This window comes from Candidatus Thiodiazotropha endoloripes, from assembly GCF_001708965.1.
GTDB lineage: Bacteria > Pseudomonadota > Gammaproteobacteria > Chromatiales > Chromatiaceae > Thiodiazotropha > Thiodiazotropha endoloripes.
In genome coordinates this window covers 748,589-863,931 of sequence record NZ_LVJW01000003.1, presented here as the reverse complement: position 1 = coordinate 863,931, position 115,343 = coordinate 748,589, and the positions used below count along the sequence as shown (strand labels likewise).

The window sequence follows — 115,343 nt, the reverse complement described above, 5'->3', positions numbered from 1 at the left end:
TATCGGTGTCCCTCCATCACTTGATGAGGTGACACTCTCCATCGATTACAGCCTCAACCTGCAGAGTAATTTCAATGGTTTACTGGATGGCGGCATGAGTTTCACCTGGCCTTACTATTGTGGCAATCTGTTCCCATGCAAATCCGAACCGGCAGAGGGGAGCGGCTATGAGCTGCAGATCAATGGCGCGCCAACGGATTCTGAAGTGATCTACCCGGCATCGGTCATCAGCGATGCACCCGCGTATATGTTGGCCTGGGTGGTCGGCGATTACCTGTTCAGCAATCTGGGAACGACGGCAGCCGGTACTGAGGTAGGCATCTACTATCCAGCGGATCTGCAACAGCAGGCGCTCGACGGCAGTCGTTATCTGCGTGATGTGTTTGATTGGTATGAACAGACCTATGGTCCTTACCCGTTCGGTCAGGCTGTTGCCAGTGTCTCGGTCGATTGGGGTCCAGGCCAGTTCGGCGGCATGGAGCACCACCCCTTCTGGCATATCGCCTCAAGCTCGATATCCGATCCATGGGTGCATGTTCACGAAGCCGCGCATGGCTGGTTTGGCAACGGTGTACGCATCGCCTGCTGGGAGGATTTCGTGCTCTCTGAAGGCCTCGCCTCATATCTTACAGCGCGAGCTGTCAGCGCAATTGCCGGTGAGGCATCGGGTGATCAGGTCTGGGCATCTTATGCAGCAAGACTGGCCCAACTGCAACAGAGCAGTGGCAACAAAATCGCCTGGCCGGCCGGATGCCAGCAGATCGATATTCTGCAGGATGGGCTGTTCGGCACCGCGCCCTATATGAAGGGGGCTTTCTTTTTCAAACACCTGGAGTTTTCACTGGGTGTGGATCTGCTCGACCGGATCCTCAGAGAATTCTTCCTAGCCAATGTCGGCAGTGCGGCATCGATGGATGAGTTGCTGCAGCTGGTCGAACAAAGCAGCGATTATGCTCCTGAAGCTTGCGCCATGGCCTGGCTCAGATCGGAAACAGTACCCATTGACGCCAATTGTGCTTACCAATAGCGCCACACTGCCAGAGACTGTTGAGACAAATTCATTGCACAGATTCACTTCGAGCTATATTTAAATTATCAGGATTGCACGTTTTGGATAGAACGGAATTCATCTGCAGGATTTCCTGGATCCCGGCGTACACCGGGATGACGAAAAAATGAAATGACCAGAGGCTTTCTCAATCTATTTCAATCCGTCGGAATCTGACAATTTCTAGGTCTATCAGGCTCATTTCAAGCTTCGCAGATTGACAAACCACGGCCTGTAGGAGCTGCACCATGTTGACGACTCGACAACGATTCACGGCACTGCTGTTAAGTCTGGTGTTCACAGGCTTAACTGCCCAACAATCGGATCAGGGTTACACCGAAGCCAGGCAGAGAATGGTGCAAACCATTCAGCGGGAGGTAGATCAAACCAGTGACTACCTGGAGAAGAAACAGCTTGATGAACGGGTCATCGAAGCCTTGAAAACAGTTCCCCGGCATCTGTTCGTACCAGAATCACAACGGGATTCTGCCTATCAAAACAGACCCTTGCCGATCGGCTACGGGCAGACCATTTCCCAACCCTACATCGTTGCCATCATGACCGATCTGATCGCGCCGCAAGCGCAACACAAGGCGTTGGAAATCGGTACCGGCTCCGGCTATCAGGCTGCGGTGATGTCGCGTCTTGTAGAGCAGGTGTTCTCCATGGAGATCGTCGAGCCATTGGGCAAGCTTGCCAGGGAACGCCTGCAGAAGCTTGACTACCGTAATATCGAGGTGGCCATCGAGGATGGCTATCACGGATGGGCATCAGAGGCGCCTTTCGACATCATCATCGTTACCGCAGCAGCCAGTCACATTCCACCTCCACTGATCGAACAACTGAAACCCGGTGGCAAAATGATCATACCTGTGGGCAGCCGCTTCATGACCCAACAGCTGCTGCTGGTGAACAAGGACCGGCAGAATGAAGTGACGGTACGGCAGGTTCTGCCGGTTCGCTTCGTACCGCTGATCAACAAGTCCGAGTTGTGACCGACAACAGCTCGCCACCCTATCTCTCGCTGATGCTGCTCTCTGCATCGGCACTGGGATATGAACTGTTGCTGATGCGCCTCTTCTCGATCATTCAATGGCACCATTTTGCCTATCTGGTGATCGCTCTGGCGCTGCTGGGCTACGGTATCAGCGGCAGTCTGCTCTATCTCAGACCAGCCATCGTATTACGCCGATTCAGTCAACTCTATAGCCTGGCGCTTCTGCTGTTTGCCTTGAGCAGCATCAGCGGATTCATGCTTGCGCAATCGATCAGCTTCAATATCGAAGAGTTGTTTTGGAATCCCGCCCAGATTCTCAGACTGATTCTGATCTTCCTGTTGTTGGCCCTGCCTTTTGCCTTTGCCGCCTCAGCGATCTGTATGACGTTCATGCACTATCCCCGCGACACGGTCTCTAAGCTCTATGCGGCTGATCTGATCGGCGCCGGCCTGGGTGCAATCATCACCTTGATCGCGATCTATTATGTGATGCCGCAGAACTTGTTGATCGGCCTGAGCCTGACCGGAGTCGTTGCCACACTCATCGCGATTTGGGAAACGGCCATCAAGCCTAAAACTACCCTACAGTTGCTGACCGTTGCGATATCAGCACTGTTTTTCGTCATCATCCCGGATCTCAAACTCAACTACTCGCCCTACAAATCGCTGGCCCAGACCCTGAATATCAAGGGTGCCCGCATCATCGATCAACGGACCAGTCCTCTCGGCCATCTGACTCTGGTTGTGAATCCCCAGATACCTTTCCGGCATGCGCCAGGACTGAGCCTGCTCAACACAGTTGAACCTCTTGAGCAGATCGGCCTGTTCGTCGATGGGGATAATCTGAGCGCCATCACCCGCTATCCGCAACGTCGGGAGGAGCTGAGTTATCTCGACCAGACCACCTCAGCGCTGGCCTACCATCTTAAAACGCCTGACAAGCTGCTGGTGATCGGCAGCGGTACCGGCTCAGACCTGTTGCAGGCTCACTATCACCGGGTTGAGTCGATCGATGCCCTGGAGCTCAATCCGCAGATCATAGCGCTGGTCAACCAGGATTACAGATCGTTTGCCGGACCGGTATACGATAACCCGTTCACTCAGCTGCATATCAAAGAGGCCAGGGATTATCTGCTTGAGAGTCAACAGCAATACGACCTGATCAAACTGTCACTGACCGAGGGTGCCAGCGCCTCTTCATCAGGGCTCTATGCACTCAATGAGAGCTATCTCTATACCCGGGAGGCGATGCAGCTCTATCTTTCCAGGTTGCGTCCGGAGGGCATCCTGTCGATCACCCGATGGATCAAGTTGCCTCCCAGGGACAGCCTGAAGCTTTTTGCAACCGCTCACCAGGCACTCCAGGCAATGCGGCTTGATAACATCGAAAAACGTCTGCTGATGATTCGTAACTGGCAGACCAGTACCCTGCTGATCAAGAACGGTCTGTTCACAAACCGGGAGCTGGAGAAAACGGAACAGTTCTGCCGTACCCGGCTGTTTGATCAGGCTTACCACCACCAACTGAAAGCGGAGCAGAGCAATCGCTACAACCTGCTCAGCGAAGCCAACTTCTATCGGGCGACCCGACAAATTGCCTCGGGAGAGCTGGAGAATCTGATCGACAACTATAAGTTTGAACTGCGACCTGCAACAGACGATCGTCCCTATTTCAATCACTTCTTCAAATGGCAGAGTTTTATCGAAGCCTTGAAGCTGCGCGGCAGTGGAGGTATGCCGCTGATTGAGTGGGGTTATGTGGTATTACTGCTCAGCCTGGGGATCACCGGTCTGCTCAGTGGTTTGCTGATCCTGCTACCGCTGCTGTTGATGCCAAAGAACCCATCGCCATCCAACAGCAACCAGAGTGGATCCGTCATCGGCTATTTCGGCGCCATCGGTCTGGCATTTCTGCTGATTGAGATCGGTACCATTCAAAAGTTCCAGCTGTTTCTGCATCACCCGATCTACGCCATCGCCGCATCCCTGACAGCCTTTTTGTGTTTTTCTGGCCTGGGAAGCTACCTGAGCGAACGGCTCTCACAAAACCAAAGCTACAAACAGAGCACGGCCAAGGCGATACTCGCTCTGTGCGTAATCGGTCTGGGTTATATGCTGATACTCCCTGTCCTGTTTGACGCCCTCACCCACCTCCCGGTGGCAATAAAAATCGCGATTACCATCCTGCTGATTGCACCCATGGCAATCTGCATGGGGATGCCTTTTCCGCTGGCGATCGCAGCCATGAAGCGGAACCGGGCAGATCAGATCCCCTGGGCCTGGGGAATCAATGGCTATGCTTCGGTGATCAGCGCCGGACTCTCCACAGTGATCGCCATCCAGTATGGTTTTAAAACTGTCTTACTTTGTGCAATCCTGCTCTACCTGACAACACTGATGACATTTCCAGGCAATGCGGCTGAGCCTGACTAGATCGATGGCCGACCCGTTGAGCTGACCCTGCATCCCGAGGATTTGAAACAAATAAAAACAGCTGCCAATCCAGCCGGCGATTGATTAGAATTCACACCTGCAGTTATCCCCCAGGAAAATCCCGAGATGGAGCAACAAGCCCTCGATTTCATCGTTTGGAATATCGACCCCACACTGATTGCCTTTGCCGGACTGGAGATTCGCTGGTATGGCGCACTCTTCGCACTGGCCTATCTTCTGGGCTATCAGACCATCGTTTGGATCTACCAAAATGATGGCCGGGATGCCGCGCACCTGGAACGCCTCTCCATCTATCTGGTGATTGCGACGATTGCCGGTGCCCGACTGGGCCACTGCCTGCTCTATGATCCAGCCTACTTTCTAGCCCATCCGTGGAAGATACCCGCCTTCTGGGAGGGGGGATTGGCCAGTCATGGCGGTGGGCTCGGAGTAATCCTCGCGCTCTATATCCACAAACGCCAGTCCGGTGAGACCTTTCTCTGGCTGCTCGACCGCTTTGCCATCCCGACCGCGCTGGTTGGCATGCTGATTCGTCTGGGAAATCTGTTTAATTCGGAAATTTACGGCACCCAGACCAATCTCCCCTGGGCCTTCATCTTCGAACGGATCGACCAGATTCCCCGACACCCGGCACAGCTCTATGAGGCAATAGGTTATGGGCTGATTTTTGTCATACTGATGCTGTTCTACCGGCGCATGCGCCATAAGATCGAGGATGGACTGATCTTCGGGATGTTTCTGGTCGGCGTATTCACCACCCGGTTTTTGGTTGAGTTTGTGAAAACCAAGCAGGCAGCATACACCACCGATGTCTGGTTGAGCACAGGCCAGGTACTCAGCCTGCCCTTTGTCGCAGCCGGCATCGTATTGATCCTACTGGCGCTCAGAAAGCGCTCTGACAAACCGGATCAACAGGCAGATTAACGGCTGTCAGCGCTATGCCGGATTAAAATCTGGCTTCATAGCGGATGTTGAAAATCAGGTCTGGAACCATATCGGTGGTCATGTTCTCCCCCAGAGAGAGATCGATATGATCACCACCCTCCAAAGGTATGGTTCCACCGAACGTCAGCATCACGGCAGAGCCACCCAGCTGATCTGATTTACTGTGATAAAAGGGGGTATGCGCATCGATCTGGGCCTTCAGGTCCAACCATTGGTAGGCCTGCCAGTTGAGTCCCAGGGTACCGAACATCACAAACTCCCGCTGATCCTCCTCCAGCACATCCGCCTTGCCCATCAGCAGCACACCGAGATGACCGTATCCGCCAAAGGGCCAACCCGGTATCAGCTTGCGATCAGAGCCGGTAAGCCAGATCGACAGGTCAGGTGCGCCACTTCCCAGCAGTGACTCCTCATCTCCGGTAGGCAGCTTCAACCCCATATGCATGGAAGCCTTCAACTCGTCATCTGCCAGAATCAGTTCCCGTGAGAGTTGCAGATGTATATCACCGATACCGCTGACCTCTTCCTGGATATTGACTTCGGTTACCCCATCCCGGATATAGAGATAGCGCAACTGGTTCTGCTGCCAGTCATCCCGGTCTGAGTTGGAAAAGCCGAACAGGTCGTGCCAGTTTTCGATCAGACTGTCCAAGCCACCACCCCGATGGGACAGGTAGGGCACTTCGACACCGACCTGCCAACCTGAACCGATTCCCCGCTGCCAGGTCACGGCCAGCCGGTAGGTCTCCCCATCCAGGGTCACCTGCTCATTCTCCTCGACGGTCTCCATCGAGGTATTGGCCACATCCAACTGCAGACTGAGGCTGGTCTGTTGATCATCGAGTATTTCAGACGGGGTTGCCACCGGTAGACCATGCAGCAGGGTGAAGGGATTCATATTGCGCACATGGAAGGGTTCCGGCTGGCTGGCCAGAGCCACCCCGCTTGCCGCCAGAGACAGCAGCAGGATTGACCAGAGATTGATCAAAAATAGGGAATGCCCTTCCCAGGATCGACAGAACTGGTTAGTTTTACCCATGAACTAAAGCAAGAGATTGTGTTAGGTCGACCAGCATGAGGGTGGTCGACAAGGCGTTTATTCTTGTTCAGTAGTGACTGTCTGCTCAATATGACATACAACCACAATGTAAGTAACCGCTATGACCCTAGTTTTTATAATAAATTCATTTAATACTTGAGAGATGGCAATCAGGTAAGATTGCACAGGCCCTAACTCAGCTTCAACGGCAGCCCCAAATCATCAGTAAACCGTAGCGAGAAACTGCGACATCACATATGATTTACCTGTTTGGGCATTTTTTACCAACTTCCAAGATCAACCTGTGACTATGATCGCAAACGCAACACACTAATTCATATAGATTTGTTTCTTCATTACACAGTTTTATTCATGACCCGGGAAATGACATCTTGAAGATCTTATTCCGCACTCTATTTCTCCTCGCCTGCTGCCTCAGTCTGTCCACGTGGGCCGCCGGTCCTGCCCAGGCTGACCAGGGACTGGACAAACAGGTCGAGAGCTTGAAAAAGGCAGTGATCGAGTTGAATCGAGAACTCTTCATCCTAGAGGAAGAGCTGCTGTTTCCGGGAAATACCCAGGTCTCGGTATTTCTCTCCCTGGATATCGGCACCTATTTCAAACTCGATTCTGTGCAACTACAGATCGATAACAAGGAGCTCTCCAACCACCTCTATACAGAGCGTGAACTGAAAGCGCTGCAACGGGGTGGTGTACAGCGGATCTATCTGGGGAATCTGAAAGCGGGCACCCATGAACTGGTTGCCTTCTTTACCGGCGTCGGGCCAAAAGGCCGGGATTACAAGCGAGGCGCGACCGTCAGTTTCGAGAAGGGTCTGGGACCCAAGTACCTGGAACTCAAGATTGTCGATAGCGCCGCACTGCAGCAGCCGGATTTCGAGATCCGGGAGTGGGAGTGAGATAGGTGCCACACGGTCTGATACCCCGTCTGCTCCTCACGACCTGCCTGGCCCTCCCGATCACCGCAAGCGCGGAGATAAAACCGGGAGAGCCCCAGGAATTGCGTGATCTGCACTATGGTGAGGCACTCTTCCAACTCTACCAGGAGGCTTACTTCCCAGCCATAGTGCGTCTGCTCTCGGCAAGAAAGCAGGGACTGATGCAGAACTATGCGGATGAACCCGAGCTGCTGCTTGGTGGACTCTATCTAGCCTATGGCATGCCGGATACGGCGGAAAACCTGTTCAACCGGGTACTGAAGACAAGCGCCACCCCCAAAATACAGAACAAGGCCTGGTTGCAGCTGGGCAAATCCCGTTACCGCCGGGGAGAGGATCCCGCCGCCGCCAAGGCACTGAGTCAGATCGGAGCTGAACAGCCGATCGATGCGAAAGATGAAAAACAGCACCTTGAAGGGCTGATCGCACTGAAACGGAACAAACCAACGGATGCGGTTGAGTCGCTGACGGAAATCTCCGGGGACAGCGAGTGGTCGCTGTATGGTGATTTCAACCGGGCATTGGCGCTGCTGCAGAGTGAACAGTCCGGTACCGCCCTGGAGATCCTCAAAACCATCGGTGATGGCCATAACGAGCAGGACAACGAAGAGATCAAAGCGATACGGGACAGGGCCAATCTGACCCGTGGATATCTGCTGTTGGAGGCAGAACAGCCGCAACCGGCCAAGGATTCGCTGCAAAAAGTACGACTCAAAGGATCCTCAAGCAATCAGGCCCTGCTCGGGCTTGGCTGGGCATCGTTGCAACAGGGCAAGGAGCAGCAGGCACTCGCTCCCTGGCAACTTCTCGCCGACCGCAACCCAAGCGATCCAGCCGTTTTGGAGGCCAAGCTGGCGATACCCTATGTGCTGGCCCAACTGAAAGCAGAACAGCAATCCCTGGACGCCTATCAGAACGCCATCACAACCTACGATCAGAGCCTCGGCTCAGTCGATCAGATCATACAGCAGATCAACCAGGGCGGTTTCCCCGACAGCCTGATGGTGGAAAACCAGGAAGATAAGCAACAACTGCATACCCTGCTGCCGTTTCTGCTCACAGGCAACCGTTTCCAGGAACGATTTCAGGACTACAGGGACTTGCGGGAACTGGAAAAAAACCTGCAGGAGTGGCAGACAAAGATCACCGCTTATCTCACCATGCTCGACAATCAGCAGCAGACCTATCAAGAGCAGCTTCCCCGGGTGGAAGCCTTCCTCAGGGGCGACAAGCTGAAGCAGCTTGAGCAGCAGCACGCGGAACTGGATGCGCACTACAACGTAGCGGTATCGGAGGAAGAGCCGGCCTTTATTCTGGCAACGGGTGAGGAGAAGAGGTTAATCGAACGTCTGCAGCGTATCGACACTCTGATCAGCCAATCCGCCTCCCCAGAACAGTTCCAGGTGCAAAAGGAGATTGCCCAATTGATGGAGGGGATCCTGATCTGGCGGACCGTTACGGAACACCCGACCCGTGTCTGGAATCTGAAAAAACAGATGAAGGCGCTGACCCAGAACATCGAGTCGGTGAAAGTCCAGCAGACGGAGCTGGCGGCCTCAACAGAGCAGGCAGAAAACAGATTCGGTGATCTGTCGACACGCATAGACAGCCTGCAGGAGAAGATTCCCGAATTACTGGAGCAGGTTACAGCGCTTCGCAGACAACAGGCAAAAAACCTTCAGGAGATGGCATTGGCCAGGCTGGAACAACGCAAAACACTGGTTAACAACTACCTGATCCAGGCGCGCTTCGGGGTTGCCAGTCTACTCGACATCAGCACGGACAGAGGAGTGCAGCAGCAGTGAAACCCGCTCTCTACCTCGGCCTGTTGAGTCTGACAGCCTACGGCTGCTCCGCCCCGGTATTGAAGGGGGGAGGCCCCAATGAGGCCACACTGGCGGATCTTGAGGCAGAGCCGGTCAAGATTGAACAGAGCGCCATCGCCCCGTCTGAGCGGGATGAGGTGATTGAAAACTATCGGGCGCTGCTGAAACTCAATCCGGATCAGCGTCTGCACAGTGAAGCCACCCGCCGTCTTGCCGATCTGGAATTGGAACGCAGCGAGACCAAACTGCTGAGCGAGGATGAGCCTGCACCAAGCGGTGAAGAGCTGAATCAGTCAATCAAACTCTATCAGGGACTGCTGGAAAACGATCCCGACTACAACGCCAGTGATCTGGTGCTCTATCAGTTGGCCAGAGCCTACGAACTACAGGGTGAGATGCCAGCGATGATGCAGACTCTGGACACCCTGATCAGAAAATATCCGCAAAGCGAATACTGGCAGGAGGCCCGTTTCAGACAAGGCGAACGTTTCTTTGTTGAGCAGCGATTCAGCAACGCGGAACAGGCCTATGGGGAGATCCTCAAACAGCAACAGCAGACCCCCTACTATGACCGTTCACTGTTCAAGCATGGCTGGTCACTCTTCAAACAGCGTAAGGTGGAACAGGGCCTGGACTCCTTCACCCAGCTGCTCGATAGAAATCTGGGTGATACCCAAGCCATCGATACCAGTAAACTCTCACCGGCCGACCAGGAGCTTCTGAAAGAGACTCTCAGAGTCATCAGCCTGACCTTTTCCGAACTGGGGGGCGCCCAGCGGATCAGCCAGTACTTCGATCGCCACGGTCATCGCAACTATGAATATATGATCTACCAGGGCCTGGGTAACCTCTATCTGAAACAGGAACGGATCCAGGATGCGGCCGATGCCTACCAGGCTTTCGTCAACCTCAACCCCGCCCACCCCCAGTCTCCAAGACTGTCGGTGGAGGTGGTGGAGATCTATACCAAAAACGGTTTCCCAGCCAAGGCCATCGAAAGCAAAAAAGCCTTCACGCAACACTACGCCGTTGCCGGTGACACCTGGCAAAAACTCGGTTCCGAGGATCAGACCTGGCTGAGTGAGCAGCTGCGGGTCTACCTCAAGGATCTGGCGGAATACCACCACGCACTGGCACAGAAAAACCGCAATAAAAAGAGTAAGGCAATCACCGCTGAGCAGGCCAGGCAGGGTCAGCAGGCGGCCCATTGGTATCGGCTCTATCTGGACAACTTCCCGACTGATCCCAAAGCAGGCAATATCAGCTTTCTGCTGGGCGAGCTGCTGTTTGAGTTGAAAAACTACCCACAGGCGGTGACCGCCTACGAACAGAGCGCCTATCAACTTCCCAACCATGGGAAACGGGCTGAAGCGGGCTATGCCGCCCTCCTCGCCTATGCGGCACAACAGAAGCAGCTGACTAAGGATCCCGGTGACGTCTGGCGTAAGCAGGGCGTTGAGAGCGCCCTGAAATTTTGCGATGCCTTTCCACAGGATTCCCGTCGCGCCAGGGTACTGACCGAGGCGGCTGATCAACTGCTCGATCTGAAGGATCTGGGACGTGCCCGGGGAGCCGCCCTTCAGGTCGCCAATCTGAAACCGGCAGCGGAGAAAAAACTGCGCCGTACCGCCTGGATCATCGCGGCCCATGCCGCCTTTGAACAGAAGGATTTCAAGGCAGCCGAACAGGCCTACCAACAGGCACTTGCACTGACCTCAGGTAAAGACAAACAGCGTGGCAAACTGGAAGAGCGATTGGCTGCCAGTATCTATCAACAGGGATCTGACCAGCGCGCCACCGGGGATCACAGCGGTGCCGCCAAACAGTTTCTGCGCATCGCCGCACTGGCCCCGGCATCCACCATCCTCGCAACCGCTGAATATGATGCCGCCGCCAGCCTGATCGCGGCAGGCGACTGGGCCGGTGCGGTCACCATTCTCGAATCCTATAAGAAGCGCTACCCGAAAAGTGAGTTGATTCCAGAGGTGGACAGTAAACTGGCTGTTGCCTACATGGAGTCCGGGCAGTCCCTGAAGGCCGCCTCCCAACTCGCCTTGATCTCGAAACAGAGCGGCGATAAACAGTTGCAGCGGGAAGCTGGCTGGCAGGCCGCTGAGCTGTACGACAAAGCGGGCAAAAACAAACAGGCCATCAGCGCCTACAAAAGCTACATAAAACGTTTTCCCAATCCCTATGATCCCGCCCTTGAGGCAAGACAGCGTCTGGTTGAACTCTATGAAAAGAGCGGTGAGTGGGGTAAACGGGAGTGGTGGATGAGGCAGATCATCAAAGTCGATGCCAAAGCCGGTAAGCAGCGCACCGACCGAAGCCGCTATCTGGCGGCAACCTCAAGCATTCAGTTGGCCGATCCGCCACGTCGTGCATTCCGTAAGGTAAAACTCAAAGCTCCGATTGAAAAGAGTCTGAAATCGAAGAAAAGCAAAATGCAGGAAGCGATCAATGCCTACAAGAGAGCTGCCGAGTATGGTGTGGCTGAAGTGACCACGGCGGCCACCCATCGAATTGGTGAAATCTACCAGCAGTTCGGTGCCGCATTGATGGCGTCCGAGCGCCCCAAAGGGCTGAATGAGGAAGAGCTCGAACAGTATGAGATCCTTCTGGAAGAGCAGGCCTATCCATTCGAAGAGAAGGCGATCACCCTCTATGAATCGAATATCGAAAGAGCGCCTCAAGGCATCTATGATGAGTGGGTGAAAAGGAGTTTTGCAGAACTTGCGAAGTTGATTCCCGGTCGATATGCCAAGCAGGAAAAGTGGGAGGGGTGGATCGATGCGATCAATTAAAATCCAACTGGCCACGCTTGGGTTGATTCTGCTGACAGTCGGTTGCAGCAGTATGACCACACCACAACAGCAACAGAGTGATGAGAGCAACAGCAGCGCCGTTGCCGCTACGACGCAACCCAGTGTAAGCAAGGATCCGCAACTGACCAAGGCGCTTCAGTCGATCCATCGACTCTACAAGAAGAACAAACTGGAGCAGGCCAAGCAGGAACTTCAGACGTTGATCAAAGCGTACCCGAAACAGACAGCTCCCCATATCGATCTTGGCATCATTCAACTCGATGAACAGACACCCCAGGCAGCAGAGCAATCCTTTAATGCGGCCCTGGCAATTGATGAAGAGAGTTCAACTGCGCACAATCTGCTAGGGGTGGCGTTGAGAATGCAGGGCAAATTCAAACAGGCTGAACAGGCCTATCAGGCTGCCCTGTCCCATCAACCGGACTACCTGCTTGCCCATCGTAATCTCGGGATTCTCTACGATCTCTATCTGGCCAAGCCGAAGCAGGCTTTACAGCACTATCAGCAGTATCAAACCATGCTGGGCAGCAAAGACAAAGAGTTGGAGAACTGGATCATCGACCTGCAACGCCGGGTCGGTAAATAGAGGTGACCAGGATGCTGATGAAGAAACATACAAGCTTAATCGCTCTACTGCTGAGCCTGCTGATGCTCAGCTCCTGGGGCTGCCTTGCAGAACAGCGCCTCGACCTGGAAGGCACAGCGATTTTCGGCAACAAGGAGTCGCCCAACGTACTCTATGTGGTGCCATGGCGATCCGCAAAACGATTAACCGGCATGATGCCACCGGAAACCGGCCGGCGGGATGAACTGCTCTCTCCGCTGGACCGTGATGTGTTTCGCAGACAGATCGATTGGTATCAGAGATATGGTGAAAAGCCCTAAAGATATTGACTGCGAACACCCTATGGCAAACAACCCTGATTTTGTTTTGACCTGTCATCAGGTCTTATAAACCTCGTCGAATACTAACGGAGAACCCTATGGAACTCATCGACACAATCATCCGTTTCTTCCAGGAAGGCGGACTCTTTATGTACCCGATACTGCTTATTTTTGCAGGTGGTATCGCCATTGCCATTGAGCGTTGGATCTATCTGACGCTGGCGACCGGCAGTAACAAACGCACCTGGAAGCAGGTACTGCCGCATCTCAATGACGGGGATTTCAAAACAGCCATGGAGACGGCGAACAAATCGAAGACTGCCATCGGCACCATGCTCACCTATGGCCTGGCCAGGGCACGCACAGCCCGTCGCCGGGATGATGTGGAAGTCGCCATGGAAGAGGGTTTGATGGAAGCCATCCCGCGGATGGAGAAGCGCACGCACTATCTGAGCACCCTGGCCAATATCGCCACCCTGCTTGGACTGCTGGGTACCATCATCGGTCTGATCCAGGCCTTTACCGCGGTCTCCAATGCGGATCCGGCAGAGAAGGCCGACCTTTTGTCCGCCAGTATTTCGGTGGCCATGAACACCACCGCCTTCGGCCTGATGGCAGCGATTCCGCTACTGCTGGTCTACGCCCTGCTGCAGAGTAAAACCACAGCCATCGTCGACAGCCTGGAGATGGCCTCTGTGAAATTCCTCAACATCTTCAACGAGAAGGCCTACTCCAGGAGTAAGGCATGAGAGGCCGGTTTCGCCATCATCACAAAGAAGCGGAGCTGAATATCACCGCTTTTCTCAATCTGATGGTGATCCTGATCCCTTTTCTGCTGATCACGGCAGCGTTTTCCCGCTTTTCCATTATCGAGCTCTATCTGCCGCCTGCCAGTGAAGGTACGCTGAAACAGATCAAAGAGCTTCAGTTGGAAGTGATCATCCGAAAAGAGAGTCTGGAAGTTGCCGACCGACAGGGAGGCTTGATCCGTCGTATCCAGAATAACGCCGATGGATATGACGTGAAGGCACTGAATGAACTGCTGGTACAGATCAAAGTCCGTTTTCAGGACAAGCGCAGTGTATTCATTCTCTCTGAACCGGAAACCAACTATGAAACCATGGTTCAAGTCATGGATGCTGTACGCATGACTGAAAATGTCGAGTCTGGATCGGTGGTCCAATATGAGCTTTTTCCAGAGATCTCTCTGGGAGACGCACCACCCTCCCAGGCTCCAAAAATGGATGAAGGTAACGCCTCATGAAGATGTCGCGTCGTGCTAAACGCATGGATCGCCACCACCGAAGGAACAAAGGATCAGCGGTTCTGAATCTGGTCTCACTGATGGATATCTTCACCATCCTGGTGTTCTTTCTGCTGGTCAATTCCGGTGAGGTCCAGGTTTTGCCCAATGCCAAGGCCCTGAGCCTGCCTGAATCACTGGCGGAAGTGAAACCCAAGGAAAATCTGGTGGTGATGGTCAACCAGCGAGAGATACTGGTACAGGGACATCGGGTCATCGACCTCTCCCAGCCACTGCCGGAAGGTAACCTGCTGCCGGCCTTGCAGAACGAACTGCAACGTCATGCCGAGCGCTCCAAAAACAGTAGCATTGAACCTTTCAAAGGATCGATCACCATCATGGGTGATAAAGGTATTCCCTACACCTTACTGAAGCGGGTCATGGCAACCTGTGCTCAATCCGAGTATCCCCGTGTCTCCCTGGCTGTGCTTAGAAAAGCAGAGCAGAAAGAGGGAGGGCAGACCCTGTGAGCGTCTCTTACCGTCATTCCTCTAATCTGCCCTGGAACAATACCAGCGCTGATGAGCGCCGCTTTCATCTGATTATCGTATCCGCCCTGATGATTGCGCTGATACTGGGGCTATTGGTTCCTATGATTCAGCTACCGGAAAAGGAGCGCTTCAAGAAACAGACCCTGCCGCCCCGCCTGGCACGATTGATACTGGAACAGAAACAGGCACCACCACCAAAACCGAAAAAAATAGTCAAAAAGGAGCTGCCCAAACCGAAGCCTAAAAAGGAGAAGAAGCCGGAGGTCAAGAAAAAACCTGAACCGGAGAAGAAACCAGTCGAGAAGATCGCGAAGAAAAAGCCCTCGACGGAAGAGGTGCGTAAAAAAGCGGCCAGCTCAGGCTTGCTGGCTTTCGCCGATCAACTGGCCGATCTGCGTGAAGATCCGGTGGTATCGAGTGTCCGTGGTGCTCAGAAACTCTCCAAAGAGGGACGCAAGACCTACACCAGTCAACGCTCGATCATCTCCTCTGGCGCGACCAAAGGCAGTGGCGGTATCAATACGGCAGCGCTCAGTCGTGAGACAGGGGGCAGTGGTCTGAGCAACCGTGCCACCACCCAGGTTGAGAGCAAAGATATCACCCAGGGCAGTGAGGCCGCGGCATACAATCGCGGAGCCAAGGGTAAAGACCACAAGGGCAATCGAACCAGGGAAGAGATTCAACTGGTATTTGACCAGAACAAAGGGGCCGTCTATGCCCTCTACAATCGGGCACTGCGTAAAGACCCCTCATTGCGCGGCAAAGTCGTCCTGGAGTTGACCATCACCCCAGCAGGTAAGGTGAGCAAGTGCCGGATCATCTCTTCGGAACTCAACAATCCGAAACTGGAACGCAAGTTGGTCTCACGCATCAAACTGTTCAAGTTTGCCAGTAAGGATGTGGAGACCGCCGTTGTATCCTATCCGATCGACTTCCTGCCCTCTTGAGCCAAACCGGTTGCTCGGCACACCGCTCAACCGGTAAACCATGGTAAGGATAGTAACGGGTCTGCTTCTGCTGTGGTGGCTGCTACCGGCCATCAGCCAGGCTGAATGGCTCAGTGAGCAGGCCGACATCATGGGCACCCGGATAAGCATCGAATTGTGGCATGAAGATCCGACACTGGGTGAGCTGGCAATTGCAGACGTTCTCGATGAGTTCAAACGACTGGATGAAAAACTGAGTCCCTACAAAAGCGACAGTGAACTCACCCTGGTGAACCGGATGGCGGCAGAGTCAGCCATCGATATTTCAAGTGAGTTGTTTCATCTGCTGCAGGAATCCCACCACTATGCTGAATTGACTGGCGGCGCATTCGATATCACCTTTGCCTCAATCGGTCACCAGTACGACTACCGGACAGGCGAAAAGCCCGACCAACAGCGCACCCGGCAAACCCTGCCGCTCGTCGACTATCGACACATTGAGCTCGATCCCAAGCGCAATACGGTCCGCTTCCTGCGCAAGGGGGTGAAGATCGATCTGGGGGGAATCGCCAAAGGCTATGCAGTTGACCGGGGCATTGCACTGCTACGTGAAAGAGCGATTGAACATGCCCTGATCAGTGCCGGCGGTGACAGTCGGCTGATCGGTGATCACCGCGGCAGGCCCTGGCATATCGGCATCCAGGCGCCAAGAAAAAAGCAAGCCATGGCTGCCGTGCTCCCCCTCTCCAACAGTGCGGTTTCAACCTCCGGTGATTATGAGCGCTTTTTTGAGACCGATGGCGTCCGATATCACCACATCCTCAGTCCGAAAACCGGCCACTCCGCAAAGGACGTTCAGAGCGTCACCATTCTCGGTGCAAATGCCCTGCGTACCGATGCCCTGTCAACCAGTATTTTTGTCCTGGGGGCCGAGGCCGGCATGGCCCTGATCAACCGACTTGATGATGTGGAAGCGATTATCATCGACCAGCATGGAGAGCTGTTAACATCCTCAGGATTGGATAACCTGGATTAGTGTGAACAGGTCCTAGGGCCTGTTCACACGAATCCCATAGGCCCTAGGCACCATCGCCCGTGCGCATTTCATAGAACTCTCTACGAAACGCTTCGAAGCGCCCGCTCTCGATTGCCCCGCGAATATCCCGCATCAGCTTCTGGTAGTAGTGAAGATTGTGGATGGTGTTGAGCCTGGCGCCGAGAATCTCGTTGCATTTATCCAGATGGCGCAGATAGGAACGACTGTAGTTGCGGCAGGTATAGCACTCACAAAGTGGATCCACCGGGCTGTCGTCATATTGATGAGCCGCATGGCGTATCCGCACCGCACCCTGATGGGTAAACAGATGCCCGTTGCGGGCATTGCGGGTCGGCATGACACAGTCGAACATATCGATACCGCGGGCGACCGATTCGACAATATCCTCCGGTGTCCCCACGCCCATCAGATAGTGGGGCTTATCCCCGGGCAACCGACTGCTGAGATGATCCAGTACCCGCCATCGGTCTGCAGGGGGCTCACCTACCGACAGGCCACCCACGGCATAGCCGTCAAAGCCGATCTGTGTGAGGCCTTCCAAAGAGGCTTCCCGCAGACCTTCATACATCCCCCCCTGAACGATACCGAACAGTGCAGACGGATTATCCCCATGGGCATCCCGGCTGCGCCCGGCCCAGCGAAGGGAGAGCTCCATGGATTGCTTCGCCTCCTCTTCGGTCGCCGGATAGGGAGTACACTCATCGAATACCATGACAATGTCGGAGCCGAGTTTTCGCTGCACCTGCATCGACTCTTCAGGCCCCATAAAGACCTTGCTGCCATCGATAGGAGAGCGGAAATCCACCCCTTTCTCAGTGATCTTGCGCATATCGCCCAGACTGAAGACTTGAAATCCTCCGGAATCGGTGAGTATCGGTTTTTGCCAATGCATGAAATCATGCAGATCTCCATGGGCCCGAATGACCTCGGTTCCCGGCCTGAGCATCAAATGGAAGGTATTGCCGAGGATGATCTCCGCACCTAAATCCACCAACTCCTCAGGCGTCATGGCTTTCACTGTTCCATAGGTGCCGACCGGCATGAAGGCCGGCGTCTCAATGCTGCCCCTTGGAAAGCTCAACTGCCCCCGGCGGGCTGCACCATCAGTCTGGAAGATACTGAATTTCATCGTTCTTAGTGATCCTGGAAGCCTATCATCGACCGATCATGCTAGGAAATGTCATGTTCTGTGAACTCGTATTAGGGAAATCCCTAATGTTTCTTGACTTCAATGCTCATAATATTAGAAAATACAAATGTGCTGATCATTATGCATCAGCACACACTCCTCCATCCTCCTTTGGTGGAATACTTCAGCGCGGCACCCCTGCCGCGCTTTTTTTTGCCTTGAATTCAGACTCTTACCCAACCCACTGCCAAATGATACCCGGACTATTTAAGCCGAAGATGATTCACCTGGCGTGAGAAACATCGCATCCCCGTAGCTGAAGAAACGATAACGCTGTTCAACAGCATGCCGATAAGCACCCATCAGCCGCTCATATCCGGAAAATGCGGAAACCAGCATCATCAGGGTTGACTGGGGCAGGTGGAAATTGGTGATCATGGCGTCAACCACATTGAACTGAAAGCCCGGACGGATGAACAGCCGGGTATCACCATGAAAGGGTTGCAGAACACCGGTTTGAGCGGCAGACTCCAGACTTCGCACACTGGTTGTACCAACCGCAATTACCCGCCCATCCTGTTGTTTGGTCTTGGAAATGAGATCACAAACGGCCCGATCAACCTCCGCATACTCCCGATGCATCACATGCTGATCCAGGTCATCCACCCGTACCGGTTGAAATGTACCGGCTCCAACATGCAGGGTCACTGTTGCCTGATTGACACCCTTTTCCGCCAACTCTGCCAACATCTCATTGGAGAAGTGGAGACCTGCCGTGGGAGCGGCAACTGCACCTCTCTTCTCGGCATATACGGTCTGATATCGGCTCTCATCCACCCCTTCGTCCTGACGGGTTATGTAGGGAGGTAGCGGCATATGACCCTGTTGATCCATTAAGGCATGGAAATCCCTATCGAGGGCACGCAGTTGAAAAAACTCCCCCTCCCTACCGATCACTTCGACACGGGCATCATCATCCAACAGAATTTTACTGTTGATTTTGGGTGATTTACTCGCCCGCACCTGAGCGAGAGCCCGGCGGGGCTCGGTAACCCGCTCAATCAGCACTTCGACCCGCCCACCTGTCTCCTTTTTACCATGCAACCTGGCTTTCATCACCCGGGTATCGTTGAAGATCAGCAGATCGCCTGCGGAGAGCAACCCTGGCAGTTCGGAAAACTGCCGATCCTCAGGCGATGACTGGTTTGGCGGAAGCACCAACAGACGGCTGGACCCACGCTCCTCTGGAGGGTATTGGGCGATAAGCTCATCCGGCAGAAAGTAATCGAAGTCTGACAAACGCATAGGGCGCGGATGTTAACACGAGCAGCGTTCGATGTATCGATTATCGACTTGTCACAACGATGGTCTGACTGCTTGTTCTACTTTATTGACCTCACTCATATAACCGTTCACCGAGATATTTGACAATTGACTATAAAAAAGGGAAAAGATCGGAGGTAAAGGATGTTTACCATAATGTTGAAATCGATCGCTCGTCCACTGCCAAAACTGCTTTTGACGCTCCTGCTGCTGGTCAGTCACTACTGTGCTGCGGAGACCATCCAACTGCGCATGCAGAACGGCCTGCTCGCCACGGCGGACTATCTGGATGCGGGAGATGAAAAATCGCCGATCCTGATCCTGCACGGTTTTCTACAGACCCGGGACTTTTTCACCGTACGACGAATAGCCGATGCGTTACACGATGAAGGGTATAGTGTTCTGCTGCCCAATCTCTCCTTGGGCATTGATCAGCGCCATCAGAGCCTGCCCTGTGAAGCGATACATACCCACAGCATGGAGCAGGACCGGGATGAGGTGGCCCAATGGGTCGATTGGCTAAATGAAAAAAGTTCAAAGCCAGTCACCCTGATCGGTCACAGCATGGGTAGCTTGACACTTTTGGCCTATCTACACTCTCAGCCTGACCAGGATTCCATCAATCAGGCGATATTGATCAGTCTTATCACATTCGCACAGGGCCCGATTGCAAAAGCGAACTCAACGGATAAACACCGTGCGCAACAAGACCTGATTATGGGTCCTAATCGCATATATAACTATCGACTGGCTTTTTGTGACAGCTATCCATCCCAGCCTGACCACTACCTCTCCTACCTCAACTGGGATCAGACCCGTGCCAGCAGTGCATTACTTGGTTTATCAAAAAAACCGAGTATTATCTTAGGTAGCAGAGACAATCGTCTTAGCCCGGAATGGAAACCGATACTCATGGAATTAAAAGCCAACGTAATTGAGGTCGAAGGCGCCAACCATTTTTTTGATCACTCACATGAATTTGATCTATTGGATAACATAATTCAGATGCTTTGATTGGAAAAAAAGATCAATAAGTTGTCATAGGCATGCGATTCAGACCGATACCATTAAGCCTCTTTACAACATTTTTTGTTGCTGTCTTCCTACTCCTGCTGTTTGGTCTGGGGCGCCTTACCTACCTGGAAATTGAAAAGCTGAACGAGCGTTTCCGCAACGCCAACCAACAACTGGGAGATCAGGAGGTCGCTTCAGCATTGACTGAATCCCTGAATATCATCGACCAGAAAGCAGTCCAGCTGGCTAGCTGGGAAGAGGTAATTCAGCAACTGCTACAACCGACCTATTATACCTATTGGTACCGTCACCGGGCCAAACAAAACCGCTTTACCTCCGACTACATCCTCGATCTGGCCCTGTATGATGCCGAGGGTAATGTGCTGGCGTCGATCGACACCTCGCTGTTACCTGATCACATTCAGAGCGATCAGTTGGGTCTAACGATAAAGATCAGTGAATACCAGCCGTTTGTAACCGTTATCAAACCAGTCGTCAATCGACAGACCAACCAGCTACTGGGTTATATTTCCACACTCAATCAATTGATGCCGATCATTGAATCACATCACTTCAGCAATGCTGATCCGGCAACACTCAACATCGACATCGAACAGTCGGGGCATCTTTCGAGTGAGCAATTCAAACAACATCTGCACTACCGTTTGATCAGCATGCCATACAGTCAAGCCATTCAGTCAGAGTTGGCCGATTTCCTGTTCAGGCTTGCTGCTATCACGGCGAGTCTCACGCTGCTGATATTCCCCTTGGCCGCCTGGCTTGTGAGCCGCCCGATTATGGCCATCACTTATCATATCAATGAGCTGAAGCAGTATCCTTACAAGAAGTTCGACCCAGTCAAGGATGCACCCTTGTTGATTACCGAACTGGATACCATCCGACAATCTCTCGACAGTTATCACAATCAGTTGAACCAGGTGAATACCACTCTCGATGAAAGAAATCAGCAGCTGCAACATCTGACCCAGCGGGATAACCTAACCGGGGTACTCAACCGCAGCGCGTTCGACGATTACTGGAACGAGATCAGCCAGCTGACCGGCAGCAAGAAACTGCAAACTTTCCTGATGCTGTTTGACATCAATCACTTCAAGGCGCTCAATGACAGCTATGGTCATCAGGCTGGGGATGATGTGCTGATCACCATCGCTCAACTCATCAACAGTATGTTGCGAGGACGTGAACAGCTGTTTCGCTTGGGCGGCGATGAGTTTGCAACCATTTTGATTGGAGACAATCACCGTAAGGCGATGCAACTTGCCAAACAGTGCCACCTGGCAATTTCAAACTACCCGTTTGAAAAGCTGGGGATCCTGGAGCCTGTGCGAATGAGTATCGGTCTGGCTCAAAGCTCGACTGAAGATGATTCAAATCTCAATACGTTGCTCTGGCAAGCGGATGTGGCAGTCCACTTTGCAAAACGTCCCGGTTATTCGAATATTGTCAGTTTTTCGGCAGAACTGGCGCAACATGCCCAGGGACTCTTTTCCAACCGTAACCAGAGCGTCGTTTTCGATGCCATAGACAACGGCCGTGGACTGGTGCTGTTCTACCAACCCATTGTCAACCTGGAAACCGGGCACGCCGAGTATTATGAGGCCCTGGTGCGTATCTCTCATGAAGATCAGCTGATCATGCCGTCCCACATCTTCCCGCTGGTGGAAGCAAGAAGCCTTGAGCTCGACCTGGACCGCCAGGTAATCCGGAAAATCTGCGCCGATCTGAAAGCTGACAAAATACCCGCCGGTTCCGGTGTATCGATCAATCTATCCGCTCCCACGATCGTCGATAGCGATTTAACCAATTGGCTGGAAGCATTAATCCCCTACACAGGTCAATACAAGCTGCTGATCGAGGTCACTGAAACCGCACTGATCACGCAACTTGAGACGGCTCGAAAAAACCTCAACAAACTGAGATCAATGGGGTTCCACATCGCGCTGGATGACTTTGGCAGCGGCTACTCCTCAATCCGCTACCTCGGCACGATGCCGGTGGATGTAGTCAAGTTTGATATCACCCTGACCAGGTTACTGGATGAGCCGGAGTCCAATCCCATCCTCGATCATCTGGCACAGATGATCAACGAATCAGGTCACCTGCTGGTGGCAGAAGGGATCGAAACCCGGTCAGCCGCAACCCAGTTGAGACAGCTTGGATTCCGCTATGGCCAGGGATACTATTTCGGTAAACCGAAGGCACAGATCCCCGCAAAACAGGACTATAAACACGCCTTAAATTTTTCTGCATAACCCATAATTTCCAGGTATACTGTGCCGCTTCCAGGCCCAGCCACCTAAAATCAATGGCTTATGTAGTCCTTAGTGATTTGGCTGGCCGGGTTAAAATGGTAATATTCGCTGTATGCCAGAGTGATGAAATTGGTAGACATGACGGATTCAAAATCCGTTGCCTTCACGGGCGTGCCGGTTCGAGTCCGGCCTCTGGTACCACTCCTTTCCCAGCTGGGACAAACGCTTAAGTCACGTCCACCTAAGACCGCTTTTTCAGACTGCAGCGAGCCTGATCTCACCTGGGTGTTAATTTCATTGGACACTCATCATGTCCACGAATCGCTTCTAATCAGTTTGTGCAGTAAGCACCGGTTTGAGCTCTGGCTGTTTCACCACCCGAGTAGATTTTAAATCTCCGTTCTGGTGAAATGAGCAGTTCAGGTCCTCATCGATCACCGGTGAGGCTCGACAGCCAGAAACCTAGAAAAACACGGCAGTATGACCAATTCGGATTCAACACAACCTGAAGATACTCCGGACGATCTGGAGGTCACCAACACCTCAGGCTATCTCAGGGTAGCCATTGAGATTGCCATTGCTGCATTGATACTGGTCGGAATCTACTATATTTTCGCACCGGAAGAGACCATCGAATTGGCACCACCGATCGATGAGGCTCAGATCGATCCGGTGATTCGTGACCGAATCGAGGCCGCCAAAACAGATCAAAGTGCTGAGGAGACACTGTCTGGCCAGCCCCCAGTAGAGGAGGCACCGGCAGCAACCCTGCCCGATGAGCCACAAAGCTCAGATATGTCAGCCCTCACCTCACCCCCGGCTGCAGAAACCGCAGAACCTGTCACCACGGCCCAATCGCAAACCGATGCACGCCAGATGATCGCTGAAATACGCCGTGGTGATCTGGTGCTGAGTTCCACTGAAATTATGGAAAAATCTGAGCAATTCAGTCAGCAGGGTCGACATACTGACACCTACCTGCTGCTGTTCTATGCCGCCCGGGAAGGTGACGGTCAGGCCGCTTTTGCACTGGCCAGCCTCTATGATCCCAGGCACTTTCAACCCGGCAACGCCTTACTGGAGAAAGCGGATGTTTTCCAGGCCTACAAATGGTACAGCAAAGCAGCGAAACAACAGGTTCCGGATGCCCAGCTTCGTCTCGAGACACTGCGCAATGAGATTGAGAAGCAGGCTGAAGCAGGAGATCCGGCTGCCCGGCGTCTGTTATTGAACTGGCAATGATCCACACTAATCAGGATGCTTCCGATGTCATGGTTTAAATCGGTATCAATCATCATTGCAGCGATACTCTTCTCTGCAACCACCCTCGCCGCTCCCCAGGCACGTCCACTCCTGATGGAAGGAAAACAGTCACTCTTTCAACGGGTACTGAGTAAGCCGGGTGCACAGATATTCAGCCAGATCCAACAGGGTAACGGCTCCACAACGGCTCCGTTTTCCGTCTACTACGTCTACGATCGCAAACAACAGCAGGGTTCCGATTGGATACAGGTTGGATTAAGCCGCCACGGGATGATTGAAGGCTGGATGCCTGAAATTGACACAATACCCTGGAATCAGGGTCTCACCGTTGCATTCAGGGATCCCCTGGGAAGTGACCGGGTACTACTCTTCAATGAAAAGCAATCCCTGAAAGCGATCATCGAGGATCAGAACTCAGCCAATTACCGGGAGCTCTACACGGCGGCGGAAACCGGCGAACTGACAGCGGATTCTCCGGTGGTTGCGATCCAGCCCAGAACCCATATCGATATCCTCAAGGACTTCTACCTGGTGCCTATCCGTGACCATGAAGATATCTATATTGGTAGTGAGCAGGCAAGAATGCTGCAAATCTCCAGCGTACCGCTGCAGCCTATCGAGCAGCCAGCCAAAAAGAAAGCAACAGCAACCAAGAGCGAACCCAAAAGGCAAGCCTTCCGCTCTGCCGTGGTGTTCGTGATCGACTCAACACTCTCCATGGATCCCTATATCGATCGAACCCGGGAAGCTGTCAGGAAGATTTACGACACCATAACCAAAGAGGATCTGACTGGCGATGTGAGCTTTGGTCTGGTTGCCTTTCGTGACAATCCGGATGCCGCACCAGGACTGGAGTATCTGACTGAAACCTACGTGGATCTTGAACAGGGCCAGAACGCCGACAGTTTTTTCTCTCAGGTCTCCACCCTGAAAGCGGCCACTGTCTCCAGTCGGGACTTCAAAGAGGACAGTTATGCCGGTGTCAATGAAGCCATCGCCGGAATCGATTGGCAGAATCAGGATGCCCGATATGTGGTATTGATCACCGATGCGGGTCCCCGTGAGGCTGGTGACCCACTCTCCGGAACCGGCTTATCGAGCAGCGCATTGAGAAGTCTGGCGCAGAACAAAGGTATCGCCCTGTCTGTACTGCATCTGTTGACCCCCAGCGTAATGGCGGATCATGCCGACGCGGAAGAGACCTATCGTGACCTCTCCTACTATCCCGGTATCGGCAGTTTCTATTTTGGCGTAGAGACAGGCAATGTGGAACGCTTTGGCCGGGTGCTAGATGCACTGGCCCAGCAGATCACTGAACAGGTTAAATTAGCGGCCATGGCCGCAGCCGGCAAAATGCTGGCAGAAGAGCGTCAGGCAAAACAGACAGAGATGGAACAGGCTGACGCCAACAATGATCAACTGGCTCAATTTCAGGCGAAAGTGGCCAAACTCGGATATGCCTTGAGAATGCGCTACCTGCAACAGGATGAAAAGCAGCAGATCCCGAGTATTTTCAATGCCTGGCTGGTGGACCGGGATATTCAGAACCCGCAACGCCAAACCCTGGATGTCAGAGTACTGCTGACCCGTGATCAGCTCAGCGACCTGCACAGCATCATGAGACAGGTACTGATAACCGCTGAAGAGGGATTGCTCTCACCACGCAGCTTTCTCAACGACCTGAAGAGTCTTGCTGCAACCATCGCCCGTGATCCCGATCAACTTGGCACGACCACCCGGGCTACCGGCGCCAGGGAGGGAAATCTGGCCGATATGGGTTTCATGCGGGAGTATATAGAAGACCTTCCCTACACCGGCGAAGTGATGAATCTCTCACTTGAGCACTGGCAGGACTGGCCAGCCAAAGACCAGATTGAGTTTATCAATCGACTGGAAGAGAAGATCAACTACTACCAGGTTCTGCATGACCACACAGACCTCTGGGTCTCGCTGGATGGCGGCCCGGTCTCTGGAGACTCTGTATTTCCAATCGGCCTGGAAATGTTGCCTTAGGGCCTGTTAGCACGAATAGAAATGGTAAATCCTGAAGCTCAAGCAGGAGCGAGCCTGACAGGTGATCGCGTCCTTATCTACCATCTGCGTGATGTAATCAAAACCCGTGAGGCCGAAGGGACCGCCTTTCGTCTTCGTGTACCCAGCTTGCAGATTGCACTGGGAGAGAAGATTGCTCTGATCGGTGAAAGCGGCTGTGGCAAAAGCACCCTGCTCGACATGTTGTCGATGGTACTGCGTCCAACCGAGATCGGCTCATTCCGCTTTCGCCCCGAACAGGGTGCAGAGCCGGTGGATATCACCAACATGTGGCATAAAAGACGTCTGAACCAGTTGGGTGATCTGCGTCGTCAGCGTATCGGTTATGTGATGCAGACCGGCGGTCTGTTGCCCTATCTCACGGTACGGGAGAATATCAACCTGTCCCGTCGATTACTCGATATGAGTGACGATGGTCTGGTTGAGGAGCTGACCAAGGACCTGGGAATCAGGCAGCACCTGGATAAGCTACCCCACAAACTCTCTGTCGGCGAACGCCAGCGGGTCGCCATCGGTCGAGCACTGGCACATCGACCCTCCATCGTAATCGCTGATGAACCGACAGCCTCACTTGATCCCATAGCCGCTGAACGGATCATGTCGTTGTTCATTGAGCTGGTGGATGAGTTACATATCACTGTCATCCTGGCCAGTCATGCCTGGCGTCACATCAACCGACTGGGGCTGCGACACCTGGAACACCATACGGAGCGCAAAGAGGATGGATCCATGACAGAAACCGTGGTGAGCGGCTGATGCGACATCGACTCAAAGATATTATCTGGCTGGCCGGCAAGGACTACCGCAACGAGTGGCAGATGTCCGGTTTCTTCATTCTGTCACTTGCGGCCGTGCTCGGACCGATGCTGATTCTGTTCGCGCTTAAATTCGGCATTGTCGGCAGTATGCTCAACAACCTGATCGAGGACCCCCGTAATCGGGAGATCCGACCCATCGGCAGTGGGCGTTATGACCAAGCCTGGATCGAGCAGCTGAATGAGCGACCGGAAGTTCTGTTTATCGTCCCGAGAACAAGAGCCATTGCCGCCACCATCGATCTGAAAAGTGAAACTGCGAAACGCATCATTTCGGTTGAGATGATCCCGACAGGCAGCGGTGATCCTTTACTGAAAAACAAACAAATCCCAGCCTCTGCCACCGAACTGGTTCTCTCCAGTAACGCGGCAAAAAAGCTGAATGTAAATGTCGGTGACGAGATCACTGGCAGCCTGGCGCGGCGTTTTAAAGGGCGCAGTGAACGGGTTCACCTGAAGCTCAAAGTCGTGGATATTGCATCGACTGCCAGCTTCGCCAGAGACGGCGCTTTTGCCCCGATCGGCCTGGTCGAAAGTGCAGAGGATTTCAGAGATGGACGGGCTGTCGCCGAATTCGGCTGGCAAGGTAATCAGGTTGACCCAGGCAACCGTAACTACCCGAGTTTTCGTCTCTACACAGACTCTATCTACAATGTGGGCCGGATCAGTGATGCACTGGATAAAATCGGCATCGAGGTCAGAACCCGTGCAGCGGATATTGAGATCGTACGTAATATGGACCGTAATTTGAGCCTGGTATTTTGGTTGATAGCAATTATCGGTCTGGTAGGATTCTCCCTCTCCCTGGGAGCCAGCCTATGGGCCAATGTGGATCGCAAACGAAAAGAGTTGAGTGTCTTGCGGTTGGTTGGTTTCCGTACTGCAGAGATCGTCTGGTTTCCGGTTTTACAATCAAGTTTCACTGCCATACTCGGCTGGCTCTGTGCCAGCCTGATCTATTTTGGTGTCAGCATCACGATCAATCAGATGTTCGCCTCTCAACTCAACAACAGTGAAAAAGTTTGCCATCTGCTGCCGGAACATTTAGCAATAGCCCTTTTACTAACCCTGGGATCCTCCATCTTTGCCGCATCCCTGGCTGGATACAAGGCAGCCCACATAGAGCCATCGGAGGGTCTCAGGGAGATATAAAGAAGCCATGGAGGAAGACCCTCCATGGCCTTGCCGAAATGCTATGTATTTCGGAATTTCTTATACTTTACGGCGTCTGCTGTATGAGACGAAGCCGAGGAGAGCAGAACCAAACAACCAGGCAGCAGCTGGAAGCGGTACTGCACTCATGGTCAGATCATAATCCGAGCTTATTTTGGTATCGATTGCATTCAGAGCAAAACCGGAAATGGTAAAGATGTAGTCTCCGGCACCAAGACTCAGAGTTTCGGAGAATGTAGTACCCAGGTGGTACTGCTCATTGGTGGTGATGTTGGTTAGCAAAAGGTCATCGCCAAACATACCTTCATGAGTACCGGCAATCGTAATATCAAGTAATGCTGTGTCCACAGTCAGACTGTAGGAATCAAGAAAATTTCCATTTGGCTGAGGAGTTCCATAGCTATCTCCATGACCGGAAAAGACACCTGCATCATACGACGCCGCCTGAGCACCTACCGTTGAAAATGCCAGAAAGGCAACCAAGGCAATTGAACGTATAAGTAACTTCTTCATTATCTTCATCCTTAAATGATTGTTGATATAGATGCAATTCTTCCAATGCACCTACCATATGACGCTATCATTTATATCGGATCTAAACAATAAGTAAAATCCTATACCTTGAGCTTTTGCAAAGTGAGTTACAAATTATCAAATAGTCCTCAGCAACTGGCGATATTTGAACAATATTTAATGTGCATGGCGGGCTCAATTCGGAAACAGTATCATCTCAACCCGTCTTCGTTTGGCAGACTCACTCAGTGTCAGAACCTTAATCTCATCCTCAGCTGTTCCCACAGCGGCCACATGAAGGCGACTGCCGGAGATGCCACGTTTGATAAAATGCTGTTTAACCTCATCGGCCCGTTTTAACGAGAGCTGATAGTTATATTGCCTGTCGCCCTGGGTATCCGCATATCCGATAATCCTGAGAAAGGTCGCCTCTTCAGTCAGCATCTTATATTGAACTGCTTTTAATAATGCGATGTATTCAGTCGGTATGGAGGCTTTGTTAAACTCAAAGAAGACAGCATAGCGTGTCGCCAATTCTATTTTTTCAGAAACTTCACCAGAGAGATCCTGCGGATAGTGACTGATGTCACTCGGCCGAAGACTTGAAGGCTCATCGAACAGTTGCTGTGTGCCCACCCCACCGCTCTCTTCAGTTAGTGCTTGTATCGTCTGTTGATTCGAATCATCCGGTTGCGACCCAATCATCGTCTCACTTTCCAATACCTTGGGTGCCTGCTGATTCTCAGCCCCCATGTCGGTTATCCGCCCCTGCAGATTACTGAAGGATTGATTGATCTGCTTGGCAAACAGACCATAGAACAAGGCCATCAACAGTATGATGCCCAACCACGATACCAAGCGGAAGATGAATCGGCCCAATTTACCTTGAGCTGGTTTGGCAAACGGTTGCGTGGCGACACCTGCCATCGCCACATCCGGACAAGAGTCGACCCACATCGAGGGCATACTCAGATTCTCATCAACATTGATTCTGTTGACCACCCTATCCGAGGGTAGAGACGTTTGAACGACAGCTTTACTGTTTTGCTCAACCGGACTCCTGGTTGTGGCTGATGAACTCTCACTTCTACCACTCGACATCCACCATACACCGCCCCAGCGATGTTCATCATCCATCAGTTTTGAATCTTGATGTTTTGCTGTCTGCTCAACCTGAGAATCGCTGATGTTGTGTTGCTTATGCTGCTCCGAAATCAAACTATCCAGAGCGTTACTATCCAAATCGCTATTCCATATCTCATCCGCACTCGGAAACTTAACAGACAGTTCGATATCCGTTGCAATCTCATCATCAGCGCGATCCTCGATCGCACTGTTTTCAAACAACGAGACCTGGCTCAACTCCAGGTTTGGTGATTGCAACGGTCTTTTTACAGTCAGGTCACTCTCCCAGGATCCCCAATCGGAGTCCGGAAGATCCCAGGCTTCTTCAATACTCTGTCCGGCATCGTCAATGGCTGAAAGCAGATTGGCAGTGATCTGATTTGTACTGGCGATCAACGCCTGGCGCTTCTCGGTATCTTCTTCAGTGAAGTACTGTTCCTGCAGAGGACGGTTTTCAAATATGTCGTGTACAACCGCCTTTTGCATGGCAGCCTGCTGATCTATCGAATGCTGTTGTTTCTCAGTTCGATATCGTTCGGCAAAGTCTGTGAAGGATGCATTCTCAGCCAAGGTAATGCGTTGCTCTTCCACCAGCTCTTCGAGGATCACCAGCACATCTTCATCCGTTAATAGATGCTTCTCTTCCAGAGAGGCAAAGAGCAGCAGTCGACTCATCAGATGGTTAATCTTTCTTGGTACACCCTGTGCGGCCTGATGGATTAAACCATAGACTTCATCATCCAGTTTTGGGTCCTGTTGCCAGCCGACAATGTTCAACCGGTGGATAATGTATTCACGACTCTGCTCAGCCGACATGGGTTTCATCTGGCAGGTAGCAATGAGACGCTGCTGTATGTGTTCCATTTTTGGGTTAAGGACCAGTTCCCTTAACTCATCATGACCGATCAACACAATTTGCAGCAGTGAGCAGTTTCCCTTTTGCAGATTCGAAAGCAACCGCAACTCTTCAAGGCCATTCATCGACAGATTCTGGGCCTCATCCAGGAAAAGAATTGAGCGTTGTCCACGATCATATAGGTCAGAAAGATGTTTGCTGATACTGGTCAGCAGAGTTGCCTTGTTATAAGTCTCGGCAGGCAAACCGTACTCAAGCGCAACCTTTCTCAATAGCTCTTCCGCCTGGAGCTGACTGGTTACCAGATTGAGTGCGTTGAATTTAGAGTTATCGATTTCAGATATTACGTCTCTGACCAGAGTCGTTTTACCCGATCCGGGTTGCCCGGTGATCATCACAAAGCCTTCGCTCTGCTGCAGCGCATATGCCAGATAGGCGGATGCCCGGAGATAGTTCTTGTGGGCGTAGCGAAATTTTTCGTCCGCACTCAGGCGAAATGGTGTGTCCTTGAATCCAAAAAACGACTCATACATAGCCGCCGCTATCCCTATCATGGTCCGTCATTCAGAAATCCCTCTGATTACTATGGGGCATCAAAACACATAATCGAACCGCAAGGAAGCTCTCTGCCAATGGCGACCGGTGAGAATGTGATTGAAATTACCCTATTTCCACTACCCCTGATAAATATTCACAAACCGGGGATGGCCTGTGAACTTCACATTTCAGCGTTTAAATAATGATTTGACTATCCCTAAGCCGTTTAAACTTTCCAAAAAAGAAAAATCCTGAGGATTGATGTTGACCATCAATCCTCAGGATTACGCGATCCAGATAACTGTTATTTAGCCGAATGGCTGATTAACACTTATTCTCGATTAGTTGACTACGCTCTTCTGAACTATGTTTGACAAATCGCTTGAGTTACCGCTGCGATCATAGGCGGTGATAGCGACGTAGTAGTTACCAAGATCCATATTATCAATGGTGTAACTGGAAAGATCACCCTGGCTCAGATCGACATGCATCTGCAGATTGGATGGTGTTGTTCCGATAAAGATCTGATAACCATTGATGTCTGAAAGGTTCAGTGAGGAGCCATCAGTCCTGGTTGTCGGTGCTGTCCAGTTAAGTGACATGGAACCGGTGGTTGCGGCTACCTGTACACTGTTGACGCGAATGTTGAACGAGGCCAGATTTGCGCTGTCGGTGCCGTCACTGACGGTAATCCGGATGTTGTTGTAATCGCCCACGTCCTGGGCGGATGGTGTACCGCTCAGTCTGCCATTTGAACTATTGAAGTTGGCCCATGCAGGCAGATTGGAAACGGAGAAGGTCAAACTGTCGTTATCCGCATCATCTGCCGCCGGAGTAAAACTGTAGGCCACACCGGCATCAACTGATGCTGCTGGCGTGCCACTGATGGTCGGCGCTTCATTTGCCGCAGCCTGCGCTTCACTACAGACCTGATTGGAGAGTAGAAACTCTGCGCTATCGGTGTAGCGGGACTCAATCAGAAAGCAGTGCTGGGTGGTCAGATCGAGACCACTGATGGTCGCTGTCAGGGCGTGAGTGCGGTCAGCGCCGGTATCTGTGGAGTCGATGACTACATCGAAGCCGCCTTCAGGTGCGTCAAAATCGTTGCTCCAGGAGAGAATCACCCGGTCGCCGGAGACGGTTGCTGAATTCAGGCGGGCTGCACCGGTATTCGCGGCAGGTGCTGCTGGCTCTTCAGGTGCAGGATCGGTGTTGTCGGCAACCGGTTCTTCAACAGGATCGGTTGTACCAGCATTCTCTTCTGGTGCAGGATCGGCAGGTGCCTCATCCACGACAGGTGTGGTCTGAACCGGATCCGAAGGCTGGCTTGGGTTTACAGTTTCAGCCGGAGGTGTTGGGTTTGACTCTACAACGGGTGCGGGTGGCACGATGACTGGATTCTGAGTTTCGGTATTCTCTTGCTGGCCACTATCGCCGTTATCTCCGTCAGCAGGTGTTTGGGAGGTTTCTCCATCATTGGATACGATGGTCTCCTGCTCGGAATTATTTGCAGTTTCGTTTGATTCTGGATCACCACTTCCACCACATGCACTAAGAATGAAACTTAGCGCGAAAGCTGATGTTATGATCTGTAATGATTTCATTTATGTGGCCTCAATGACACTCTCAATATGCCAATAGAGTACGGCAAGAACTGGCCTAGCCTGAGGAACTGGATCACATAACTGAACGACATTCGTCTCATTATTGAAAACTGATTTTCAGTGCTTAAAAACACTGCAAATTCATGTAGATACAAGGCTCCTAATTTTAATTAAACAAAGCTCACCGCAGGGTTTTGTTAGGCCCATAGGGTGAGAAATTAGTCGACTGATTTAGTCGGAATTAAACGACTGTCACCCATCGCACAACCCCTCCTGCAGCGCCTTTGGGTCACTGGTTTGATCAACCGAATCACCAATACCTTATAGCCCGTCCGGCTGTAGGTGCTTGATGATGAATCGGCTCGCCACTTATACTCAGCAACCGAAAACAACGACTTTGATATCACATTTCAACAATAAGGCAGTTCTTCATGACTACTCCTAGCTTTAATCCACCTGTCCGCACCCTGATGGGTCCAGGCCCTTCAGACGTTCACCCGAGGATTCTGCAAGCCCTGGCACGCCCAACCATTGGCCATCTGGATCCTGTCTTCGTCGATATGATGGAACAGACCAAGTCCCTGCTTCAGTACGCTTTTCAAACTGAAAACGCACTGACTATGCCGGTTTCCGCACCTGGCTCAGCCGGTATGGAGACCTGTTTTGTCAATCTGGTGGAGCCTGGTGACAAAGTCATCGTCTGCCAGAATGGCGTATTCGGCGGACGCATGAAGGAGAATGTGGAGCGCTGTGGCGGCACCCCGATCATGGTGGAAGATGAGTGGGGCAAAGCTGTCGACCTGGAAAAGGTTGAAGCCGCCCTGCAATCCAACAGTGATGCAAAAGTGCTGGCTTTTGTCCACGCCGAGACCTCTACCGGCGCCAGATCCGATGCCAAAGAGCTGGTCGAGCTGGCCCATCGTCACGACTGTCTGACCATCGTGGATACAGTCACCTCTCTGGGCGGCAGCGAACTGAAAGTGGATGAGTGGGGAATCGACAGTATCTACTCCGGCACACAAAAGTGTCTCTCCTGCGCGCCAGGCATTTCCCCCATCAGCTTTAGTGAGCGGGCCCTGGATAAAGTCAGAAACCGCAGCTCCAAGGTACAAAGCTGGTTCCTCGATCTGAACCTGGTGATGGGTTACTGGGGAGGCGGCCAGAAGCGCGCCTACCACCATACCGCACCGGTGAACGGACTGTATGGCCTGCATGAAGCTCTCTGCATACTGCAGGACGAAGGGCTGGAGAATGCCTGGGCACGCCACCGCAAGATGCACAACGCCCTGAAAGCCGGACTGGAAGCGATGGGACTCAGTTTCATCGTTGATGAGGCGCACCGCCTGCCCCAGCTGAATGCAGTCTCCATTCCGGAAGGTGTGGATGACGCCACGGTGCGCAGTCGCCTGCTGAACGAGTACAATCTCGAAATCGGCGCCGGCCTTGGCGCGCTGGCCGGTAAGGTCTGGCGTATCGGACTGATGGGTCATAGCGCCAGAGCCGAGAATATCCTGCTCTGCGTCAGTGCCCTGGAAGCGGTATTGAGCGAGATGGAGGCACCAATCAATCGTGGTGTCGCACTGGCTGCCGTGCAGAAGTCCCTCTCCGCAGAAAGTTGAGCCTTCAGCTACCGCTGCTCGTCCAGGCGGACGATCTGCAAAACCACCTGAGTGAGCAGGCACCCAACCTGCTCCTGGTGGATCTCTGTAAAGCGAGTACCTACCGGGAGCTGCATATCCCGGGTTCGGTACATCTCGCTTATGCAGCAATCACCGCCTCTGACCACCCAACCCATGGACTGCTACCTGAACCTGAGCAGTTACAGCAGGTGTTTGCCGATCATGGCATTGGTAATGAAACCCATGTTATCGCCTACGATGACGAAGGCGGTGGCAACGCCTCGCGTCTGCTCTGGACACTGCACGCCATGGGACATCGGCGCTACTCGCTGCTGGATGGAGGCCTGCACGCCTGGGCCAATGAAGGCTATCCCTGCAGCCGGGAGATGAGTTCTGTTCCGTCTGCCAGCTTTCAGGCGACGGCGGATGAGAGCGCTGTCGCCAGCAGAGCCTACATTCTCAGCCGGCTCGATTCCCCGCAACTGGCACTCTGGGACGCCCGCAGCCGCAATGAGTTTCGCGGCCTCTCCAGATTCTCCCAGTTTCCAGGCCATATTCCCGGTGCTGTTCATCTGGATTGGCTCGAGGTGATGGACCGGCAGCACAATCTGCGTCTGAAACCAAAGGCCGAGCTGGAGGAGATGCTGGCCAGGCTGGGCATCACCCGGGACAAAGAGGTGATCACCTACTGCCAGACCCACCACCGCTCCTCCCTGACCTGGCTGGTGCTGCGCTATCTTGAGTTTGAGAACTGCAAAGGCTATCCGGGCTCCTGGTCAGATTGGGGAAACCGGGACGACACCCCGAAAGCCATGCCATGAGACGTCCCTCCACCCGGCAACGCCGTTTCGTTATCCTGACCCTGGCCCTGCTGACCTTCGGTCTGGCCTACTATGCCGGCTTCACCCAGAAAGATCGCAATATACCGGATATCCAGGGTGTCAGTATCGTACCGCCCACCCCTGCCCCGACATTCAAGCTGCAGGATCATACAGGTGCGGACTATGATCAGCAGCGTCTGATCGGCCATTGGAGCCTGTTGATGCTCGACCCAACCGGTCAGGCCCAGCCAGCCCCCGCCCTCTACAGACTGATGAAGGTGCACAACCGTCTGGCATCCCACCCTGAGCTGCAGAAACAGACCCATTTTCTCTATTTGCCGAAATTCAGTACTGCCAGCCTGGAGAGCTCAACCTCCTACCTGAGTGGCAACCTGTTTGGTTTGCAGGGTAGCGTCGAACAGACAGAAGAGACTTTTCTCAGTTTTGCGGTCACCGAGGAAACCGGACAACCGACTCTCTACCTGATTGGTCCGCAAGGAAATCTGCATGCCCTATTTACCGATGCGGTAGATGCCGCTACTATCGCCAGGGATTTAGTCAAGCTGATCCATTCAAACCCGTAGTCGAACCATGAATCAAACTGAACCGTCGCGAAAAGAGTTTCCACAAAAGCTGCTGGAAGGGCTGTTCGTCGCGCTTCAGTATCTGCTGCCCCACCACTTTCTATCCGCTCTGATGCATAAGCTGACCCGGGTCGAGTTGAAGCCGGTCAAGGATATGATCATCCGCAGCATCGTGGACTGGTACAATGTGAATCTGCAGGAAGCCATGGAGAGCGATCCCAGCCGCTATCGCAGCTTCAACGACTTCTTTACCCGGGCGCTGCGTCCGGATGCCCGCCCGGTGACACAGCTGGCGCATGAGATTGCCTCTCCGGCTGACGGCACCCTGAGTCAGGCCGGTGATATCGAGTCGGGCTATCTGTTTCAAGCCAAGGGACACGACTACGCCCTGTTTGAACTGCTTGGCGGTGATCAGGAGATGACCAGCCTGTTCGAGGAGGGCCATTTCGCCACCATCTATCTTTCGCCCAGGGACTACCACCGCTTGCATATGCCATTGGCTGGAAAACTGCGCAAAATGGTCCATGTCCCCGGACGGCTGTTCAGTGTCAATGAGACCACCTGTCGGAAAGTGCCGCGGCTGTTTGCCCGCAACGAACGGGTCATCTGCCTGTTCGATACCGAAGCGGGTCCGATGGCCATGATTCTGGTCGGCGCGATCTTCGTATCCAGTATTGAAACCGTTTGGGCCGGTACGGTGACCCCCACCCGACTCAGGGTCTCCAGCTGGGACTACAACCAGCAACAGCAGCCTGATTCAGTAGATCTGGAGAAAGGGGAAGAGATGGGACGGTTCAACATGGGCTCCACCGTGATCCTGCTGTTTGGCAAGGATGCGGTGGAGTGGTCTGAAACCTTTACCCCGGGATCACCGGTCAAGATGGGCAGGGCCATCGCCGAATTGACCTGATGATCCAGGCTTGAATCCAGCCGGCTCAAACGGCCCCATCAGGTTTGATCGCCTCGATGGTTGCCGAGACCACATAGTCCTCCACACCACGTCCCGGCGCCCAATCACGTATGAACGCCTTCGAATCGTCCTTCGGCTGAATTCGAATTGAGGTAAAACCTGCCTCATCGATCCACTGCTGCAAGGTTTCAATCAATGACGCGTTACCCATGCAGCCGGCAATCAGCTGCGGATCGTTGCGCATCTCTTCAGGCAGCTCGATGGTCGCCACCACATCGGAAATGGCCAGACGGCCACCCGGTTTCAATACCCGGAAGGCCTCTCTGAAAACCCGCGCCTTATCAGGTGACAGATTGATCACACAGTTGGAGATGATCACATCCGCCGTATTGTCAGCAACCGGTAACGCTTCAATCTCTCCAAGCCGGAACTCCACATTGGTGTAGTTGCCCTTTGCAGCATTCCCTCGCGCTTTTGAAAGCATGTCCGGGGTCATATCAACACCGATCACCGCCCCTTCGCTACCCACTTCCGCGGCAGCCAGGAAGCAATCGAAACCGCCGCCCGAACCCAGATCGACCACCGTTTCGCCCACTTGCAGTGCAGCGATGGCTTTAGGATTGCCACAACCCAATCCCATGTCTGCACCCTCGGGTACCACCTGAAGATCCGACTCGCTGTAACCCAGTCGGGTTGAGATCAGTGTATTGATCGCGGCATCGTCTGAGACACCGCAGCAGCTCGACTCCACACCGCATCCACTACCCTCGTTGTTGGCAATGGCCACCTGGGCATAGGCTAAACGTACCTGCTGACGATGATTGTCTTCACCAACTTCCACCTGAGGACCCGTGCTGCAGCAATCCGTATCACAACAATTCGTTTTATCAGTCATAATCCCTCCGGATATTCAGCTTTTGATGTCAGCGTTGAAAAAATTACTGAGGCTGTTCAAGGTCTCAGGGGCAATCCAGCAGACCACCCTTTTTCCCTGGCGTTCCATTTCAATCAAGCCTGATCGATGCAGCTCTTTCAGGTGGTGAGACAGGGTGGATGACGCGATATCCAGCCCCTCACCCAGCTCACCCACACTGTAGGCAATGGCCTGCTCCAGATCACACTGAGTGCCTGGCTGACAGCAACTGCTCAATCGCTTGAATATCATTAAACGGTGGGTGTTGCCCAGCGCCTTGAACATCTCTGTTAGCTGATCATCTTCGATTTTACTATTCGACATATTTCGAACTATAGAACAGTTGTCCGGGATAGACAATAGCCTTGAGAAAAAAATTGCACTCAGATTTCCAGCTCTTCTACCAACGTCACTGGTGACTATAAAAAAATCACTCTGCCTGATATGAATCACTTTCCTTCACACTGTGATCGGCAGTAGGATAGTTCTAAATTAATTACGTCCATAAATCTCCAGTTGCATCAGCCATACCCACATAATCACTCCTACCGGCCATATCATTGAACAAATCCAGATTTATCGTTTTATTCACGCTGCTTATCGCAATGGATGCTCAAGCCACTGAAGGGTCAACTGTTGGGGTATTTGCCAACACCCGGCAGGATATCGATTACCAGCTCAATACATTGGGTGCTTCCGTCTCACTGATCACCCCGGCAGGACTGTTCCAATGCAAACCGGGGCTGCTGCGAGGTGAAACCCGAATCGATTCATTCAACAACATCATCGGAATCTCCGATGTCCGCAACGCAGAGTGGAAAGATTTCTCAGCCCATGACCTGGAATGCCGTTACGGCGCAAAATGGCAGGGTTTTGGAGGAAACCTCAAAGCAGGTATCGGTTTGCGTGACTATCTTGGAAAAACGGATGACGAACCTGGCGGTAAACATATCAGTATTGAAGGCATTGGTGCTCTGATTGCCTACGACAGCGATCAATTTGATGTCGATCTATCCTGGCAACGGGCCGTCCACGACTACACACTCCAGAATCAATCCTCTTTTATCGACTACGACAGTCTGATCGACTTTGCTGAAAACACCACAGAAACGACCGTTAAATACCGACATTTATATCTCCACGGTAAACATCTCAGCGGCAACAAGGATAATGTCTATACCACCCCGGTCTTTCCCGCCAACAGCTTTGAGTTCGATCATACCGACGTCGCTCTGGGCATTCTGCTGACACCGGAAGCTGATGGATTGACGTTGATCGCGCCGATCTTTGGCGGTGGATCCTATCGGGGCTCATTCAATCCATTGGAGGGTGACGATCTGCTGAAAGGTATCGAGCTGGCAGGACGACTGAAGGGAGTCGATATCGAGCTGACTTTTGTACGGCACGATGGTGAAGGTAATCGCCCCTATCTTCCAGCAACTGAAAACCTGACCGAAATGAAAGAGAGCAATCAACTGAGCATCGGATTGAGCTGGGAGGAGTGGAGTCTGACCGTTGAGAATGTCAAATCCACCCACAAGGCCAATGCACGGATAGCCGATCCCCTGTATGCCGCCATTCTTGGTGGTTTCGGCCCTTATAACAACAAGCGGGATGAAGACAAATGGACCATTTCGCTCTCCCTGCCGGTGATCGAGAATATCACCGCCGACCTATCCTTCTACCACTCCACACGAGAGGATCAGCAATACAACCATCCACAACATAACTACATTGAGCGGGGCGGGAGCATACACTTCAAGATGGGGGTGTAAGGTTTGAGTCAGGCCGAAATCGCCGTTATCACCTTATTCACCTCAACCCGATTACGACCGTTGGTTTTGGCCAGGTAGAGCGCCTTGTCCGCAGAGGCGATGACTGAATCCGGGGTCTGGGAGGGCGCCAGGCTTACCGAACTGTAGAGCCCGACACTGATGGTCACCTGAATCTTCTCCTCTTTGAAAACCACCGACTCTGACGCCAAGGTCTGTCGCAACTCTTCCGCCAGCCGTAATGCACCCTCAGGGGGTGTATCGGGCAACACAGCGAGAAACTCCTCACCACCAATACGACCGACGATGTCCTCCTGGCGCAGGCGTCCCTTGATGGTATTCGCAACCCGCTTCAGGACAAAATCACCGGCCTGATGTCCATAACGATCATTAACCTGTTTGAACAGGTCGACATCCATGATCATCAGACTCAACGGCTGGCCTTCCGCTTCAGCTTTGGTGAACAGCTTATCCATCGACTCAAACAGGGCGCGACGATTGAACATCCCGGTCAGTGGATCGATCAGCGCCATTCTGCGATTCTGCTCGGCCCCCTGCTCCACGGTTGTCAACACAAAGCCGAAGGCGAGAAAGAACATCCCCAGGTAGTTGATCATGTAGAACAGGGTTGTCAAAACATCCCTGGATTGAAACGGCGTAACCTCATGCCAGCCCAGCAGAAAAGAGAATCCCCGATAGGCCATGGTCACCATACCGACAACACAGGCGAGGGACATGATCATCCGCCCCCGCCCGACAAAGGTATTGCCCGGCCTAATCAGTGCCCAAAGGATCAGCGCAATCTGATAACTGATAATGAATGAAGCGATGATCAGTCTTGAGTGCCTGTCATCGATCAGTATCAGACTGACGATCAGCATCAGAGCAACCGGTGTGATGTAGAGGGCCGGCTCCATCTGTGCCCGCCGACTGCTGAGTACCGCTTTCAAAACCAGGGTCAGGGTCAGCGCCCCCAGCATGTTGCCGACACCGATCGCCAACAGATCGGGAAGGATCCCTTTCGCACCCAGTACAAGATAGTAGCCGCTATTGGTCACCAATCCCCATGCAAGCAGCTTCAATCCGGGTATGGATTGGCGCAACGCAACGATCATCACCGCGAGTGTCATCGACAGATTGGTGACGATGCTGACGAAATAGATGGATGGAATATCGAGTGTCATGCGAGGTCAGATCAGGTTTGCTCTCGACTAAAAAATAAAACGCAATTCAACAACAAAGCGCATCCCTCGCTTGATCGCATCTTAGTTGAAAAGCACCCACATTAACAGAAATTAAGACGAACCCTTCAGGCTCCAACAGAAGCACCAGGCGTGCAGTCCCGGTGGTATTTCTCTAATCCAAGCGCAAACCATCCACTCCTGTCATCCATCAAAGTTTGAAATAGATCGGTCTATCAAGGCTTATCCCCCCGGTCAGTTCCCGATTGATTGAAACGGTCTTGGCAAAAGAACCGGGATTATAGTGATTGGGTGGGTGATCGGTTTTGAGCCAGCCCATTTTCTGATAGGTATTGGCGACCATCTGGGCACAGAATGAGTTCAGCATGCCGCTGTCGATATCCGCCTGGCCCTCTATCCAGTGGAGGAACTCCTGCTTGGTCGGCGGAAACGGGGTACCGTCATACTCATACATCACCGTCCAGAGCTGTTTTTCATCAATCTCCACATCCTGCAACCCGGCAAAGGCAAAACGGTATTTGGAGCCGTCAGGGGATGGATAGTATTTATCCAGATTGGCCAGATAGTCTCTGAGCACCAGCAGATGGGTTCCGGGATGGTCCGGGTTTGACTCCTTGTCGATCTGATCATCCATCTTATCCACCGTGTCGGCAGTCCACAGATAGAGCCGGGGATCATCATGAAAGCGGACAATCATTGCCGAATGGCTGAAATCGGTATGGTCCACCTCTTCAATCAAACGGCTTTCAGCAGCCGTTCCGCTGCAGAGCAGAACAGACCCGCAGGTAATTGCCGGACTCACTTCATCCAACGTTTTGAGTGTTGCCGGATCGTAACTTTCCGGCTGTTTATGCAACTTAACCGCAACCTCTTCCGCTGCATCCAACACATCTTTCATTATCGCCATATCAAGCTCCTTTGGGTTGCAAAAATGGCGGTGGTGAAACTCCCTTATTCGGGCGCTCCGAGCCTCAAGCCATGTCAGCTTTGCGGCCATACTCGCTGATAGTTTAGGAAGGTTTTGATTAATTATTGCCATCACATTCCTGATACAGGGCCGTGATTGATGATCTTGGCGACTGAGTATGTCGGGTTCAGCCGGAGTCCGCTCCGCTCAACGATCATCCAGTGCCGGTATCTCAGAGCTGATCGTCAGATCTTCAGCGACCTGTAACTGCTTGTTGCTGCAGGTACCGGCACCGCTGCTGCTGGCACAGCTGATCACCGCCTGGTAGTTGTCACTTGAGTGAGCCACCTTGAGATCCATTTTGCCGAGGATGTCTGTGGCGTGAAAGGCGACCAGATAGGCTGAAGGATGGTGTCTGAAACCCAGCTCGGTCGGCGGCAGATGGGGAACAGCATCATGCACATTCACCACGCGCAGGATTGGATGGTGAGTTTGTGCACCATAGAAGTCGACAAACGCCTGGTTGCCAACCCGGGGCGATGCAAAGTTGATATTCTCAGTGCGGATGTCAGGCCTGGAGAGGGCCAGGTCCAGAGTGAACAGCTGACAGAGTGCACCACCCAGACTATGCCCCGTTATATAGACCTTACTGAGCGGCCTGGATGCGTGCCGATACTTATCAATCAAGGCAAACAGCTGAGTCTGCATTGAAGCGTCAGATCCATTCCCGATTCTATAAATATCGTTGAAACCCGACTCTACCCGGACCCGATCCGGCACTGGAGTATTCGATTCAAAGGGGACAAAAGCTTGTGGTTCCACCCCGCAGTCATCGAGCATGTCGAGTATACTGTCGGTACCACGGAAGGCAAACACATAGCGCCAGGGGGCGGATGTGGTACGAAACACCACACCGTAGGTTTCAACGCTCTTATCCCGCCCGAACAGGGAATCCACACCACTCCAGGAATCGATCAGCTCAAAGCCCCCTGGCGGAGTTACCTTGTCCACCGCACACTGGGCACGCTGAGATTCTGAAAGAGCGTTATAGGCCTGGATACTGCATTCGATCAGAAGTTCAATACGTTCGGCATTCAACTTGCGGATGTCATTTTCAGAAGCCATTGCATTACCTTGCAGTTTGCCTGTTACGAATTGAGAAACGGAGCGCCTCTGATGAATCAATCAATCCGGCATTCACTGGGATGCGGAGAGTGAATGAAGTCAGGAGTTCCGTAAATATGGATCGCACAAACAAAGCAGGCAATCCGCGATAAATCGACCAGGATATTAAACGGCAGCCCATCCGTTTCATTGAGTAGAGTTGATGAATCAATCGATAAAACAGGCGCACCAGGTTGCAATCCACACGGCTTTTATTTACCCGACGGCTGAAAGCGAACTATCCGGTAACCGGGTCAATGGGCTGACAGATTGCACTCAGGACCGATCAAGATCGAAACTGATCACATCCCGGATGTTGTCACTTTCTGTCAGCACCATCATCAACCGATCGATACCCAGTGCCACTCCGGCACAGGGGGGCAGACCTTGTGCAAGTGCCTGCAGCAACCATTCATCCATGGGGACGCTTGACCGTCCCTCCTCCATGCGCTGATTATTATCCTGTTCAAAACGACGCTGTTGCTCTGCAGAATCATCCAACTCATGAAAGCCATTGGCAATCTCTATTCCCGAGATATAGAGTTCAAAGCGTTCGGCCACTGCGGGTGAATCGCCACTGACTTTTGCCAACGCCGCCTGACTGGCCGGATAGTCATAGAGAAAAGTCATCTTCTGCTGACCCAGGCCAGGTTCGATCAGATGACTCAGCAACAGATTGAGCCAACCATCCCGGTCCAATACCAGCGTCTCAATGCCGGGCAGACGATGATCGATGGCCGCTGCTCTCAACTGCTCGATGGTAGCATTGTGAGGATCCACCTTCAGACTTCGCTGGAAGGCTTCTGCATAGCTCAACCTCTCAACAGGAAGCACTTCATCACTGAGCAGGTTGACCAGTTCAGCCACCTCGTCGATCAGTTTATGATGGTCAAAACCGGGGCGATACCACTCCAGCAGCGTGAACTCCGGGTTGTGTCGATCCCCCAGTTCACCTTCCCGAAAGACCTTACAGATCTGATAGATCGGCCCGCTGTCGGCACACAGCAGACGTTTCATCGGAAACTCAGGGGATGTGTGCAGGTAGAGGGGAAGACCGTACGCGGCTTGCGGACCTGTGTATCGGGTCTTGAAACTGTCGATGGCGGGATCGGTGGTGGCGAAACGGGAACAGACCGGGGTCTCGACCTCGAGCACCCCGGCCTGCCAGAAAAATTCTCTGATCTCCCGCAGCAATTTTGCCCGGCGACGCATCATGCCAAGGGAGGCAGAGGGTCGCCATTGATCCAATTGGCTCATGGCAGGAAATCAGATCGACCTAATCATCCTTGGCTCGGGAGACATACTCACCCGAGCGGGTATCCACCTTGATCGACTCACCAATCTGCACGAACAGCGGCACCCGAACCACAGCACCGGTCTCCAGGGTGGCCGGCTTGCCGCCACTGCCTGAGGTATCGCCTTTCAGACCCGGGTCGGTGTCTGAAACACTCAACACCACGAACTTCGGCGGCTCGACGATGAGCGGTGTGCCATTCCACAGGGTCACCATGCAGAGATCCTGCTCCTTGAGCCATTTGGCGCTTTCGCTCACCGCAGCACTGTCTGCACTCACCTGCTCGAAGCTCTCCGGATCCATGAAGTACCAGAACTCACCATCGTTATAGAGATACTGCATGTCGGTCTCATGCACATCGGCACCTTCCACGGATTCACCCGATTTGAAGGTCTTTTCCAGAACCCGGCCGGTCTTCAGATTGCGAATCTTGACCCGGTTGAAAGCCTGCCCTTTGCCAGGCTTGACGAATTCGTTTTCAATAATAGAGCAGGGGTCGCCATCCAGCATGATTTTCAGACCACCCTTAAACTCATTGGTGCTATAGCTAGCCATGTCATCCTCACGAAACATTTTAATTGCGGCGCACATCATACCTGAGACGAGGGCCGGTGTGCAGTTGCCTGCCTGGCAAACGGCCCTGGCGGAGGCATTCAAAGACCCTCAGGGCCTGCTCAGCCATCTGCAGCTCAAGCCGGAGAACCTGGCCGACCGCCAGCTCGCACAGCGTCAATTCAGCCTCAAGGTGCCACGACACTACGCCAATCTGATGACCAAAGGGGATCCGCACGACCCGCTACTGCGCCAGGTACTGCCCTGCCGTGAAGAGATGGTCGATACACCAGGATTCATCGACGATCCGGTGGGGGACCTGCAGGCGAAGCAGCAGCCAGGGCTGCTACACAAATACCAGGGTCGGGTACTGATCCTGACCACCGGCGCCTGTGGGGTGCACTGTCGCTACTGCTTCCGGCGCCACTATCCCTATCAGAATGGCACCGCAACCCCAGGACAGTGGCAAAGCATCCTCGACACCATCCGACGTCAAGCCACGATCCAGGAGGTGATTCTCAGCGGTGGAGACCCACTGATGATCAATGACCAGCGGTTGGAGAAGATGTTGGCCGAACTGCAAGCGTTGCCGCAACTCAAGCGCCTGCGCCTGCACAGCCGCCTGCCGGTGGTGCTGCCTCAGCGGATTACCCCGGAGCTGCTTGAGTTACTGAGCAGCAACCGACTGCAGGGCGTCATGGTGCTGCATGCCAACCACCCCAATGAGATTTCACCGGAACTTGCAGAGGCGTGTGAGAAAATGCGTGCCGCCGGAATCACCCTGCTCAACCAGTCCGTGCTGCTGAAGGGGGTGAATGACGATGCAGAGACCCTGGTCAGGCTGAGTGAAAGACTGTTTGAGATCGGTGTCATGCCCTACTACCTGCATCTGCTCGACCGGGTCTCCGGAGCGGGCCACTTCGAAGTTGAGCCCGATCGGATCGAGCTACTTAAACGGCAGTTGCTGCAACAACTGCCGGGCTACCTGGTACCGAGGATGGTCAGGGAGATTGCCGGGGAGGCTTCAAAAACCCCGGTTTAATCCCAATTCACTGCTGACTTATTCTGATAAAGATTTGAGAAAAGAACGAAAGAATAATCAGACTACCAATCAGGAGAGAGTGTAGCTCCCCTCGCGGGAGAGGGGCCGGGGGAGAGGGGGAGTACCCGACAGCTCCATCAATCACCTGAGCTTCACCCTCTCCCCAACCCCTCTCCCATCAAGGGAGAGGGGCTTTTAAGGTCACTTCTGAATCAATTGAGAAATAACAGGATAACCGTGACTCCAATCACCTAGTTCAACCTTGCAGCTATCCGGCCTGCGACAACCCGTTAAGCTCCTCCATCGGCCACCTCGGAGTAACCGAGAAGCTCAATCCGTCATTCTCACCGGCCATCAGCCGCTGGCACCCCGCATAGGCGATCATCGCCCCATTGTCGGTGCAGAACTTCAGTCTGGGGTAGTAGGCTGCCCCACCCTCCTTGGCCATCATCTCGCCAATCCGTTCACGTAAACGTTGATTGGCACTGACCCCCCCCGCCATGATCAGGCGCTTGATGCCGGTCTCGCGTACCGCACGCCGGCACTTGATCATCAAGGTGTCCACCACCGCCTCCTCGAAGGCACGGGCGATATCGGCCCGGGTCTGCTCTGGTACCGGCTCCCCCTCCGTTTTGGCAGCATCCTGTAAGGTGTTCAGGGCAAAGGTCTTCAAACCACTGAAACTGAAATCGAGACCGGGACGATCGGTCATCGGGCGGGGAAACCGATAACGCTCAGGATTCCCCTGGGTCGCCAGTCTGGAGAGCTCCGGCCCACCCGGATAGGGCAGATCCAGCAGTTTAGCGGTCTTATCGAAGGCCTCGCCGGCCGCATCGTCCAGGGAATCCCCCATCAAATGGTAGTGGCCGACACCCTGCACCTCCACCAGCTGGGTGTGCCCCCCGGAGACCAGCATGGCGATGAAGGGAAACTCCGGAGGCTCTGCCTCCAGCATCGGCGCCAGCAGATGCCCCTCCATATGGTGTACACCGATGGCAGGAACACCCCAGGCCCAGGCCAGACTGCGCCCCACCGAAGCACCGACCATCAGCGCCCCGACCAAGCCGGGTCCTGTGGTAAATGCTACTCCGTCGAGGCTCTCCGGGCCGATATCCGCATCCGCGAACAGCTGCCGGATCAACGGCAGCAGCTTCCGCACATGGTCCCGGGAAGCCAGTTCCGGAACCACCCCACCATACTCCTGATGAATCGCAATCTGACTGTGCAGGGCTTCCGCCAGCAACCCCTGATCATGGTCATATATAGCAACCCCGGTCTCGTCACAGGAGGTCTCAATACCTAGAATTCGCATAGTGATGTGGATTTAAACCGATTTTTTTACGCCACACCTTTGCAAACTGGGGTGGCAATGAGTAGAATTCCCGCCTTTCGATTGTCGGCGAAGCTAAAAGTAGCGAGGATACAGCATAGATGCCAAACGTACACGTTAAAGAGAACGAACCATTTGAAGTTGCCATGCGCCGTTTCAAGCGCTCCTGCGAAAAGGCCGGTATCCTTGCCGAAGTCCGTCGCCGTGAGTTCTATGAAAAGCCCACCTGGGAACGTAAGCGCAAAGCTGCTGCTGCCGTAAAGCGCAACCTGAAAAAGGTCTCTCGCGAGAGCCGTCGGTTCGAACGTCAGTACTGATCGCTGATCCAGTCAGACCCTCACGGACTCCTCCATGTTGAAACAGCGCATCCAAGATGATGTCAAGGCGGCCATGAAAGCCAAGGACAAGGAGCGTTTAGGCACCTTGAGGCTGATCACTGCGGCAATCAAACAACGTGAGGTCGACGAACGGACAGAACTTGACGACAGTCAGGTTCTGGCCATCCTGGACAAGATGATCAAACAGCGCCGGGATTCGGTGGAACAGTACGAATCCGCCGGTCGTCAGGAGCTGGCAGACCAGGAAAAAAGCGAAATCGCCATCATCGAAGACTATCTCCCTGCCGGTCTGAGTGACGAGGAGGTCGCCAGCATGATCGAAAGCGCCATTCAGGAAGTCGGTGCGGCCGGTATGCAGGATATGGGCAAGGTGATGGGCAAGCTCAAGCCAGAGATGCAGGGGCGGGCTGACATGGGCAAGGTCAGCGGCCTGGTCAAACAAAAGCTGGCCGGATAACACCCCTCTGAGGCAGTTCTCTCAAGATTCGGTTATCCTTGCTGTCAGGGCCTCCACTGGAATGGCCGACTGACTACTATGGCAGGCAAGATCCCCACACACTTTATCGATCAGTTGCTCAATCGGGTTGACATCGTCGATGTCATCAACCGACGTGTGCCACTTAAGAAGGCCGGCAAGGAGTTCCAGGCCTGCTGCCCTTTTCACGACGAAAAAACCCCCTCCTTCACCGTCAGCCCCAGTAAACAGTTCTACCACTGCTTCGGTTGTGGCGCCCACGGTTCGGCGATCGGCTTTCTCATGGAGTATGACAACCTGGGATTTGTCGAAGCGGTTGAAGAGCTGGCCCAGTCCGCCGGACTGGAGGTCCCCAGAGAGGGAGGACATGAGCAGGGCCCCGACTTAAGGCCACTCTATGAGCTGATGGAAAATGCCGCTCGCTTCTACCAGCACCAGCTCAAACACCATGCGGAGAGCCCCGCTGCGGTGGACTATTTGAAATCGAGAGGCATGAGCGGCCAGATCGCCGCCAGCTACGGGATCGGCTTCGCCCCACCCGGCTGGGACAACCTGACCAGTACATTGGGCAGCGATAAAAAAACGAGTCTGGAGAGGCTCAACAAGTGCGGCCTGCTGAGTGAAAGCAACGGAAAACAGTACGACCGTTTCAGAAACCGCATCATATTTCCGATCCGGGATCCACGCGGCAGAACCATCGGCTTTGGCGGCCGGGTGCTGGGCGACGACAAGCCCAAATACCTGAACTCTCCGGAAACCCCCCTGTTTCATAAAGGCCGGGAACTCTACGGCCTATACGAAGCCCGACAGGCCAACCGGGAGATCAGCAACCTGCTGGTGGTCGAGGGCTATATGGATGTGGTGGCGTTGGCGCAACACAACATCCACAATGCCGTGGCAACCCTGGGAACCGCCACCACCCACGAACACCTGGAGCTGATCTTCCGCAACTGCCCGGAAGTCATCTTCTGCTTCGATGGGGATCGGGCCGGCCGTGATGCGGCCTGGAAGGCGCTCAACACCAGCCTGCCGCTGATGCGGGATGGCCGGGAAGTCAGGTTTCTGTTTCTGCCCCAGGGCGAAGATCCGGATACCCAGGTACGCAAAGAGGGCAGCGAGGCCTTCCTACGGCGTATCGAAGCATCCACACCTCTCTCCGAATTCCTCCTGCAACACCTTTCATCTCAGGTACACATGGAGAGCATCGACGGCCGCGCCAAACTGGCCCAACTGGCCAAACCCCACCTGGAGAAGCTGCCCAAAGGGGTATTCCGGCAGATGATGTTTGAGCGACTTGAAGAGCTGGTCGGCCTGAAAGCGGGGCATCTGGACAACAGCCCAACCACACCCCAGCGGAAAGCGGTCAAACCGACACCAAATAAGCCTCAGGCACCCACTCCGATCCGCACCGCTATTGCACTTTTACTCGACCACCCCCATCTCTATGAAGTGGCCGATGAGGTCTCCGCAGACTGGCAGGAATGGGATAATCCGGGCATCACAATTCTCAAGCAACTACTTGAAATTATTAGAACTCAACCTACGCTTAGTAAAGCAGCTCTGATCGAGCGCTGGCGGGACACAGACTACTTTGCCCATCTCAACAAACTGGCTCAGGCGAACTACCAATTTGACCTGCCTGGGATGGATCAGGCCACAGAGTTTCGTGATGCACTTCACAGATTGAATGAGCAGTTTCATAAACAGAAACGCCCTCAATTGGGGAATATTCCCCCAAGTGAATTGTCTGAACAGCAGCTTGAAGAGATAAAACAGCGTTACCCGGGAAAGATACAACAGGATGAAAACAAATCGTAAACCAGAGCATCCCAATCTGTAGCTAGTGCAACAATATGAAAATGTGCTAATATGGCGAGTTCAGTCTCGGCATAACCAACCTCGTCTCACAACAAGGTAGAAGATGAACCAGGAACAGCAGCAATCTCAATTAAAACAACTGATTGCAAAAGGTAAAGAACAGGGTTTCCTTACTTACGCGGAAGTTAATGATCACCTTCCTGAAGGCATCGTTGAGCCTGAACAAATCGAGGATATCATTAGGATGATCAATGACATGGGCATCACTGTCCATGAGTCTGCACCTGACCTTGAAGACAACACCCTGAGCGACTCGGCTGTCACCACCGACGAGGATGCCGCAGAGGCTGCTGCAGCCGCCCTGGCCAGCGTCGACAGCGAATTTGGCCGCACCACCGACCCGGTACGCATGTATATGCGTGAGATGGGTACCGTGGAACTGCTCACCCGTGAAGGCGAACTGCGTATCGCCAAACGTATTGAAGAGGGCCTGAATCAGGTCTCCGCCGCCCTGGCCACCTTCCCTCCCACTGTCGATCTGCTCTGCACCCAGCTGGAAAAGGTTGAAGAGGGTGAGGCCCGTCTGGCAGATATCACCAGTGGTTTCATCGATCCCAACGAACCGGATGAGATCCCCACCCCGGTACAGCCCCAGGCCCTGAAAGAGGAAGCCAACGGGGACAACCAGGCAAACAACAACGATGACGACGACTCTGAAGATGACGAACCGGAGAATACCGGTCCGGACCCGGAGGAAGTCGCTGCCAAGGCCAAAGAGCTGCGCAAGCGCTACAACGCCCTCTGCACCTCACTGAAAAAGAACGGCCGGGCCAACAGCAAAACCCAGAAAACGGTGGATAGCGTCTCCGAGACATTCCTCGAATTCAAACTGGTGCCCGCTACCTTCAATCTCCTGGTCGCCACCCTGAGAGACATCATCGAGCGCATCCGTAACCAGGAACGCATTATCATGCATCTCTGCGTGGACAAGGCGCGCATGCCACGTAAAGAGTTCATCGCCTCCTTCCCGGACAACGAGACCAATCTGGAGTGGATCGAAGACCAGCTGAACAGCGGCAAATCCTATGCGGAAGCCCTGCAAGAGCACAAAGAAGAGATTCTGCGCACCCAGAAGCGTCTGGTTGCCATCGAAGCCGATTGCCAGCTGAGCATCGGTGAGGTCAAAGAGACCAATCGCAAGATGTCGATCGGTGAAGCGAAAGCCCGCCGTGCTAAAAAAGAGATGGTCGAAGCCAACCTTCGACTGGTGATCTCGATCGCCAAGAAGTACACCAACCGGGGCCTGCAGTTCCTCGACCTGATCCAGGAAGGCAATATCGGCCTGATGAAGGCGGTGGATAAGTTCGAATATCGTCGCGGCTACAAATTCTCGACCTACGCCACCTGGTGGATCCGTCAGGCCATCACCCGCTCCATTGCGGACCAGGCCCGTACTATCCGTATTCCGGTACACATGATCGAGACGATCAACAAGCTGAACCGTATTTCGCGCCAGATGATCCAGGAGATGGGCCGCGAAGCCACTCCGGAAGAGCTGGCGGAACGCATGGAGATGCCGGAAGACAAGATCCGCAAGGTACTGAAGATCGCCAAAGAGCCGATCTCCATGGAGACCCCCATCGGTGACGATGAAGACTCCCATCTTGGCGACTTCATCGAAGATTCCGGTGTGGTATCCCCCATCGAATCGGCCACCGCCGAGGGACTGGGAGAAGCCACCCAAAACATGCTTGCCGGTCTCACCAGCCGCGAAGCGAAAGTATTGCGCATGCGCTTCGGCATCGACATGAATACCGACCACACCCTGGAAGAGGTGGGCAAACAGTTCGACGTCACCCGTGAGCGTATCCGTCAGATCGAAGCCAAGGCGTTGCGCAAACTGCGTCACCCTTCCCGCTCCGACAGACTCCGCAGCTTCCTCGACAACGATTAAACCTGGATTGGAGATAGGTCATCACCAGCTATACCGGCGGTGATGTGATCTGTTAGAATCCTGCCGTTTTCGGGCCCATAGCTCAGTTGGTTAGAGCAGGGGACTCATAATCCCTTGGTCCTAGGTTCGAGTCCTAGTGGGCCCACCAAAAATCAAGTGGTTAAGTCTAAATTAGCCTCTCTTTGGCCACCACATAAGGCCTATCATCCATCTTTTTTGTCTACTTAACGTCTACTTTTCTGCTATTCTACTCACCAGAGCACGGGATATTGGTAGACGCAGATGAATATCAACAAGACCTTCATCAACTCTCTGACAAATACTCAGGGCAGAGCGAAAGAGTTACCCGATAAAGATACGTTCTATCGCGATAGCGGTCTAACCGGGTTTGGCCTTAAAGTCTCAAAAAGTGGCGTGATTTCGTTCATCTACGAAGGACGTATCAAGAACAGCAGGTCCAGAAGGATCACCTTGGGACGCCACCCTTCCCTACCCCTCGACTCCGCAAAAGACAAGGCCTTAGAAACCCAGAGACTCATGAAAGCAGGGATAGATCCTGTACAACACAGAATTCAGCAAAAACAAGAACTAGACCAACTAAACGCTCAGCATGCGGTTCAACAATTTACGTTGCGAGAACTCATGGAGGACTATTTCAAATACAAACCGGAGACAACAGAAAGATGGTATCGACCAGTCCTTGAAAACCTCTTTTCAGGCCTCCTAGGGCGCCCTGTACGAGCGATCACCGCCGAAGACATAGCCGAGATCTATTACCAAAAAGCAATCAGAGAAAACCATCCTGCGCAGGCCAAGAAAGGCAATCGATACCTCAAGGCAATATGCAATCATGGTCTAAGAAAAGAGATAAATGGTATTGGCATATTGGACCGAAACCCCGTCATTTTAGCAATGAGCCAGCTCCCCGCAGAGGAAAGCAAACCACTTCCCCCTAAAGAGCGTTTCGTCAATCAAGAACGACTCTTTGATTTCATCCGGGCAATCATTACAGAATGCCACGAGACAGCCAGAGATCTCCTCCTATTCCTTCTGTTTACCGGCGTCCGTGATAGTGAAGCTAAAAAACTCAAATGGGATAAAGTCAATTTTCACGATAAAACCTGTACTGTTATAGCCAAGCGCAATAAAGATCATACACTTCCAATGGGACCACTGATCTATGCCATGCTACTAGCTAGAAGCACAGACCAATCCCCAACGGGTTATGTTTTCTCGAACCGAGGCAACTATTCACACATAGGCGATCTTCGTAAGCAGTTTAGAAAAATCACTCAAAAAACCGGTATAGAGTTCAGCCCGCATGACCTGAGAAGGAGCTATGCCACTTATTTAGAAGAGGATCTGAATGTATCGGATTCGCAGATATCCCGCCTATTAGGGCACTCTCAGCAAGGCGTCACAAAGAAGCATTATATAAAATCCCAGGCTACGAACTACAAAGACGAAGCAAGCCGTCTTTACACCTGGATTACCAGTCTAGGGGACTGGAGCAGAGATAGCGGAAAAGGGATCAGCCGATTAGATCTAGAAAACCTCTATGAAGGCACTGGAGCAGTTACACCTGAACTATCTGAGATTTATGCAAAATTCGAAGAATCTTGGAGCAATGATGGTGCCGCATATATCCACACGCACTTACATGCTTTTCTGTACCGCAACAAGATCTTATCAATTGACGAATACGACAAGCATTATCTTGACGATCTATTCGATCTGGAATTCCTCGAACCTTACGATGACGAATTTTCTCAAATGACAGAGACGCAAGCACATCCAACTCCACGGCGCGGGAATGAATAAGAACCCCCTGAAAATGATACGCACGCCCAACGGGCCAGGCATACACGAATAAAACTACTCGTATTAGCCATACATAAAGCTTTACATTATTAGTATGTTATGATATAATATTGAGGTTTGATTAGAATTGCATTAAGGGCGCATTTGTCCTTATTCACCGGTAGATTACACATATACAATACTTTTGTCAACTTTAATTTTATTACGGGGGTAATTATGGGATTTGAACTTTATTGGAAGCATCGACGTGAGATTAACGATCAAAAATTGGCTGCTATCGAGGATGCTATCCAGAAACTGATTGATTTAGGGAATGGGCAGAACGGAATAGCTGAAGGACTAAATACACTAGGCATCACCACAATAAATGGTACTCGATGGAATCAGCCCAAGGTCAGTCAATATATGAAACGCCTCGGACTAAAGACAAAATTTGTAGCTTGAAATCACACTTAATCAGGGAGTTTGGAACAGGATGTTTTTTAATGATGGGGGTATGTCTTCCACATACCCTCAATACAGATAACAGACAGTGTTTTTTGCCTGCTATCTGACGTTTATGTAGGAGTTCTAACTAAGGAGAATATATGAATAATCAATTAGTTATAACAGTATTTAACAATGTCCACTCTCAGCCCAATGAGGCGGTAGTAGTGGATAATCTAGCCCAGAGCCTGATCTCTATGGATGATATACATCCCGTAGACGAAGTGACTCAGACTTTAAAAGAACACAATACACAAGCTTACACCCTCTGTACGTTCAAGGATTTGGATTCGGCTGCCCATTCAAACATGGATTTGATCTACGGAGTGGTTTTGGATATTGATGATGGCCATGCCAGTTTTGAGCTGATTCGAGGTGTGTTGAGTGAACTCGACATCGAGTGCTTAATCCACACAACAGCTAAGCATACCCAGGCGATTCCAAGAATGAGGGTAGTCATCCCGTATCTCGAACCACTGGTTGGTGTAGATGCAGTAGCACACCATAGAGCGGTGTGGGATCACTTCAACGATCTGCTCGGTCCACTGGATCCTGCAGGAAAGAATCCTGCCCAGAAATGGTTGTATCCCAAATACATTCTGGATGGTGAATCATTTCTTCATGAGGTGCCACCAGGCAATCACCGTTTCAATCCTCACACGGTGAAGATACCTGACAAAATTGTTCCTGAGCAGCCAGAACAAACACAGATTTCAACTTGGTCACCGCAAAAAGATGAGCTGAGCCTTTATCTTGAAAAAATTGACCCTAGTTGCACCCGTGCAGAATGGGTGGAGGCAATTGCTGCGGCCTTAAATACCTATGGGCGTTCTGTAGAAGTCATTGATACGCTTGATGAGTGGAGCCAACAAGCACCTGATAAGTATGATCAAGAGACCTTTTACAGGGTTGTTGAAAGTATCCGAGATGACCATCCGAACAAGGCTGGCATCGGTAAGCTCCGATATCTTGCGGGGATAAATCCCACTGCAGATCCCGAAAAAAAGCAGGATATCAGGATTACCGCTGATGATCTGGCACTACTAGTCGAGGACGAGTATCAATCTAAAGCGCTGGAACTTACTCACAATACTTTTGAGCGAACTTGCAACCTTCTTACAAAATACGATAATCAGGTAAATACTACTCACGCAAGAGCAATTTGGGCGATCACAGAAGGCTTAGCCTATGCCGCTTATTCGAGTAAGCCCATTAGAGTAGCTTACCCACTGCCTACTGGGATGGGTAAGACCACGACTTTCCGTAGCTTTGTAAGCTCCATCTATCACAAAGATCTAGAAACCTCAGTAGCCTATTGCGCTGAACGAATCGAAGATCTGGCATCGCTCAAAAACTCAATGATTGAAGACGGGATACCTGAAACGGACATAGGTTTATTGCATTCATCAGGACATATACACAAAGAGATCCCCTCAATTGATATAACAGAAGCTGAAGAGTATCAATTCTTACTGTTAGCTCATGGTCGTGTTCAACATAGATTCACCAATCCTGATAGATACCTCTACTTTCAGGGTCGTAAAAGGGATCTGATCGTATGGGACGAAGCGCTGGTTACCACCCAAGGTAACTACCTGGATATTGATCAGGTTAGAGGGGATATTGCTAAATGGAAAGACATCTATCAGACCAGAAAGGCCGAGGGACGTGTTAGAAAAGGGTTTGAAGAGCAGTATGATTATATGGACAGTTATCTTGAGACAGTAAAAGTTCGATTGGATCCTGAACAGTATGAATCAGAGATAGATATGCCGGATTTTTCAGATGATCGAATGATCTATCTCAGATGTTTGAAAACGATACTTGGCAAGAGTGGATCAACAAACCTGGAACGATTAGTTGAGCAAGCTGGTTCCAGCGGGAAACTGATTCGAGCGCACAGTAATAAGGCTTATATCAACTTTGAAGTGGTTGTACCGGATGAAGTGAAAAAGATAGTAGTGTTGGATGCCAGCGCTGAAGTAAACCAGCTAATGCAGTATGACAAGAGCGTCAAGTTGGGTGATATTGGACATATTCAGAAAGACTATGAGAACGTTACTTTGTATCATGCGCCCGTGAAAAGCAGTAGGGACTATCTGAGTCAGGAATTCCGACAAACAGCTGAGAGTAACCTCTATTTGAAAGAGCTAGGGCATATTGTGCCAAAGCTGATACCTACCGGGGAAGACTTCCTGGTTTTTACGTACAAAGACCGGAATGATGTCAATTACAAAACCCAGATATTGGAATATTTAGACACCCTTGGACTTGGATTCAGGGAGCGCTGTCATGTGATTACCTGGGGCAACGAGCGAGGGAGTAATCTCTACTCACATGTCAAATATGCTGTGACTCTAGGGGTGATCTATCGTGATCCCTCCGAGATAGCTGCCTCAATAGTTGGACAAAGCAGAGATTTGGCCTATTCAGTGGACAATAAAGAGATCAAGAGAGTATCTGATAGTCTACAGGCTGACATTCTGTATCAGGGGCTATCCAGGGGTAATATGCGGCACGTGATCAATGGAAAAGCAGGCAATATGATATGCTGGGTTTTGCATAAAGAAGAACACGCAATGAACCTCCTGCTAAGTGTCATGCCCAATGCAAAAAAGATGGTATACACCCCAAAACACTTAGCTCTGCATGGTATCTCTGATGCAGTATTAGATATAGCAGAGAGGATAATTGCTTATCTTAATTCTCTTCCTGATTCTGAAGGAAAGTGCTCTATCAAGAGCATTACAAAATTTCTTGGCATCACACAGACAAATAGTCGTACCTGGAGAGATGCAATAAAGCGAGTAGAGAAGCTTCAATATGAGTGGACTAGACCTTCAAATGGACAATCTTTCCTTAGGCGTAAACCCCTGTCAAATCAGGCCCATTAGGATAACAAGACTTATCTCCCATATTTGCGAATCAGACAGATAATACTCGTCGTACAAAACCCTTACCATGTTCCATAATAATACTATTGGAGAGTGGTAGGGGTTGAGGGTCTTGTATAATGTGAGGCTGAGATGTAGGGGTAATGTAAATGCTATAGTCACATGTTCCGATAAACTCCGTTAGTGTTGACTCTAAGGGTATATGTTAGATTGCGTGGCAACGATGGAAGCACAGTACTAGTTATCAAGCTGTATTACTCTCTATATATGTCAATTAGAGGCCGCATATTCACAATGAAGGAATAGCACACAGAGTAGTTATGAGCAGTACCGGAAAGAACAAAAAACTGTGGTCAAAATGACTTGACCACAATACTTACAATGTTGCTTTGATATGCTTGACTTTCCAGAGCTTGTAGTAATAGCGACCTGATCTGACAGTTACCGGATTATCCGGAAGTGACTGTCATCTTAAGTTCAATTCAAGAACTTCTCCTGTCAGATTTGTTTGCCTTTTTCCCAGGTTATCATAGGTGTGCAACCACAGCACATCTTCCCCTGATGGGTGCGATCATAATTGTAGCATTGGAGCCATTCGTTCAGATCCGTCTGCAGTGATTCGAGGTCCGAATAGATCTTCTTACGTAACGTTACCTGTTAAAACTCCTGCAGAATGGCTTGTGGAAGCGCTCGCAGATACCATCGGTCTGCGGCGATTTGACCCGTGTCTTGGCATGCTCAATGCCATTGATCACCAGATTAGGTATCCACAAAGGCCTGCTGATAAACCCGTCCATCACCTTTCAGGGTGCCGAGGTAGAAAGTGTCTTGTGAACCTAGATAGCCTGGATGGGCCATTTTGCTTTATTACAGGCTTCATCATCCAGCTTTTTCTCTTCCAGCACCTGCAACTGGGCCTCCGTTAACACCAGGCCTACCTCAGCCATTTTCACTTCCAGCACCTTAAGACGATACTTGATATTCGACAGACCATGAAACAACCAGATGTGACGAACACTACGGCCGGATACAAATACACCAAGTTTCTTAATCTCGGTACTCGTACGAGTCTTGTCATGGGCAGGAGAATCAATCACAGACAGGCAGCCGCCTCTCTGGCCTCATCGATGTGATTCTTGATATTGGGCTTGGTGTCATTTTTATCCAAAAGTACTTCAACACCACCTTCCTCTACAACCGTTTTATATCAATAAAAGGCGTCTCTCGACAGCCCCATGACTTTGCAAGCCTGGGAGACCTTATTGAGTTCTTCAACCAGATTCAGCAGACCAACGTTGCGTTTAATGATTCTTTCGTTACTATTGATCATGAGGGTTACCTCTTGAGTTATTTTGACAAAAGTTCAGACTTCAATCAAAACCGGCAACCCATATCTATTCAGGGGATTGTTCAGATTTGGCCTAGGCTACTCCAAGTCATTGATGCTTTCTACGCCTTCAGTGATAATAGATCTGCTAATGACTTTACGTGTCCCATCTTGTGGGCTCCGGCTTCGATAAGGGAAACGATCACTTCCTGCATAGGTTTATTGATTTTCACTTCAGATATATATTGCAATACTACTGCCTCGTATGCAGCAGCATACTCTCCGAACAAAACATCCTTAGATAGAACCTGTCCATCTGAGTCCGAGACACTAGCGTTCTTTAGACTTGTCCCATCTTCAACCGCGAGCATCAATGCCATTCTAGCTAGTATGTTGGGAGTAACTCCAGTCATACCCTTCATCATCCGGAATTTATCTGTAGCGGCTTTAGATAGTGTTACTGCCCTAGGCAACATCAGACTGCCCCCTGTAAATCTAAGTTTCTTTGTTTCCAGAAGTATCCTTCTTCTGCGCACGTATGACCATATTGAGGTGAGTACCTCAGTTCAAATGCATGAGATATACTTTTCGATAGATCAGCATAAAAAGACTCATCCACCTCGGTATCTGTTGACAGTATAATCACCTGATGGCTAGCAGCTGGAAAATAGTGGTTGACCAAGTTTGAGCGATGAATGGAGTCAAGGCGACCAAGTGGAGTATCAATGATGATCGGCAAGTTCCTGCCAGAGGTTCTTGCAAGTGCCTCTAATATCGCAATTGCATAAATCTGTTTCTCACCTGCCGATAACTCATTCTTATCAACTTCAGTTCGATCTGCTCTCAGTAACTTTACAGAAAAGTTTTCTGGATCAATAGATGCCACATAATCAATATCATCCTTCCTGGTCAGCCGATGAAACGATTGAATAAACTCGTTTTCTAGGTCTTGTACTTTGCTCTTCGCTATCTCAGCCGCAAAATCTTTCAGCAGCCCTCGTGTACCATTGGCGTAGGCGGTGGTTCGGTCTTTTTCTTTACCAGCGGTCAGTAGAGAGGACTCCTGTTCAAGCTTTCTCGCCACGACAAGTGCTTCTCTTAACTTATGCTTATGATCCTCTATATGCTGTCTTTGCTTCAGCTTGCAACTACCTAGGAGCTCATGTGTCTTGCCGATCAGGTCGACGATTGGCTGAAGCTGTTCTTCAGACGGTGCTCTGGCAATATTTTTTCCTGCCACGTCAATCTTATCTTGGGTTGCCTGCATTTGTTTCGCTAAAGCGACAGCCTTTTTTCTGGCAGCACCTTTGGCATTTCTCATTGTTTCAAGAACCGTTGCTAATGCCCTTCCGGATACTCCGTGAATTAGTTCTTGGTTGTCAGCTAAAGACAATAACTCGTCAAATTCCTCATTGATCGTTTTGCGAACCCTCGATAGTTGTTCATCCTCTAAGATCTTGCATAATCGCTTATCCAACGCCGTCAATCTTTCCGTAGCCAGTTTACTAGCCGCGACTAACTCCATCTGCTTGGCCTCGCGCTCAAGCTGTTGGCATGTCCGCTTCATTAATTTGGTTGCTAGTGACAACGGATACGAACCATCAAGTACTTCACGAACTTCTTTCTCAATCTGTCTCTTCTCTTCGGATAACTCCGCTTCTTTTCGTATTTCATCATCTCTTGTTGCTGCCCAAGCTCCACCCTTTGAAGATAACTGCAACTCTAGCCTCTCCAACGTTGCCTTTAGCTCAATTTCCTGCGGCTTAAGCTGCTCGTAGTGGGAAAGTGCCTCTCCTGCTGCGTTCTCCAGTTCACAGAGCTTGGCCTCAAGTTGTTGCATCCTTGCTTTGACCTCTTTGGGTGCTGCTTGTTTAGAAAGGCCGCGAAGAAATATGCCCAAATCAGCATCCAGCGTTTCGATTAAGTCCAAGCCAAGAAGCTTTTTGATGGCTTCTCCTAGTGCTTCGCCAGTAGCATCTTCGGCAAGATCGGCAATCTTCTCGCCATCGAAAAAGAAAAGGTCAGACACTCCAATGGGAACGAGTTCATTCAAGAATCCCTGACAGTGTTCAGCTGTCATGTTTGGTAAAAGTTCGCCATCCTGAGTGATGGAGAGATCTTCTTTAATCCCGCTGGAAGTCAAGCGCCAAGAACGTTTAATAATGTATTGCTGAATAATACCCATCGAGGCGTAGCTGAATGTCAATTCCACTACTGCAGAATCTCGGCCCCCTTCGTCTCCTCTAGTGCGGTGAATGCTTCTTTTGAGAAATTCATCATACTCTCGCTTGGATACATTAGACCCAAGTGACATCCGTCCATATAAAGCGAGACGTATCGCGGACAGGATGGTTGTCTTTCCGGCGCCATTCAAGCCGCCAAACAAGATGATAGGTCGCTTCTTGTTGTACTTGACGCGAGGTTGCAGATCGAACTGATGCTCTCCATCGAAAACTCGGAAGTCTCGCAAGGTTAGGTTTTCTATAATCATACTGTTGGGGCCTTATCGTACGCCTCTTGTAAAGTGCGGATCTTTTCACGCCAGGCGGAATTTGTTTCAAACTCCAGCTCCCGATATTCAAGAGCCTCATCAATATCCCAATCTTGCCGCAACACCATCTCTAACTCTCGCATAATACCAATGCGTTTTCCAAGGCCACTTTTTGATAACTCCACTTCTAGTAGTTTCGTTACCAGCTCAGCTGGTACGCCATAACGCTCACCGAGGTCACGTAATAACAATGCATCTGGTGTAGAGAATACTCCTGCGTCATTGTCAACCCATTCAATGCGCTCGCCAAACACTTCGCGATAAATTTGTGGCAACGAATCTACAACATCAGGTTCGATCGGATCCCTAAGCCATTGCTGTCGAATAGATTGAAGCTCTTCTTTACGAATCAACTCGAAGCTATGACCAGATACCTCGAGTTGCTTTTGTATCTCGAGCAAATCTTTCAGCCATCTCTGCCGGTGTTCCATTTTGTATGGACCGGGAATATGACGAACTTTAATGTCATCTTTTTCATTGCCGCGGGTATGACGGTAAGTCACGCGATTGGTCCGTCGTTTTACATGGCGGTAAGCAGAGGCATTTTTTGGGTCTATCGAGTCATACAGCTTGTTGCGAAAATCCAATAATGGTTGCATCCATGCGTTACCTGTTTCGATAAGACCATGAAGGGCTCGGTCTTCGCTAACAACAGTACAAGTCCAACAACCAAAACGAGAGTTACCACATGAGGGAGTGCTAGTATCGATAACCAAAGGGCACTCGCCCTGATTAGAGCCTTTATAAAGCTCAAACAACTCAGCATTATCACCACCCCACGGGCAAGGTCCTGCCATGAGGTACTCCCACACCTCGTCTGCGCTCCAGTTTTCGATAGGCATAAAAGTATAGGCGTTAGGGAGTGTTGTATGCCGACTTAGCGCTGAATTTCTTATTCTGTGCTTAGCAATCACCTGCGCGCGAGATGCACTTTCCTGGCGACGAGAACCCAGAACGACAATTACTTCTCCGAATTTTGCCACCTTGTCGGTTATGAAGTCACTGACCGGATCGATTTTCATACGCTCCGTACACCAACGAAATGATTGCTTAGGTGCAGGATAACCACGCCCAAGTAGATTAACCCAAAAGGTTTGATCCATCTTTGGGTGCACAGCATGCGCTGAGACAGGAAGATTACCATACCGTGCTGATTCATTTACATTTCGAAGTACCTTCTTGATTAAATCAACAACGACTGGCGTTTCTACCAAGGTATCGGAAGAGACTACGTATACTTGTTTTCTGCGTTGGTCTGTAGTCAATTGATTAAGCATCGTGAATACCAATGACAGCACGACAGTAGAGTCTTTTCCCCCGCTAAAACCAATAATCCATGGCCTGGTATCAGCCAGATAGACCTCTTTCATTCCATTGATGATCTCTTGTAAGGGCTGTTCCGCGATATTCAGCGTACTAACGGCTTTATCGTGCGCCAGGTAACTATCAATCGGCAAGGACTGAGTCATGGCGCGTACTCCTGCTCAAAACCCTCTTCCTCATGGGTCAATGGAACTTCTAACTGCTGCTTGATAAAGTTACCCGTCAGCACGACCTTCACACGAGCCTTGCTGATACGTCCGTTCTCCATAGAGCGCTGCATCCAGACTTTGTTGGTTCTGAGCCAGTCGATTCCTGATAACTTCTTCAATTTGCGTTTCCAGGTGGTCCCCTTCATCTGTATGAGGTCCGCACCCAAACTACCCATCGCCTGCAACATCACACCATGGGCATGTACGTACTGCTCCCTCAACTCTGAGGTCGTCACCCTTTTCTCAAGAGCAGATTGCCAATCAGGCATGTTGGCAGCCACCTCGTTCCAATAAGCAACAGCTAGTTCTTTCTCGTCTTTAGAGACCAGCTCCTTAGGCGATTTACGTAACAGTGCCTTGGAGGCGTTCTTTATACTGCTAAGCGTGAAAAGCTTGGTACTACGATTAGAGATACTGGATTTCTCCATTTCAGTAAGGCGACTGAAAACATTAACATTTTTTTGGACGTGCCTTGCTAAATCAGAAAGCGAATCACGCTGATCGTATAAGGTGCTGATAGAATCACTAGGTCTCACTGCGTGTTTGTTGAGATCCGCAAACATTTGTTGGCTACGAGCTAAGCCCTGGTCGATGAAAAACAGTACGGAAATGTTGTCGTGCGCGAGCTCTGGGTTTTCTTTTATGGCCTCCTCAATGGCCGCACGGCGATGTTGCCCGTCATTGATTAAAATTTGGGCATCCATAGGTATCGACAGAGTACCGATATTCTGGCCATGCCCTGTATCAGCCAAGGGCTCGAAGTGAACCACAGCATCCACCGAAGCGGTCAATGATGACAACGTGTAATTTCGAGCATTGTCTACGAGGTAGGTGGATATCTCTGGTATCCGAGATCGATTCAATACACGCTGCGCACGGAGCTCCGCAGGCACCTCCTCCTCATCGAACTTGAACAGTTTCGGCACAATTCGCATCGGGCACATGGCTATATAGCAAGGCCGGCCAGCTTGTACCCCACGGATAGCTGGAAATGTATTCGAGTAGCCGGTGTCATTCATTTTCAAAAACCCACTAGAGACTAACATGGAAGTTTATTGATAGTAGAGGAAGTGATAGTAAAATTCAAGTTAACTTCCATGCGATAGTTAAAAAACACCGCTTCGCAGGAGGCGAACGCCAATCATCCGAAAATTTTGCTATTCATTCTCATATAATTAGATAATGAGAGAAGCACACTTAATGTCACAAAGAAAAAGTGGTATTAGGATTTACTCTTGTTACCTTCCCATGTAGCGGGAATTGACCTATAAAAATGGTATTGGTATTTCCGGATAAGAACAATGACCGTCTACTTTCATGGCAGTTTTGGCCTAAACAGATCTAATTTTGTTGCCGTCTTGCAGGCCGCATTACAAAATCCCTCTTGGGACGACACCGAGCTAGCAAAACCTCTAGGATACGGTAAACCATTTGCACAAAAGTACCGAAGCTGGCTCCACAAAGTTGGGCTCATAGAGCAAGGAATGCCGGTTAAACTCACCCCCAAGGGGGCGGCAGTTTGGAGTCACGACCCAGGCCTGAACTCATCTGTTTCGCTGTGGTTTCTTCATCACGAGCTAACCACAGATCCTGAACGCGCAGAAGCATGGCATTATTTCGCCCACAATTTCTTACCCAAGCACCCAACCTTCACTAGTAGAGAGTTACTGGACGGTCTCACAGGGAAGCTACGCAGCCACAGTGAGCAGCATTTTGGGCCTGGTAGCCAACTGAATAAAGTAATCTGCCGAAAAATCCTAGATGCATATACTCAGAGGTCAGGGCTGGGTGAGCTCAATTTAATCAGCAAAAATAACAACTTGTTTGTTCGAGGCGAACCTCGGACTTTAGGGCCTTGGAAATCTGTGTCAGCTATCGCTAAAGCCTACCAATAACATTGGACAGTCGAACTGCTTCAAATAGCAGTCAAACCTGTCAATCCGACAAAACACACTCGACGCCCTGGCGCTATTGTTTGTCTATGCGAGTTTCGACAAGGAAGTTTATGACCTGAAATGGACGTTAATTTATTCTATATAGAACATCCCATTATTTGACTGCACTAGGGTCCACAAACATAATGATGATTTGGTTGCCTACAATTATGCAGAACAGACAGTGCCTATATCTCTGCCATTAGACCGCTTGTCTACGGTACACGAAGGCACCTATAAATATAATCATTCCGGCTACTTAGTACATGATCAACATAAACGCACAGATGACACTTCCCCGCCGCCCCATTTACTAGCAACTAAACTCCCTGGCCCTAGGTTAGGGCCCCGCAACAGGATACAAGCGAGCAGCCGTGCTGCGCGCCAGGCGTAGGTCATGAGAAACTAGGAACTCCAAGGTGATCGAAGTAGGTAATACTGATAACCGAAATATACTGCTTGGCAATCATGTACCACCAAAAGCGTGTGTATGCAGTATCCCGCTGGACCACCATTGGCTTCGTGAGAAGAGCATATAATTCCACAGTGCATCGTTGAGCCTCCCCTCCTCTGCTTGAGCTAGACGGACCATGGCCGGTGCTGCAGTGGTTCAATCAGTCTACGATAGCCAGTAGTAGGCTTTACGACAGAGCGAGTAGAAGCATAATCAGCCCGCCACCTAAAGCATGCAGCGACTTTCCGCACGTAGGGGTAGCTGATTGATCGGTTTCTTGAAGGCCTTCAATGGTAAAGCGGTAACCTTCCGTTTCGGCTCGTTACTCTAGGCCAAACCAGAATCACACCAGAGACACTTACGACCACGCACACTTGCTAACACGTGCTTGGTCCCGTTGACACTCATGAGTAGCTTCGCTCCACGCTTCCTCCTCAAGGTCGGTCACCATTCAACCTGCGTCTTCAATTCGTTGTTGTGATCAATTAAGGGTAGGATTCGCACCGACATTAGTGCGCCTGCGTTTAAAGCACATGAAAAAGCCCCCAAAACGGGGGCTTCGTGGATCAAAAGCTAGTCATAATTAAACTAGCATGAAATTCTCAGAGATGCTCAACGACCCTGTACATGTTCTGTACCAGTTCATATGAGCCCTTCTCTTTACCCACTTTGGCCGGGTCATACTCCTGCCCACGGATAATCGCCTGATAGCCACTTTTCAGAACTACCGACAACTTCTGCCTGATGAACTCATCAGGGTCCTTACTCCAACGAACTTCGTCACCATCGACCTCGACCAACTCAGCCAAACTAACAACTAATGGATACATAAAACCATCTGGATAACTCCAGTTCACGTTGTGTTGATAATACTTGGTCTTCGCAGGATGACGCATGTATGATTTTTTGTCACTTTTCCACTTCGCGGGATCCAGGGTACGCACACTGTTAATGCGTCCAAACCCAGGGCTTGCCTTGTTATACGCATCAGGCAGACGGGTATAGATTAGGTCATGCAGCCGCGGGAGATCGTTGATCAGGGCAAGGGCAGACTTCACCATTGGGTCAACAACTTCGACGATGCGATCACCCGTGACTTGCTGTGTGACTCCCTTTTGCTTCATGAAGTCATTGTAGAGTTTTACGCACTGCCCTTTAGACGAGAACAGAACGGACGGAGCATCCTTGAGCTGCTTGGCAACAGGATATTTTCCAGCCGGCAAAGCAGACAAAGGGATAAGAGCTAATGACACGAGATCTGCTGCCTTCAAACGACCACCATCATTCTCCTTCCACTCAACGTCATCACGAATCGCAGGGTCCATGTTTACCTTCAGTTCGTCATACAGCCCGGCTTTGTTGGCCTTTGCTGTTTCCTTGAGTTGAGCATTGTTGTTTCGAGCAGCGCTAATAGGAAGGACCGAGTCCTCGAAGTCCTGCTCGCCTGATGGGGCATCCGCCGGATGTACGATCTCGATCGGGATGAGAATTTCCGGCAGCTCAGTACGCTGCTTTTCAATTTCAGTCAGATGCTCGGACCAGTGTTTTTTCAGATCCCCCCAATCACGCACCTCTCTCACCTTGTCGTAACCGGTATGCTCGAGAATATAGCGACCTATGGCGAAGGTATTGTGCCCTCCGTCCAAGACCCCTTCTTTCTTCGGGTTCGCTACCTGGATCTGGAAACGAGACCGCTCGAGAGGACGAACTCCTCTCGCCGCAAACAAGATGCCTTTAGACATAAACTGGAACAGCTCAGGGGTTTCATGCAACGTTGCAACAATGTCGTCAGCCACCTGGTTTTTCTTTGCAGTCCTGGGGTTTGCATCCAAATCCGAATGAGTGATCAGGTCAGCAAACGTTGAAAGGGTTGCATTACCAGTCAACTTACTCACTTTCCCATTTTGAGACTGGGCGTCTTTGATTCTTAGAATAAATGAACTCATGACGAATCCCTTATGTAAATCAGGGTAAATTTCATGAGGTATGGAAGGATAGATCATCCAACTTTATTAGAGAGGACATTATCGCCTGCCAAACCTCGCCGGTTGGCTGCCTTACGGCTACCGCGTCCCTTACCAGGGACTCTAGCTACTGCTCCATCCGGAGCTCACCCATCATCCGATAGGCAGTTATAAGTTAGCATCCATCTTGTGACCTGTCAAACTGTGTCAAGACATGGCAATCACACACAACGGGCCGCAACCCACCACCTGCCCAATTCTTGTAAACAAGGGCAATTCTTTCGTCTCGAAAATCGAAGTGATTTTGTATCTCTTACCGCTACTACCTATTACCCTGATTTCCTCTGGCGTGCATTTTCAGGCTGTTTATATTAGTTTGAATTGAGTCATTATTAGTTAGCAGGTATCCCCTTGAGCCAACAAGCGAGGAAACGTTTCGGCCAGAGCTTCCTTTTCGCACTATCCTCCATATTACGTCATGATCTCTCATAAAAGAGGGACATCAAAAACGAACTAAAATTGTTGGGACTATATATACCCATATGCACATACCCCCCATGGTCCCTGCCCAGGGGGTATAACAACAGATACAATAACCAACTGTGATCGTGGGTATTTGTTGGGTATTGAGGTGTATGCTCTGTATCACGTATAAAAACTACACGTACCTTTTAAAACTAATCTTTCACGCCTGCATCGTCTACTTATAGTCTATTTTTTTAATGCAATACCTTTATCCTGCTGTATTTATTTGATTTTCTTGGGGACTCATAATCCCTTGGTCCTAGGTTCGAGTCCTAGTGGGCCCACCAAAAATAAAAACAAACATCTCACCCTCTTAATGGCAAGCTTGATTTGGCATTCCCGTGCCAAACCGGGACAGTCAGCAATTGATATTGTCATCGTTCGTTAAAATCCAAGAAAATAAACCACAGGTATATTTTTATTAGTTTAATTGAACCAAAATCTATCTTTAGTTCAATATTTGCTCTATAAATATACCATGGGTATACGTAAAGACGAAAAATTAAACCGATTACAGCAGTTGATTCCTGAGGGGGTGGCTGTCCCCAGCTCTTGGCTATCGGCCAATGGCTACACACCCCAGCTGGTTCGCAAATATGTACTAAGCGGATGGCTCAATTCGCTTGGCAGTCGTGTCTACGCTCGACCTGGTGAACCGGTTACCTGGGAAGGGGTAGTACTTGGGCTGCAAAAGTTGGGGCAGTTACGGCTGCATATCGGTGGCGTCACCGCCCTTAATCGCCAGGGTTTAGCCCATTACCTTTCACTCAGCGGCGATGCCAATGTCCATGTATGGGGTAAAGACCGGCCTCCATCCTGGGTCGAACAAGTTTCACTGAATGTCGCGTTGTCTTTTCATCACCGCTGTCTCTTTAGCCAGGAACCTGAACAGGCTTGGGTGATGCTGCCAACAAAAGTGCGTGACTGGACAATACGCGTGTCTGCTCCAGAGCGGGCGATCCTTGAAGTGTTGAGTGAAGTGGATGAAACACCTACCTCATTTTCCTTTGCCGCAGAGCTCTTCGAAGGATTGACCACAGCACGACCAGCCGTGGTAAATACCTTGCTGGAGTCTTGTGTTCACAATAAGGCGAAACGACTGTTCCTTTTTCTCGCCAACCACTATGCCTATCCGTGGACAAAGCGCATAGATTTAGAAGCCATCGATCTGGGGCGCGGTAAACGTTTGGTCACGCGAGGCGGCAGATTGGACAAACACTACCAAATAACGGTACCGGACGCCTTCCATGCTAAACCGGAATAACCCCTATTATCGTCAGGTGGAGCTTGTTATGCGTGTTCTACCGCTGGTGGCACGGGAACCTCGATTTGCCCTGAAGGGCGGCACCGCGATCAATCTGTTTATTCGAGACCTGCCACGCCTGTCTGTGGATATCGATTTGACTTATCTCCCTTTGGATAACCGGGATACCGCACTCTTTGCAATTGAAGATGGGGTGAAAGGGATTGCCGCTGATGTAGAACGCGTGCTTGCTGATACATCTGTGACTGCAATACCAGGAGAAGGTAATTACATTCAACGGTTGCAGATAACTGCCGGTGGTGTTTCGATCAAGCTTGAGGTCTCCCCGGTTCTCCGGGGTAGCGTGCTTGATGCGAGTGAGATCCCTGTCATGGATTCGGTAGCCGATCAGTTTGGTTACGTTGAAACCCATGTTTTGTCGCTGGAAGAGCTGTACGCAGGCAAACTGGTGGCCGCTCTCGACAGGCAACATCCCCGCGACCTGTTTGACGTGATGATACTGCTAGAGAATGATGGCATAACCTCTGAGTTGATGGAGTTGTTCGTTGTCTACCTGATAAGCAGCAACCGCCCTATTGCTGAACTACTCGCACCGAGACTGCAGCCTCTGCAACCTGTCTTTGAACAACAGTTCCAAGGCATGTCTCTGCAGATTGTTACAGTCAAACGATTGGAACATACCCGCCATACAATGATAGAAACCCTAAGGCACCAATTGACTGATCATCACAAGCGTTTTCTGCTATCTCTCAAGAGTGGAGAACCAAAATGGGATCTTCTGAAATACATTCATTCACAGGATCTGCCAGCTGTCCGTTGGAAACTGCAGAACATACAGCGCCTGACTTCAGAGCAGAGAGAGGAAGCGCTAAGCAAGCTACGAAAAACCTTTGATGATATGGCAGAATAACAGATCAACGTATTGGGTTTTGTTTGATCACTAAACTACTAAAATTATACCAAATATTGTTAACAGGTACTTTCTGTGAAGACACCCTTTCCCATCCAGTTTAACTACTGAATAAGTCGTCATATTTCTTGCTGCTTCCGCAGTTCTATTTTGATTTAAGCAGATAATGTCACAGCTGTCCCATTAACTTCGAAGGTTATGCCGTTAGCTGATGAATTGTCTTTAGCTTTTCCTGCAGATTGAGAGTTGAGACATGAAACGCTTCGCGTACACCCTCTCCCGCAAAGGGAGAGGGGCTTTAAGATTTGTGTGGGTTAGTCTGAAAGTTAGTGTGACTGCAATGAGATAATGTATCTTATTTACAACCACTTTAAGTGTATGGCAACTGATTGCTCAAATAGCCACTAGTGCGCAAACTCAGTTGGTTTTTCAATCTCATACAGAGCTTCATCGATGTTTTCCAATCGGCTTTCAAGTACTGCCCGGGCATCTTGCAAGCCGCGGTTGTAGTAATAAGAACCAATCTCTTCAGAGAAGAAATCCAGAAGAAACTCTGCATCGAACTGACCAATTTCTTGATCGAGTTTTTCACTGAAGTAGTTTTTGATCTTATGCACGATGAGCATTTTCTCATCGTTTGAAAACTCTATTGCAGACATGAGTTACTTCTTCTCCTTAAGCATGTTTCCCAGTTCGGCGAATGGGCTGTGGGTCGCTCTGTTTGCCTGTTTACCGTCGGATGCATCGCCGTAGCTGGAATCTTTGTAGCGGGAGTGTTCGTTATCGTGACAGTAGATGCACAACAACTCCCAGTTGCTGCCATCAGCTGGGTTGTTGTCGTGATTGTGATCCCGGTGATGTACAGTTAGCTCACGCAAGTTTTCACGGGTGAACTCCCTTGCGCATCGACCGCATACCCAGGGGTACATCTTCAACGCCTGCTCACGATAACCCTTTTCCCGCTGTTCCCGGTTTCGCCGTGCCTCGGCAACAATTTGATCAAGTTTGTCTGGTGAACTTTCCGATTTCATGTGAATCATCCCATAGCAATTAAGCTCAAGTGATTTAATCCATAGTCGACTCTTCTCACAACACAAATCAGATGACTCTTTTGCTGTGAAATAGTATCTAAATTCATATTTCTTGCCATTGCCTCATTTTAACTGATCTCTGTAACTATTCCTGACCCTGACACTGATTCGATCATTTTTTAGATCATCCGCATAGATTTTCTAGTTCACCACTGGAGCCAGGATGACAACCTCTTTCAGTCTCAACGAAAGAGCAGTTGAGCTCCCATGCCAACAACATAAACCAGTAATTATAGATTGCCATGGATCAAGTCAGAATGCGCAGACAGGTATTTGTTAAAATAATACAAGTTAAATCATATAATTAAACAAACTTCTGGTTATCTGGTCATGAAACAGTAGCCTTCTTGTAATATTTTCCATATCTCCACGAGAGTAATCTACTGATCAACCCATCGAGATTTCCCCCTATATCCCATAGGGTATATAGCGCCATATTTTGGCCGATAATCCACTGAACCATTGGATTATTGACTAAAATTAGCAGATGGGGAGGGATAAATAATGCGGGTTTGGCTGGTATCAAATCTTCTCGTGGTTTTACTCAGTTTTGGCGTACCTTGTCAGATGGTATCAGCCTCAGAGTTTCGTCTTGGCGTGATCAATGAGCGAACCGACAAACCCGATCATGCACTGACCCAATTCTCCGCCCTGCACCGCTATCTGGAGCGTGAACTGACCCCCCATGGAATCGGCCCTGTGAAGCTGGTTATCGCAGATGATATCAACGAAATGGCCAATCATATTGGCAATGCCAGGGTTGATGCTCTGATTGAGGGCGTAATGCCAACACTGGTGATCAAACGTCGTAGTGTCGAGCTGGAGCCGACCCTACTGGTCTGGCGAAAGGGACAGCGACAATACCACACGGTATTTTTTGTCCGCAGCGACAGCGGAATCAACAGTCTCGAACAGCTAAGGGGAAAGTCCATAGCCTTCGAGGCACCACGCTCAACATCAGCCTATTTCGTACCACGCGCCGAATTGTTGGCTGCAGGTATCCCACTTGGTGCTGACGAGGAGAGGAATCTCCCCTCAGATTCTGTGCGCTATGTGTTCGCTGATTCTGAGATCAATCAGGCCTATTGGGTACATCGTGGCCGTACCGATGCTGGTGCTTTCAATAATGGTGACTGGGATCGGCTACCAACTGGCATCCGTAAAGACCTGAAAATCATCCACCGCACACGACCAGTAGTACGTTGGCTATTCTCCTTTACACCCAAGGTTGAGATGTCAGTGCGACAGGCTGTAGTCGAGGCATTGCTGGAAGCGCATACCAACGATCTTGGACGAAAGGCACTGCAGGAGGCGGCGCGTATCAAACAGCTGGAGCGTCTCAACGATCAAGACCGGGAGAACCTGAATTACTGGTCAACCGTACTTGAAAAGAGCCAATGAACCTTTCCCTACGCAAACTTAGTACTAAATATGCACTGCATTTTGCTGCATTTCTAGTTGCAGTCATTCTTCTGATTATCACTCTGTCGGGATATCTTGTGTTTCAACGCACCAATGAAATGCGTACAGAATTAGTCGAGTCATTTTCAGCGGTGCACACATCATTTGATCTTATTGCCCTTCATAACAGTGGCAACTACCTTAGCAACCGGCTGTTCAACCCTTTATACAACATCGACATTTCGACTCTTAACGAGGAGCTGACTCAGATCCAGAGCTGGCTGCAACCGGACTCCCTGTTGATCCTCGACACCCACCGTCGTGTTGTTACCGATGGCTCAATCGAAAACCCAAGCTATGGGCAAAAGGTTGATATCCCGGACAATCTAATACCTGGTAGCCCAGTTATTGTACCGACCCAGGATGGCGATCTGCTCTATTTCGTTGTCGGTTATGGTGATGAGATTGCCGGGTATGCAAGAGTCGAAACATCTGATTTGGGTCATAAACAACTCTCTAACGTTTTGGCAACTGAAGTAGCCAAAGCATGGCAGGAATTCCAAGAGGGCTTCCTCTTGATAGCTGTCGCCAGCCTGGGGCTGGTAGTCATCATCACAACGATTATCAGCTGGCGTCTGTCGGTTTCACTATCACGCCCTCTCCGCAAGATGGCGGATGCAGCAGAACACTATGCAGCAGGTAATCTTGAACACAGACTTATCGAAGACACCAGTGACGAGCTTGGCCGTCTTGCCGGTTCATTGAACAAAATGGCAAACGACCTTGATAAGGCAGGAAGGTTACTCGACCGGGCTCAGGAAATGGCCGCATTCGGCTACTGGGAGTGGCGACCGGGCAAAACGGATCTGGTGCTTTCATATGGCGCTTACAAGACATTCGGTGTCGACTATCAAGCATTTGAACCTGAGGTACAGAACCTGCTCAAGTATGTCGTACCGGAAGACCAGGAAAGGGTTTTTGCGATTTTGCAGGGACGTTTCAAACAGCCTGTATCAGCTAATTTTAACATCCGTCGTGCTGATGGTAAGTCCCGCACCCTGTTCATCCGAGGTGAACCCGAACACCATCAGGAGGATGGGATTGTCGGTTTTATCGGTACTATCCAGGATATCACTGAACAACAACGCTCCAACGAGCAGTTACAGCAGCTTGCAAACTATGATGCCCTGACCGGCTTACCCAACCGAAATCTATTCTATGAACGACTCAACCATACCATCAAGCAGGCTCGCCGCAGGCAGAGCGAATTTGCATTGTTATTCCTTGATCTGGATCGATTCAAATCAATCAATGATGCACTTGGCCACGATGTCGGCGATGAATTGTTGCGCCATGTCGGGAAACGACTGAAATCCATTGTCCGCGAAAGTGACACCCTGGCTCGCATGGGAGGTGATGAGTTCACACTGATCATCGAGGATCTCAATGAAGAGTTCAGTCCGCAAAAGGTCGCACAAAATATCATCCGCACATTGACACCGGCATTCAAGGTCGACCACCGTGATCTGTTCATCACAACCAGTATTGGCGTCGCACTCTATCCGAAGGACGCAACAGAAACTGACGCTCTGATCAAAAATGCGGATACCGCAATGTATCTGGCCAAGGAACAAGGAAAGGCAGTATTCAGCTTCTTCACCCCGGAACTCGACCACTTGGCTCATGAACGTCTAGCGCTCGAATCGGATCTGCGCCAAGCACTTGAAAATGACGAATTTGAACTGCATTACCAACCCCAGGTAGATAGTAATACCAATGAGCTGATTGCCATCGAGGCACTTTTGCGCTGGAGAAAAGATGGTGAACTGCAGTCAGCAGAACACTTTGTGCCAGTACTGGAAGAGACCGGCCTGATCACCCGCCTCACTGGCAGCATATTGCAAAAGGCATGCTATGCGCTCAGACAATTGGAACAGGGAGGCGTATCCGGCTTACGCATGTGTATCAATCTTTCAGCAGTGCAGTTTCAACAACCTGAACTGCTGTCACTCATCGATGAAGCAGTAAGTGAATCAGGTGTTACCCCTCAGCAGTTGGAAATGGAGATTACCGAGAGCACACTATTGGAACGTGATCTCAGCCAGTTAAATGCTGCAGAACTAGCAGCTCGTGGTATTCGGCTTGCCATTGATGACTTCGGTACAGGCTATTCCTCACTCACTTATTTAAAACAATTTCACGTCGACGCACTTAAGATTGACCGTTCCTTTATACGTGACTTAACCAATGATATAGAGGATGCTCAGATTACAACGGCACTACTTGGACTGGCACGAAGCCTGAAGATTGATAGCATAGCCGAAGGTGTGGAGAATGAAGAACAACTCGAAATGCTGCGCTCTTGGCATTGTGACCTGATCCAAGGCTTTCTGATAAGTCGACCACTGCCTTTTGATGAGCTCGCAACCTGGGTATCGTCAGCCCAGAAAGTGAAGTCAGTCGTTGATTCATCCGTATCTGTTTAATGTCAACCATTGCATTTTTGGTCAGACACCGCCTTCTGCGTTTGTGCTTGTTACCAGGGCTAGTGATTTGACAAAATTGAAGCCTATGACCATCCCATATTCAATCTGCTGCCAGCTACCGTTTTTAACTCAGCTGTTATAATGGATGATGTAACTTCAATTTAGAAATGCGTTTATAGTACCAATCGAAACAAACATTGTTGGAGATGGCAATGAGAGTCATCAAAGCTCCTTTCTTTATTTGCTGCCTGTCCCTTTTGACGCTTATCCTGCCGGCAAGCATACAAGGTGAAAATCACTCTAAAAGCAGTACCGCTTTAACCGCATCTGACACTGTTGTCGGTCGTAACCTTGAAGCACCGGTAAATACCAAATCACTATCGGAAAAATTTTGGTGGGACGAGGCATGGTATGAACATGGGGTAGTAGATAATCCAACCACCCATGAAGTGACCGAGCAAAGAGTCAGCTTCGTGAATCCATTGGATAACACAGAAATACCAGCAATAGTCTACAGACCCAAAAAATCCGGCAAATATCCAGGTGTCCTTTTCCAACATGGCAGGCGAGGTTTGGATGAGCTGGTTCAGCGTCTGCCCAGAAGAATGGCAGCGAGGGGATTTGTTGTTTTGGCCCCCGATATCTATTCGGCCAGATTCATTGATAAACTACCCATTGAACATCTACCTGAAACAGAGAGCGATACCAATGCCGCGGTCGATTATCTGCTGGCACATGCCGATGTTTCCACCTCAAAAATCTGTCTATATTCACACACCCGTGGAGGCTATTACACCCTTCAGGTAGCTGTTAAGTTCAAGCGGCAAGATACAGAAGTGGCCTGCTATCTCTCCTTTTACCCACATTGGCAGAATCCCAATGCAGAGGAGCCGATGCAGGTATACCGCTATGCTATCGAAGCGGACAGTCTACATATCCCGACAATGATCATAATTGGTGAGTATGAACAGTATCAGCGTCGACGCTCTATCGAAACTGCAGTCTTGTCTATGAAGCAGGCAGGTAAAGATGTACGCCTGATCACCTATCCAGGTGTTGGGCGCGGTTTCGATTTTCGACCCGGGCATGTACGCACTTTTGCCGATGAGCTGGCAACAAAAGACGCAACACTGCGTAGCGCCTCCTTTATGAAACAACACCTGGAGAGGTGGAAAAAACCGTAGTTTGACCCAATTGAGCATCGAAAATAGTGTTGCCGATATAACAGATAGGCGGCGGATCATCAGGTGAGAGTTCTGATATTTACGTTCCAAACAAGTTTAGATCCATAGGCTGCGGCAATCCATTAATTTTTTGATGGGATTTTTTGTTCAACAAAATAGTTCATTTAAATCACATACGTAGCAAACAAAGTTCAATTGCATTGCAATTAAAATATCAGCCATTGGTAGAGCATTGCTTGTAGCAATAGGCAGATTTCGGTTTATCATTCCCTTTCCACGCCTTTTTGTTCGCAGTTTGCCGATATAAAAGGAAATACAAATGAAAGCTTTAAAAAATGTTTTTTTTGCTTTCCTGTTGTTCAGTCATATTTCGTCAACAGGTGCTGAATCTCCTGAACCCAACAAGCAGCTCAGTGGTCATGGAGGTCCGGTCAATTGCGTTTCGATCAGTCCCGACGGCAAACAGGCCATCTCCGGCAGTCTCGACTACACCGTCATGTTGTGGGATCTTGATAACCCTCAGCCTAAGAGTACAAAACGTTTCCTGGAACACCGGGGTGCCGTGAGTGAGGTTCGCTTTCTGCCCTCAGGGGTTGAGGCTGTCTCCAGTGGAGATGACGGCACAATCTATCTATGGGATGTAAAACAACAAAAGTTGTTACACCGGTTTGTCGGACACCAGGCCAAAGTGGTTTCTGTCGATATCACAGTGGATGGAAAAATGCTGGCATCGGCAAGTTGGGATGGCACTGTTCGTCTGTGGGATCTGGCATCCAGACAACCTCTGCATGAGATCAAGGTGCATCAACAAACCATGCACGCTGTACTCTTATCACATGATGGACAAACCGTCTATTCGGGTGGTTATGATGGAAAAGTTAGAAGCTGGGATACAAAGACCGGTGATTTCATCAAAATTCTTCATGACCACGACTGGCCAATCAACATCATGCGTTGGTATTCGGATAAGATTCTGTTCGGTACGAGTAATGGTGATGTGCAGCTACTCGATGTAACGTCCACCACCATCTCCAAGGTACTCATACCCCATGAAAAACCCGTGATGGGACTCGCGGTATCGGACAAACATGGTCTGATTGCCAGTGGCGGCATCGATGGCGTGATCAGAGTATGGGACACCCAGGAGTGGTCAGTGATCGGTGAAACATCAGGCATACCCGGACCGGTATGGGCTCTGGCTTTTACCGCTGATGGCAAGGGTATCTATTTTGGCTCTCTTGATGATGAGGTTAAATTCTGGAAGATATCGGACACCGATAGTACGGACTGGGGTAAGCACCATCAACAGAGACGTTTTCAGGTAACCACTGGAGTGCCCCTTGGTGAGTTGCAGTTTGCGCGGAAATGCAGTGTCTGTCACAGTCTCAATCCCGAAGTGACCAATCGTGCTGGACCATCCCTGTATAAAATCATGGGTCGGAAGGCAGGCACACTCGCTGAATACCCCTATTCACAGGGTTTAATCCAATCCGATCTGGTTTGGACAGAACAGACCATGGATGAGCTGTTTGTTAAAGGACCCAATCACGTGGTTCCCGGCTCCAAAATGCCACTGCAGAAAATCCCGGATGGTGAAAAACGTGCAGCTTTAATCGATTATCTGAAAAACCAATAGATGATTACCGTACCAGGGGGTTGTTGCAGGAACAGTCAATGAAACATACAGAGTGGATGCGCTACTTTTTATGATTGCTGGCGGGAACCGTACGAATACGGCCCCCGCAGTTTGCATTAACCGTCTTCAGGTTTCTCTGTACACTCCTCATCGAAACAGCAGGCATCGATGCTTTGCGGTGTACATCCGCGATCACAGCAACTCTCATTGCAACCGCATTCACCACACTCCTTGGTCGAGATCTTTTCCCAAACCGTGTAGGCAAGCAGGTCCAGAGTCAGTTTTGAATTTTTCGGATCATCGCTCTTGATCACGATCCCTTGTGCTCGAGGACACTTCTCTTCAGCTTTGTAGCGTATGAGTAGATCGAGACTTGCACCTGGTTGGAGTGTCGCCGGAAACGGATTGTTGATCAGCTTCCAGTATTTACTCTGTCTGACCAGATCGACATGCGATACATGTAACGGGCAGTGGCCCAAGTTCGCCAGGGTCAATGTCCGTTCACCGACACAACAGGCCTTGACACCACCAATACAGGTCGACCCACTGATCGCGAGACGCCCCGACGGCGCCTTACCACTGACACGGATTGTCTTCGTGCCATGCGGATCATCACTTTTGATCTTGAGAGTACCCGCTTTCGAGCCGAAATCGTTAGGCTGGAATCGAATCGGAACCTGGATAGAGTCACCCGCACCGATCATCACCGGAAAGCTCAACACGCTTGGCACAACAAAGTCGCCACTTGATGAGTCGATACTTTGGATGGTCAGTGAACAGTGGCCGCTGTTGGAGAGGGTCAACATCCGGTCGGTGAAATCACCGACACAGGTGTTGCCAAAGTCTCCATTATTGGCAATCACCGAGACCAGGCGAGGTGGCGCGGATTTACCAGAGACATTCAGCACACGGATTCCATCGGGATCGTTAGAGAAGACTCGTATCAGGGCCGTCTTGTTACCGAAGGATGTGGGCTGGAAGCGTATCGGAACATCGATACTGTCACCAGAAGCGATCACAATCGGGTAGGAGCCGACACCCGGTGCTATGAATTCACCTGAATTCGAGACGATGTTGGTAATCGATAGCATACCAAACCCGCTGTTGGATAGGGTCAGCATCATATCTTTCGAACGCCCAATGCATACGTTCATGAAAGCACCGTTATCGGGTAATACAGTGACCAGTCTTGGTCGCAGTTGCACGCTGCGGATCGCAATATTATTGTCGTTGGGTACGAGGCGCCAATCCTCGATGGTGCGATCTGCATGGTATTTGTCAGCATGATCATCATCACCTTCAGCCGAAACCACCATCATCATACTGTCTTCACCCTCTTCATTCGGATTCGGAATCCACTCAAAGGGACCGACGACAATCTCTTCTCCATTGTTCGGTTGGATCGAAGCAGCGCCGATCTCCGTGGTCTCCATGGTTTTGAAATCTGTCGGCCAAAGGTGCCCCGCCATCGGCTTGCAGTGGAAACCCCGGACGTTGACATGATCGGCAGTCGAACTGCCACGGTTTTTGACTCTCACATAGGCGTAATTGGTGCCCAACACCGGTTCCTCATGGGTGCCTCCCCCATCGGGCTGATGCCGGTTCCAGATGGTTGTGGTGGCACGGTGATCGGCCAGATACGCATACTCACCACCACGTCCATCATCGATATAGACATCCACGAGTGGTGGATTACCGTCATTCAGATCCTGCATCTCGAATGACCATTCCAGAACCTTCGCATAGGCGCCACCCGAGAGTCCGCGGGTGGTCCAGTCACCAGCATCGGCGGTCAACAGCGCATCAAGGAAACCAGCCGGGGAGTTGGGATTGGTCGCAGGTGACAGAGTACTGACGGCACGGAGCATTAAATAGCACATGAAATGAGCCGAGAATTCACGGCGTGTCAGGTCTGTTGAATCGCCACCCATGCTGCGGTAGGCACGGAACAGGGTCGTTGAGAGGATCTGTTCTGACGAGTAACTACCGATGTCATTGGTGCCACCCCAGCCCCAGCCGGCAGCAGGATCACGGTCTGAGCGTCGTCCGAGAGCAGAATAGGGCCAGAGCAGAAAACGATCATTGTTACCCCCATTGTGCCATCCGGAATAGGGATCGTTCAGAATCATACCGAAGCTGTCACCGGCACTGTGGGCAAAACCGAAGTTGGCGCTGTTCACGTGATCGTAGAGGATGCCATGTCCACCAAGTTCGTGCAGCACCAGATACCAGTCGGAAGCGTTACCGGTTGGGGTTCCGCCGGTGTTGTCGATGCGACCGTAACAGGTATGGTCGATTCCATCACCGTCACCGATACAGTGGCCGTTGTTACTGCCACCGAATCCTCTGTGGTCAACATCGATCGGAAAATTCGTGCCATCGAAATAGCTATCCAGGGGAAAACCCAATGCTTCAACCAAACGAAAAAAACGGTCGTTGTGATAGTAGGCATTGACGGCGAGAAACTCATCGGTGCGCACTTCGTAATCGAAATCCACACCTTCAGGCTGTGTCGGTGGTGCGATATTGGGATTATGCACATTCGTCACCTGGACATATTCGCCGCTGAGAGATTGTGTTCCTGCTACGGCGGGATCAAGCCCGAGCAACTCCACATCGTCACGTAGGGGATTGAGCACAGCGTTTGTTTGACTCGCATCGTTTGCCGTATCCCCGGTTGATATGATCGGATCATAGGTAAAGACCAAACCGTTGACATGGGAAGTCAGCGCACGCAGATAGAGAATCTCGTCTGCCGAAACACTGACCAACAACCGCCAGTTCATTTTATGCCCCTGGTAGGGAAGCCGAATGATGAGTTCAGCAACGAGGTGCCAGCTGCCATCCTGCAACGAATCTGACAGGGCAGCAAGCGGCAGGGTTGGCAAATCTTCATGCTCATGTGCTTCAGCCGGATACTCCTGCTGTTTTTCAGATCGCTGCGGAAGGTCATGCTGTCGTCGTGCACGGTCGAGCTGATGCACATAGAATCGCCCGGATATCAGTTCAGGAGTCGCTCGCTGTTTGCCTTTACCCGATCCCTCGAGACTTGAACCGAGAATCTCTGTGAGCTGTGATGTTGCAGCGTTAATCGCCTGTTTTGATCGACTCTCCTCTGCAGCTGGGCCCGACTCACCCGCGCAAAAAAGTTTACGGTAGCGGTTGATGTCACGTGCTGCTGGAAGCTCAGCATCAATTCCCACCTTGCTTGTGTTGACGATTGAGAGAATACGACCGGTTTCATCGTTCAGGGTTACTGAAATCCCCGCCCCCCAGACCGGGGTATCGAGGTAGGTCTGGTCATAGACATAGGTGGTGGTATCGAAGAAGCTCTTTTTGTCAGCAAGATGAAACGATGGTCCCGATTTTTTTGGCTCGACATGGTTCGCGTTACGATCGAGCTCACCGAGCTCACTCATATCAAGATCAAATTTGTCCGCCAGCCGCCGTAGATGAGACTTTGCCGTGGCGGTGCCTTGGGTTGCCGAGCCGTTTTCAGTGAATGTGATTGCCCGGATGGTGCCGTCATCATCCCGGGTGGTGGTGGCGTTAAGTTCTGCTTCGAGGCGGTGTTTCATCGCTCTCCTCCGTTATTAGAACAATCAAAACTGCTGGAAATCCTGTGCAACAGGCATCCTTCCAACTTCCCTCACAAATAAACTGTTGGTCGTCAGCTTTCTCGACTCTCAGACAACTATTGCTTCTCAAGCGGGTGACAACCCGCCCTTGGAGGCGATGCGGGACGATATCCGAACAGTTGAGTCATGTAACAACAGCACACCTGGACCTGGTCCAATCCCTGTAGAGACCGATTTGAGATGGATGCTGAGTTCACTGGCTTGCTCCTTTGCCGGTCCTAAGATACCCCACAGCTTATGCAAAACTGAGGTTGAAAATCCTTTCCCGATGAGCCATCAGAGGCATCGGCCCCCCCAATAACTTGGGAGAACATGCATGGGAATGTAAATCCCAGTGTAGAGGGACGAAAATACTCTTTCAAAGTGAATGTTACCGTGCAATTGGGTCGAAAATCGGTTATGGAGAAGATCGAAACTGGAGTGACTCAGTTACCCTTTTTACAGAATATTCATCGACCGGATTGGCGTGTGCGATCACTTAGGGCCTGCTAACACTAATCCAACAGGCTCTATTACTATCGATATTTTCGAGGATATCTGGCCATCGGGATTCATCTCAAAAACATCCCAATTGACGACCGGACCGATAGTTCATCACATCATTTGGTAATCGATACTATCCCTGCTCTCCCATTGGACTGTATCAAGCACCCATCAACCATATCAATCCTGATTCACCCTATGATAAATTTTTTCATGTCACCATCGATTTAAGAGCCTGTCATTGCTAATGGTGTTTTTTGAAACTTGATGCAGTGACCAATGTCTATCAACTCAGATGCCACTAACCTGACGACCAAGTAAGTCGTGATCATAACTTAATAGGATTTTCTGATGCGTTTTTTCGCCCTCATACTTATGTTCTGCTTCACCAACCCACTGTTGGCCGATGCCGAGATCAAGCGTCTTCTGCAGGCCAAGGAAGAACCGGCCGGAGTGGTCTTTGAGATTCTTGAGGATGATGATGATGCCCTGGGCTGGGCACTGCCCAAAATAGTAAAACTCAGTGCCCGTTTACGGGAGCGTTTTCCTGATCTGGCGATTGCCGTGGTCACTCATGGCAGGGAACAATTTGCCTTGTTATCGGACGAAGCCGATGGTCTGCTGGCTTCAATTCATCAAGATGCCCGTCAACTACGGTCCGATGAGATCGATTTGCATGTCTGTGGCACCCATGCCAGTTGGGATGGATATACTCCAGAGGATTTTCCGGACTATATCGACGTTTCACCATCCGGCCCGGCACAAATACGTGACTACCAGAATCTTGGCTTTGTGTTGGTTGTGCTGCAAGGACCGGACTACGATTGACCTGCAATCCCAGTGACCAGTGATCTGATATTCCTGCTCTATTGTGGAGATGGATTCTGTGTTGGGAGCCTGTAGCGGATTGTGTTTATGATTTAAGTCCGCGAATGAACGCGATTAAAGGCTCATGGCTTTACTGATACAGATCGGTCTGGAGCCATTGAATCAAGATAAAAATAGACGCCAAGCACCTCCAATGAGTGCAAAAAACCAGAGCTTATGTTGCTGCATGTGTCCTGTCCAACTCCAAACACTCAATACAATTTGCGACGCTTATTACCATTCATTAGTGGACTGATTTTTCTTGTTCAGTAGCATGCTAATATGGTGAGCGGCATCCATTTAATTATGCTACTGATGATATAGATTTCATGTTTCCCAAGAACTGTAGTCCAAAAAAAACCCACCCTGATAACAGGATGGGTTTTGTATTGAGTTCTATTCAGCGTCCCTGCTGTTAAGCCATCTCCTTTTTAGTCCTCTACGAATTGGGCAACATTTGCATTCAAACCACGCTCGGGTCTGCTGAACTCATGGCAGGTTGAGCAATCAATGCCCTTATCCTTCACATGCTTTTCATGCACCTTGGTGAAGCTCATGCCGCCTTTGTTCTCGTGACACTGGGTACAAACCTCGGCTTCATTGCCTTTCATGCCGTAACCCAGGTCATTCGCCAGATCCATGCGTAATGGTCCACCACTCAGGCTTGCATGACAGGCACCGCACTCCAACGCTGCAGAGGAGTCTTCCACACCATGGTTGAGGGTTTGGAAGGTATGCACAGTTTTCACACTATAGCTGTCGCCAGATCTACCGGTCTGTTCCAGTGCACTCTGAACCGCAGTATCAAAACTGCCGGTGCGGAAGAACTCAAAGGTAGAATGTGCAATCAGACTGTTGCTTGCATCATGCACGGCAGACTTCGAGGTATGCTCCTTCATAGGATAGATCTTGGCATTCTGTGTGTTGACCCAACCATTGGGTTGGCCAAGGGTGATCGCATCACTACCGTCTTCCAGCACAGTTACCGGGTAGTCCGCCAGATCTTCACCCAGCACATAGACCTGACTGGTGCCATCGAACCAGTGGTAGGTCGGTGTCAGGTTCAATGCCTTATCCTCTCTTGGCAACCAGCCACCGCGACCGTTACAGGCTGCTGCTGAAAAGTGCGGATCTTCCCAATCACGATTGGTTTCAGTAGGCACTCCCTTGGCATAGGTCGGAATATGGCAGGTCTGACAGGCAACCCGGGTGGCATGCTTATCACGACTGCTGCCATTACGGTTGCTGTAGTCGCCGTGAGGCTGATCGTGGCAGCTTTCGCAGGTAAAGTGCTCAGCAACATCATTCGGTCTTAGATCAAGACCACGACCTTTCACACGATGACCGCCTGCGTCATGACAATCGGCACATGAGAGGTTCTCACCGCCTGAACTCATATGGATGTCAATGCTTGGAGCGGGATCGATCAGAGCGGATGACAAATCACCACGTTTGGTGCCGTCTCCGCCACCCGCTTTGGCATGACAGTTGAGGCATGACTTTCTGGTGGTCGCGTGTACTGATTGTGCTGCAGACACACGATCCTGCATCATCGGAGATCCACCCAGATCCACCAGGGTACTGTTGGCATCGGCCGGCTCGAACTCGAAATCAAGGCTGACCGGATCAACCACAGGAATACCCTGAGAACCGGTTCTGACAATCGGAGGCAGGTTTGGATCGGGTTTACCGTCTGCACCCATTTCGACGATTTCCAGAGGTTCGAACTCACCGGTTGGGAAGCGCTTATAGCTATCCTGATGGCACATCAGGCAGTCGATATTACTCAGTTCAGCCTGACGCGCTGTCTCATCAAGAGGCAGCTCGGAGTCGGGGAAACGTCCGTTGCCCACATGACAGCCCGCACAGGTAAACCGGGGTGAATTCAAATGGGAACCACAGTAGGTGTTGATGCCGATAGCGCCATCACCACGCTCACCGGCACGGGGTAAACCGCTGCTGCTGAATGGTGTCATATCATTGGTCAGGTTTAGGGTGTACCCGGACTGTTGATAGTGCACCGAACCGTGCATGGCCTCTGCCTGGTCTTCATGGCAGCTGATGCAGGTTGAGGGACCTTCATAGACAACGATACTGGCATGGGCCTCTGCAGCCGTCTGTGGCGGTTCTGTGGATGCTGCATTTACCGTAATCCATACACTGTCGGAAACACTCATTTCACCTTGATCATCAGATACCATCAGGGTGAATTCGTAGCTGCCTTCGGTGAGTGCTACGTCAGATAGAACTGTATCTTCTGGATTCGGTATACCATCCCATTGGTAACTGGCAACAGAGCCGTCCGGATCTGCAGAACCACTGCCATCCAGGGTTACAGTCAGGCTGGTCTGTCCAACACTGAGTTGATGATTCTGATTTGCTCCGGCATCGGCAACAGGCGCTTCATTAACCGGAGGTGGTTCTGTAGCTACTGCTTCAACAGTGATCAGCACGCTATCAGATGCACTTGATTCACCTTCATCATCTACCACGATCAAGCTGAGCTTATGAGAACCTTCACCCAGAGTAATTGAGGGGGAGACAATATCGGCAGGATCAGGTGAACCTGACCAGATATACTCGGCAACCGTACCGTCCGGATCGCTTGAACGACTTCCATCGAGGGTAACTGTCAAGCTGGTTTGGCCTGTTTGCAACTGTTTCTGCTGATCAACACCTGCATTTGCGACAGGTGCTTTGTTGACAGCTGGTTCAGAGTCACTGGTTGGATAGCAACCTTCTGGAGTCTGTTTTGTCTCACTGCTCATGACATCCTTCTCCACCTCACGACCCGTCGTCAAATTCACAACCCGGATACGACAGGGAAGTTGTTCCGGTGAGCGAAGCCTGGCAGTAAGAGTCTCCTTTCTCAACTTGGACTCTTTTAACACCTGAGCTGAGTCATAGGCATTTTCAATGCGTAATCTCTGCCCTTTGTCGGCAGTGGCCTTGACGACCAGCACAGACTTTTCTGCTTTCCATAGCGCCTTCTCGATTTTAAAGTCTGCGCCAATAGCCACACTGTTTGATAGTAAAACCAAAACCACTAGTGACAACATCTGGAAAGACAATCTGTTCATAGTTCTCATCCCAACCATTTCAGTATAAATACGGGCAACATCGGTTGTCCTGAAACACTTATGCCATTGGTCATTTGCATGACCACTCAGTATTTAATTGAGAATCTCAATGATGTACTGGTATGGGAAAATGCTACTTCTATGAACAGATAAAATCTGTGAGGTAATCCATCCATCACTTTATTAGTATCTATTGGAAATCCAATTTTGGGATAAAGATCACAAATAATTCAGGGTAAATATTTTGCCGTCATTTTGACTTGATCGACTTTAAAGCCGATTTTATAAAGTATTGATTTAGATCATAATTAAACCCGCTTCTTGGCCGAAACAGCTCTAATACATCAAAAATCAATCAGTTACTATTTCTACGACCGACCACCGACTAAAGAAGCACCTGACGCCGTAACCTCTGTCTAAAACAAGCCGACTGGGCATACCCACTCTCCCTGAAAACGTATAAAACACGTTTAATTTCTCTGCTGAGACTGGCTGTTCAAAGGCCAGGAATAGATCGAATATTGCCAGCAATCGAATCCGCTTGAGATCATGCCTGCTCCTGAGCGAGGTTAATCGATACAGGTTGAAATTCCTCAAAGGACTTGGCCACCTTTAACCCTGACTTCTGTGGCAAGCACCCGACACTTCACATAAAACTACGAAACAATCAATCCACTCGTGTGCGCACAATGTGGAACTCACTGATAAAAAGACTATTATTTAACAAAATGTAGATTGCGATAGATCAAGCGTTGTCATCTTCGACATATGAATGCCCGATCACGATTGAGTGCTTCAACCGAACCGAGAGATGAATGATCATTACTGGTTTCTACTTAATCCCTTTGGCAAATTCTGCGGCTTTCGATTTCGTGTCAACTTCAAAATAATTCTCTATTCCCTTCCCATCGGTTATCGGAATTTTGGAAATCGAGCACATGAGCCATGACTATCCGAGCAGTCAAAAGTTGATCATACGTAATATAAATGTCTTAAGGCCATCGAGCTCCTCTGCATTTGTAACCGTTAACTACAGATGAAACGTGACACGAAGTCCATTACCCTTGTATGGGAAACAATGCTACAACACCTGGCATCTGTTCATTCGGGTGAAGGTCGTGCCGTTTTTTGGTCATTTTTGTACTTCTTTTCTCTACTAAGCAGCTACTATGTTCTTCGGCCGATTCGTGATGAAATGGGTATCGTCGCAGGTGTTGACCAACTGCAATGGTTGTTTACGGGTACCTTCGTTGCCATGCTGTTGGTGGTACCCCTATTCGGTTTTATAACCTCCCGATTACAGCGCAAGCAGTTTCTGCCCTTCGTCTATCTCTTCTTCATATTCAATCTGATACTTTTCTATCTGGCCTTCGAATCCGAGTATTCACTGATTTATACCGCTCGTGGCTTCTTTATTTGGTTGAGTGTATTCAATCTGTTTGTCGTCTCAGTGTTTTGGAGCTTCATGACAGACCTTTACCAAAACCAACAGGCCAAGCGCCTGTTCGGGCTGATTGCCACCGGTGGGACCCTGGGGGCGCTGACCGGCCCGTTATTGACGGCAACACTCGTGCAGCAGTTGGGAACCAGCCAGATGCTGTTGATTTCTGCCGGATTGCTATGTCTGTCTGTTTTGTGCATACATCAATTGATCCAGTGGCAGTCAAAGAAATCCGGGGGAAAAAAGGATTGTAAACAAGCGATTGAGGATATTGAGAGGCCGATTGGCGGAAGCATTTGGGACGGCATCCTGCTGGTATTTCGCTCCCCCTACCTGATGGGAATCTGCGTTTTGATGCTTCTGTTCACCCTGCTCTCCACATTTCTCTATTTTCAACAGGCACAGATTATTAAACTGGCGGTTGCAGATTCCGAGGCACGGACCGCCCTGTTCGCCACCATCGATCTGGCCGTGAATGGACTTACCCTGGTAATTCAAGCCTTTATAACCGCCCGCCTGATCAAAGGGATGGGTTTGGCCCTGGTATTGGCGTTGATCCCGCTGTTACTCACAATCGGTTTCATAGCATTAGCACTGTTCCCAGTACTGCCTGTATTGATCACAGTCCAGGTGTTGAGACGTGCAGGCAATTACGCTGTGATGAGACCATCCAGGGAGATGCTCTATGTGGTGCTCAGTCGGGAAGAGAAATATAAGGCGAAGAATTTCATCGATACTGTTGTCTATCGTGGAGGGGATGCTGTCAGCTCCTGGATCTATACCGGCTTCCGCAGCCTTGGCATGAATCTCTCGACGATTGCCTGGATCGCTACACCGATCGCTCTGATCTGGGCCTGGGTGGCGTTCAGGCTGGGTCAGAAGCAGAACCGGATTGCAGCTCAAACCAATACACTGAATGGAGATGAGTGAAATGAAAAAAACCGATATCCACTTTGATAGACGTAGAGTACTGAAAACCATGGCAGGTATCGGCGGATTAATGATCCTTCCCCCAACCAGACTGTTTGCCGAACCGGCGACAATCATTAAGAAAGCGATCCCCGCCAGCGGTGAACTGTTACCGGTAATCGGTATGGGAACCTCCCGCACATTCGATTCTTCAGGCGATCCAAAACAGCTGCAAAACCTTGCCAAGGTGTTGAAGCTGTTTTTCTCCAATGGAGGCACCATGATCGACTCCTCTCCCATGTATGGCAGCTCTGAAGAGGTACTCGGTCAACTACTGAAAACAGAAACGAAAAAGAGCGAACTGTTCTCTGCCACAAAAGTGTGGACCAGTGGCAAAGAGTCAGGCATCAGACAGATGGAGAACTCCCGTCAACTTTGGGGAGTGCCAGGATTTGATCTGATGCAGATTCACAATCTGGTGGACTGGCAGGTCCACCTGGAGACATTAAAGGCGATGAAAGCGGCAGATAAGATTCGCTACATCGGTATTACCACCTCCCATGGACGGGACCACGATGAACTCTACCAGGCGCTTAAGCAACATGCTTTCGACTTCGTACAGCTGAGCTATAACATTGTTGACCGGGAAGTGGAACAACGTCTGTTGCCGCTGGCCAGGGAGCGAGGCATTGCGGTGATCGTCAATCGCCCCTTTGCCCGGGGCAGTCTCTTCAGAAAGAGCAAAGGCAAACGTCTGCCGGAGTGGGCCAAGGAGTTCGATTGCCATAGCTGGGGACAGTTTTTTCTTAAATATACCGTATCCCATCCAGCAGTCACTTGTGCGATTCCCGCTACCAGTAAAACCCACCATATGGTGGACAACATGGGCGCCTGTCACGGAGCCCTTCCCGATGCAAAGACACGGCTGAAGATGGCGCAATATTTCAAGCAGATCTAAAAACAGGATATGACTTTTGATAAGCTTTTGCAGGAACAACAACAGTTTGACTATAAATGATCTTTTTTTACAACTCTGGAGACCTTCCATGGATTCCATCGGTCAGCATAGGAAGCCTTATGGATAAATTCCATGATGTAGGTATAGGTCCTTACGAAACGCAGATAGAGACCGATATACATTTGAGTATCTGGAAACTGGACCAGCCAGCAGTTCAGTCCAGAAAAGCCGGACTCAGGAATCGGCCTTCCGAGCCGCATGATAGAGTCAACCTGTATGATCATTCATCGAGTAAGACGCCATCTGGAGAGACTACTGGCAGACCGAATATCCGCCACAACTGCATCCCTCCCCGGTAGTAGAGCAATTTCTGCTTGGGATAACCGACGCCTATCAAGCCCCGGATTGCGGTAGGAGACTGACCACACCAGGGACCATTACACCAAAAAACCAGCTGCTTTGCCTGACTGAAGTCCCATACCCCTTCAACAAGCCGAGCCCCTAAACGTTGTAAAGATTCCTCAAGGGTTATCTCGTCTGCACCCTGCTCAGGGTTAAGATGAGTAAATGGAATATTGATCGAACCGGGGATGGTCCCGCGCTCATGCCAATCTTCTGTCCTGGCATCGATCAGCAGGCCTTGCTGCTCTGCAAGCTGACTCTGTAAAAATGCGATCAGTTCAACTTCACCAATGGTTTCAATCCCATCCGCAACCTTCATTGGCTGGGCACAAAATGGCGGACAGGGTCTTGAGGTCCGTGCGAAATCAAACTCCAGCATTGCCTCGGTATCCTGATTACGACGGATGGTGATCATCTTACCCTGATGATTGACCTCAAATTCGTCAATCTGCGGTGTTATGTTTACCTCCAGCCCCTGAGCTGTCAGTGTAAAAAAAAGCATTCCCAAGAGAGTTAAGACAATCAGTTTAGAGTTCATCCTGTATTCCATCTTTAAAGCCATATAAGGTGTTTGTTGCTGATTCGAATAGATCGGCAGTTGCTACCAGTTGATTTTTTATATCTTATCCGGACAGTTGTTACCAACCCTTGAAAGGTATGGATTTTTGAAAAACGGCAATCAGATCCGACTCTCTGGCAGCTCCATATACTCCTGCCATTGATGATCCAATAATTCACACAAGGTTTCCGCAGACTGGCAACTCAATGGTTCGTTTTGCTGTTCGATAAGTTTGTAATCAACAAGTTTTTTCAGCCCATCCTCGATATCAAAGTCGATTGTGCAATCAAACTGTTCCATCAACCAGGTTTCACAAGCCGAATCAAGCTCCATACTATTATTGATCTTTTGCAGGTTGATCAGGCCATAGGCAAGCAGCGTCTCTTTGATCTCTTCCTGTCGTGCCTGATCGATCAGATAGGTGATTGCCCCCATGTTGTTATCAAGATTATTGAAGTAGAGATTCTGTGCCAGGGAGGCCATATACCGGGTTCGCTGCACAAACACTTTGTTGATTTGACGCCACAGTAATGCCGCGAAACCTGCGACAGCCATAATGATCGCCAGAGGTGAAACTGCAGCAGTTAATTTGCCAATGGTAGCCACCAAGCCACCAGCCGTACCACCACCACCGGTAACCGCAAGCTTTATCTTATCAATGGTTTTCATTCTTATTTTACAGTCAGGAAAAAGCATTTCGAGATCAGGCCTTAAAATATCTTTGAACAACTTGATATGAATTCCTGACTTGTGGTGTTGTTTTGGATAGTGAAGCAGCAAGCAGATTCTCTGATATGCGATCAGATTGACACTCCGTTTCTTGATGAACAAGGTCTTCCAGTTCCGAACCATCACGGTACGTTGGCTTTTTGCACGATAAAACAGAGAAACATCTGTAAATTGATCAAAATCGATCTTTACATCCAGACCGTAGGGAGAGGTTTGCTCCAATGCGTACTCAATCTGCTGTCGAGTGAGTTCACTATAATTTGCCTCATGCAACAGTTGCTTTATCTGTTGGATTGCATCTGCAGATTGAATCGATTCATCATCCTCAGCCAATAGTTCACGGTCAGGATTGAAGGGTTGATAGAGCTGCTTCAACTTTATCAATCGATCAGAGAATTGCAGGGTAATCAGTCGTCTGATCTTATGCACAACCCTGACTTGTTCAGTGGACAGACCCGCCCTGACCAAGGCGCTAACCAATCGGGACGTACTAACAGGTATGAAGTGATCGAATTGAGCAATACTTTTGGGGTTTTCCATCAGGTCAGTAACCGTTTTTATGATATTGACGGATCAGGGCTTATTGCCCCTGTTATTGATACTCATTGGGGCTGTGGCCGTCTGGTTCGAGTTGTGGCTTGTCTATCCGGTGTCCTAAGGTTCCCGGTTGAATTGATCACGCCGTTTTCAACTCAGAAGCCCGATTGTCATTTTCTGCTGACTCGATGACTGCCTGGGCCAGTGTCTCCAACGCTTTCATCGGCACCCCCTGTTTATGCCGGATCATTACGGTTGGCACCATCGACAGGTGTGGTGGAATCTGCTCTATCGCCAGCTCATCAGCATAACGACTCTGTGCAACCACCCAGGCAGGCATCAAGGTACAACCCAGACCGACCGAGACACATCCGAGTATGCCGTCCAGGGTTCCCAGTTCCATAACCTCGCTGACCTGCTGACCACACTCTCTGTGCCAGGCCAGTGCCCGGGCCCGATAGGCACAGCCTTCACGAAACAGGATAAGCTGGGATTGGCAGTCGCTTCCTCTGGCCCGAACCAGGACCAGCTCTTCACGACCGATGTCACAGACCAATAACTCCTCCTGATCCACCCTGCCGGCTACAAAAGCACACTCCAGTTTATGATTCAATACCCGCTCAACCAGTGCGGATGAAGTATCGGTCACAACTCTCAGCTCCACCCCTTTGTGACAGGCTTTTAATCTTTTCAATGCAGGCGCCAGGCGCAGGGAAGCAAAGGTCTCCATGGCGCCGATGCGTAGTTCACCGGATTGCTCGCCAACCTGCCGAACCGCCATACCCGCCTGATTCTCCAGTTGCAGAATCTGGCATGCATACTCATACAACACATGACCGGCGGGCGCCAAGGCCAGACCTCGCCCCTTGCGATAGAAGAGCTCTGAATTCAGCTCCTGTTCGAGCCTTTTGATCCTGCTGGTCACATTGGACTGAACTGTATTCAGCTTTCTGGAGGCTGAGAGTATTCCCCCCTCCTCCACCACCGCCTTGAATGTTAAGAGTGAATTCAACTCCACAACCATTCTCCAATTCAGAATGAATTCTTCTGTAATATTCGCTTTATTTGATACATAGAAGTATGTAAGTTTTGACCATCAAACTCAAGGGCGACCGATGAATCAAAATAGAGAGCGACTGAAGATACTGGTAGCCGGCATTCTCAGCCTGATCCTCACCCTGGGTATCGCCCGATTTGCCTATACGCCCCTACTTCCCATCATGCAGTTACAAGCCGGACTTGGTATCTCGGAAGCGGGCTGGCTTGCCTCGATCAACTACATCGGCTACCTGTCCGGCGCGATTACCGCGGCCCTGATCAGCGACCTCATGATTAAGGACCGGTTATACCGGATTGGATTGATCGTCGCGGTGGTAACCACAATCGGCATGGGAATGACGGAGAACTTCTGGATCTGGTCCCTGTTACGATTTTTTGCCGGCCTAAGCAGTGCCGCAGGACTTTTACTGGGATCGGGACTGATTCTCAATTGGCTGATACGTCATGACCATCGCAGTGAACTGGGTATCCATTTCAGCGGTCTTGGGGCAGGAATCGCAATCTGTGCAGCACTGGTTGAAGTCATGAAGTCACATCTGGATTGGAGCCAGCAGTGGCAATTACTGACTCTGCTCGGATTGATCCTGATCTTCCCCGCCTGGCGTTGGCTGCCTCGCCCTGAAACCCAGAGTGTGACCCAGAGTGGACAGACCATGACTGACAATCCACCAAGCCCACTGTTTCTACGTCTTTTTATGGTGGTCTATTTCTGCGCCGGTGTGGGATATGTTGTCAGCGCCACATTCATTGTGGCCATTGTCGATCGACTGCCCGGCCTCCAGGGCCAGGGCGCCTGGACATTTCTCTTGCTCGGCCTGGCGGCAACACCGGCTTGTATCTTGTGGGACCTGATCGCACGTAAAACCGGCTACCTGAATGCTTTGATCATCGCGTCAATCTTACAAATCATCGGTATTCTGCTACCGGTTGTTAAGGCTGATCTGCTCCTCGCCATGCTGGGTGCGGTTTTATTCGGAGCCACCTTCATCGGCATTGTCAGCCTTGTACTCACAATGGCAGGCCGTTACTACCCAACCCGACCCGCAAAAATGATGGGGAAAATGACCGTAGCTTACGGCATCGCCCAAATCCTGGCCCCTGCGGTGACGGGTGCTGTTGCAGCTTATAGCGGCAACTACCACCACGGACTCTACTTGGCAGCCGGGATGATGGTCATAGGCACAATCCTATTATGGTATTTGAAGCGTATCGAACAGCCCAACCAGAGCTAGGATATATATTCATAAACTGAACGAAAGATTTTCATATTAATCCAAATCCCAATAGCACCTCTCCCACTCCCCACTGCAATCGATCAATTAATTCCCACTCTCTTTTATCTCTTTTATCTCTTTTATCTCTTTTATCTCTTTTGTTCTTTTTGAATTACAATTACTGTAGTCAGTAAATTATCTGAATTCATTTTATCGGGTGCACCGATGCAAAATGCTGATTCAGCTTGTTGGCGAATTGCAGACCTGACCCAGAAGTTATCAATTATCAATAAAAAACAGATGCGAGTTACCATTCTCCTGAAATTGATGACATTTTATCACTCCATTTATCAATTCCATCAGACCGGCTCTGATATGAACCAGCATTGCTGGTCTAAAAAAAGCGCCGTTGAATAATGTTCAATAAAAACAATTTTTTATTGTCACTCTTGCTACTGTTTGGACCGCAGGTTCACGCCGTACATGATGAGAAACTTGACCATTTTCTCTCCCTCAGTCTGGAAGAGTTGATGGAACTGGAAGTTACGATCTCTACCGATACAAAGCAGACACTCGCGAAGGCTCCCTCTGCAGTAACCGTGATTACCGAAGAGGATATTAAGGCAACCGGAGCGACAAATCTTGTCGACATTCTTGAGAGTGTTCCGGGTATTCACATCAGAGCCAATCAGTTTGGTTTTCGCCCACTGATACAGATAAGAGGCGCCACAGCCACCCAGACTCTGTTAATGGTCAACGGAGTCTCAATGCGTGATCTGTTGTGGGGCTTTGGTTTCTTCTGGAAAGGCATGCCAATCAGCAGTATCGACCGTATTGAGATTATTCGTGGCCCTGGCTCTGCTCTGTTTGGTGCCGACGCCTCGGCTGGTGTGATTAATGTCATTACCAAAGCAGCCGGCAAGGTCAGCCATAACGAAGTTGGTGTGCGTAGTGGCAGTTTTGATACGGATAACGGTTGGATGCAATATGGTGACACTCTGAATGGTTTTGATATCGGGTTGACTATGGATTTTTACAATACCGACGGTCACGACCCCCAGATCAATACTGATGCCCAATCGATCTCAGACAGTCGATCTGATACCAATGCCTCACTCGCACCGGATAAGGCCCAATATGGTTGGAAGAGTGAAGAGATCCGTTTTTCCGCTGCATACTCAAACTGGCGACTGAATCTTGACTATGCCAAGCATAACGAAATCGAAACCGGCATGACCGGACTTGGTGTGCTGGACCCAATCACCAAAGCCGATGACAAACGGATCAACGCAGACCTCTTTTACAATGACAGTCAACTCCACCCACACTGGATTGTCGATGCAGAATTACGTTTTCAGGACTACAGTTACTCTTCCGGTGACGGCTTCCAGGAACGCCCCCCGGGCGCCCTGTCAGAAGCAAACACATCCGGAATAATCAACCAGATGCGTTCAGCTGAGCGCAGAATCTCCGCAGAAGCCAGTGGCCTCTATCGTGGATTTCAGGGGCAATCCATTCGCCTGGGGACCGGTTACATCTGGCAGGATCTCTATCGGGTAGAGCAGTACGTCAACTCCGGATCCGGGGCTGATGGTAATGAAATCCCACTTGGTAGTGGACTGGTTGACCTCAGCGATACACCTTACGCATTTTCACCGGAAAAGAGACGTAAGATCTATTATGTTTTCGCCCAGGACATCTGGCAACTGGCTACTGACTGGGAACTGACTGCCGGAGCCAGGTATGATCACTACTCAGACTTCGGTAACACTTTCAATCCACGTCTTGGCCTGGTCTGGCAAAGCACTGATCGGCTGACAGCCAAACTCTTTTATGGTCGAGCATTCCGCCCCCCATCATTTCAGGAGCTCTATGCCAGTACCTCTAATGCCCTACCCAATCCAGAGTTAAAGCCTGAACGCTCTGAGACCTGGGAACTGGCTTTCTCTTACAGACTCTATTCGAATCTGAATTTGGCGTTGAATCTGTTCCGCTACCAGCAGACTGATCTGATTGACGATGTAAAAGAACCGGGGGATACAGTCGGTACCTTTACCAATATCGGTGAGCACACCATTCATGGCATTGAGCTGGAAGCCAAATGGCAACTGACAGACAACCTGAGGCTATCCGGTAACTACACCTTTCGGGATCAGGACGACAGTGCTTTTCGTGCGTTCGATCAACCGGAGCAGGATGCCTATCTACGAGGCGATTGGTTTTTTCTTGATCACTGGAACTGGAATCTTCAGTTCAACTGGATCGGCGAACGCGAACGGAGAGCAAACGACAGCCGATCCACACTTGATGACTACCTGATTGTCGACACAACATTCAGATACTTTCCGGGTAAGAACTGGGAGTTTGCCACTTCAATTCGAAATCTTTTCGATGAAGATGCAAGAGAGTACACCAGTCCGAACATTCCTGAAGGCCTACCTCTACCGGAAAGAAATTTTTACGCAGAGATCAGATACAGATTCAACAACTGATCCTACAAGCGACATTCAACAATAGCCAAATAAAAGAGTTAAACCACACAATGAACAAAACTCACAAATCCAAGGCAAAAGCCAGTGCAAACCTTACGAATGACCCACAAAGAGTGAGGCTAAACTTATTCACTGGAGGCGCAGTCGTTAAATCTGTATCACGAAACGACCATCTGTCAAACCAGCCTCCATTTTGCAATCTGTTTCACTCACCTTTTACAAAGCACATAAAAGTAATGACCGAGTTTTGATTCTGAGATGGTCGCTAGCAACTAAATAACGAATAGCGCTTTAAAGTGGATTGAAATCGTGGCAACAAGGCTGTTGACCTTCATAACTATGGTGATGTTTTCATTGTTCGCAATGACAACCTCTGCTGCCCAGGACTCTGAGCTGGAGGCAGCTCTATTAAAAACAGTATTTATCTACAATTTTGCAAAATTCACCCGTTGGCCTGAGAATCAATCAAAAACCGTACAGGATGCCTTAACAATATGCTCGATCGGCGAAGACAATTTAACCAACAACCTGCCGAAACTGGCCGGCCGGGTGCTACGAGGAAAACCAATCAAGATTGTTAAGGTCAATGATGAATCAGACCTGAGTATCTGCCATGTACTCTATCTTGCAGAATCAACACAAAGCCGCATTCAGGAAGTCTTGCAGTCGATCAAGATGAAACCAGTTTTAACAATCAGTGAAATGGACCGATTCAGTCAATATGGCGGAATGATCGAACTGACACAGGATCGGGATAAACTTCGTTTCATCATCAATCTCAACAACACGCAATCATCCGGCTTAAGGCTCAGTTCACGACTACTTGATCTAGCTACAATTATCAATGATGAGGCTGAGCAATGAACCTACTGCGCAATGCTTCTATCAAGCAAAAAATTGAAGCCATTATTCTGGCCACTGCAGCCTCTGTACTATTGCTCAGCCTGTTTCTATTTATGGTTTTGGAAATCACCTCAACACGCGATGAAACAGTTTCGCGGCTACACACACTGGCCAGGGTCTTAGGTGCCAACAGTAGCGCAGCTATCACTTTTCGTGACGATCAGGCTGCCGAAGATATTCTCTCAACCCTTGCCACACAAAGCGATGTTGTCAGCGCAAAAATACTTAATCTGAATCGAAAGGCTTTTGCAGAATACCTGAGCAGATCAAATACTCCTGAGAAACAGCAGACCGATGCTCCCAATAGCTCTTTTCTGCCCTTTGGGTTGATAGAAGTCGAAGAACCAATTGTTCTTGATGATGAGCTGATCGGCTATTTCGTTATCGTTGGTGATATGAGTAATGCCCGTTCAGTATTGATTCAACAGGCACTCCTGATACTTGGTGTTTTCATTATCTCCATGCTTTTTGCAGTACTGCTCTCAAGTCGATTTCAAAAAATCGTCTCTGCTCCAGTCAAACAACTGTTAACCACCATAGAAGCAATCACAGCTGATCACGATTTCAGCCGCCGTGCGATACGGGTCAGTAATGATGAGTTGGGTACACTGGTCGACGAGTTCAACATCATGCTGAATAAAATCGAGCAATATGACCGGGACTTGAACGCATACCAACAGGACCTGGAACAAGTGGTGGCAGAACGCACTCAGGAGTTGGAATGGGCAAAAGAAGGTGCAGAGGCTGCAAGTCAGGCAAAAAGTGATTTTCTGGCGACCATGAGCCACGAAATTCGCACCCCAATGAGCGGTGTCATCGGCTTTGCTCACTTGCTAGAGAAAACTGAACTGGATGATCAACAAGCGGACTATCTGCGTATTATCACCAGCTCCGCAAACTCCCTGCTTGACATCATTGATGACATTCTTGACTTCTCAAAAATGGAAGCCGGCAAGATAAAGCTGGAGAACAGTAATTTTGTACTGGAATCGATGATCAAAAGCGTCCAGGTGTTATTCACTCCCAAAGCACTGGAGAAGGGACTGAAACTGGTCACCTATGTGGCCCATGACATCCCCCCCGTTCTGTATGGCGATTCAACACGTTTAAGACAGATTTTAATCAACCTGATCGGTAATGCCATCAAGTTTACCGACCAGGGTCAGGTTACCATCAACATTGAGAAACAGCGGCAAAAAAACGACAGAATTGCCCTCGCCATCAAAATCCGTGATACCGGAATCGGTATTGCACAGGATCAGCAAGAGCAACTTTTTAAACCGTTTCAGCAAGCCGACGGTTCATTGACCCGACACTATGGAGGTACCGGTTTGGGTCTGGTTATTGCCAAGCGCCTGGTCCATCTGATGGGCGGCAGTATTTCTCTCAAGAGTGCTCCCGACAAGGGATCAGAGTTCACCATCACCATCTACCTATCGCTTCCTCAGAAAGAGAAGATGAAGGATATATCAGTCATCGATCACTCAGATGATGTGAAAGCTCAATCATTGGAGCCTCACGGTTCACTGCTCAATGATATGAGGATCCTGGTCGTAGACGATAGTAATGTCAATCTGATGCTGGCCAAGACACTACTGCTCAACGAAGGTGCGGAAGTGGTGGCCGTATACAGTGCCATCGAGGCAATGGAGAAAATCTCTGAAATCAATTTCGATCTGATTCTGATGGATCTCGAGATGCCCATTATGAGCGGTATCGACGCGGCCATACAGTTGAGACAGCCTAACTCAGCCACGGAAAACATACCGATCATTGCAGTTACCGCCCATGTACTGCCTGAAAAACGCAAGGAGGTGACCGATGCGGGAATGAATGACCTTCTACCAAAACCCTACCTGCCTGAGCAGTTATACGGCATCATCGCAAAATGGTGTAAAAAAATTAACTATCAAAACTCAAACGGCCAATGGAGCCATAGTCCACAAGCGGGCAATCACATTTATGACCGTGATACAGCCCTGGCAAGTGTGGCTGGGAACGAACAGACTGCTCGTCTGATTCTGAAAGATTTTTTAGCCATGCTGCCGGAAATATCCAGCGACATCCGGCAGGCTTCGCTGAAAAAGGATAAGTCCGCTCTCTATCAGGCGGTGCACAAATTGGCCGGATCTGCGAGCAATAGCGGAGCCACATCGATCCATGCCAAAGCAATGTACCTGAAGTCGATCATGAAACGAGAAAATCAACCGGAAGCACTGATTGACGATGAGCTGTTGGAGCTATTGGCTCATGTCGAGAATTTTGTAAATCATTTCAAAGTCTGAGAGAGAGCCGTACCAAGCCCGCCTCATAGCGGACTCCTTCTCCCGGAAGGAGAAGGAGTTAAAATGATTATACCGGCTGTTCAGAGATCACCTATGCTTGTTCTGATGCGCATATCGATCGTGATAGATCATATAGCGCTCCAGATCATTGTGCTTGTACTCCCAGATCCTGTCACTGAGCCTGTCGAGTTTGCCGGACAGGCGTTTGAACTCCTTTCGGGAAAGATAGCCATCCTCTTGATACTCTCGAGACAATCTTCTAATTTTTCTGTATTTTCTGTTTAACTGCTTACTCTCCTTGTAGGTCAGGCTGTGTTGATCAACACCCCGCTGTATGCGTCGATACTGACGATCCAAACGCTGATCAATTCTTTCCGTCCACTCTTGATCGCAAACTCTCTGTCGATCCGTATGGCCAGCCAGGGTTGGACCGGTGACGATCAGGCTCAATGTCGCGGCAACAACCATTTTGTGGATTGCGTTCATCAGATGTCTCCTGTGATCTTTTGCTCTGTTTCGAGTTCAGCATAATCGGGGCTTACTGAACGGAAACTGAACAGACCGGGGATCCTACGGTTTCAGTGAACCACGCCTCACTGGCAAGATTGGGACTAGTATGCCGGTCACCTATTCGATATGCTTTTTCTGAACGATTGTTTGATTTGATGCGGAATTCCCGCGAGATAGGTTAGGGCCTATAACTCTAATGAAGTTCTCTATAGTTTCACTGCTTTGTAGCTGTCTACTCTGTGTCAGTATGTCTGCCCATTCCGAGACCCGTTACGTCACTGACGAACTGAATCTATCTCTCTACGAGTTGATCAATTCAAAAGGGAAGCTTCTAAAACGTCTCAAAAGCGGAACTGAGCTGGAGTTACTCAGTGAAGAGGGGTTTTTCGCCGAAGTAAGAACGAAGGACGGCATAGTCGGTTGGACCAAAGCCGGTTTTTTAATCAAATCCAAACCTGCCCGTACGCTTGTGATCGAGCTGACAGCTGAAAATAACGAGCTCAAGGAGAGTTTGCAGGCTAAGGGGCAACAGCTCAGTGAGGCGGAAAAGTTGCTCAACAACCTGAAAAGCCAGGAACAGCAAACCAACACCGAGTTACAGGATCAGTTGGAAAATACAGAGGGAATCGTCGCGGCACTGGATCGTATTCAGCAGGAGAACGAGAGTCTCAGAGCGCAACAGGGGGAGTTTGGAACAATGCTCCCATTGAAATGGGGGCTGATCGCAACCGCGGTCACCTTCCTTTTAGGCATAGTCGCCGGGATTGCTCTGTTCGATTATCGCAGCCGCAGACGCCATGGTGGTTTCAGAATCTACTGATCCCCCCAGGGCCTGTTAACAATCGATCGCGTATTTCTTCATCCTGTAGAGCAGGGTATCCCGTGTTAGACCAAGCAGACGAGCGGCCTTGCTGCGATTACCCAGGGTTTTGGAGAGGGCCTGTTCAATCAGGTCGGCTTCCAGCTGATCCATGCTCAACCCCTGATCCGGCAGGACAAAACCGCCTTCATTGACCGCACTCCGCTTTACCTGACTGCGGAACTCATTCGGCAGATTTTCAACTTCGACTCTTCTGCCTGAGAAGAGAATCAGCATACGTTCAGCGAAATTCTTCAATTCACGAACATTTCCAGGCCAAGGATAGGAGTTCAAACTCTTCAACACCTGGCGGCTATAAACCGGTGCACGCAGATTGTAGCTTTTGGAGAGTTCAAAGGTTAGCCCGTTGAGCAACAACTCCATATCCCCGGAACGTTCACGCAGGGGTGGCAGCTCCAAAGGAACCACATTCAGACGATAGTAGAGGTCACTCCGGAATGTTCCCTCATCAAGGGATTTAGAGAGGTCACGATTGGTTGCGGCAATGATTCGCACATCGACCCGCTGGTTATTGGCCCGACCAACCATCTGGCATTCACCAGTCTCAAGAAAGCGCAGCAGCTTTGCCTGCACGTTGGTGGGCAATTCACCGATCTCATCCAGAAACAGGGTGCCACCCTGTGCGGCCTGGACCTTTCCCATACTGTCAGAGGTTGCGCCGGTATAGGCTCCTTTGCGATGTCCGAACAGCTCACTCTCAGCCAGCTGGGTGGGCAGTGCGGCACAATTCACAGTAACAAAGGGCTTGTTGCAACGACGACTGTTTTCATGCAGTGCCTGAGCCAGCAACTCCTTGCCAGTGCCACTTTCACCCGTCACCAATACAGTTGCATCTGTCGCAGACACAATTCGCATGGCACGAAGCAAGGTTTGAAATTCCGGGGCCTTTCCGATCATATCCATCTCCTCTACAAGCCGGTCTATTCTAAAACACTTTTTTGCGTGAGGAAAATGACAATGACCAAATAGACAGAAATAACGCCAACCGGCTGAAAATAGAGTCATTCACATCCAAATAATAGGAAAAAGAGTTGTTTTCAGCAGCTAATTATAGAGTTCGCGGACAATCTCCAGAAATCGTTTGGCCTGGGGCGATAGAAACTTACCCCGTCTGAGCACGATGCCGTAGCTCCGATCGGGGAAATAATCACCCAAAGGAATGGTGGCCACTTGCTCCTCACCGGTCAGACAGACATCGGTGACAATCGAGATACCAAGACCAATCTCCACATATTTTTTGATTACTTCCCACCCCCCCGCTTCGAGGGTTACGTTATAACTGGCATTGTGCTGCTTGAACACCAGGTCGACCATCCTCCAGGTGCTCAAGTGGTGGGGTGGCAGTATCAAACCATAGGGGCTGATATCATGCAGTCGAATTTGTTCTTTTTTAGCTAAAGGATGATCCTTAGGCGTAATCAGTACCGGTGCATAGTTGACCACCGGTTGATAGGTTACGTCATCCGGAATCTCGATCATCGAGCCAATCGCAAGATCGGTCTCATCCGCCCTGAGCATGGCCATTCCGTCACGTCCGGTAACATTGTGCAACTTCACCCGAATGCCGGGATAACGCTCAGCAAAGCGGCGAATCGGCTCAGGCAGAATGTAGAGAATGGTGGACTCCCCAGCGGCAATATTCAATTCACCGCTCTCCAGTTTTCCGCAGGAGGCGGAGAAGGTCTCCTGCAGTTTGTCCATACCCTCGACCAGGGGCTGAGAGAGCTTGTATAGGGTCTCACCTTCCGGTGTGAGTTTGATCTTCGGTCCCCGCCGCTCAAACAGAACGGTCTCCAGCTCCCTCTCCAGGGCTTGTATCTGCAATGAAACGGTGGGTTGACTCAAATAGAGTCGTTCTGCAGCTTCGCTGATGGATCCTGTTTGTGCCGCATGGCAAAAGGCCCTCAACTGCTTGAGTCGGTTTTGTTTATAATGAATTTGTGGGGTGCCAGCCATTTTCGTCACTCGAAGCATTAATATTTCCAATACTAGATGGAGAGTGCGTTAATATCAACAATAAATACATATTTCATTAATACCTGCTCATCGAATCTATGAACTAAATTGTCACTTTGAGAATTTAAAAAACCGAAGCGAGATAATTGAAAGAGGTCACTATGGCACACCGAGAGCTTAGTCAGGATCCCATGTACCAGCTGCTGAAGCATGGTCAGATCGAGGAGTTCAATGAACGGAGGGCAGCAGGCGAGGAGTGCAGCCTGGAGAGTGCAGACCTGCGCGGTGTGGACTTGAGAACCCTGGATGCCAGAGGGCTAAACATGGCTGACGCCTATCTGCGTCATGCTGATCTGCGAGGGGTGGACTTGAGACAGACGATACTTGAAGGCGCGAGTATCAATAGTGCAAAGATCTCAGGAACCTACTTCCCGGCATCCATTTCGGCTGCAGAGATTACCCTGTCACTGGTACACGGCACCCGGATCAGGGTCAGAGGATAATTCAATTCTCGGAATCGAGCTGAGCCAGGATATTTCTGGCCACCATGCGCTGATCTGAATTACCATCCTGGAGGATCTCATAGAGTAGTTCCCTGGCCTGTTCCACTTCTCCAGCTGCCCGATATTGCTGCACCTGCTGGAGCTTTGCCTCTACTGGGTCCTGGCCCTGCACCGACTCAGCCGGAGGACTCTCCTCATCGGCTTCGATGGCATCCAGCTCCGCTTCCATCTCATCATCGGTCATGGGGACGAATCGATCGGGATCTACATAGTCCTGGGCTGGATCGATATCACTCCCAACAGGTGATTCGGTTGTCTCCAGTTGCGTCTCTTCCACAGCCTCTGGCGTGGTTTCGACGGCTGCTGTCTCGGATTCCTCATCCGGTTTCTTAACGAATCCCTTGGAAAAGATCACACCCAGCTCGAACAGCACCCACATCGGCAGTGCCAGCAGGGTTTGTGAGATCACATCAGGGGGTGTGAGGAACATTCCTACAACAAAGGCACCAACAATCACATACGGGCGCTTGTGGCGCAGCTTTTCCGGTGTGGTGATGCCAAGCCACACCAGAATGATGGTGGCAATAGGGACTTCGAAAGCCACACCGAAGGCAAAAAACAGGGTCATCACAAAATCGAGATAACTGCCCATGTCGGTGGCCACTTCAACCCCTTCAGGGGCGGTTCCCGCGAGAAAGGTGAAGACCAGGGGAAATACCGCAAAATAGGCAAACGCCATACCCAAATAGAACAGCAGCGTACTTGAGACCAGCAGCGGCACCACCATACGTTTTTCATGGCGGTAGAGTCCCGGCGCCACAAACGCCCAGAACTGAGAAAGGATGAACGGTATGGCGATGAAAATGGCCAGCTGAAGACTCAGCTTGAAAGGGATCAGAAACGGATCGATGGGCTTGGTGGAGATCATGGTGCTGCCTTCCGGCAGGGCGGCACGCATCGGCCCGGCAATCGCACTATAGAGATCGTTGGCGAAGGGAAACAGCACTGCGAAAACCACCAGCACAGCCAGCACCATACGCAGTACCCGGTCGCGGAGTTCGATCAGGTGCGAGACCAGCGGTTGCTCTTGATTGGTGGTTTCTGGTGAATTGGGTGCCGACATCTATTCTGCTTGATTCGGTTTTTTATTTTGCGGAGCCTGTGTGGAGTCCATCTCATCCCGGGCCGCTTCAATCTGGCTCTCCGTACGCTGCTTGAACTGGTTCAGATCCTGTTTTGTCTCTTCCAGTATCTCATGCACGGGATTGGCCATTTTGGCCTGCTTATCGAGGATCTCCTTCAGCTCTTCCGCTTTGATCTCCTGATCGATATCAGCCTTTACATTGGCGACGAAACGTCGGCCACGACCGAGCCAATGACCGACGGTACGGGCCACTTTTGGTAAACGTTCGGGACCGATAACGATCAATGCAACCAGTGCAATGATCGACAACTCCCAGAAACCGACATCAAACATGCTGTTCTCTAGTCAATGCTTGGGTTGCAATCCGGGCTCAGTGTTTCTCACGCTCTTTCGAGGTAACTTCACCATCCACAACAGTTCCGGACTCGGACTGTTCGATCTGCTCTTTGGCCTTTGCCGACTCTTTCTCACCATCTTTCATGGCGCCCTTGAAGCCTTTGATAGCGCCACCCAGGTCAGAGCCGATGTTTTTCAGCCGTTTGGTTCCGAACAGCAGCAGGACAATCGCCAGGATAATCAACAGCTGCCAGATACTGATACCACCAAAACCCATAATTTTCTCCACCTCCGGACTAGCCGGTTTCATTTGAATGTAGCGCGTTTATTAGACCTGATCAGTCTCTTCGCGCCTATGTCTATTCAGGAACAGCCCCGGAATGATACCTAAGAGTGCTCTCTCATACTATTGAGACAACAAACAGCCTCTCTTATGAGACCGATTTGCCCCGTTGGGCCTTCTCTTCCAGCCCGGAAAGTCCAAAACGCCGCTGCAACTCCTGCAGCACCAGATCGGGCGCCAGCCCCTGATGTGCCAGCAGTACCAGGGTATGAAACCACAGATCCGCGATTTCATAGACAATTTTTTCTGCATCCCCGTCCTTTGCCGCCATCACAGTCTCGGTCGCCTCTTCGCCGATCTTTTTCAGGATCCCGTCGAGACCTTTGTCATAGAGCTTGGCCACGTAGGAGCTATCCGGCGCCGCCTGCTTACGCTCTTCGAGTACCTGTGCCAGTTGTTGCAGTAGATCACTCATGCCTCAGCTCACTTATAAATCTGCTTTGGATCTTTCAGTACCGGCAGTATCTCCTGCCACTGATCGTCCTGCAATTCCCGATAGAAACAGTTGTGTCTTCCAGTATGACAGGCAATTCCACCCTTTTGCTCAACCTCCAGTAACACCACATCCCCGTCACAATCGAGGCGTATTGCATGAACAACCTGCTGATTTCCAGACTCTTCCCCCTTGTGCCAGAGTTTTTTTCGCGATCTGGACCAATAGACCGCATGACCGGTCTGCCTGGTCAGGGTCAGCGCTTCAGCGTTCATCCAGGCCATCATCAGTATCTTGCCGCTGCCCCGCTCCTGGGCAATCGCCGGCACCAGGCCATCCTGATCCCACTTAATCTGCTCGAGCCAAGTCATTGCCTTACCTCGACACCCTGTTGATCCATAAACTGTTTTGCCTCACCGATGGAGTACTCAGCAAAGTGAAAGATACTCGCGGCCAATACCGCATCAGCACCGCCTTTTTTGACCCCATCCACCAGATGCTGCAGCTCTCCGACACCTCCGGAAGCAATCACCGGGATTGGCACTGCCTCAACGATCGCCCGGGTCAGTTCATTATCGAAGCCGATTTTGGTACCGTCACGATCCATACTGGTAAGCAGAATCTCTCCCGCGCCATAGTCACTCATCCGCTGTGCCCATTCGATGGCATCCAGGCCGGTAGGCTTGCGTCCGCCGTGGGTGAATATCTCCCATTTCAAGGGTTCACCTTCGGCACTGACCTTTTTCGCATCGATCGCCACCACGATACACTGGGAGCCGAATCGATCGGTAGCCTGCTTGACGAACTCCGGGTTGAATACCGCTGCGGTGTTGATGGCGACCTTATCCGCGCCTGCGTTGAGCATCCTGCGGATATCGTCCTCAGTGCGTATCCCGCCCCCAACCGTCAGAGGGATGAAGACTTCACTGGCCACCTGTTCAACCACATGAACGATGGTCTCCCGGTTGTCGGAACTGGCGGTGATGTCGAGGAAGGTGATCTCATCCGCCCCCTCTTCGTTATAGCGCCGCGCCACCTCTACCGGATCACCGGCATCCCGTATATCGACAAACTTTACCCCTTTCACCACACGTCCTGCATCGACGTCGAGACATGGAATAATTCGTTTCGCTAGCATTCCGGTAGACCCTTGTTATGAACCCGTCAGTTGATCGGCGAGGCGCTGTCCTTGTGCCAGATCCAATGTACCTTCATAGATCGCCCTGCCGGTGATTGCACCCATGATGTTGTCAGTTTGCGCCTGGCAAAGGGCCTCAATGTCACCAATATCGGTGATGCCACCCGAGGCGATGACCGGAATCGTGATCGCGTTGGCCAGATCCCTTGTTGCTTCCACATTGGGCCCGCTCATCATGCCATCCCGACCGATATCGGTATAGACAATCGCAGAGACCCCATCATCCTGAAAGCGCCGGGAGAGTTCGGTCACCTCCTGATCGGTCACCTCCGCCCAGCCATTGATCGCCACCATACCCTCTTTGGCATCCAGGCCGACAATCACATGACCGGGAAATTCCCGACAGGCCCGGGTGACGAAATCCGGCTCTTTGACCGCCTGGGTTCCTATGATACAGAACTCCACTCCAGCCTTCAGATAGGCCTCGATGGTGGCTTCGTCACGTATCCCACCACCCACCTGTATCGGCAGATCCGGGTACGCGTTGGCAATCTCACGAATCGCACCACCATTCACCGGCTCGCCGGCAAAAGCGCCATTCAGATCCACCAGATGGAGCCTTCTCCCTCCAGCCTCAACCCATTGGCTTGCCATCAGCAAGGGGTTGTCGGAAAACACGGTATCGTCTTCCATACGGCCCTGGCGTAAGCGCACACATTGGCCATCTTTAAGGTCTATTGCAGGTATTAACAGCACAAGCGGTATCCTGATTGATTGGTTACTTGATTCAGCCTATTCCAGCCCAGCCGGGTGAGTAGGATTTCATTGATTCCAGTTGACGAAATTCTTCAGCAGACGCAGGCCGTCATCCGCACTCTTTTCCGGATGAAATTGGACGGCAAACAGATTCTCCCGGGCAATGGCGCTGGCAAAACTGACCCCGTAATCGGTCGTTGCTGCTATCAAGTCCTGCTGCTGTGGATCGACATAATAGCTGTGTACAAAATAGAAACGGCTATCCTGATCGATACCCTGCCAGAGAGGGTGATCGGTCTGTCGGTTGACTCTATTCCAACCCATGTGCGGGATCTTCAACGCCTCGCCATCCGGAGCCACCCCACCGGGAAAGTGCCTTACCTGACCGGCAAACAGTCCCAGCAGTTCGGTGCCACCATTCTCTTCACTCTGTTCGAGCAGCACCTGCTGCCCCATACAGATACCAAGAAATGGCTTACTGTTGGCTGCCTCCAGAACCGCCCGGTTGAGATGGTGACCGGAGATTGCCGCCATGCAGTCCCTGGCAGCACCCTGCCCGGGAAAAACCACCCGGTCAGAATTTAGAATCAACTCAGGATCATCGGTAACCAGTACCTCATCCTGAGCAGAAGCGACATGCTCAACCGCTTTTGCGACTGAGCGCAGATTTCCCATACCGTAGTCGATAACGGTGATACGCTGTGACATCTTGATACCTGTGAAGCGTTTCTTTACAGAGTGCCCTTGGTCGAGGGTATTTGCTCAGCCATGCGTGGATCCGGTTCCAGCGCAAAGCGCAACGCCCGACCAACTGCCTTGAAGATCGTCTCGGCCTGGTGGTGCGCATTGGTGCCACGCAGGTTGTCGATGTGCAGGGTGATACCCGCATGGTTGACCAGCGCCTGAAAAAACTCCTGAAACAGGTCCACATCGAACTCGCCGATTCGGGCACGGGTGAACGCCACTTCATAGATCAGCCCCGGTCGTCCGGAAAAGTCCACGACCACCCGTGACAGGGCCTCATCAAGCGGCACATAGGCATGGCCATAGCGCCGAATGCCCTTTTTATCACCTACGGCTTTTGACAGCGCCTGCCCCAGGGTGATACCGATATCCTCCACCGTGTGGTGGGCATCGATGTGCAGATCGCCCTTGGCAACCACCTTCAGATCGATCAATCCGTGGCGCGCTATCTGATCCAGCATGTGATCGAGAAATGGCACACCGGTATCAAAATCCGATTCCCCACGACCATCCAGATCGAGCGTGATGCTGATCTGGGTTTCCAGGGTATTGCGCTCAACCTGCGCGGTACGCTGCATAGCTAAAGACTCCGATCAATGAATGCCATGGTCAACAGGGTGATGTTCCCATCCCCCCGATCAAACCGCTTATTCTAGAGAAAATCGGAGAAAATGACAGTATTGAAGCTGATTCAGCCACCAATCGGCTCGGCAGATCAGAATAACTCCGCCTCAACCTCCAGGTAGGCAAGACTGATATGGCGTCCCACATTGCGATCGAAATCGACCCAGTCATGAAACCCGATCAGACTTTGGCTCACCGCTTCACTCATCTCAAAATCGCTCATACCCTCTTCATAATATTTCGCCACCTCGGATTTGAGCCGGGAGAGGTACTCCCGGTAGCGTAGCGGAACCTCTCTGCCACCGGTCTGCCCGTGGCCAGGAACAAAGCGCTCGGCGGAGGTCGCCAGCGCCATGTCGATGGCTTCGATGTTGCCCCGAAAAGTCGCACTGTCCATCTGGCCCAGGCGTTTGCTCATCACATTGTCGCCGAGGAAGATCACTTTCTGCTGCGGCAGTTCGAGCATGATATCTGAGTGACTGTGGGCTTTGGGCTGGTAGTGAATCCTGATGTTGACACCTGCCAGTTTGATCTCCTCACCATGGGCAGCGGACCGATTGGGCGGTACCTCCACTGTTCCCTTGACGGCGCCATCGGTCATTCTCATGAGGGTTTGCATGAAGCTCCTGCCCTCTCCCTTCTCCACCAGTTTACGCATCGTCTCATGGCCGAAGATCAGGACCTCTGGGTAGGCTTCCCTAAACGCCTGATTGGCGAACCAGTGATCCCCATGAATGTGCGTATTGAACACCGCGACCACCGGCAGATCACTGACCTTGGCAATCTGACGCAGTACCATTTCACCGATCTGAACGCTGGACCCCGGATCAACCACCAGAATACCCTGTTCACCCACGATAAAGGCCGGATTGTTGATAAAACCCTGATTCTCCACCGAGGGCACCCCCAGAGGACCGTGAATGACATAAACCCCCTTGGTGATCTCATCTGCCGTATAGTCCGGTACGGCAGCACCCCGCTCAGCGAATACAGCGAGAGAATGGAAAAGAAAAATCAGCAAGATGCTCTTTAATATCAGTTGTTTCATGGTGATAAGTGTTCTGTTATGGATTTTTTCTTGTGTCGCGTCCCGCCCATGGCAGAGGCACGCATTGGCATTGGTCAGCGGAGTAGATTGTGACCGGGCCTGGTAGCGATTAAAACAGTGGAGTCAGTATGGTTGTCAGCTGTTCAACCAGAAGGTCACAGGACCGTCGTTGATCAGCTCCACCTGCATGTCCGCGCCGAACACACCGCAGGCAACCTGATTGTGATGGTCTGCCGCCTGCTCTGACAGATAACTGAACAGTTCCTTACCAAGCTGTGGCTCAGCAGCAGTGGAAAAACCGGGGCGCATCCCTTTGCGGGTATCGGCAGCGAGTGTGAACTGGGGAACCAACAGTAAACCGCCGGCTATCTCACTCAGGCTCAGATTCATCCTACCCTGCTGATCGGGAAACACCCGGTAACCGAGCAGCCGTTGCAGCAAGCGATCCGCTCTGCTCCGGTCATCCCCTTTCTCGACACCAACCAGCACCACCAAACCTGTACCGATCTCTGCCACGGACTCTCCATCGATCAATACCCGTCCCTGTTTGGCCCTCTGCAGCAGCCCGATCATCCGAGCAATCTCGCGAAATGCCGAGTGGCTTCCACCAGTGCGCTGCGAATACCCGATTCTGTCGCAGAGTGACCTGCATCCGCGACAATTTTCAGTTCACTATCGGGCCAGGCCTGGTGCAACTCCCAGGCAGACTTCATTGGACAGATCAGATCATAGCGACCCTGCACAATCGTCCCGGGGATGCCGGCAAGTTGTGTTGCCTCTTTCAGCAGCTGATCAGGCCGCAGAAAGGCATGATTGACAAAATAATGGGCTTCGATTCGCGCCAGACTGAGGGCCGTATGGGGTTCTGAAAAAAAACCGACCACAGACTGATTGGTCAGTAGGCTGGAGGTTCTGCCCTCCCAGACTGACCAGGCTTTGGCCGTTGCCATACGGGAGATCTCATCACTACCGGTCAATCGCCGGTAGTAGGCATGCAGCAGATTATCTCTCTCGTGCTGAGGTATCGGTGCGACAAAATCCTCCCAATAATCGGGGAAAACCCAACTCGCACCTTGCTGATAAAACCACTCGATCTCCTGGTCCCGACAGAGAAAAATGCCTCTCAGGATCAGCCCCGTAACCCGCTCAGGATGGGCTTGAGCATAGGCTAACGCAAGGGTTGAGCCCCAGGATCCACCAAACAGCAACCATTTATCTATCTTCAGCGCTTCACGGATTCGTTCAATATCTGCAACCAGATCCCAGGTCGTATTATCCTGCAATGAGGCATGGGGTGTTGAGCGACCACTACCCCGCTGGTCAAAGAGTACGACCCGGTAAAGATCCGGGTCAAAAAACTGCCGATGGTAAGGTTCACAACCGGCACCCGGCCCGCCGTGTAAAAAAAGCGCAGGGATACCGGCAGGATTACCCACCTCTTCAATGTGGAGATGGTGGTGATGATCAACAGCAAGCCGCTGTAACTTATAGGGTTCTATGGCTGGATAGAGGTCATTCATAATCGATCTGTTAAGTGTAAGAATCACCCTATGCTCTGACAAGACAATTCTTACGTGTTGCCGGTTAATTTTCCCACTTCAATAGGCAGAACTTTATGCCAAGATATTCCCGTCATCATCAAGGAAGAACTGGCTTGTAGCACACAAAGTAAACCATGGACAGGTTGCTTAGCAAAACAAGCTGATGACAGAAAGCCCAACGCAGGGATTGCAGTTGGGCTTTCACTTTTTAAACGAGTGAAACTGGCAATCTTGATCACCACCGGTAGCAGATATTAAACCAGTGGGTAGAGCCCATGTAGGAAAATTCTTACACGCCAACAGGATGATTCTTACACAACAAGGGTAACATTTCCCAATTCAATTCGAGAGATTCCGTGTCATGATTTAATTGTCGTCAATCAAGGACGTGTTACAGGACAAGCCACAATGGATGGTAGATGGACGAGGAGCTTTGCCAACCAAGCCGATGACAACCAAGCCCAACTGCAAGGATTGCAGTTGGGCTTTTTCATTTCACCTATTTACCCCTCCCAGCAAACAGAGTCGGATCTCGCTAATGCAGATACCACCGCCCGACTGTCAAACACCGTAGTTGTAAAGTAAGAATTTTCTTACGGCCATAAGAGAAAAATCTCACACTTAAACTGTGAATATTCCCATGTTCACTGTAAAAAAATGTGTCAAAATTCAGTTGTCGTCATCAAGGACGTCTCTAAAGGGAAAACTTCGAAAAGGATTTTGCAGGGAAGGGAAGCTTAGCCAACCAAGCCGACGACTGTAAGCCCAACTGCAAGGATCGCAGTTGGGCTTTTATCTTTTCAGGCCAAAGAAATCCGATCCGCTTCGATGGTTCCCAACAAGTTCAGACATTGCATCCAAGCTCTGCATACCACCTCACAAAGCGAAAATAAAAACCGTCTGCAGAGATGCGATGCAAGAAAAAATCCACCGAGAGATAGAGAATTCTGCCAACTCTGTTTGATTATGACAGAAATGGGTCAATTTCCACAAATTTGACACATATTTTAACCTTAATTTTCAATAGGTTAGCTTGTAGGAAAAATCTTACAGCTCATTGAGAAAATTCTCACATGCAGATGGTGCGTATTCCCACAGTAAATGTAAAATTATGTGTCAAAATATGATTGTCGTCATCAAGGATGTTACTTCAGGGATTATTAGCAAAGGATTGCACAAGGAAGAAATGCTTAGCCAACCAAGCCGACGACTGTAAGCCCAACCGCAAGGATTGCGGTTGGGCTTCTTCTTTTGTATGAATGGACGATCACCCACACGAGCATGGATCTCGACAACCGAGCCTGCTACTCCCGGGAAGCCCTTTTTCGTTCATGCTCCTTGAGGTACTTCTTACGGATACGAATCTCCTGGGGTGTGACCTCCACCAGTTCATCGTCTTCGATGAATTCCAGCGCCTGTTCCAGACTGTACTGTAGTGGCGGTGTCAGGATAATGGCGTCATCCTTGCCGGCTGCGCGTATATTGGTCAGTTGCTTACCCTTCAAAGGATTGACCACCAGATCATTATCCCTGGCATGTATCCCCACGATCTGTCCCTCATAGACTTCATCACCCGGTGAGCTGAAGAGTCTGCCCCGTTCTTGCAGATTAAAGAGGGCAAAGCCCAATGATTTTCCCTGACTGTTTGAGATCAGCACGCCATTTTTACGCGGCGCGATACCCCCATGCTGGGCTGGACCGTAGTGGTCGAAAACGTGGTAGATCAGTCCGGTACCTGAGGTGCTGGTCATGAACTCTGTCTGAAAACCGATCAATCCCCGGGAGGGTATGATGTAGTCGAGCCGCACTCTTCCCTTGCCATCCGGCACCATATCCTTGAGCTCACCTTTGCGAGCGCCCAGGGCCTCCATGATCGTTCCCTGGTGGTCCTCCTCCACATCCACGGTCAACTGCTCGTAGGGTTCACATATCTCACCGTCGACCTCGCGGAAAATCACCTCGGGGCGGGAGACGGCCAATTCGAATCCCTCCCGCCGCATACTTTCAATCAGTACCGAAAGATGCAGTTCACCTCGTCCGGAGACTTTGAATTTCTCAGGATCCGTCCCCTCCTCGACACGCAACGCAACGTTGTGTATCAACTCCCGCTCAAGCCGCTCCTTAAGCTGCCTCGAGGTCAGGTATTTACCCTCCTTACCGGCAAAAGGCGAGGTATTGACCTGAAATGTCATGGAGACGGTTGGCTCATCCACCGTCAGTGGGGGCATACTCTCCACATTGTCAGGATCACACAGGGTATCCGAGACGTTCGGTGCTTCCATACCGCTGATGGCGATAATGTCTCCCGCTGACGCCTCATTGACTTCAAATCGCTCAAGCCCCAGATAGCCATAGACCACACCTATTTTGGCCCGATGCTGCTCTCCGTCGTACTTCACCACCATCACTTGCTGATTGGGCTTGATGCTTCCCCTGGTCACTCGACCAACTGCGATGGCACCAACATAACTGTTGTAATCGAGATTGGAAATCTGCATCTGGAAAGGCGCTTCAGGATCCACATCTGGCGCAGGACAGTGGCTGACTATGGCTTTGAACAGCGGTGTCATGTCACCTTCTGTGATATCGCTTTCCAGACCTGCATAACCACCCACCGCCGAGGTGTAGACAATCGGAAAATCGAGCTGATCATCAGTGGCGCCAAGTCGATCGAAAAGCTCAAACACCTGATCGATTACCCAGTCCGGACGGGATCCGGGTTTATCAATCTTATTCACCACCACGATGGGTCGAAGGCCGTGCTGAAAAGCCTTCTGGGTTACAAACCTGGTTTGCGGCATCGGGCCCTCCTGGGCATCCACCAGCAGCAGTACCGAATCGACCATCGAGAGCACCCGCTCCACTTCACCACCGAAATCCGCATGTCCGGGGGTATCAACGATGTTGATACGGTAGTCGGTCCAGCGGATTGCGGTATTCTTGGAGAGGATGGTGATACCCCGCTCCCGCTCCTGGTCGTTGGAATCCATCACTCGTTCGACCTTGCCGAATCGTTCTCCGAGCGTACCGGACTGTTTCAGCAACTCATCCACAAGGGTGGTTTTGCCATGGTCAACGTGAGCGATTATGGCGATATTTCTAAGATTCTCGATCATCGGGGTGGTCCGCAAACAAAAATGAGGGCGGATTATACCCATGATTATGGGATTGGTTCTCTTTATTTAATTTATTATTGAAATACAACGAGTTGTTTCAACAATTAAAAACAATAGAGAGAAACTATTGTCAACTTCTTTTGATTACGAAACTTTCAGATTTACCCACAGCTCCTGTGGATAACATTGTTGATAAACGCTGAAAATGTCTGCCCAGGCCAGTAAATTCGGGACCAGACATTAAATCGTAAAAAAATTGAACAGTTACATATATCAATTATATTTCAATAGCTTACATTCTACACAGCGTATAATAAAATTGCCTGCCAAGGTCTGTCAGGGTCTCGATCGGGGAGTTTAGAGGGATTGTGAACAGATTCGATTTCAGCCCGTCAAGAGTTTGACTCGGATTCCAATACCCCTATTTTAAGCATTGTTTTTGAATCATCCGCCCAGGGTCATTGCGGGGGTGAGTTCAACCTGAAGGGGGAAGCTGAATCGATCAGCTTGGATCGAAATGTGAATTAAGAGATGAGAATAATCTAATAGATTTGAGTGCTTCTAGAGCTTGCACTTGAACCAAATAATAGCCAGGATAGTCAGACACGCAACAGCACAGGCATGAATAAAGCCTGGATCGATGACTAAGTCCTCTGATACCTAAGTGCTGAATAACAACTAACACAGCCTAAAGTAGTAGAAGTTAATGAACTCATCCGTCCTTGCTCCATTACGCGAGCACTTGGCTACGCGAGTAATCGGCCAGACCAGTTTTATCGATAGCATGCTGATCTGTCTATTGAGCAATGGCCATCTGCTTATCGAAGGCCTCCCCGGACTTGCCAAGACCACGGCGGTCAAAGCTCTGGCAGAAGCGATTGAAGGCGACTTCCACCGCATTCAGTTCACTCCCGACCTGCTGCCTGCCGACCTGATCGGCACCGATATCTATCGCCATGAAAAAGGCGAATTCGAGTTTCGTCAGGGCCCTCTGTTCCATAACATTCTGCTTGCAGACGAGGTCAACCGGGCACCGGCCAAGGTTCAATCCGCCCTGCTGGAAGCGATGGGTGAACATCAGATCACCGTTGGACAGACCACCTATCAACTGCCAGAGTTCTTTATGGTGCTGGCCACCCAGAATCCGGTTGAACAGGAGGGTACCTATCACCTGCCGGAGGCCCAACTCGATCGTTTTCTGATGCAGGCGAACGTGGAATATCCGGACCGAAACGAAGAACTGCAGATTCTGGAACTGGATAATGCCCAGCAACAGCAGAAACCAACACCACCGAGTAATCCACTCAGCCAAAAGGAGCTTTTCGCCATTCGCCAGGAGGTGAACAAGCTCTATCTGGATCCAAAACTGAACAGTTACATCGTCGACCTGGTACAGGCGAGTCGAAATCCCCAGGCCTATGACAAGGATCTGACCCGCTGGTGTCGCTTCGGTGCCTCACCCCGCGCCAGTATTGCGCTGGCCCGTTGTGCCCGTGCGCGAGCCTGGCTGGATGATGAGGAGTTTGTTGCGCCACATCATATCCAGGCGGTTGCTCCAGCCATTCTTCGGCATCGCATTCTGCTCACATTCGAGGCAGAGGCGGAAGGCATTACCACAGATGATTTCCTATCCCGTCTGCTGGACATGGTCGCCATCCCGTAACGGCTCATCCTGCAACCTGTATGAGTCTCCATCCCCATATTGATGACCTGCTCGAACTGCGTCACCAGGCCCACACCCTGGGGCTGGCCTCTCACCATTTGGTGAATACCAGTTTCAGTGGACTCTATGCCTCTGTGTTTCGCGGTACCGGCCTGGACTTCGAAGAGGTGCGGGAGTATCGGCAGGGAGATGATATTCGCAATATGGAGTGGAATGTCACCGCCCGCACCAACGTACCGCATATGAAGATCTTCCGCGAAGAGCGGGAACGCAGTGTGGTGCTGTGTATCGATCGGGGGCCGCATATGAGTTTTGGCACCCGCGGCACATTCAAATCGGTACAGGCTGCCAAAGCGGCGGCCCTGTTGGGCTGGGCCGCATCACGTCTGCATGATCGGGTCGGCGGTATGCTGTTCGGCGATCTGCAACAGGGTATGCAGTACTTTCAACCGACCAAGGACCGGC

At 50.6% G+C, this 115,343-nt stretch carries 93 protein-coding genes, 2 tRNA genes and 1 pseudogene (2 of these 96 running past the window's edge); 53 read left to right on the top strand and 43 right to left on the bottom strand.

The annotated features are described in order from the left end of the window. The 4 genes from A3193_RS03935 to lgt form a co-directional block, all read left to right on the top strand. Positions 1-1,027, top strand: the 3' portion of a protein-coding gene (locus A3193_RS03935) for a M1 family metallopeptidase (RefSeq protein ID WP_069014132.1). 329 nt of this gene lie to the left of the window's left edge; the window shows 1,027 of its 1,356 coding nt (coding positions 330-1,356); the start codon falls outside the window, past its left edge; it ends in the stop codon at positions 1,025-1,027. A 374-nt stretch (positions 1,028-1,401) separates the two neighbouring features. Then, positions 1,402-2,043, top strand: a complete 642-nt coding sequence (locus tag A3193_RS03930; protein ID WP_083218699.1) for a protein-L-isoaspartate(D-aspartate) O-methyltransferase — start codon at positions 1,402-1,404, stop codon at positions 2,041-2,043. Next, positions 2,040-4,478, top strand: a complete 2,439-nt coding sequence (locus A3193_RS03925; RefSeq protein ID WP_083218552.1) for a spermine/spermidine synthase domain-containing protein — start codon at positions 2,040-2,042, stop codon at positions 4,476-4,478. The genes A3193_RS03930 and A3193_RS03925 overlap by 4 nt, the downstream gene beginning before the upstream one ends. A gap of 126 nt (positions 4,479-4,604) precedes the next feature. Then, positions 4,605-5,423 carry a prolipoprotein diacylglyceryl transferase gene (lgt, locus tag A3193_RS03920; protein ID WP_069004895.1) on the top strand — a complete coding sequence of 273 codons (819 nt, stop codon included), beginning with the start codon at positions 4,605-4,607 and terminating at the stop codon, positions 5,421-5,423. A 22-nt stretch (positions 5,424-5,445) separates the two neighbouring features. Here lgt and A3193_RS03915 read toward each other — a convergent pair whose 3' ends face one another. Then, positions 5,446-6,483 carry a DUF3187 family protein gene (locus tag A3193_RS03915; RefSeq protein WP_069014130.1) on the bottom strand — a complete coding sequence of 346 codons (1,038 nt, stop codon included), beginning with the start codon at positions 6,481-6,483 and terminating at the stop codon, positions 5,446-5,448. Positions 6,484-6,875: 392 nt separating this feature from the next. Here A3193_RS03915 and A3193_RS03910 point away from each other — a divergent pair, with 392 nt between their 5' ends. The 10 genes from A3193_RS03910 to A3193_RS03865 all read left to right on the top strand — a co-directional run bounded on the left by A3193_RS03910 (position 6,876) and on the right by A3193_RS03865 (position 16,734). Beyond that, positions 6,876-7,403: an AraC family transcriptional regulator gene (locus A3193_RS03910; RefSeq protein WP_069004893.1), complete on the top strand. Its 528-nt coding sequence runs from the start codon at positions 6,876-6,878 to the stop codon at positions 7,401-7,403. A gap of 5 nt (positions 7,404-7,408) precedes the next feature. Beyond that, positions 7,409-9,247, top strand: coding sequence for a tetratricopeptide repeat protein (locus tag A3193_RS03905; protein ID WP_069014129.1), 1,839 nt, complete (start codon positions 7,409-7,411; stop codon positions 9,245-9,247). Continuing rightward, the gene (locus A3193_RS03900) at positions 9,244-12,072 is read left to right on the top strand and encodes a tetratricopeptide repeat protein (RefSeq protein ID WP_083218551.1); all 2,829 of its coding nucleotides are present in this window, start codon (positions 9,244-9,246) and stop codon (positions 12,070-12,072) included. The genes A3193_RS03905 and A3193_RS03900 overlap by 4 nt, the downstream gene beginning before the upstream one ends. After that, complete coding sequence (locus A3193_RS03895) at positions 12,059-12,679, top strand: tetratricopeptide repeat protein (protein ID WP_162272458.1); 621 nt, start codon at positions 12,059-12,061, stop codon at positions 12,677-12,679. The genes A3193_RS03900 and A3193_RS03895 overlap by 14 nt, the downstream gene beginning before the upstream one ends. 17 nt (positions 12,680-12,696) lie before the next feature. Beyond that, positions 12,697-12,978 carry a hypothetical protein gene (locus A3193_RS03890; protein WP_069005292.1) on the top strand — a complete coding sequence of 94 codons (282 nt, stop codon included), beginning with the start codon at positions 12,697-12,699 and terminating at the stop codon, positions 12,976-12,978. 98 nt (positions 12,979-13,076) lie between these two features. Next, entirely contained in the window at positions 13,077-13,727 is a 651-nt protein-coding gene (locus tag A3193_RS03885) for a MotA/TolQ/ExbB proton channel family protein (RefSeq protein WP_069004891.1), read from the top strand. Then, positions 13,724-14,242 carry an ExbD/TolR family protein gene (locus A3193_RS03880; RefSeq protein WP_069004890.1) on the top strand — a complete coding sequence of 173 codons (519 nt, stop codon included), beginning with the start codon at positions 13,724-13,726 and terminating at the stop codon, positions 14,240-14,242. The genes A3193_RS03885 and A3193_RS03880 overlap by 4 nt, the downstream gene beginning before the upstream one ends. A gap of 2 nt (positions 14,243-14,244) precedes the next feature. Beyond that, positions 14,245-14,751 carry an ExbD/TolR family protein gene (locus A3193_RS03875; RefSeq protein WP_305781999.1) on the top strand — a complete coding sequence of 169 codons (507 nt, stop codon included), beginning with the start codon at positions 14,245-14,247 and terminating at the stop codon, positions 14,749-14,751. After that, complete coding sequence (locus A3193_RS03870; RefSeq protein WP_069014128.1) at positions 14,748-15,719, top strand: AgmX/PglI C-terminal domain-containing protein; 972 nt, start codon at positions 14,748-14,750, stop codon at positions 15,717-15,719. Before A3193_RS03875 ends, A3193_RS03870 begins: the two co-directional genes overlap by 4 nt. A 40-nt stretch (positions 15,720-15,759) precedes the next feature. Then, complete coding sequence (locus A3193_RS03865) at positions 15,760-16,734, top strand: FAD:protein FMN transferase (RefSeq protein ID WP_069004887.1); 975 nt, start codon at positions 15,760-15,762, stop codon at positions 16,732-16,734. A gap of 43 nt (positions 16,735-16,777) precedes the next feature. On the opposite strand, the gene tgt is transcribed toward A3193_RS03865, so the two are convergent. Then, the gene (tgt, locus tag A3193_RS03860; protein ID WP_069004886.1) at positions 16,778-17,884 is read right to left on the bottom strand and encodes a tRNA guanosine(34) transglycosylase Tgt; all 1,107 of its coding nucleotides are present in this window, start codon (positions 17,882-17,884) and stop codon (positions 16,778-16,780) included. Between the two features lie 267 nt (positions 17,885-18,151). Continuing rightward, entirely contained in the window at positions 18,152-19,189 is a 1,038-nt protein-coding gene (gene queA / locus A3193_RS03855; RefSeq protein ID WP_069014127.1) for a tRNA preQ1(34) S-adenosylmethionine ribosyltransferase-isomerase QueA, read from the bottom strand. Positions 19,190-19,351: 162 nt separating this feature from the next. Here queA and A3193_RS03850 point away from each other — a divergent pair, with 162 nt between their 5' ends. The 7 genes from A3193_RS03850 to A3193_RS03820 all read left to right on the top strand — a co-directional run bounded on the left by A3193_RS03850 (position 19,352) and on the right by A3193_RS03820 (position 27,776). Continuing rightward, entirely contained in the window at positions 19,352-20,221 is an 870-nt protein-coding gene (locus tag A3193_RS03850; RefSeq protein WP_083218549.1) for an alpha/beta hydrolase, read from the top strand. A 32-nt stretch (positions 20,222-20,253) separates the two neighbouring features. Then, positions 20,254-22,494 (top strand): putative bifunctional diguanylate cyclase/phosphodiesterase, encoded by a 2,241-nt coding sequence (locus A3193_RS03845; RefSeq protein WP_069014125.1) that lies wholly within the window; start codon positions 20,254-20,256, stop codon positions 22,492-22,494. A 114-nt stretch (positions 22,495-22,608) separates the two neighbouring features. Next, a tRNA-Leu gene (locus tag A3193_RS03840) sits at positions 22,609-22,695 on the top strand. A gap of 279 nt (positions 22,696-22,974) precedes the next feature. After that, on the top strand, positions 22,975-23,736 hold the full coding sequence (locus A3193_RS03835; protein WP_069014124.1) for an SEL1-like repeat protein: 762 nt from the start codon (positions 22,975-22,977) through the stop codon (positions 23,734-23,736). A gap of 24 nt (positions 23,737-23,760) precedes the next feature. After that, positions 23,761-25,770 carry a vWA domain-containing protein gene (locus tag A3193_RS03830; protein WP_069004881.1) on the top strand — a complete coding sequence of 670 codons (2,010 nt, stop codon included), beginning with the start codon at positions 23,761-23,763 and terminating at the stop codon, positions 25,768-25,770. Between the two features lie 21 nt (positions 25,771-25,791). After that, the gene (locus A3193_RS03825; RefSeq protein ID WP_083218284.1) at positions 25,792-26,565 is read left to right on the top strand and encodes an ABC transporter ATP-binding protein; all 774 of its coding nucleotides are present in this window, start codon (positions 25,792-25,794) and stop codon (positions 26,563-26,565) included. Further along, positions 26,565-27,776 carry an ABC transporter permease gene (locus A3193_RS03820; RefSeq protein WP_069014123.1) on the top strand — a complete coding sequence of 404 codons (1,212 nt, stop codon included), beginning with the start codon at positions 26,565-26,567 and terminating at the stop codon, positions 27,774-27,776. The genes A3193_RS03825 and A3193_RS03820 overlap by 1 nt, the downstream gene beginning before the upstream one ends. A 60-nt stretch (positions 27,777-27,836) precedes the next feature. Here the strand turns inward: A3193_RS03820 and A3193_RS03815 are convergent, their stop codons facing one another. The 3 genes from A3193_RS03815 to A3193_RS03805 all read right to left on the bottom strand — a co-directional run bounded on the left by A3193_RS03815 (position 27,837) and on the right by A3193_RS03805 (position 32,432). Next, positions 27,837-28,310 (bottom strand): VPLPA-CTERM sorting domain-containing protein, encoded by a 474-nt coding sequence (locus A3193_RS03815; protein WP_069004879.1) that lies wholly within the window; start codon positions 28,308-28,310, stop codon positions 27,837-27,839. Positions 28,311-28,505: 195 nt separating this feature from the next. Then, complete coding sequence (locus A3193_RS03810) at positions 28,506-30,824, bottom strand: AAA family ATPase (RefSeq protein WP_069014122.1); 2,319 nt, start codon at positions 30,822-30,824, stop codon at positions 28,506-28,508. A 345-nt stretch (positions 30,825-31,169) separates the two neighbouring features. Next, entirely contained in the window at positions 31,170-32,432 is a 1,263-nt protein-coding gene (locus A3193_RS03805; protein ID WP_069004877.1) for a putative Ig domain-containing protein, read from the bottom strand. Positions 32,433-32,863: 431 nt separating this feature from the next. On the opposite strand from A3193_RS03805, the gene A3193_RS03800 reads away from it, so the two are divergent. Genes A3193_RS03800 through asd form a run of 4 tightly spaced genes read left to right on the top strand, consistent with a single transcriptional unit; the run spans position 32,864 to position 36,366 of the window. Further along, on the top strand, positions 32,864-34,051 hold the full coding sequence (locus A3193_RS03800) for a pyridoxal-phosphate-dependent aminotransferase family protein (protein WP_069004876.1): 1,188 nt from the start codon (positions 32,864-32,866) through the stop codon (positions 34,049-34,051). After that, a complete protein-coding gene (locus A3193_RS03795; protein ID WP_069004875.1) occupies positions 34,048-34,872 on the top strand; it encodes a sulfurtransferase in 825 nt (274 codons plus the stop codon). Before A3193_RS03800 ends, A3193_RS03795 begins: the two co-directional genes overlap by 4 nt. Beyond that, positions 34,869-35,456, top strand: a complete 588-nt coding sequence (locus A3193_RS03790; RefSeq protein ID WP_069004874.1) for a hypothetical protein — start codon at positions 34,869-34,871, stop codon at positions 35,454-35,456. The genes A3193_RS03795 and A3193_RS03790 overlap by 4 nt, the downstream gene beginning before the upstream one ends. 7 nt (positions 35,457-35,463) lie before the next feature. Next, positions 35,464-36,366, top strand: coding sequence for an archaetidylserine decarboxylase (gene asd / locus A3193_RS03785; protein ID WP_069014121.1), 903 nt, complete (start codon positions 35,464-35,466; stop codon positions 36,364-36,366). 25 nt (positions 36,367-36,391) lie between these two features. Here asd and A3193_RS03780 read toward each other — a convergent pair whose 3' ends face one another. After that, the gene (locus A3193_RS03780; protein ID WP_201258735.1) at positions 36,392-37,261 is read right to left on the bottom strand and encodes an arsenite methyltransferase; all 870 of its coding nucleotides are present in this window, start codon (positions 37,259-37,261) and stop codon (positions 36,392-36,394) included. A 15-nt stretch (positions 37,262-37,276) separates the two neighbouring features. Beyond that, positions 37,277-37,603: an ArsR/SmtB family transcription factor gene (locus A3193_RS03775; RefSeq protein ID WP_069004872.1), complete on the bottom strand. Its 327-nt coding sequence runs from the start codon at positions 37,601-37,603 to the stop codon at positions 37,277-37,279. Between the two features lie 281 nt (positions 37,604-37,884). Here A3193_RS03775 and A3193_RS03770 point away from each other — a divergent pair, with 281 nt between their 5' ends. Beyond that, the gene (locus A3193_RS03770) at positions 37,885-39,054 is read left to right on the top strand and encodes a hypothetical protein (RefSeq protein ID WP_069014119.1); all 1,170 of its coding nucleotides are present in this window, start codon (positions 37,885-37,887) and stop codon (positions 39,052-39,054) included. An 8-nt stretch (positions 39,055-39,062) separates the two neighbouring features. Here the strand turns inward: A3193_RS03770 and A3193_RS03765 are convergent, their stop codons facing one another. From A3193_RS03765 to efp, 5 genes are all read right to left on the bottom strand, one after another. Then, the gene (locus A3193_RS03765) at positions 39,063-40,235 is read right to left on the bottom strand and encodes a GGDEF domain-containing protein (RefSeq protein WP_069004870.1); all 1,173 of its coding nucleotides are present in this window, start codon (positions 40,233-40,235) and stop codon (positions 39,063-39,065) included. A 208-nt stretch (positions 40,236-40,443) separates the two neighbouring features. Continuing rightward, entirely contained in the window at positions 40,444-41,160 is a 717-nt protein-coding gene (locus A3193_RS03760; protein ID WP_069014118.1) for a hypothetical protein, read from the bottom strand. Positions 41,161-41,367: 207 nt separating this feature from the next. Then, positions 41,368-42,285 carry a lipase family protein gene (locus A3193_RS03755; RefSeq protein WP_069014117.1) on the bottom strand — a complete coding sequence of 306 codons (918 nt, stop codon included), beginning with the start codon at positions 42,283-42,285 and terminating at the stop codon, positions 41,368-41,370. Positions 42,286-42,600: 315 nt separating this feature from the next. Next, on the bottom strand, positions 42,601-43,581 hold the full coding sequence (gene epmA, locus A3193_RS03750) for an EF-P lysine aminoacylase EpmA (RefSeq protein ID WP_069014116.1): 981 nt from the start codon (positions 43,579-43,581) through the stop codon (positions 42,601-42,603). 19 nt (positions 43,582-43,600) lie between these two features. Then, positions 43,601-44,173, bottom strand: a complete 573-nt coding sequence (efp, locus tag A3193_RS03745) for an elongation factor P (protein WP_069005288.1) — start codon at positions 44,171-44,173, stop codon at positions 43,601-43,603. Between efp and epmB the strand changes: the two genes are divergently transcribed. Continuing rightward, complete coding sequence (gene epmB, locus A3193_RS03740; protein ID WP_083218282.1) at positions 44,172-45,212, top strand: EF-P beta-lysylation protein EpmB; 1,041 nt, start codon at positions 44,172-44,174, stop codon at positions 45,210-45,212. The two genes, efp and epmB, sit on opposite strands and share 2 nt — an antisense overlap. Before the next feature lie 268 nt (positions 45,213-45,480). On the opposite strand, the gene tsaD is transcribed toward epmB, so the two are convergent. Then, a complete protein-coding gene (gene tsaD / locus A3193_RS03735; protein ID WP_069014115.1) occupies positions 45,481-46,524 on the bottom strand; it encodes a tRNA (adenosine(37)-N6)-threonylcarbamoyltransferase complex transferase subunit TsaD in 1,044 nt (347 codons plus the stop codon). A 119-nt stretch (positions 46,525-46,643) separates the two neighbouring features. On the opposite strand from tsaD, the gene rpsU reads away from it, so the two are divergent. The 8 genes from rpsU to A3193_RS03695 all read left to right on the top strand — a co-directional run bounded on the left by rpsU (position 46,644) and on the right by A3193_RS03695 (position 56,328). After that, positions 46,644-46,859, top strand: coding sequence for a 30S ribosomal protein S21 (gene rpsU / locus A3193_RS03730; protein ID WP_068988292.1), 216 nt, complete (start codon positions 46,644-46,646; stop codon positions 46,857-46,859). Positions 46,860-46,893: 34 nt separating this feature from the next. Further along, positions 46,894-47,337 carry a GatB/YqeY domain-containing protein gene (locus tag A3193_RS03725; RefSeq protein WP_069004809.1) on the top strand — a complete coding sequence of 148 codons (444 nt, stop codon included), beginning with the start codon at positions 46,894-46,896 and terminating at the stop codon, positions 47,335-47,337. Between the two features lie 78 nt (positions 47,338-47,415). Continuing rightward, a complete protein-coding gene (gene dnaG, locus A3193_RS03720; RefSeq protein ID WP_069014114.1) occupies positions 47,416-49,173 on the top strand; it encodes a DNA primase in 1,758 nt (585 codons plus the stop codon). A 103-nt stretch (positions 49,174-49,276) separates the two neighbouring features. Next, the gene (gene rpoD, locus A3193_RS03715; protein WP_069004807.1) at positions 49,277-51,127 is read left to right on the top strand and encodes an RNA polymerase sigma factor RpoD; all 1,851 of its coding nucleotides are present in this window, start codon (positions 49,277-49,279) and stop codon (positions 51,125-51,127) included. A gap of 71 nt (positions 51,128-51,198) precedes the next feature. After that, positions 51,199-51,275: transfer RNA gene (locus A3193_RS03710), tRNA-Ile, on the top strand. Positions 51,276-51,409: 134 nt separating this feature from the next. Next, positions 51,410-52,948 (top strand): tyrosine-type recombinase/integrase, encoded by a 1,539-nt coding sequence (locus tag A3193_RS03705; protein WP_069014113.1) that lies wholly within the window; start codon positions 51,410-51,412, stop codon positions 52,946-52,948. A 216-nt stretch (positions 52,949-53,164) separates the two neighbouring features. Then, positions 53,165-53,392 (top strand): hypothetical protein, encoded by a 228-nt coding sequence (locus tag A3193_RS03700; RefSeq protein WP_069014112.1) that lies wholly within the window; start codon positions 53,165-53,167, stop codon positions 53,390-53,392. A gap of 143 nt (positions 53,393-53,535) precedes the next feature. Further along, positions 53,536-56,328 (top strand): PriCT-2 domain-containing protein, encoded by a 2,793-nt coding sequence (locus tag A3193_RS03695; RefSeq protein ID WP_069014111.1) that lies wholly within the window; start codon positions 53,536-53,538, stop codon positions 56,326-56,328. A gap of 498 nt (positions 56,329-56,826) precedes the next feature. Here the strand turns inward: A3193_RS03695 and A3193_RS03690 are convergent. The 5 genes and pseudogenes from A3193_RS03690 to dndB form a co-directional block, all read right to left on the bottom strand. Further along, a pseudogene (locus tag A3193_RS03690) lies at positions 56,827-57,658 on the bottom strand (helix-turn-helix domain-containing protein). 119 nt (positions 57,659-57,777) lie between these two features. Continuing rightward, positions 57,778-58,131: a DndE family protein gene (locus tag A3193_RS03685; RefSeq protein WP_069014110.1), complete on the bottom strand. Its 354-nt coding sequence runs from the start codon at positions 58,129-58,131 to the stop codon at positions 57,778-57,780. After that, entirely contained in the window at positions 58,131-60,146 is a 2,016-nt protein-coding gene (gene dndD / locus A3193_RS03680; RefSeq protein WP_069014109.1) for a DNA sulfur modification protein DndD, read from the bottom strand. Before dndD ends, A3193_RS03685 begins: the two co-directional genes overlap by 1 nt. Next, positions 60,143-61,675, bottom strand: coding sequence for a DNA phosphorothioation system sulfurtransferase DndC (gene dndC, locus A3193_RS03675; RefSeq protein WP_069014108.1), 1,533 nt, complete (start codon positions 61,673-61,675; stop codon positions 60,143-60,145). The genes dndD and dndC overlap by 4 nt, the downstream gene beginning before the upstream one ends. Next, entirely contained in the window at positions 61,672-62,757 is a 1,086-nt protein-coding gene (gene dndB, locus A3193_RS03670) for a DNA sulfur modification protein DndB (RefSeq protein ID WP_083218547.1), read from the bottom strand. Before dndB ends, dndC begins: the two co-directional genes overlap by 4 nt. A gap of 282 nt (positions 62,758-63,039) precedes the next feature. On the opposite strand from dndB, the gene A3193_RS03665 reads away from it, so the two are divergent. After that, entirely contained in the window at positions 63,040-63,633 is a 594-nt protein-coding gene (locus A3193_RS03665; protein ID WP_069014106.1) for a DUF4007 family protein, read from the top strand. Between the two features lie 1,095 nt (positions 63,634-64,728). On the opposite strand, the gene A3193_RS03660 is transcribed toward A3193_RS03665, so the two are convergent. After that, positions 64,729-66,072: an AIPR family protein gene (locus A3193_RS03660; RefSeq protein WP_162273728.1), complete on the bottom strand. Its 1,344-nt coding sequence runs from the start codon at positions 66,070-66,072 to the stop codon at positions 64,729-64,731. A 973-nt stretch (positions 66,073-67,045) separates the two neighbouring features. Between A3193_RS03660 and A3193_RS03655 the strand changes: the two genes are divergently transcribed. After that, positions 67,046-67,879 carry a type IV toxin-antitoxin system AbiEi family antitoxin domain-containing protein gene (locus tag A3193_RS03655; RefSeq protein WP_235614891.1) on the top strand — a complete coding sequence of 278 codons (834 nt, stop codon included), beginning with the start codon at positions 67,046-67,048 and terminating at the stop codon, positions 67,877-67,879. A 28-nt stretch (positions 67,880-67,907) separates the two neighbouring features. After that, entirely contained in the window at positions 67,908-68,789 is an 882-nt protein-coding gene (locus A3193_RS03650; RefSeq protein WP_235614890.1) for a nucleotidyl transferase AbiEii/AbiGii toxin family protein, read from the top strand. A gap of 404 nt (positions 68,790-69,193) precedes the next feature. On the opposite strand, the gene A3193_RS03645 is transcribed toward A3193_RS03650, so the two are convergent. Both A3193_RS03645 and A3193_RS03640 read right to left on the bottom strand, forming a co-directional pair. Then, positions 69,194-69,448: a DUF2164 domain-containing protein gene (locus tag A3193_RS03645; RefSeq protein ID WP_069004805.1), complete on the bottom strand. Its 255-nt coding sequence runs from the start codon at positions 69,446-69,448 to the stop codon at positions 69,194-69,196. A 3-nt stretch (positions 69,449-69,451) separates the two neighbouring features. Beyond that, positions 69,452-69,820: a YajD family HNH nuclease gene (locus A3193_RS03640; RefSeq protein WP_069004864.1), complete on the bottom strand. Its 369-nt coding sequence runs from the start codon at positions 69,818-69,820 to the stop codon at positions 69,452-69,454. 627 nt (positions 69,821-70,447) lie between these two features. On the opposite strand from A3193_RS03640, the gene A3193_RS03635 reads away from it, so the two are divergent. The 4 genes from A3193_RS03635 (at position 70,448) to A3193_RS03620 (ending at position 76,587) form a co-directional block, all read left to right on the top strand. Further along, a complete protein-coding gene (locus A3193_RS03635; protein ID WP_162272514.1) occupies positions 70,448-71,281 on the top strand; it encodes a phosphate/phosphite/phosphonate ABC transporter substrate-binding protein in 834 nt (277 codons plus the stop codon). Then, positions 71,278-73,767, top strand: coding sequence for an EAL domain-containing protein (locus A3193_RS03630; protein ID WP_069014103.1), 2,490 nt, complete (start codon positions 71,278-71,280; stop codon positions 73,765-73,767). The genes A3193_RS03635 and A3193_RS03630 overlap by 4 nt, the downstream gene beginning before the upstream one ends. A gap of 212 nt (positions 73,768-73,979) precedes the next feature. Next, positions 73,980-74,951, top strand: coding sequence for a dienelactone hydrolase family protein (locus A3193_RS03625; RefSeq protein ID WP_083218270.1), 972 nt, complete (start codon positions 73,980-73,982; stop codon positions 74,949-74,951). Positions 74,952-75,270: 319 nt separating this feature from the next. Next, positions 75,271-76,587 carry a c-type cytochrome gene (locus tag A3193_RS03620; protein ID WP_069014102.1) on the top strand — a complete coding sequence of 439 codons (1,317 nt, stop codon included), beginning with the start codon at positions 75,271-75,273 and terminating at the stop codon, positions 76,585-76,587. Positions 76,588-76,703: 116 nt separating this feature from the next. On the opposite strand, the gene A3193_RS03615 is transcribed toward A3193_RS03620, so the two are convergent. After that, entirely contained in the window at positions 76,704-80,165 is a 3,462-nt protein-coding gene (locus A3193_RS03615; RefSeq protein ID WP_069014101.1) for a choice-of-anchor D domain-containing protein, read from the bottom strand. An 894-nt stretch (positions 80,166-81,059) separates the two neighbouring features. Here A3193_RS03615 and A3193_RS03610 point away from each other — a divergent pair. Continuing rightward, the gene (locus tag A3193_RS03610; protein ID WP_069004800.1) at positions 81,060-81,536 is read left to right on the top strand and encodes a DsrE family protein; all 477 of its coding nucleotides are present in this window, start codon (positions 81,060-81,062) and stop codon (positions 81,534-81,536) included. Positions 81,537-82,006: 470 nt separating this feature from the next. On the opposite strand, the gene A3193_RS03605 is transcribed toward A3193_RS03610, so the two are convergent. Beyond that, the gene (locus A3193_RS03605; protein ID WP_162273727.1) at positions 82,007-84,655 is read right to left on the bottom strand and encodes a PKD domain-containing protein; all 2,649 of its coding nucleotides are present in this window, start codon (positions 84,653-84,655) and stop codon (positions 82,007-82,009) included. 1,036 nt (positions 84,656-85,691) lie between these two features. Here A3193_RS03605 and A3193_RS03600 point away from each other — a divergent pair. Then, complete coding sequence (locus A3193_RS03600) at positions 85,692-87,026, top strand: NTP/NDP exchange transporter (RefSeq protein ID WP_069014099.1); 1,335 nt, start codon at positions 85,692-85,694, stop codon at positions 87,024-87,026. Position 87,027: 1 nt separating this feature from the next. Next, entirely contained in the window at positions 87,028-87,963 is a 936-nt protein-coding gene (locus A3193_RS03595; protein WP_069014698.1) for an aldo/keto reductase, read from the top strand. A 280-nt stretch (positions 87,964-88,243) separates the two neighbouring features. Here A3193_RS03595 and A3193_RS03585 read toward each other — a convergent pair whose 3' ends face one another. From A3193_RS03585 to A3193_RS03575, 3 genes are all read right to left on the bottom strand, one after another. Next, positions 88,244-88,903 carry a rhodanese-like domain-containing protein gene (locus A3193_RS03585; protein ID WP_071932387.1) on the bottom strand — a complete coding sequence of 220 codons (660 nt, stop codon included), beginning with the start codon at positions 88,901-88,903 and terminating at the stop codon, positions 88,244-88,246. Between the two features lie 141 nt (positions 88,904-89,044). Continuing rightward, complete coding sequence (locus tag A3193_RS03580) at positions 89,045-90,193, bottom strand: DUF3754 domain-containing protein (RefSeq protein ID WP_083218545.1); 1,149 nt, start codon at positions 90,191-90,193, stop codon at positions 89,045-89,047. A 136-nt stretch (positions 90,194-90,329) separates the two neighbouring features. Continuing rightward, complete coding sequence (locus tag A3193_RS03575) at positions 90,330-91,202, bottom strand: LysR substrate-binding domain-containing protein (RefSeq protein ID WP_305781998.1); 873 nt, start codon at positions 91,200-91,202, stop codon at positions 90,330-90,332. 103 nt (positions 91,203-91,305) lie between these two features. Between A3193_RS03575 and A3193_RS03570 the strand changes: the two genes are divergently transcribed. The 4 genes from A3193_RS03570 (at position 91,306) to A3193_RS03550 (ending at position 98,143) form a co-directional block, all read left to right on the top strand. Further along, complete coding sequence (locus tag A3193_RS03570) at positions 91,306-92,481, top strand: YbfB/YjiJ family MFS transporter (protein WP_069014096.1); 1,176 nt, start codon at positions 91,306-91,308, stop codon at positions 92,479-92,481. 422 nt (positions 92,482-92,903) lie between these two features. Next, entirely contained in the window at positions 92,904-94,955 is a 2,052-nt protein-coding gene (locus A3193_RS03560; protein ID WP_162272512.1) for a TonB-dependent receptor plug domain-containing protein, read from the top strand. Positions 94,956-95,264: 309 nt separating this feature from the next. Beyond that, positions 95,265-95,819, top strand: coding sequence for a TOL_0243 family YfiR-like periplasmic protein (locus A3193_RS03555; RefSeq protein ID WP_141694627.1), 555 nt, complete (start codon positions 95,265-95,267; stop codon positions 95,817-95,819). Further along, positions 95,816-98,143 carry an ATP-binding protein gene (locus tag A3193_RS03550; RefSeq protein WP_069014093.1) on the top strand — a complete coding sequence of 776 codons (2,328 nt, stop codon included), beginning with the start codon at positions 95,816-95,818 and terminating at the stop codon, positions 98,141-98,143. Before A3193_RS03555 ends, A3193_RS03550 begins: the two co-directional genes overlap by 4 nt. Positions 98,144-98,230: 87 nt before the next feature. Here A3193_RS03550 and A3193_RS03545 read toward each other — a convergent pair whose 3' ends face one another. Continuing rightward, positions 98,231-98,629, bottom strand: coding sequence for a hypothetical protein (locus tag A3193_RS03545; RefSeq protein WP_069004789.1), 399 nt, complete (start codon positions 98,627-98,629; stop codon positions 98,231-98,233). A 271-nt stretch (positions 98,630-98,900) separates the two neighbouring features. Here A3193_RS03545 and A3193_RS03540 point away from each other — a divergent pair, with 271 nt between their 5' ends. Beyond that, the gene (locus A3193_RS03540; protein WP_069004788.1) at positions 98,901-99,473 is read left to right on the top strand and encodes a TIGR04211 family SH3 domain-containing protein; all 573 of its coding nucleotides are present in this window, start codon (positions 98,901-98,903) and stop codon (positions 99,471-99,473) included. A gap of 15 nt (positions 99,474-99,488) precedes the next feature. Here A3193_RS03540 and A3193_RS03535 read toward each other — a convergent pair whose 3' ends face one another. Further along, entirely contained in the window at positions 99,489-100,436 is a 948-nt protein-coding gene (locus tag A3193_RS03535) for a sigma-54 interaction domain-containing protein (RefSeq protein ID WP_069004787.1), read from the bottom strand. 141 nt (positions 100,437-100,577) lie between these two features. Then, the gene (locus tag A3193_RS03530; RefSeq protein WP_069004786.1) at positions 100,578-101,489 is read right to left on the bottom strand and encodes a LysR family transcriptional regulator; all 912 of its coding nucleotides are present in this window, start codon (positions 101,487-101,489) and stop codon (positions 100,578-100,580) included. A 161-nt stretch (positions 101,490-101,650) separates the two neighbouring features. On the opposite strand from A3193_RS03530, the gene A3193_RS03525 reads away from it, so the two are divergent. Beyond that, positions 101,651-101,992 (top strand): pentapeptide repeat-containing protein, encoded by a 342-nt coding sequence (locus A3193_RS03525; protein ID WP_069004785.1) that lies wholly within the window; start codon positions 101,651-101,653, stop codon positions 101,990-101,992. 1 nt (position 101,993) lies between these two features. On the opposite strand, the gene tatC is transcribed toward A3193_RS03525, so the two are convergent. From tatC to typA, 13 genes are all read right to left on the bottom strand, one after another. Further along, positions 101,994-103,115 (bottom strand): twin-arginine translocase subunit TatC, encoded by a 1,122-nt coding sequence (gene tatC, locus A3193_RS03520; protein ID WP_069004784.1) that lies wholly within the window; start codon positions 103,113-103,115, stop codon positions 101,994-101,996. After that, positions 103,116-103,469: a Sec-independent protein translocase protein TatB gene (gene tatB, locus A3193_RS03515; RefSeq protein ID WP_069004783.1), complete on the bottom strand. Its 354-nt coding sequence runs from the start codon at positions 103,467-103,469 to the stop codon at positions 103,116-103,118. It abuts the gene before it with no gap. Between the two features lie 37 nt (positions 103,470-103,506). Then, positions 103,507-103,749, bottom strand: coding sequence for a Sec-independent protein translocase subunit TatA (gene tatA, locus A3193_RS03510; RefSeq protein WP_068988630.1), 243 nt, complete (start codon positions 103,747-103,749; stop codon positions 103,507-103,509). 154 nt (positions 103,750-103,903) lie between these two features. Continuing rightward, a complete protein-coding gene (locus tag A3193_RS03505; RefSeq protein WP_069004782.1) occupies positions 103,904-104,230 on the bottom strand; it encodes a phosphoribosyl-ATP diphosphatase in 327 nt (108 codons plus the stop codon). An 8-nt stretch (positions 104,231-104,238) separates the two neighbouring features. Continuing rightward, complete coding sequence (gene hisI, locus A3193_RS03500; protein ID WP_069004781.1) at positions 104,239-104,619, bottom strand: phosphoribosyl-AMP cyclohydrolase; 381 nt, start codon at positions 104,617-104,619, stop codon at positions 104,239-104,241. After that, on the bottom strand, positions 104,616-105,386 hold the full coding sequence (gene hisF, locus A3193_RS03495; RefSeq protein ID WP_069004780.1) for an imidazole glycerol phosphate synthase subunit HisF: 771 nt from the start codon (positions 105,384-105,386) through the stop codon (positions 104,616-104,618). Before hisF ends, hisI begins: the two co-directional genes overlap by 4 nt. Positions 105,387-105,401: 15 nt before the next feature. Then, positions 105,402-106,142, bottom strand: a complete 741-nt coding sequence (hisA, locus tag A3193_RS03490; protein WP_069014092.1) for a 1-(5-phosphoribosyl)-5-[(5-phosphoribosylamino)methylideneamino]imidazole-4-carboxamide isomerase — start codon at positions 106,140-106,142, stop codon at positions 105,402-105,404. A 66-nt stretch (positions 106,143-106,208) separates the two neighbouring features. Beyond that, positions 106,209-106,850: an imidazole glycerol phosphate synthase subunit HisH gene (gene hisH / locus A3193_RS03485; RefSeq protein ID WP_069004778.1), complete on the bottom strand. Its 642-nt coding sequence runs from the start codon at positions 106,848-106,850 to the stop codon at positions 106,209-106,211. Positions 106,851-106,873: 23 nt separating this feature from the next. Beyond that, positions 106,874-107,464, bottom strand: coding sequence for an imidazoleglycerol-phosphate dehydratase HisB (gene hisB / locus A3193_RS03480; RefSeq protein ID WP_069004777.1), 591 nt, complete (start codon positions 107,462-107,464; stop codon positions 106,874-106,876). Between the two features lie 137 nt (positions 107,465-107,601). Further along, positions 107,602-108,558, bottom strand: a complete 957-nt coding sequence (locus A3193_RS03475) for an MBL fold metallo-hydrolase (protein ID WP_083218544.1) — start codon at positions 108,556-108,558, stop codon at positions 107,602-107,604. 135 nt (positions 108,559-108,693) lie between these two features. Next, positions 108,694-109,131, bottom strand: coding sequence for a D-aminoacyl-tRNA deacylase (dtd, locus tag A3193_RS03470; RefSeq protein WP_069004776.1), 438 nt, complete (start codon positions 109,129-109,131; stop codon positions 108,694-108,696). After that, positions 109,128-110,078, bottom strand: coding sequence for a prolyl aminopeptidase (gene pip / locus A3193_RS03465; RefSeq protein ID WP_069004775.1), 951 nt, complete (start codon positions 110,076-110,078; stop codon positions 109,128-109,130). The genes dtd and pip overlap by 4 nt, the downstream gene beginning before the upstream one ends. Before the next feature lie 1,325 nt (positions 110,079-111,403). Beyond that, positions 111,404-113,215: a translational GTPase TypA gene (gene typA / locus A3193_RS03460; protein WP_069014091.1), complete on the bottom strand. Its 1,812-nt coding sequence runs from the start codon at positions 113,213-113,215 to the stop codon at positions 111,404-111,406. A gap of 706 nt (positions 113,216-113,921) precedes the next feature. Between typA and A3193_RS03455 the strand changes: the two genes are divergently transcribed. Both A3193_RS03455 and A3193_RS03450 read left to right on the top strand, forming a co-directional pair. Further along, complete coding sequence (locus A3193_RS03455; protein WP_069014090.1) at positions 113,922-114,878, top strand: AAA family ATPase; 957 nt, start codon at positions 113,922-113,924, stop codon at positions 114,876-114,878. A gap of 20 nt (positions 114,879-114,898) precedes the next feature. Further along, positions 114,899-115,343: the 5' end (the start) of a DUF58 domain-containing protein gene (locus A3193_RS03450; RefSeq protein ID WP_069004772.1), read on the top strand. The gene runs 467 nt beyond the window's last position; 445 of the gene's 912 nt are visible here — the first part of the coding sequence; the start codon lies at positions 114,899-114,901; its stop codon lies off the right edge, out of view.

Bases quoted from the DNA above. Each gene is read 5' to 3' on its own strand.
- A3193_RS03845 (WP_069014125.1), top strand. From the start codon at position 20,254: ATGCGATTCAGACCGATACCATTAAGCCTCTTTACAACATTTTTTGTT.
- pip (WP_069004775.1), bottom strand. From the start codon at position 110,078: ATGAATGACCTCTATCCAGCCATAGAACCCTATAAGTTACAGCGGCTT.
- A3193_RS03805 (WP_069004877.1), bottom strand. From the start codon at position 32,432: ATGAAATCATTACAGATCATAACATCAGCTTTCGCGCTAAGTTTCATT.
- A3193_RS03700 (WP_069014112.1), top strand. From the start codon at position 53,165: ATGGGATTTGAACTTTATTGGAAGCATCGACGTGAGATTAACGATCAA.
- A3193_RS03625 (WP_083218270.1), top strand. From the start codon at position 73,980: ATGAGAGTCATCAAAGCTCCTTTCTTTATTTGCTGCCTGTCCCTTTTG.
- A3193_RS03645 (WP_069004805.1), bottom strand. From the start codon at position 69,448: ATGTCTGCAATAGAGTTTTCAAACGATGAGAAAATGCTCATCGTGCAT.
- A3193_RS03825 (WP_083218284.1), top strand. From the start codon at position 25,792: ATGGTAAATCCTGAAGCTCAAGCAGGAGCGAGCCTGACAGGTGATCGC.
- A3193_RS03660 (WP_162273728.1), bottom strand. From the start codon at position 66,072: ATGAGTTCATTTATTCTAAGAATCAAAGACGCCCAGTCTCAAAATGGG.
- A3193_RS03705 (WP_069014113.1), top strand. From the start codon at position 51,410: ATGAATATCAACAAGACCTTCATCAACTCTCTGACAAATACTCAGGGC.
- A3193_RS03780 (WP_201258735.1), bottom strand. From the start codon at position 37,261: ATGACTGATAAAACGAATTGTTGTGATACGGATTGCTGCAGCACGGGT.
- A3193_RS03820 (WP_069014123.1), top strand. From the start codon at position 26,565: ATGCGACATCGACTCAAAGATATTATCTGGCTGGCCGGCAAGGACTAC.
- tgt (WP_069004886.1), bottom strand. From the start codon at position 17,884: ATGAAATTCAGTATCTTCCAGACTGATGGTGCAGCCCGCCGGGGGCAG.
- A3193_RS03725 (WP_069004809.1), top strand. From the start codon at position 46,894: ATGTTGAAACAGCGCATCCAAGATGATGTCAAGGCGGCCATGAAAGCC.
- A3193_RS03895 (WP_162272458.1), top strand. From the start codon at position 12,059: ATGCGATCAATTAAAATCCAACTGGCCACGCTTGGGTTGATTCTGCTG.
- A3193_RS03755 (WP_069014117.1), bottom strand. From the start codon at position 42,285: ATGGCTTCTGAAAATGACATCCGCAAGTTGAATGCCGAACGTATTGAA.
- A3193_RS03605 (WP_162273727.1), bottom strand. From the start codon at position 84,655: ATGAACAGATTGTCTTTCCAGATGTTGTCACTAGTGGTTTTGGTTTTA.
- A3193_RS03530 (WP_069004786.1), bottom strand. From the start codon at position 101,489: ATGGCTGGCACCCCACAAATTCATTATAAACAAAACCGACTCAAGCAG.
- A3193_RS03880 (WP_069004890.1), top strand. From the start codon at position 13,724: ATGAGAGGCCGGTTTCGCCATCATCACAAAGAAGCGGAGCTGAATATC.
- typA (WP_069014091.1), bottom strand. From the start codon at position 113,215: ATGATCGAGAATCTTAGAAATATCGCCATAATCGCTCACGTTGACCAT.
- A3193_RS03775 (WP_069004872.1), bottom strand. From the start codon at position 37,603: ATGTCGAATAGTAAAATCGAAGATGATCAGCTAACAGAGATGTTCAAG.
- dndC (WP_069014108.1), bottom strand. From the start codon at position 61,675: ATGACTCAGTCCTTGCCGATTGATAGTTACCTGGCGCACGATAAAGCC.
- A3193_RS03595 (WP_069014698.1), top strand. From the start codon at position 87,028: ATGAAAAAAACCGATATCCACTTTGATAGACGTAGAGTACTGAAAACC.
- A3193_RS03545 (WP_069004789.1), bottom strand. From the start codon at position 98,629: ATGAACGCAATCCACAAAATGGTTGTTGCCGCGACATTGAGCCTGATC.
- A3193_RS03540 (WP_069004788.1), top strand. From the start codon at position 98,901: ATGTCTGCCCATTCCGAGACCCGTTACGTCACTGACGAACTGAATCTA.
- hisB (WP_069004777.1), bottom strand. From the start codon at position 107,464: ATGCAGCGTACCGCGCAGGTTGAGCGCAATACCCTGGAAACCCAGATC.
- A3193_RS03885 (WP_069004891.1), top strand. From the start codon at position 13,077: ATGGAACTCATCGACACAATCATCCGTTTCTTCCAGGAAGGCGGACTC.
- A3193_RS03695 (WP_069014111.1), top strand. From the start codon at position 53,536: ATGAATAATCAATTAGTTATAACAGTATTTAACAATGTCCACTCTCAG.
- dnaG (WP_069014114.1), top strand. From the start codon at position 47,416: ATGGCAGGCAAGATCCCCACACACTTTATCGATCAGTTGCTCAATCGG.
- A3193_RS03810 (WP_069014122.1), bottom strand. From the start codon at position 30,824: ATGTATGAGTCGTTTTTTGGATTCAAGGACACACCATTTCGCCTGAGT.
- A3193_RS03815 (WP_069004879.1), bottom strand. From the start codon at position 28,310: ATGAAGAAGTTACTTATACGTTCAATTGCCTTGGTTGCCTTTCTGGCA.
- A3193_RS03615 (WP_069014101.1), bottom strand. From the start codon at position 80,165: ATGAAACACCGCCTCGAAGCAGAACTTAACGCCACCACCACCCGGGAT.
- dndB (WP_083218547.1), bottom strand. From the start codon at position 62,757: ATGAATGACACCGGCTACTCGAATACATTTCCAGCTATCCGTGGGGTA.
- tsaD (WP_069014115.1), bottom strand. From the start codon at position 46,524: ATGCGAATTCTAGGTATTGAGACCTCCTGTGACGAGACCGGGGTTGCT.
- A3193_RS03535 (WP_069004787.1), bottom strand. From the start codon at position 100,436: ATGGATATGATCGGAAAGGCCCCGGAATTTCAAACCTTGCTTCGTGCC.
- rpsU (WP_068988292.1), top strand. From the start codon at position 46,644: ATGCCAAACGTACACGTTAAAGAGAACGAACCATTTGAAGTTGCCATG.
- A3193_RS03640 (WP_069004864.1), bottom strand. From the start codon at position 69,820: ATGAAATCGGAAAGTTCACCAGACAAACTTGATCAAATTGTTGCCGAG.
- tatA (WP_068988630.1), bottom strand. From the start codon at position 103,749: ATGGGTTTTGGTGGTATCAGTATCTGGCAGCTGTTGATTATCCTGGCG.
- A3193_RS03455 (WP_069014090.1), top strand. From the start codon at position 113,922: ATGAACTCATCCGTCCTTGCTCCATTACGCGAGCACTTGGCTACGCGA.
- A3193_RS03765 (WP_069004870.1), bottom strand. From the start codon at position 40,235: ATGACACTCGATATTCCATCCATCTATTTCGTCAGCATCGTCACCAAT.
- rpoD (WP_069004807.1), top strand. From the start codon at position 49,277: ATGAACCAGGAACAGCAGCAATCTCAATTAAAACAACTGATTGCAAAA.
- A3193_RS03570 (WP_069014096.1), top strand. From the start codon at position 91,306: ATGAATCAAAATAGAGAGCGACTGAAGATACTGGTAGCCGGCATTCTC.
- A3193_RS03475 (WP_083218544.1), bottom strand. From the start codon at position 108,558: ATGAAACAACTGATATTAAAGAGCATCTTGCTGATTTTTCTTTTCCAT.
- epmB (WP_083218282.1), top strand. From the start codon at position 44,172: ATGTCATCCTCACGAAACATTTTAATTGCGGCGCACATCATACCTGAG.
- A3193_RS03760 (WP_069014118.1), bottom strand. From the start codon at position 41,160: ATGGCGATAATGAAAGATGTGTTGGATGCAGCGGAAGAGGTTGCGGTT.
- A3193_RS03930 (WP_083218699.1), top strand. From the start codon at position 1,402: ATGGTGCAAACCATTCAGCGGGAGGTAGATCAAACCAGTGACTACCTG.
- A3193_RS03620 (WP_069014102.1), top strand. From the start codon at position 75,271: ATGAAAGCTTTAAAAAATGTTTTTTTTGCTTTCCTGTTGTTCAGTCAT.
- dndD (WP_069014109.1), bottom strand. From the start codon at position 60,146: ATGATTATAGAAAACCTAACCTTGCGAGACTTCCGAGTTTTCGATGGA.
- A3193_RS03830 (WP_069004881.1), top strand. From the start codon at position 23,761: ATGTCATGGTTTAAATCGGTATCAATCATCATTGCAGCGATACTCTTC.
- A3193_RS03875 (WP_305781999.1), top strand. From the start codon at position 14,245: ATGTCGCGTCGTGCTAAACGCATGGATCGCCACCACCGAAGGAACAAA.
- A3193_RS03525 (WP_069004785.1), top strand. From the start codon at position 101,651: ATGGCACACCGAGAGCTTAGTCAGGATCCCATGTACCAGCTGCTGAAG.
- A3193_RS03790 (WP_069004874.1), top strand. From the start codon at position 34,869: ATGAGACGTCCCTCCACCCGGCAACGCCGTTTCGTTATCCTGACCCTG.
- A3193_RS03770 (WP_069014119.1), top strand. From the start codon at position 37,885: ATGGATGCTCAAGCCACTGAAGGGTCAACTGTTGGGGTATTTGCCAAC.
- hisF (WP_069004780.1), bottom strand. From the start codon at position 105,386: ATGCTAGCGAAACGAATTATTCCATGTCTCGACGTCGATGCAGGACGT.
- dtd (WP_069004776.1), bottom strand. From the start codon at position 109,131: ATGATCGGGCTGCTGCAGAGGGCCAAACAGGGACGGGTATTGATCGAT.
- tatC (WP_069004784.1), bottom strand. From the start codon at position 103,115: ATGTCGGCACCCAATTCACCAGAAACCACCAATCAAGAGCAACCGCTG.
- A3193_RS03685 (WP_069014110.1), bottom strand. From the start codon at position 58,131: ATGTTGCCTAGGGCAGTAACACTATCTAAAGCCGCTACAGATAAATTC.
- A3193_RS03665 (WP_069014106.1), top strand. From the start codon at position 63,040: ATGACCGTCTACTTTCATGGCAGTTTTGGCCTAAACAGATCTAATTTT.
- A3193_RS03610 (WP_069004800.1), top strand. From the start codon at position 81,060: ATGCGTTTTTTCGCCCTCATACTTATGTTCTGCTTCACCAACCCACTG.
- A3193_RS03585 (WP_071932387.1), bottom strand. From the start codon at position 88,903: ATGAACTCTAAACTGATTGTCTTAACTCTCTTGGGAATGCTTTTTTTT.
- hisI (WP_069004781.1), bottom strand. From the start codon at position 104,619: ATGACTTGGCTCGAGCAGATTAAGTGGGATCAGGATGGCCTGGTGCCG.
- A3193_RS03890 (WP_069005292.1), top strand. From the start codon at position 12,697: ATGAAGAAACATACAAGCTTAATCGCTCTACTGCTGAGCCTGCTGATG.
- A3193_RS03650 (WP_235614890.1), top strand. From the start codon at position 67,908: ATGCGTGTTCTACCGCTGGTGGCACGGGAACCTCGATTTGCCCTGAAG.
- A3193_RS03915 (WP_069014130.1), bottom strand. From the start codon at position 6,483: ATGGGTAAAACTAACCAGTTCTGTCGATCCTGGGAAGGGCATTCCCTA.
- efp (WP_069005288.1), bottom strand. From the start codon at position 44,173: ATGGCTAGCTATAGCACCAATGAGTTTAAGGGTGGTCTGAAAATCATG.
- asd (WP_069014121.1), top strand. From the start codon at position 35,464: ATGAATCAAACTGAACCGTCGCGAAAAGAGTTTCCACAAAAGCTGCTG.
- tatB (WP_069004783.1), bottom strand. From the start codon at position 103,469: ATGTTTGATGTCGGTTTCTGGGAGTTGTCGATCATTGCACTGGTTGCA.
- A3193_RS03865 (WP_069004887.1), top strand. From the start codon at position 15,760: ATGGTAAGGATAGTAACGGGTCTGCTTCTGCTGTGGTGGCTGCTACCG.
- lgt (WP_069004895.1), top strand. From the start codon at position 4,605: ATGGAGCAACAAGCCCTCGATTTCATCGTTTGGAATATCGACCCCACA.
- hisH (WP_069004778.1), bottom strand. From the start codon at position 106,850: ATGTCACAGCGTATCACCGTTATCGACTACGGTATGGGAAATCTGCGC.
- queA (WP_069014127.1), bottom strand. From the start codon at position 19,189: ATGCGTTTGTCAGACTTCGATTACTTTCTGCCGGATGAGCTTATCGCC.
- A3193_RS03835 (WP_069014124.1), top strand. From the start codon at position 22,975: ATGACCAATTCGGATTCAACACAACCTGAAGATACTCCGGACGATCTG.
- A3193_RS03800 (WP_069004876.1), top strand. From the start codon at position 32,864: ATGACTACTCCTAGCTTTAATCCACCTGTCCGCACCCTGATGGGTCCA.
- A3193_RS03600 (WP_069014099.1), top strand. From the start codon at position 85,692: ATGAAACGTGACACGAAGTCCATTACCCTTGTATGGGAAACAATGCTA.
- A3193_RS03505 (WP_069004782.1), bottom strand. From the start codon at position 104,230: ATGAGTGATCTACTGCAACAACTGGCACAGGTACTCGAAGAGCGTAAG.
- A3193_RS03850 (WP_083218549.1), top strand. From the start codon at position 19,352: ATGTTTACCATAATGTTGAAATCGATCGCTCGTCCACTGCCAAAACTG.
- A3193_RS03550 (WP_069014093.1), top strand. From the start codon at position 95,816: ATGAACCTACTGCGCAATGCTTCTATCAAGCAAAAAATTGAAGCCATT.
- epmA (WP_069014116.1), bottom strand. From the start codon at position 43,581: ATGAGCCAATTGGATCAATGGCGACCCTCTGCCTCCCTTGGCATGATG.
- A3193_RS03635 (WP_162272514.1), top strand. From the start codon at position 70,448: ATGGTATCAGCCTCAGAGTTTCGTCTTGGCGTGATCAATGAGCGAACC.
- A3193_RS03580 (WP_083218545.1), bottom strand. From the start codon at position 90,193: ATGGAAAACCCCAAAAGTATTGCTCAATTCGATCACTTCATACCTGTT.
- A3193_RS03630 (WP_069014103.1), top strand. From the start codon at position 71,278: ATGAACCTTTCCCTACGCAAACTTAGTACTAAATATGCACTGCATTTT.